The following is a 115,343-nucleotide window of genomic DNA, read 5'->3' as shown; positions in this document are numbered from 1 at the left end:
GTCCTGCTCTTCGAGCTGCTGACCGGCCGGCTGCCCTTCGACGCGGACTCGCCGCTGGCCATCGCGTACGCGCACGTGCAGGAGCAGCCGCCGACGCCGTCGTCCATCAACAGGACGGTGCCGCCCGTGGTCGACGCGCTGGTCGCGCGGGCGCTGGCGAAGAACCCCGACGAGCGGTTCCCGAGCGCCGAGGAGATGCGCGAGGAGGTACGCCGCGCGGGCGGCATGACGCCGCCGGGCGCGATGCCGTCAGTCGTCCCCGGCGAGCACGCGCGTGACTCCGGCGCGGGCGTCGGCTCCGCGGTGTTCCCGCCGGTCAACCCGTACCAGTCGCCGCCGCCGGGCGCCGCCGCCACCCCGTACCAGCCGATGCAGCAGCAGGGTTTCGGCCCGGCCCAGCCGCACGCGCAGCACGGGCAGGGACCGGGGCAGGGGCAGCACGGGGGGTACTCCACGCCGCAGCCGTACTCGCTCAGCCCGCAGGGGGCCCAGGGCGGCGGGAGCCATTCCGGGGGCGGGGGGAACCGGAACGGCGCGGTCATCGCGCTGAGCGTCGTCCTCGCCGTCGCGGTGATAGCCGCGGCCGTCATCGTGATCGCGCTCAGCGGCGGCGACGACGGCGACCCCGAGGCCAAGCAGACCGGCCAGACGCAGCAGGCCGACCCGAACTCCGACCCCGACTCCGACCCGACCGACGACCCCGGCGACGACAGCGGCGGCACCGGCGGCGAGGAGAGCACCGACGGCGGCAGCGGCGAGGCGGAGATGATCCCGCCGGACCGGTCCCGCACGATCGACAAGACCCGCTGCACGGAGCCGTTGACCGACCCCAAGAACGAGAACCTGGTCCGGGTCCCGGACTTCACCTTCAAGGACTACCAGTCGGTCCGCGAGTGCCTGCGCGCGGCGCAGTGGTCGTACGAGGTGGACGAGGAGCCCGACGCGCTGTGGGGCAAGGACACGGTGCTGGAGCACAACTTCAACGACTACGACGACTACTTCGACCCGTCGAAGGACAAGATCGAGCTGGTCATCGCCACGGGGTACGCACCGTAGGCCGTCCTCGGCGCCGCTTCACCCGGCGTCGCTCCATTCCGTCCGCGTCGCGTCGCGTCGCCTCGGCTCCGGACGGCTTCGGGCCGGTTCGTACCGTGATACGAACCGGCCCGGTCGTGTGCGGAGTGCGGGGCCGAGGGCTGGTCCCGCGTCAGAGGTACGGGCCCCCGGTGCGGCCGTGCTCCGGGCCCAGCTCGCCCTCGTCGCCGCCGAGGCTGCTGCCGGGCGGCAGCGCCCGGCGCATCTGCTCCAACTGCGCCCGCGCCGCCATCTGCTGCGCGAACAGCGTGGTCTGGATGCCGTGGAAGAGCCCTTCGAGCCAGCCGACCAACTGCGCCTGCGCGATGCGCAGTTCCGCCTCGGTCGGCACGGTCTCGTCGCCGAACGGCAGCGTCAGCCGCTCCAGCTCGTCGATCAGGTCGGGAGCGAGGCCGTCCTCCAGCTCCTTCACCGAGCTGGAGTGGATCTCCTTCAGCCGGGCGCGACTCGCCTCGTCCAGAGGTGCGGCCCGCACCTCCTCCAGCAACTGCTTGATCATGCTGCCGATGCGCATGACCTTCGCCGGCTGCTCGACCTTGTCCGTCAGCGGGATCTCGCGGGCCTCCTCGTCCGCGCCGCCGTCGCCCGGCGCGACGGTCCCGCGTGCCATCCCGTCGGGTCCGACCACCACCACCTGGGGGGTCTCGGGCGGGCGCTCGTTGCTCGGAGTATTCATGCGTCCATTGTCGCGCACGGGCCCGGCGGCGGGGCTCCCGGGATCTTGAGCGGCGGGGGCGGCGGGCGTCGGATCAGGTCGGGCCCGTGGTCGGGGCGCCGGCTGAGGTGCTGGTGGGAGCGCTGTTCGAGGCGTCCTTCCGGGCGCTCTCCGGGGCTTTCTCCGGGCTGCCCGTGGGAGGGCGGAGGTCCAGCATGTGGAAGACCTTGTCGTACCGGCGTTCCCCCACGGCCACGAACCCGGGGAGCCGGCCGTACTCGGTGAAGCCCAGCGAGCGGTAGAGGCGCAGCGCGGAGCCGTTGTCGCCGCGGGCGTCGAGGGTCAGCACCTCGATGCCGGCGGCCCGCGCGTCGGCGACCAGCGCGGCGGTCAGCGCCCGGCCGATCCCGCGGCCGTGCGCGTCGGCGGCCACCGCGAGCTTCTCCAGATCGGCGTGGGGGCGGTGGGTCGGGCGGGTGTAGCGGAGCCAGTAGCCGAGGCCGAGGAGCCGGTCGCCGAGGTACGCGGCGCGCAGGGCGGCGTCGCCGGCGCGGGCGGCGGCGAGCACGTCGTCGAGAAGCGCGGCCACCTCGGCAGGGCCGGGCGGGTCGACCCAGCCGAGCGCGGCGCCGTCGCGGACGAGGGCGGCGAGGATGCGGTGGGCGGCGGCCGGGAAGTCGGCGGCGAGCCGGGGGGCGTCGGCCAGGGCGGGGGCGTCGAGGAGGGCGGGGGTGGGGGTGGGGGGTGCCGGGGCGGTGGGCTCCGTGGGGGCTGTGTTCGTGTCGTCGGGGGCGGCCGGGTCCATTGGGGCAGCGTAACCGCGGGGTGTGGGCCGGGGTCAGCGGCGGAGGGGGCGGGGGGCCGGGCCTAGGACGGCGGGGGCGGAGGTGCCGCGGGGGGCGGGTGGCGTAGGTCGGCGGCGGAGGTGCCGCGGGGGCCGAGCCCGGGTCGGCGGCGGTGGAGGCGACGCGGAGGGCCGGCCTTCGTCAGCGGCGGCGGAGGCGTAGGGCGAAGTACGCCAGGCCCAGGCCGGTGAGGGTCATGCCCGTGCCGAGGGGCAGTACGCGGTCCGCCGTGCCGGAGGAGTGCCGCGGGGCGCGGTCGGTGGCGTCGGCCTGGGTGTCCGGTACGAAGGTGAGGCTCTGCGCCGGGTCCGGGGTGTGGTCGGTGCCGGGCACGGGGGCGTTGCTGCTGCGGTACGGGGCGGGGTGGCGGGGCCCGGAGTGCGGGGGGCCGGCGGGGCCGGGGGCGGAGCCGCGGGGGTGCCCGGGGCGGTGGCCGCGGGGGCGGTCGCGGTCTGCGCCGGGGCGGGGGTGGGCGTCGCGGCGTTTCCCGTGGGGGGTGGCGGTGGGCGCGGGGGAGCGGTCGGAGTGCGGGGGGCGGGGTGCGGTGGGGCGGTCCGGGCGCGGGGCCGCGGGCGGTGCCGGGGGGCCGGGGCGGGGGGTGCGGCCGGGGTCGGGCGGCGCGTGCCGGGGCGGGGTGGGGGGTGCGGGCCGGTCGGCGCCGGGGGCGCGGGGGGTGCCGCGGTGCGGTGGGGTGGGGGGTGCGGGGCGGCGGGGGCGGTCGGGGCGGGGTGGCGCGGTGGCGTCGCCGGGGGTTGGGGCGGTGTGGGGGCGACCGGGGTGGCGGCGGCCTTCGCCGGCGCCGTTGCCGGCGAGACCACCGGAGCCGCGGGGGCGGTCGGGGTCGGCGCGGCGGGGGCGGTCGGGGTCGGCGTCGGTGCGGCGAGGGCGGTCGGGTCCGCGGGCGGCGTCGCGGTCGGCGTCGCGGTCGGGGTCGGCGTCGCGGTCGCGGGGGGCGGTGCCGTGCTTGCCGTTCGCGGTGCCGCGGGCGTCCACGGCGCCGCCTCGGGCGTCTGCGGTACGGGGTCGGCCGTCGGCTGCCGTGCCGGCGGCGTCCGCCGCGGTGCCGGGCCGGGCCGGGCCGCGCCGGGTTCCGGTCAGCGCCGCGTCGCCCACCCCGTACGACGTGCCCTGCTGCTTCCCGTACGACATCGGCCGCCCGCTGCCGGCCCCCTGCGCCACCGAAGCCACCGCCGCCGTCTCGGGCGCCACCGCCTGCCACAGCACCACCGCCACCACCCCGGCCGTGAGGCGCAGGCGACGTGCGGGAGCAGCCACGGCGGAGACCCTTCCGTGCCGGCAGTGCTGACGTGACCAGAGTCACATAAACCAACAAAGCCGACATTCGGAGCTACGCCGTGCGGGTCCCCCCGCACGGCGTACCCCGCGGATCACGTCGTCAGAAGCAGCTTCCCCACGTGCGCGCTCGACTCCATCACCCGGTGCGCCTCCGCCGCCTGCCGCACCGGCAGCGTCCGGTCCACGATCGGCCGCACCCGGTCCGCCTCCACCAGCGGCCACACGTGCTCCCGTACCGCCGCCACGATCGCCGCCTTCTCACCGACCGGCCGGCCGCGCAGCGACGTCGCCGTGATCGCCCCGCGCTTGGCCAGCAGCGCGCCGAGGTTCAGCTCCCCCTTCGCCCCGCCCTGGAGCCCGATCACCGCGATCCGGCCGTTGACCGCCAGCGCCTTCACGTTCTGGGCCAGATACTGCGCCCCGACGATGTCCAGGATCACGTCCGCGCCCGCGCCGCCCGTGGCGGCCCGTACCTCCTTGACGAAGTCCTGCTCCCGGTAGTTGACGAGCACGTCCGCCCCCAGCTCGCGGCAGTACTCCAGCTTCTCCGCGCTGCCCGCCGTCACCGCCACCCGGGCGCCGACCGCCTTGGCCAACTGCACCGCCATCGTGCCGATGCCGCTGCCGCCGCCGTGCACGAGCAGCGTCTCGCCGGGGCGCAGGTGGGCGATCATGAACACGTTCGACCAGACCGTGCACGCCACTTCGGGCAGCGCGGCGGCGGTCACGGCATCGTGCCCGCGCGGTACGGGCAGCAGTTGTCCGGCCGGCACCGCGACCCGCTCCGCGTACCCGCCGCCGGAGAGCAGCGCGCACACCTCGTCGCCGACCTGCCAGCCGGTCACCCCCGCGCCGAGCGCGGCGATCCGGCCCGCGCACTCCAGACCGGGGTACGGGGACGCGCCGGCGGGCGGTTCGTAGAACCCCTGGCGCTGGAGCACGTCCGCGCGGTTCACACCGGCGGCGGCCACGTCGATCAGCACTTCGCCTTCGGCCGGCACGGGGTCGGGGACCTCGGCCCAGACGAGCGAATCGGGGCCGCCTGGCTCTGAGATGGTGATCGCATGCATGCCGTGGACGCTACTACTCCGCGTCGTCGGTGCCGTCCTCGTCCTCCCGCGGACGGCGGTCGCCGTTCCGGTTCCGGCCCCGGCCGCGGTCCCGGTCCGTACCGCCCAACTCCCCGTAGGTGCCGAAGCCCCTGGAGCCCCTGGGCTCGCCCACGTCGTCGTAGTCCCGGTAGCTGCGGTCCCGGCGCCCGCCCAGGTCCCAGCCACCCTCGCGGGTGACTATGCGTTCCTTTTCCGGCGTCGTCGCGGGGCCCTCGGCCCGGCTGATCGTGATCAGACGGTCCGTCATCTCCAGCCGGCCGACGTCCGGATCGTCGTACGGCATCAGCCGGTGCCCGCGCTTGACCGCCACCACCAGGTCTTCCGTCTCGCGCGGCAGCAGCCCGGCCTCCGCCTTGGTCGCCGGGCGCTCGATCAGATCCAGTCCGGAGCCCTGCACGATCAGGTCCTCCAGGACCGTGCCCGCGCTCGGGCTCAGCACGGACAGGCCGAGCAGCCGGCCCGCCGCGCTGGAGCTGGTGATCACGGCGTCCGCGCCGGACTGGCGCAGCAGCGGCGCGTTCTCCTCCTCGCGCACCGCCGTCACGATCTTGGCCCGCGGGTTCAACTGCCGGACCGTCAGCGTGACCAGCACCGCCGTGTCGTCGCGCTGCGGCGCGATGACGAACTGCGCGGCCCGCTGCCCCTCGGCGCGCAGCAGCACCGCGGAGCGCGTCGCGTCGCCGACCACGCCGACGTAGCCGTCGGCGTTGGCCGCCTCGATGACCTTCGCGCTCGGGTCGATGATCACGACCTGGCCCTTGTCCAGCCCCTTGGCGCGCAGCGTCTGCAACGCGGAGCGGCCCTTCGTGCCGTAGCCGACGATGACGGTGTGGTCGCGCAACGCTGACCTCCAGCGATCGAGCCGCCACTGGTGGCGGGTGCGCTCGGTGAGCACCTCAAGGGTGGTGCCGACGAGGATGATCAGGAAGAGCACGCGCAGCGGTGTCACCACGAGGATGTTGGTGAGCCGGGTGCTCGGCGTGGCGGGGATGATGTCGCCGTAGCCGGTGGTGGAGAGGGAGACGGTGGCGTAGTACGCGGCGTCCAGCAGGCCGACCTTGCCGCCGGCGCTGTCGCGGTAGCCGTCGCGGCCGAGGTACACGACGAACGCGGCGAACGCGAGGACGAAGAGCGCGGCCAGGAGACGGCCGCCGACCTGGCGCAGGGGCGCGCGGGGGCGGCGGGGCAGGGCGACGCGCTGGTCGGGGAACTTCACGCCGGGCCCGCCGGGGTGGTGGGGCCGGCGGGGGCGGCTGCCGCGTTCGCGGCGGTCCAGGGGAGGCCCAGGACGCGTACGCGGGCGCCGGCGGGGGCGCCGCCGGGCGGAACGACGGCGAGGGCGTCGGCGACGGCGAGGCCGCGGAGCATGGCGGGCCCGGTGAAGTGCAGGGGGCGCGCGGCGGGGTACGGGGGCGGGGCGCCGGCGTCGGCGCCGCGGCCGGGCGCGGCGGCGGCGGCGCGCGCGGGCGTACGCGCCGGGCGCTGGGCGCTGGGCGGCGGGATCGGGGACGGGGACGAGGGCGGGGCCGGCAGCGGCGGGGCCGCGGTCCGGTGGTCTATGGCGACCGGCACCAGCCGGGTGTCCGTCGGATGCCCCTTCGCGTCCGCGGTCAGCACCGCCTCCGGCGGCTGCGGCACCGGCCCGCCGCCGAGGACGCGCACCAGCGGCTCGGCGAGCGTCAGCAGCCCCGAGACCGCGGCCAGCGGGTTGCCGGGCAGCCCGACGACATGGGCGCCGGTCGGCAGCACCGCGAGCAGCATCGGGTGGCCGGGACGTACGGCGACACCGTCGACGAGCAGGTCCGCCTTGAGGCGGCGCAGGGTGCCGTGGACGTGGTCGACGGGCCCCGCGGCGGTGCCGCCGGTGGTCACGACGACGTCCGCCGTGGACGTGGCGATGGCCTCGTACAGCAGTTCCGCGTCGTCCCCGAGGCGCCGGGTGACGAACGGCTCGGCGCCGCACGCGCGCAGCCACGGCTCCAGCATCGGGCCGAGCGCGTCGCGGATCCGGCCCTCCCGGGGCAGCCCGCGGTGCAGCAGCTCGGCGCCGAGGACGAGGACCTCGACGCGGGGGCGGCGGACGACGCGCAGCTCGTCGTGGCCCGCGGCGGCGGCGAGCCCGAGGACGGCGGGGGTGACGTGCTCGCCGGCGGGCAGCAGCTCGACGCCGGTGCGGCACTCCTGGCCGCGGGGGCGGATGTCCTGGCCGGTACGGACGTCCTGCGCGGCGGCGGCCGGGGTGGCGAGGAGGGTGCCGTCGTCGCGGAGTTCGGCGTGCTCGGAGCGGAGGACGCCGGTGGCGCCGGGCGGGACGCGGGCGCCGGTGGCGATGCGGACGGCGTGGCCGTCGGGCAGCGGGGGGTGCGCGGCGTGGCCGGCGAGGATGCACTGCCCGGCGGAGTCGAGCCGCCAGGGGCCGGGGCCGGCGACGGCGTAGCCGTCCATGGCGGAGGTGTCGAAGGGGGGCAGGTCGACGAGGGCCTTCAGCGGATCGGCGAGCACCATCCCGTACGCGCCGGCCGCCGGCACGACGACGGCGGGCAGCCGCCGCCCGGACCGCAGGGCGACGCGGCGGGCGGAGTCCCAGGACAGCCCGCGGGGGTCGTGCGGTTCACGGCGGGAACGCATGTCGAGTCCGAGCGCCACGTCCAGCGGGTCCCCGCTGCGGGCGGAACCATCCCGCGCCGCGGGCGCACCCTCGCGCCCGTGGGAGCCGCGCGGGGTGCCCCCGCGGCCCGCGGCCCCGCCGGGCCCGCGCCCGCCCACCGGCGACTCGGCCGCACCCGCCCGGGGCCCACGGCCCGAGCCCGTACGCGCCTCGCGACCGCCGGCGCCGTCCGCGCTGCTTCCGCCCCGCTCCGCGTCGCGTCCGGAGGCGGCTCGTGCCCCCGGCTCTGCGGCGGCGTCACCGCGCGGAGCGCGCGCGGCGGTGCGGTCCGCGGCGCCCCGCGGCCCGGCGCCGTGCCGGCCGGCACCGCGGCTCGCGGCCGTACCCGTTCCCGTACCCGTGCGCGGCTCCGGCTGCCGATCCGCCGGGCGGGCCGGGCGGCGACGCGGTGGCGACGGCTCCGGGCCGTCGGCCGTGCCCGACCGCTCCGTGAAGGTCAAGGCGTCGCCGAACTCGTCCGGTTGCGGGCGCGGTCCGCCCGTCCCCCGGGCCCCGCTCTCCCGCCCGCGAGGCGCAGCCGGGCCTCCGGGAGCCGCGGCCGGCGGGGGTTCGGCGAGGGTGAAGGCGTCGCCGTAGGTGGCGGCCAGGTCGTCGGTCTCGTTCGCCAGCGCCAGCGCGTCCGCGAACTCGTCGCCGCGGGCACCGGCTTCGCTCCCGCTCCCGCGGCCGGCCCCGGCGCCCGTCCCGGGGGCGCGCCGCTCGCCCCGCCGACCAGACGTCATGTGTCCGCCCGGCCCTCCTCGGCCGCCTCCTCCGCCCACCGCTCGGTCAGCGCCGTGACCTTGCGGGCCGCCTCCGCGACCGCCTCCGGGCCGCCGCCGGCCCGCCCCGCCGCGTAGCCGACGAGGAACGTGGTCAACGGCGCCGCGGGGCGCGCCACTCCGTGCGCGGCGTCGCGCGCGAGGTCGAGCAGAACGCGGGTGTCGACCTCGGTGTCGAGGCCGAGTTCTTCCTTGACCGCTGCCAGCCATTCATCCAGCACGTGCCCATGCTCCCTGATCCGGTCCCTGGCCGTCGCCAGATCCTCCCAGGTGTCGCAGTCGAACGTGGCACCGGATGTCGACCGTACGAGCCGCAGCTCCCCCGTGAGCAGCCGCAGCGGCAGCCCGGCGAGCCCGCCGTACTCGACGGCGAGCAGCGCCAGGCCGCGGCGCAGCGACTCGCCCCGGTACGCCGCGACGAGCGGCTGGTCGCGTCCGGTGCCGTCCACGAACATCGCCCCGTCGACGCTGACCTCGGCCGACGCGAGGGCGTCGAGGAGGGTGCGTACCGTGCCGTCGTCCAGGAACGGCAGGTCCGCGGAGAGCAGGACGACGGTGTCCGCCGAGGTCAGCGGCAGCGCGGCGGCCAGCGCGGCGAGGGGTCCGCCGCCGGGCGGCGCCTCGCGGGTCCAGGCCACCGGGCGGACGGTGGGGCGACGCGGCCCCACGACGACGGTCTGCCCGGCGCCGCGGCACGCGCGCAGCACCCGGTCCAGCAGGGTCCGCCCGCCGACGCGCAGGGCCGTCTTGTCGACCCCGCCGAGCCGCCGCGCGGCGCCGCCGGCGAGCACGACGGCGGCGTACGGTTCCGCCGGGCCGGCGTCCGCACCCGCGTGCGCCGCCCCGGGCCCCGTACCGCCGGACTCCTCCATGGCACGGGACCCTACCCGCCCCCCGCCGCTGCGCTAGAGCGACCTGAGCAGCACCGAGGGGTGCTCGACGCAGTCGGCCACGTACCGCAGGAAGCCGCCCGCCGTGCCGCCGTCGCACACCCGGTGGTCGAACGTGAACGACAACTGCACCACGCGCCGCACCGCCAGCTCGCCGCCGTGCACCCACGGCTTTTCCGCTATCCGCCCCACGCCGAGCATGCCCGCCTCGGGGTGGTTGAGGATCGGTGTGGAGCCGTCGACGCCGAAGACGCCGTAGTTGTTCAGCGTGAACGTGCCGCCGGTCAGCTCCGCGGGCGTCAGCGTGCCGGCCCGCGCCGCCTCGGTCAGCCGCGACATCTCCGCGGAGAGCCGCTCCGCGCTGAGCGCGTGGGCGTCGCGGACGACCGGGACGACGAGCCCGCGGTCCGTCTGCGCGGCGAAGCCGAGGTGGACGGCGGGCAGCCGGACTATCTCGCGGTCCCGCACCGTGGAGTTCAGCTCGGGGAAGCGCGCGAGCGCGGCGGTGCAGACGCGGCCGAGCAGCGCGAGCAGCGACACCGGCGGCCGGTCGTCCGCGGCAGCGTTCATCGACCGCCGGGCGGCCAGCAGTTCCGTCGCGTCGGCGTCCACCCAGCACGTGACGTCGGGGATCTCGCGCCGGCTGCGGGACAGCTTGTCGGCGATGGCACCCCGCACCCCGCGCAGCGGCACCCGCTCGCCTCCGGCGGGCACGGCTCCGGCAGTCCCGGCGCCCGCGGTACGCGCACCGGCGCCGACGCCCGCACCATCGACGGCGGTACGTCCCACGCCATCGACGGCCGTACGCCCGGCGTCACCGGCCGCGGTGCGCACCGCGGCCTCGACGTCGGCGCGCAGGATCAGCCCGCGCGGCCCGCTGCCGGCGATGGCGCGCAGGTCGAGCCCGGACTCCCGGGCGATCCGGCGCACGAGCGGCGAGATCACGGCCACCGGCCCGTCCTCCACGGCCTCCGGCGCCGCCGCGCCCCGCGCCGGCGGCTCGCCCGCTCCGGGGCGGGCCGGGCCGCCGTCGAACCCGTCACCGAACCCGTCGCCGAGGCCGCGGGCCGCCCGGTCCCGGGTGCGGCCGGCTCCCGCCGGGCCCCGACGCCGTCGCCGGCGCGTGCCGCCGGCACTCGTGCCGTAGCCCACGAGGACGTTGCCGGAACCGCCCGTCTCCTCCCCGGCGAACTCCGCCGCGGCCCGCGCGTCGCCCGCCGCGCCGTCGCCCGCCGCGCCGCGGATCCTGTCCTCGATCCGGTCCCGGTATCCGCCCCCGGCCCCGGTCCGGGCTCCGCCCGCGCCGCCGCCACCCGTCCCGGCCGCGGCCTCCACCGCCACCGTGACCAGCACCGACCCCACCGGCACCTCCGTGCCGGCCTCACCGTGGCGGGCGGTGACCACGCCCGCGTACGGGCAGGGCACCTCGACCATCGCCTTGGCCGTCTCCACCTCCACCACCGGCTGGTCGACGGCGATGACGTCGCCGACGTCCACCAGCCAGGTGACGATCTCCGCCTCCGTCAGCCCTTCGCCCAGGTCGGGCAGCGCGAACTCGCGGACCTCCGGCATCAGCCGCCCTCCGTCCACTCGGCCTCCCACTGGAGCCGCGAGACCGCGTCCAGAATGCGGTCCACGCCCGGCAGGTGGTGCTTCTCCAGCATCGGCGGCGGGTACGGGATGTCGAGGCCGGCGACGCGCAGCACGGGCGCCTCCAGGTAGTGGAAGCAGCGCTCGCCGATGCGGGCGGCGATCTCGCCGCCGGGGCCGGCGAAGCCGGGCGACTCGTGGACGACGACGGCCCGGCCCGTGCGCCGCACGGACGCCACGACCGTCTCCTCGTCGAACGGCACCAGGGAGCGCAGGTCGACGACCTCCAGGTCCCAGCCCTCCTCGCGGCCGGCCTCGGCGGCCTCCAGGCAGACCGGCACCGACGGGCCGTACGTGACGAGGGTGGCCGTCGTGCCCGGCCGGCGCACCGCCGCCCGGCCGATGCCCGGCACCTGCTCGGGCCGCTCGGGGTCCCAGCCGGCCTTCGACCAGTAGAGCCGCTTGGGCTCCATGAAGACCACGGGGTCGTCGGAGGCGATGGCGGCGCGCAGCAGACCGTAGGCGTCGGCGACGGTGCCGGGCGTGACCACGTGCAGCCCGGGGGTGGCCATGTAGTACGCCTCGGAGGAGTCGCCGTGGTGCTCGACGCCGCCGATGCCGCCGCCGTACGGAACGCGGATCGTCAGCGGCATCGGGGTGGCGCCCCGGGTGCGGTTGCGCATCCGGGAGACGTGGCTGATGAGCTGCTCGAACGCGGGGTAGGCGAAGGCGTCGAACTGCATCTCCACCACGGGCCGCAGCCCGTACATCGCCATCCCGACCGCCGTGCCGAGGATGCCGGCCTCGGCCAGCGGGGTGTCCGTGCAGCGGTCCTCGCCGAACTCCTCGGCCAGGCCCTGCGTGATGCGGAAGACGCCGCCGAGCTGCCCCACGTCCTCGCCCATGACGTGGACGGCGGGGTCGGCGGCCATGGCGTCGCGCATCGCGCGCGTGAGGGCCTGCGCCATGGTGGCGGGCTTGGCCCCGGTGGCGGTGCCGGCGACGGCGGTCGTCGTCATCGGCCCTCCTCCTCGGCCTGAAGCTCTGCCTCAAGCTCGGCGCGCAGCATGGTCTCCTGCACGCGGAGCTGCTGCGTCGGCTCGGCGTAGACGTGCGCGAAGAGGTCCACCGGGTCCAGGTCGGCGTCGGCGTGCAGCCGCTCGCGCATGTCCGCCGCCAGCTCCTCCGCCGCCGCGCGGGCGGCGGCGGCAGCCGCGTCGTCGAGCAGTCCGCGGCCGGTCAGCTCGCGCTCCAGCAGCGCGACGGGGTCGTGCGCACGCCAGGGCTCGACCTCGCTGTCCGTCCGGTAGCGCGTGGCGTCGTCGGCGTTGGTGTGGGCCTCCATGCGGTACGTGACGGCCTCGACCAGCGTCGGGCCGCCGCCGGCCCGGGCGCGCTCGACGGCCTCGGTGAGGACCTCGTACGCGGCGACCACGTCGTTGCCGTCGATGATGCGGCCCGGCATCCCGTACCCCACCGCCTTGTGGGCGAGGGAGGGGGCGGCGGTCTGCTTGGCGAGCGGGACGGAGATCGCGAAGCCGTTGTTCTGCACGAGGAAGACGACGGGCGCGCGCCAGACGGCGGCGAAGTTCAGCGCCTCGTGGAAGTCGCCCTCGCTGGTGCCGCCGTCGCCGACCATGGCGAGGGCGACGACGTCGTCGCCCTTGATGCGGGCGGCGTGGGCGAGGCCGACGGCGTGCGGGAGCTGGGTGGCCAGCGGGGTGCACAGGGGGGCGATGCGGTGCTCCGCGGGGTCGTACCCGGTGTGCCAGTCGCCGCGGAGCAGCGTGAGGGCCTGCACGGGGTCGAGGCCGCGGGCGACGGCGGCGAGCGTGTCCCGGTAGCTGGGGAAGAGCCAGTCCTGCGGGCGCAGGGCGCGGGCGGCGGCGACCTGGCAGGCTTCCTGGCCGGTGGTCGACGGGTAGACGGCGAGGCGGCCCTGCTTGGTCAGCGTGGTGGCCTGTTCGTTGTACCGCCGGCCGGTGACCAGCGCGCCGTACAGCTCGCGGAGCAGGCCGGCGTCGGCATTCTCCGCGGCGGAGGTGCCGAGCACGCGGTACGGCTCGGGGTCGGGCAGCAGGGGTGCCGCGTCGGTACGCGGCTTCCATCCCGGCGGGGGCGCCGGGTGGTAGGCGCGGCCGGGCTGCTCAAGAACCGTCATGACGTCCACCTCCTTGTGGGCGTGGATGAGACCTCGTGCACTCCCTACCGATTGTTCGGTTGACGGCACATTTTGGCTACAGGGAACCCCAGCCTGTGGACAAACGGTTCTGCACAGCTTCCAATACCAGCAGGTCGTCCAGACAGGGGAGGCGCTGGGGCATGGCGGAAGAACAGTTGGCCGACGACACCCCCGACCTGCCCGCCACCGCCCCCGCGGTGCCCGCGCCGCGCCCGCCGGCGCGCCGGCTGGACGCCGTCGACCGCGAGATCATCCGCATCCTGCGCGCCGACGGCCGCGCCTCCGTACGCTCCGTGGCCGAGCAGGTCCACGTCTCCCGCGCCAACGCCTACGCCCGCATCAACCGCCTCATCGACGACGGCGTGATCCGCGGCTTCGCCGCCCGCATCGACCAGGAGCGGGCGGGGCAGGGGACGTCCGCGTACATCACGCTGAAGATCGTCCAGAACACCTGGCGCACGGCGCGCCGCCAGCTCGAACAACTGCCGGGCGCGGTCCACATCGCGCTGGTGGGCGGGGACTTCGACGTCCTGCTGCTGGTGCACACGGAGGACAACCGCGCGCTGCGCGACCTGGTGCTGACCCGGATCCAGTCGATCCCGGAGGTGCTGTCGACGCGCACCCTGCTCGTCTTCGAGGAGACGGACGTGCAGAACGACCTGCTGAGCTGAGTACGGGCCCCGCCCGCCGGCCCGCGCCGCCAGGTACTCGCGCCCCCGCCGTCAGGTCCGCAGGCCCGCGAAGGCCAGCGTCACCACGGCCGCCGCGACCTCGTCGTCGTCGTGGGCGTTGCCCGCGCGCGGGCGGTACCACTCCGCGATCGAGTTGATCATGCCGAAGAGCAGCCGCGTGGCCAGCCGGACGTCCACGTCCGCGCGCAGGTCGCCGTCCGCCACCGCCTCCTTGAGCAGCGCCGCCACCCGGGCGTCGAACTCGCGCCGGCGCTCCATGGCCCAGCGCTCCGTCTCGGTGTTGCCGCGCACCCGCAGCAGCAGCGTCACGTACGGCAGCTCCGCCATCAGCACCACCGTCGTGCCCCGGGCGACGGCCTCCAGCCGCTCCACGGCCCGGCCGGTGCGCGCGGCGGGGTCGTCGAGGACGCCGAAGAGGCCGTCGAGCGCGCGGCTGACCGCGCGGTGCAGCAGCTCCTCCTTGCCGCGCACGTGGTGGTATATCGAGGACTTGGAGATGCCCGCGGCACGGGAGAGGTGCTCCATCGAGGTGCCGTCGTACCCCCGCTCCAGGAAGACCTCGACGGCCACGGCGAGAAGCGTTTCGGGGGTGTACGTGTCCCGTTTCGCGCCGCTCTGCGCGCCTGTCCGCCTGCTCTCGGCCACTTATCCACAGCCTCTCTTGCCCCGACCGATCATTCGGTTACTCTAGCCGCGAAGCCCGATTTCCGCCCAGCTCGACGAGGAGTTGGTTCCGCATGCCCGCCCCCCTCACGCCCGACGCGCTCGCCGAGAAGCACCGCCCCACCCTCGACCAGGCGTTGGACGCGATCCGCACGCGCGCCTTCTGGTCGCCGCACCCCGAGCACCCGAAGGCGTACGGCGAAAGCGCCCCCGCGGACGGGCAGGCGGCCTTCCAGGCGCTGCGCGGCACCCGCGTGGACCTCGGCCAGCCCGGCACCGACGGCTGGGCCGGGGACGAGGTCTCGCCCTTCGGGGTGGAGCTGGGCATCACGTACCCGCACGCCGACCCGGACGTGCTGCTGCCCGTGATGCGGGCGGCGACGGGGGCGTGGCGGCAGGCCGGGCCCGAGCTGCGGGCGCTGGTGTGCCTGGAGATCCTGGCCCGGATCAGCGCCCGCACCCACGAGTTCGCGCACGCCGTGATGCACACGTCGGGGCAGGCGTTCATGATGGCGTTCCAGGCGGGCGGGCCGCATGCACAGGACCGCGGCCTGGAGGCCGTCGCGTACGCGTATGCGGAGCAGAGCCGCACGCCGCTGGTCGCCGAGTGGTCCAAGCCGCAGGGCAAGCGGGACCCGCTGCACCTGCGCAAGACGTTCACGGCCGTGCCGCGCGGCGTCGCGCTGCTCGTCGGGTGCAACACGTTCCCGACCTGGAACGGCTATCCCGGCCTCTTCGCCTCCCTGGCGACGGGGAACGCGGTGCTGGTCAAGCCGCATCCGCGGGCCGTGCTGCCGCTCGCGCTGACGGTGCAGGCCGCCCGCGAGGTGCTGACCGAGGCCGGCTTCGACGCGAACCTGGTGTCTCTGACCGCCGAGCGGGAGGGCGAGGGCGCCGCCAAGACGCTGGCGCTGCGCCCCGAGATCCGGATCGTGGACTACACCGGCTCGTCCGCCTTCGGCGAGTGGCTGGAGGACAACGCCCGCCAGGCCCAGGTCTACACGGAGAAGGCCGGCGTCAACACGGTCGTGATCGACTCCACCGACGACTACCGCGGCATGCTCGCCAACCTGGCCTTCTCCCTCTCGCTCTACAGCGGCCAGATGTGCACCACCCCGCAGAACCTGCTGATCCCCCGGGACGGCATCGACACCGACCAGGGCCGCAAGTCGTACGACGAGGTGGTCGCCGGCCTCGCCGCCGCGGTCGACAAGCTCCTCGGTGACGACGAGCGGGCCACGGCGCTGCTCGGCGCGATCGTCAACCCGGGCGTGCAGGAGCGGCTGGAGGCCGCCCCCGGGCTCGGCGAAGTCGCCCTGGCCACGCGGGCGGTGGTCCACCCCGAGTTCCCCGGCGCCACGGTGCGTACGCCGGTGATCGTCAAGCTCGACGGCGCGAAGCCGGAGGCCGAGGCGGCGTATATGACCGAGTGCTTCGGGCCGGTGTCGTTCGCGGTCGCGGTCGGCTCGACGGGCGACGCGGTGGAGCTGCTGCGGCGCACCATCCGCGACAAGGGCGCCATGACCGTCGGGGCGTACACGACGTCGACGGAGGTGGAGCGGTTGATCGAGGAGGCGTGCATGGAGGAGCCGGCGCAGCTTTCCTTCAACCTCACCGGCGGGGTGTACGTGAACCAGACCTCGGCCTTCTCCGACTTCCACGGCTCGGGCGGCAACCCGGCGGCGAACGCGGCGCTGACGGACGGGGCGTTCGTGGCGAACCGCTTCCGGATGGTCGAGGTCCGGCGCCCGGCGTAGCGCTACGGGACCGGCGGGCCGGCCGGGCCGATCGGGCCCGGGGCGTCCGGGCCGGCGCCGAGGGACCAGTGGTAGAGCGCCATGGCCACGCTGGTGGCGAGGTTGTAGCTGGAGACCTGCGGGCGCATCGGCAGCGACACGAGCCGGTCCGCGCGCGCCCGCAGGTCCGGCGAGATGCCGTGCCGCTCGGAGCCGAAGGCGAGGAGCGCGTCGGCGGGCAGGCGCAGGGTGCGCAGGTCGGCGCCGGCGGGGTCGAGGGCGTAGAGCGGGCCGGGGGCGGCGTCGGCGAGTTCGCCGAGCGGGAGGCGGGCGACGGCGGTGGCGTAGTGCAGGCCGGCGGCGCCGCGAACCGCGTTGGGGTGCCAGGGGTCGGTGTCGCCGGTGGTCACGACGCCGGTGGCGCCCATGCCGGCGGCGAGGCGGACGACGGCGCCGACGTTGCCGAGGTTGCGCGGGTTGTCGAGGACGACGACAGGCGCGGAGCGGGGCGCGCGCAGCGCGGCGCGCACGGTGGCCGGCTCCGCCCGGTCGGCCAGGGCGGCGACGCCGGTGGGGTGCCGCCGGGGCACCAGTTCGCGCAGCTCCCGGTCGGGCACCTCGGTGAGCAGGCCGTCGAGGCGGGCGGCGAGGTCGGGGGCCAGCTCGCCGGCGAGCGCGAGCGCGTCGGCGCGGGAGGTGGTGACGGCGATCCGCACGCGGGCGCCGAAGCGCAGAGCGTGCTTGAGGGCGTGAAAGCCGTCGAGCAGCACGACCCCGGCGTCCCCGACAGACCCGGCCGACGCAGCCGGCCCAGCCGGCCCGGCGGTCCCGGCGGCCTCGCGCCACTGCCGTACGACGTCCCCGGTCATGCGCCGAGCCTACGTGTCCGGCTCCGCCGCCCGTCCGGCGGTCTCGGCGCACCGGAGCACCCGGGCCCGCGCCGTACGCCCGCCCGGCGCCGTACCCCTTCCAGGCTCCGCGCCCCGGGCTCGCGGCGGTGCCGTACCGCCTGTCCGGAGTACCCCGGCCCCGCCGTACGCGCGTCCAGGCGTACACCGTCCGGGCCGTGCCCGGGCCCGCGCCCGTGCCGTACCGCCCGCGGGCCTCAGGCCGGGCGGGCGCCCGCCTGGGCGTCCGGGGAGCCCGCCTGCGCCGGGATCGCGGGGTCCGGCGGCTCGGCCGCCGGCGGCTTCGGCGGCGGGTCCGCCCCCGGCACCCGGCCGAGGAGCAGGTTCTTCAGCCCCGTGACCTTCGCGCCGGTCCACACCAGGAAGACGGTCGGCAGGAACACCAGGTCCGCCGAGATCATCGCCGCCGAGAAGAACGGCAGCCCCATGATCACGGCGATCGACGCGTGGTCGATGATCATGACGGTCAGCAGCACGTTCTTCAGCCGCCGGTTGAAGAGCGTGAAGGGGAACGCGACCTGCACGATGACCGTGCCGTAGCCGAGCAGCATGATCATGGTCCCGTTGCTCGCCATCATGTCCGCGAGCCCCGGCCAGGGCGTGAAGTAGTCGAGCTTGAGCGGGTAGTAGACGGCCGTGCCGTCCTGCCAGCGGGTGCCCTGGACCTTGTACCAGCCGGCGGTCGCGTAGATGAAGCAGACCTGGGCCATGATCACGAGCAGCCCGGCGTTGTGCACGAGGTTCGCCAGCACCTCGCAGACCGTCCGCGGCTCGGCGGACCCGGCGCGCCGTACCGCCCACCACACCGCGTGCGCGACCCACAGCCCCCAGAAGATCAGCGCCCAGCCCCAGGTCAGGTGCCCCATCACGGTGACGACGAGCAGCGCGGCGCCCAGCACCGCCCACAGCACCACCCCGACCCGGTCCTGCGGCGGCGCCGCGCCGGGCTCCGCGGCGGCGCGCGCCGCCTCGCGCCGCGCGCGGCGCGCGTCCAGCGACCACACCTGGCCGCAGCGCGTGATCACCAGGTACGTGGCCATGAGGTGGATGACGTTGTCGCCGCCGTCGCCCATGAAGATGCTGCGGTTCTGGAGGGACAGCACGCCCACCATGAAGAGCACGGACGCCGTCCGCGTACGCCATCCCAGCAGCAGCATCACGCTGGCGGCCACGGCGAGCAGGTAGACGACCTCGAACCAGAAGTCGCTGCGCGACCACATCAGCAGCGTGAACGCGCCGGTCTCGTCGATCAGCCGCCGGCCGAGGTCGAAGCTCCACGGCCCGTCTGGTCCGTACAGCTCGTGCCGGTGCGGCAGTTCGCGCAGCAGGAAGCACAGCCAGGTGAAGGCGAAGCCGATGCGCACGACCGCCGTCTGGTACGGGCCGAGCGTCCGCGTCGTGACGTGCCCGAGGCCGCGGGTGAGGGCGTCCTCGAAGCGCCGGCGCAGCTCGGCCGCCGAGGGGACCTTCGGCGTCGCGGGCGGTCCGGGGCGCGGGGGAGGCCCGGGGGGCGTGGGGGGTGTGTGCGGTGCCGAGGTCACTGGGCCCTCTCCTCCCACACCTCGCGGTCGCTCTTCATCAGGTCCTCCCCCGTGACGATCCACCAGGGCAGCTCGCGGTGGACCGGAGCGGTGTCCCAGCGCTCGCCGCTCCACGACGGCGGGGCGATCCGGTAGCTGGTCTGGCGGATCTGGATGCGCTCGACCCGGCCGTCGTTCAGCACGGGGCCGAGGCGCCGCATCACGATGCGCTTGACGTAGTCCTCGGCGAGGTCGGCGCGGTCGGAGATGGCGCGGTTGTCCTCGTCGTGGGTGTCGGTCCAGTAGTCCCAGCCGCGGCGCAGCTCGTTCTGCACGCTGTGGCTGGGCGCCGGGTTGCCCTCGATGTTCTTGTGGTCCATGGCCGTGAGGTCGACCCAGCCGGTCTGCTCGCTGCCGCCGTCGGGCATCCGCAGCTCGGCGCGTACCTCGACGTGGATGTTGGTCTGGAGCGGGTTGGGCGCGAACAGCCGCCAGTTCTGCTCGAACTCGGGGAAGACGATGCGGTCGATCGTCTCGTCGTGCTTCTTGCTGAGCGTGTTGGCCGGCGCGACGTGCAGGAAGCCGGCACCCAGATGCACGGTGACGAGGCCGACCAGCACCGCGATGGCCAGGGCGACGACGATCCGCGAGACGGGAGACAGCCCGGCGATGCCGAGCGTCGGCCGCGGCGCCGGCTCTGCCCCGGGCTCGGCTTCCCGCTCTGCTTCCGCCCCCGCGACGCCCCCGCCGTCGGGTATGCCGGCGCGGCTCTCGTCCGGCTGGCGCGATTCCATAACCCCCGGGCTCCCGTCTCCTCCGGTCCTTAGGACCGGCACGCTACCCACCCCGACCGCCCTCGCGCAGCGTACGGGGGCAGAAACCGACCTTGACAGGGTAGTGCCGGCCAAGGAGCATGGAACCGAACGATCGGTCGGTAGGGAGGGCACGGGAGCCGAGATGCCGGAGACGATCACCGAAAGAGGCAGCCGGTCCGGAGCCGAGGCGGGTTCCGGATCTCGTACGGGCACGGGGACAGGGGCGCCGGAAGCCGCGGCGGCGCCCGAGGCCGCCCCCGGAGCAGCGCCCCAGGCGGCGTTCGACGCGAGGATCGCCGCGGACGAGCGCATCGAGCCGCGCGACTGGATGCCCGACGCCTACCGCGCGACGCTCGTGCGCCAGATCGCCCAGCACGCGCACTCCGAGATCATCGGCATGCAGCCGGAGGCGAACTGGCTGACGCGCGCCCCCTCCCTGCGCCGCAAGGCCATCCTGCTGGCCAAGGTGCAGGACGAGGCGGGCCACGGCCTGTATCTGTACAGCGCCGCAGAGACCCTGGGCACCGGCCGGGACGAGCTGCTGGACAAGCTGCACGCCGGCCGCCAGAAGTACTCCTCGATCTTCAACTACCCCACGCTCACCTGGGCCGATGTCGGCGCCATCGGCTGGCTCGTGGACGGCGCCGCGATCATCAACCAGGTGCCGCTGTGCCGCTGCTCCTACGGCCCGTACGCGCGCGCGATGGTCCGCATCTGCAAGGAGGAGTCCTTCCACCAGCGCCAGGGGTACGAGCTGCTGCACACCCTCGCGCACGGCACCCCCGAGCAGCACGCGATGGCCCAGGACTCCGTCGACCGCTGGTGGTGGCCGTCGCTGATGATGTTCGGCCCGCCCGACGACGAGTCGGCGCACTCGGCGCAGTCCATGGCCTGGAAGATCAAGCGGCACTCGAACGACGAGCTGCGCCAGCGCTTCGTCGACATCTGCGTGCGCCAGGCCGAGATCCTGGGCCTGACGCTCCCGGACCCCGACCTGCGGTGGAACGAGGAGCGGGGGCAGCACGACTTCGGCGCCATCGACTGGGCGGAGTTCAAGGAGGTGCTGCGCGGGAACGGGCCGTGCAACGAGGAGCGGATCGGCCGCAGGCGGCAGGCGCACGAGGACGGCGCGTGGGTGCGCGAGGCCGCGGCGGCGTATGCCGCGAAGCGGGCGCGCGCCGCGGGGTCCGAGGAGGCGGCGGCATGAGCGCCGAGGCGGCGGGCCCGGAGGCTACGGTCGGGAAGGCCGCAGGCTCGGCGGCTGCCGGCCCGGAAGCTGCGGGCCCGGCTGCGGGCCCGGATCCCTCGGCGGGGGACTGGCCGCTGTGGGAGGTGTTCGTCCGCAGCAGGCGCGGCCTGTCGCACGTGCACGCCGGCTCGCTGCACGCCCCGGACGCCGCCATGGCCCTGCGCAACGCCCGCGATCTCTACACCCGGCGCCAGGAGGGCGTCTCGGTGTGGGTCGTGCCGTCCGCCGAGGTCACGGCCTCTTCGCCGGACGAGAAGGACCCGTTCTTCGCGCCCGCCGCCGACAAGCCGTACCGCCACCCCACGTTCTACGAGCTGCCGGAGGGGGTGCGGAACCTGTGAGCACCGCCCCGGACCCGGCCACCGCGGACCGGGCCACGGCAGTCCCGGAGGCCGCAGTCCCCGCCGCCCCCGACCCGGCCACCGCCGGTGCGCTGGCGCTGGGGGACGACGCGCTCGTCCTGTCCCACCGGCTCGCGGAGTGGACGGGGCACGCGCCGGTCCTGGAGGAGGAGGTCGCCCTCGCGAACATCGCGCTCGACCTGCTCGGCCAGGCGCGCACGCTGCTGTCCCTCGTCGGCGACGAGGACGAGCTGGCGTTCCGCCGGGAGGAACGCGCCTTCCTCAACGTCCAGTTGGTCGAGCAGCCGAACGGCGACTTCGCTCACACCATCGCGCGCCAGTTGTACTTCTCCGTCTACCAGGAGCTGCTGTACGGGCAGGTGGCCGCCGGTGCCGAGCCCGCGCCGCTGGCGCCGCTCGCGGCGAAAGCGGTCAAGGAGGTCGCGTACCACCGGGACCACGCCGAGCAGTGGACGCTGCGCCTCGGCGACGGCACCGAGACCTCCCGCGCGCGGATGCAGTCCGGCCTCGACGCCCTCTGGCGGTACACGGGCGAGCTGTTCCGCCCCGTCGAGGGCGTGGCGGTGGACTGGGCCGGGCTGGAGGCGGCGTGGCTGCGGTCCGTGGGCGACGTGCTGGAGCGCGCCACGCTCACGCTGCCCGAGGGCCCGCGCGGCACGGGCTGGTCGGCCGGCGCGGGCCGCGAGGGCGTGCACACGGAGTCGTTCGGGCGGATGCTCGCGGAGATGCAGCATCTGCACCGCAGCCACCCGGGGGCGTCATGGTGACGGACGCGGACCGGCACGTGGCCACCCCGGTGGAGGAGCGGCTGCGGGAGCTGGCCGGCAGCGTGCCGGACCCGGAGCTGCCGATGCTGACGCTGGCGGAGCTGGGCGTGGTGCGCGGGGTGCGCAGGACCGGGGCGGCGGCGGTGGAGGTCGAGCTGACGCCGACGTACACGGGATGCCCGGCCGTGGAGTCGATGGCCGAGGACATCGAGCGGGTGCTGCGCGAGCGGGGCGGGATGGCGGACGTACGGGTGCGGCGCGTGCTGGCGCCGGCGTGGACGACGGACGACATCACGCCGGAGGGCCGCCGCAAGCTGACCGAGGCGGGCATAGCCCCGCCCCGCACGACCCGCCCCGCGGGCCCGGTCCCGGTCACGCTGAGCGCGCGGCGCGGCCGGACGGCGACGCCGGCCGGTGACACCCCGGCGGCACCCGAACCCGCAGGGCAGGCCGCCACCCGCCCCAGCGATGCGTCCGCCAGGGCATCCGGCCACGCCGGGGCCGAGGTGACCGGGGGCAGCGGACGCACGGGGCCCACCCCCCACGGCGGCACCGTGTCCGCCGACACCCCGGCCCACGCCACCGCCCCCGAGCCCGGGCCCACCGCGGCGGTCGCCGGCGAGCCCGTCCGCTGTCCCCGCTGCGGCTCCGCCGAGACCGAGCTGCTGTCGCCGTTCTCCTCCACCGCCTGCAAGGCCCTCCGGCGGTGCACCGCCTGCCTGGAGCCCTTCGACCACTTCAAGGAGCTGACGTGACCTCCGCCGCCGCACCCCGGGGGCACGCCGTCTTCCACGACCTCAAGGTCGCCGACATCCGCCGGCTCACGGACGACTCCGTCGCCGTGACCTTCGCCGTGCCGCCCGAGCTGCGCGCCGCGTACGGCTTCCGCGCCGGGCAGCACGTCGCGCTGCGGATACCCACCGGCACCGACGGCGGCGCCAGCGACCGGCGGACGTACTCGATCTGCTCCCCCGAGGACCCCGAGCCCGCCGAGCTGACCGTCGGCGTCCGCGAGGTCGCCGACGGCGCCTGCTCGCCGTACGTCAACCGGCGGCTCGCGCCGGGGGAGACCCTGCCCGTGCTCACCCCCGCCGGCCGCTTCGGGCTGCGCGGCGCCGCCGTCCCCGGCGGGCGCTACGGCGCGGTGGTCGGCGGCAGCGGCATCACGCCCGTGCTCTCCATCGCCGCGACCCTCCTCGGGCGCGACCCGCGGACCCGCTTCTGCCTCGTCCGCAGCGACCGGTCCGCGGACTCCGCGATGTTCCTGGAGGAGGTCGCCGACCTCAAGGACCGCTATCCCGACCGGCTCCAGGTCGTGCACGCGCTCAGCCGCGAGGAGCAGCAGGCCGGGCTGCCCGCCGGGCGGCTGGACGCGGAGCGGCTGGCGGAGCTGCTGCCCGCGCTGCTGCCGGTGGCGGAGGTCGCGGGCTGGTTCCTGTGCGGGCCCCTCGGGCTCATCCAGCAGGCGGAGCGCGGGCTGCGCGCGCTCGGCGTGCCCCGCCGCCGGATCCACGAGGAGATCTTCCACGTGGACGACGCCCCGGCGCCGGAGCCGGCCGCCGGCACCGGGCCCGAGCACAGCACGCTCACCGCCACCCTCGCCGGCCGCTCCGGCAGTTGGCCGCTGCGGCCGGGCGAGAAGCTGCTCGACGCGGTGCTACGGGCCCGCCCGGACGCCCCGTACGCCTGCAAGGGCGGCGTCTGCGGTACGTGCCGGGCGTTCCTGATCCGCGGCGAGGTCCGCATGGACCGCAGCTACGCACTGGAGCCGGACGAGCTGGCCGCCGGCTACGTGCTGGCCTGCCAGTCGCACCCGGTGACGGAGCAGGTGGAGCTGGACTTCGACAGGTGACCCGGGGCGGGCCGCGCGCGTCAGAGCACGTGGCCCGGGGTGCCGCTGTCGTCCACGACCGGCCGCCCGGCGGCGGCCCACGCCTCCATGCCCCCGGCGACGTTGACGGCGTCCAGGCCCTGCTGCGTCAGGTACATCGCCACCTGCGCCGAGCGTCCGCCGGAGCGGCAGATCACGTTGATCCGGCCGTCCTGCGGCGCCGCCTCGGTCACCTCGCCGAAGCGCGCGGCGAACTGGCTCATCGGGATGTGCAGGGCGCCCTCGGCGTGGCCGGCCTGCCACTCGTCGTCCTCGCGGACGTCCAGCAGGAAGGCGGCCGGTGCCAGCTCGTCGATGCCGACCGTGGGTACGTGACCAAAGCTCATGCCCCGACGCTACCGGACGGCCGCCCGGCCCCCGCCCCGCGCTCCCGCGCGACCGCGCCCCCGGCCCGGTCCTCGTCCCCGGCCGCGTCCTCGTCCCCCCGCCGCGCCCCCGCCCGGGTCCGCGTCCCCGGCTCAGCCGCGGGCCAGCTCCGCCAGCGCCGCTTCCTTCTCCGCCACCCGCGCCAGCAGCTCTTCGGCGATCTCCTCCAGCAGCCGGTCCGGGTCGTCGGGCGCCAGCTTCAGCATCTGGCCGATCGCGCCCTCCTCCAACTGCTTCGCGACCGACACCAGCAGCTCCTTGCGCTGCGCCAGCCACTCCAGCCGCGCGTACAGCTCCTCGGCGCGGCTGCGCCGGGGCTCCTCGGGTACGGGCCCGGCCTCCCACTCCGCCTTGAGCGCGGTCAGCGCCTCGACGTCCCCGGAGGCGTACGCGGTGTTGACCCGGGCGATGAACGCGCTGCGCCGGTCCGACTCGTGCTCGTCCTGCGCGAGGTCGGGGTGGGCCATGCGGGCCAGCTCGCGGTAGATCCGGCGGGCCTCCTCGCTGGGCCGCACCCGCGGCGGCGGCGAGACGGGCCGGCCGGTGAGCATGTCGGCCGCCTCCGGCGAGAGCCCGTCGGAGTCGAGCCAGCCGCCGAACAGTTCCTCGACGCCGGGCATCGGCATCACCAGCGCCCGCAACTCGTCGGCGCGGCGCTTGTCCTCGGGGTCGCCGGTCCGCTCGGCCCGGGCCTCGGCGATGAGGGCGTCCAGCTCGTCGAGCCGGCTGTACATGGGGCCGAGGCGCTGGTGGTGCAGGCGGGAGAAGTTGTCGACCTCGATACGGAACGTCTCGACGGCCACCTCGAACTCGATGAGGGCCTGCTCCGCGGCCCGTACGGCGCGCTCCAGCCGCGCGGCACCACCGCCGTCGCCCCCGTCACCGCCCCCGTCACCACCGCCGTCGCCGTCCGCGCCCTCGGCGTGCTCGCCGCCGCCGGTGGACCCGTCGGCGCGCGCGTGCTCGTCGTCGTGGGGCGTCTGCTCGTCGCGTTCCGCGGGTTCCGTCACCCCGTCAGCGTACGGGGTGGGCCCCGGCGCCGGACGGCCAGTTCCGCGAGGTGTGGCCCGCCGCATACGGCCCGCGCCCCGGCGCCGCCGCCCAGGGGACGTAACGGCCGCGTAGACGCCCCGGAAACGCCCCGGAGACGGCCAGGAAAGGGCCCTCGAAACGGCGAGACCGGCGACGGCTCAGCCGTCGCCGGTCCACTGACCGGGCAGGGCGGGAGGACCACGGGCCCGGGGGCCCGCGGGTCCACCGCCTCAAGAGCCGTTACCGGCTCGGATGGTGACTCAGACGTTGACGCCGAAGTCCTGCGCGATCCCGCGCAGGCCCGAGGCGTAGCCCTGGCCCACGGCGCGGAACTTCCACTCGGCCCCGTTGCGGTACAGCTCGCCGAAGACCATGGCGGTCTCGGTCGAGGCGTCCTCGCTGAGGTCGTAGCGGGCGATCTCGTTGTTGTCGGCCTGGTTGACGACGCGGATGAACGCGTTGCGCACCTGGCCGAAGCTCTGCTGGCGGCTCTCGGCCTCGTAGATCGAGACCGGGAAGGTGATCTTGTCGATCTCGGCGGGCACGCCCGCCAGGTTCACCTTCACCTGCTCGTCGTCGCCCTCGCCTTCACCGGTGAGGTTGTCGCCGGTGTGCTCGACGGAGCCGTCAGGGCTCTTGAGGTTGTTGAAGAAGATGAAGTGCTGGTCGGAGGAGACCTTCCCGTCGGCGCCCAGCAGCAGCGCGCTGGCGTCGAGGTCGAAGTCCGCACCGGTGGTGGAACGCACATCCCAGCCGAGACCGACGACGACGGCCGTGAGCCCCGGCGCCTCCTTCGTCAGCGAGACGTTTCCACCCTTAGCGAGGCTGACACCCATGACTTACCCTGCCCCAATCCGGCGCGGGCCGCGCCGCTTGACGAACATTGCTGGGCCCGGCTGACCGTGGCACCCACTGGTGCAACGAGCACCCCGGGACCCCGGTTCCCGCCAGCGTACGGCGACGAATCGGACCTCGTGCCCTCGGGTCTACCACCTTCGCCGATCGCCCCGGAACCCCCCGGGCGGCGCGTTACGCCGACCGGGCGTTTCACGTGAAACAAGACCCCGGCTGCCCGGCCGGGGCCCGTCGTGCCCCCCAATCGTTGCATAGCTCGCTGACCAGCGCTTTCCAGCCGTACGAGGAACTGCGAACCCGTCAGCGACCGGCGACGATCCGCGCGAGCGGCCCCTCGATCGCGGCGAGCTGCGGCGCGTCCTTGCCGGACGCGGCGACGAACCCGTCCGGACGCAGCAGCAGCCAGCCCGTCCTGCGGTGGCTGACATGGCCGTACGTGAGCACGTCCGGATGGGCGGCGGCCAGGCGCTCGGCGGCCGGCCGCAGCGCGGCGGCGTCGCCGGGGCCCAGCGTGAGGAGGCGGAAGCCCTCCTGCCCGGGGCCGGCCGCCGGGACCCACGCGGGCGTACGGGTGCCGGGGGCCGGCAGTCCGCGGGGCGGCTTGGGCGCGGGAGCGCCGAAGAGCACGTCGGGGTAGCGGGTCAACCTGCCCGCCAGCATGGGCGCGTACCAGCGGCGCAGCGTGCCCGTGGCCTGCATCAGGGCCCACACCCCGTTGCGTACGCGGGAGGCGAACGGCCCGGCGGCGGCCTGCCGGATCATGCGGCCCGTGGTCTGGACGACCTGCTCGGCGACGGCGCGCCGCTCGATGGTGTAGCTGTCGAGCACCGCCGGGGACAGGGTGCCCTGGATGACGCCGGCGAGCTTCCAGGCCAGGTTGCGGCCGTCCTGGATGCCGAGGTTGAGCCCCTGCCCGCCGACGACGGAGTGGACGTGGGCGGCGTCACCGGCGAGGAACGCGCGGCCGGAGCGCAGCGTCCTGGCGATCCGCTCCTGGCTGGTGAACGAGTCGATGGAGGTGGCGGAGACGTAGCGCAGCCCGGCGGGGGCGCGCTCGTCGAGCATCTGCTGCACGGCCTCCCGCGTCATCGGCATGTCGGGCGCGACCGGGCCGGAGATACGGACCAGGCCGCCCGGCAGCGGCGACAGCAGCACGGCGCCCTTGTGGCCGAGGAAGTACTGCACCGCGTCCCGCCCGAAGTCGCCGGTCACCTCCCCCTCGGCCAGCACGAACGTCATCGGCACGCTGCCGCCCTCGAACGGGATGCCGAGCTTCTGCCGCACCGTGCTGCCGACGCCGTCGGCGCCGATCAGCCAGGGGGCCGTGATCGTCTCCGTCGCGCCGTCGGGGCCCTCGGTGGCGAGGGTGACCGTGTCGTCGGCGGTGCTGACGTCGGTGACGCGGACCCCGTACTCGACCCGGCCGCCGAGCTTCTCCAGCACGCCCAGCAGCAGTTGGGTGGTCTCCTGCTGCGGCAGCACCAGCGGTTCGTTGGCCTTGCCCAGCGCGACGCGGAGCGTCTTGCCGTCGGGCATGTGGTACGCGAGGGCGGCGGGCCGCACGCCGCGCGCCTGCGCGTCGTCGAGCATGCCGAGCCCGTCGAGTACGTCGAGCGTCGGCGGCCACAGCAGGACGGCCCGGGAGCCGGTGTGCGGCTCGCTGTCGGCCTCCAGCAGCCGGGTCGGCACGCCGAGCCGCAGCAGCTCGCAGGCGATCACCAGCCCGCACGGGCCGGCGCCGACCACGACGACGGGGTCACCGGCGGACTCCGCCGTGCGGTCCTGGTTTTGGCCGTGGTCTGGGCCGTGGTCCTGGTTCTGGTCGTGGTCCTGGTCGTTACTCATCTTCGGTTCTCCAGACGTTGCTCAGCCATGCGCTCACGGCGGCGGCGGTCGTCGCGGCGTGGTCCTCGATCAGAGTGAAGTGGTCGCCCGGTACGACGACCTCGGTGTGCGGCAGAGGCCACGGCACGGGCCGGGCCGGGATCGGCCGTTCCGCCGCGGCCAGCAGCGTGGGCACGTCGGCCGGCTCCGGGCGCAGGGTGTGCAGCAGTTCCAGATAGCGGCCCATCGCGGTGAGCCGGGTGTCGTCGATGACGTCCATCCGCGCGGCGACCCCGCCGAGCAGCTCCGGGTGGTCCGCCGGGCTGTACTCGGTCAGCGGCCGGCTGTCGATCAGCACCACCGCCGACGCCCCCAGCCGCTCCGCGAGGGCGTGCGCGAGCAGCCCGCCGGAGGAGTAGCCGACGAGGGCGAACGGCTCGTCGCCCGTAGCGCCCGTAGCGCGGGCGGCGGTGGCGGTGGCGGCCAGGGCGTCGAGCAGCGCCGGCAGGCCCGCGGGCAGCGGCTCGCCGGCGCGGAAGCCTGGCAGGTGCAGCGCCGTCACCCGGTGGCCGTCGCCGCGCAGCGCGGCGGCGAGCCGCGCGAACTGGTGGGGTCCGGACGCCGCCAGCGCGCTGGGCAGCGCGACCAGGCGCGGCCCGGTGCCCTCGGCGGTGAGCGGGACGGGCGCGGGGAGCGCGCCCGGGTCGTCCGGGCCGGTGAACGCCGTACGGAACGAGGCCGCCGTGCCCAGCATCCCGATGAACTCCCGCGACCGCCCCTGCGCCAGCGCCTCCGCGAACATCGCGGGCAGGAAGCCGCCGCCCGTGTCGTACGAACCGGGCGGGCCGGCCGACTCCGACGGGGCGGACGGGCCCGTGGGGGAGGGGGACAGGTCGGCGTACAACTGCTCGGTGAGCGCGGCCAGGTCGGGGTTGCGCGTGAGGACGGCAGCCGGGAGGCGGGCGCCGGTGGCGCTGTTGAGCCGATTACGGAGCTCGACGGTGGTCAGCGAGTCGAAGCCCAGCTCCAGCAGCCCCCGGTCGGCCAGCGCCGCGGGGTCGGCGTGGCCGAGGACGGCGGCCACCTCGGCCCTGACCAGGTCGGCGAGCAGCGCGCGCAGCTCGTCGCCGGTGGCGTCCGCCAGCCGCTGCCGCGGCCCGGTGCCGGCGGAGCCTGCGGCGCCTTCGCGGCCTGCGGGTCGTACGGGAGTGTCGGGAACCAGCTCGGCGAGCAGGGCGCCGGGGCGGGCCGCGCCGTAGGCGGCGGCGAACCGCTCCCGGTCGATCTCCGCCACCACCGCGCCCGGCTCGCCCTCGTCGACGGCCCAGCGCAGGCCGTGGAGCATCCGCGCGGGGTCGAGCGCGCCGAGACCGGCCCGCGCGAACCGCTGCTCCCCCTGTCCGGCGCCGCTCCACGGCCCCCAGGCGACGGACGTCGCCGCCGGGGCGGGGGCCGCGGTCCGCAGCGCCTCGGCCTGGGCCTCGACGTGCGCGCAGCCGGCCGCGTACGCGCCCTGGCCGACGCCCCCGAAGGTCGCGGCGACGGACGAGAAGCACACCACCGCCTCCAGCGGGACGTCCGCCAACTCGGCCAGCAGCGCGCCGACTTCCCCGGCCGCCGCCAGGCTCTCCGACAGCCGCGCCGGGGTGAGCCGGTCGATCGGCACGTCGCCGGGCGCGGCGCCGGTGTGCACGACGGCGGTGAGCGGCTGGCCCGGCGGCAGGGCGGCCAGCACCTCGTCGCGGGTGGGGCGGGTGCCGAGTGCGGTGGCCGGGACCCCGGCGGCGGCCAGCTCAGCCGCCTCCTCGTCGGTACGGGCGCGGGTGCCGCCGGCCAGCAGCACGTGCGCCGCGCCCTCGGCGGCGAGCAGCCGCGCCACGGCGCCGCGGGGGGTGCCGTCGGCACCGGCGACGAGCACGGCGCCGCGCGGCTGCCAGGGACGCTTGGCGGGGGCCGCGGGGCGGGGTCGGGGGCGGTCGGGGCCGGGCTGGTCAGAGTCGGGTCGGCCGGGGCGGGCGCGGACGAGGCGGCGTACGAACGCTCCCTCGGGGCGTACCGCCACCTCGTCCTCGCGCCCCGCGCCGCCTTCGGCGAGCGCGAGGGCGTCGGCCAGCCCGGACCACGCGCCCTCCGGCGGCCCGCCGTCGTTCGGTGCGCCGTCCTGGGACGCACGGTCCTGGGGTGTTCCGTCCTTCGCGGCACCGTCCTTCGCGGCACCGTCCCGCGCGCCACCGTCCTTCGTGGCGTCGTCCCCCATGGCGCCGTCCCCCGCGCCGCCATCCCCCGCGGCGCCGTCCTGGGGCGCGCCGTTCTCCGACAGGGCCTCCTCCCGTGCGTCCCGCTCCTGCGCGTCCCGCGGCAGGTCCACCAACCCGCCCCACTGGCCCGGCTGTTCGTGGCCGATCGACCGGCTCAGTCCCCAGACCGCCGCCTGGTCCGGCCGGGGGGCGGCGTCCTCCCGGTCTGCCGCCACCGCGCCCCTGGTCACCACCCACAGCGGGGCGTCGAGTGCCGCGTCGGCGAGGCCCTGCGCAAGCGCCAGGGTCGCGGTCGTGCCGCGGGTGAGGTGGGGCAGGGCGGGAGCCGGAGCGTCGTCGAGGGCCAGCAGCGACAGGACGCCCGCCGCGCCCTCCGGGGCGGCCTCGCGCAGGTGCCCGGCCAGCGGTCCGCGCTCGGCCGTGGCGGTGTCCACCTCCAGCAGCCGGCAGCGCGCGCCGCGCTCGGTCAACGCCCGTACGGCGGCGCCGGATTCTCCGGCGGCGCCGGCGGGGGCGACGATCAGCCAGTCGCCGTCGATACGCGCCGCGTCCCCCGGCTGCGAAGCCGCGCGCCAGACCACCCGGTACCGCAGCCGTTCCTGTGCGGCGCTCTCCTGCCCCCGGGTCCGCCATTCGGCGAGCGCCGGCAGCACGGCGTCCAGCGCGTCCGGTGCCACGCCGACGGCCTTCGCCAGGGTCCCGGCGTCGCGCTGCTGCACCTGGTCCCAGAACCAGTCGTCCGGCCCGGTCCGGTCCGTCTGCCCCGCCCGGCCCGTCCCCTGCGCCGCCGGGGCGAGCCAGAACCGCTCGCGGTGGAAGGGGTAGGTGGGCAGTTCGCGGCGGCGGGCGCCGGTGCCCGCGAACAGCTCCGGCCACGCGACCGGCAGCCCGGCCGCGTACGCCTCCCCCAGCGCGGTGAGGAAGCGGCCGGCGCCGCCATCGTCGCGTCGCAGGGAGCCGAGCACCGCCGCGCCCGGCCCGCCCGGACCCTCCGCTTCGAGGACTTCCTGCACCGCCGCCGTGAGCACCGGGTGGGCGCCCACCTCGACGAACGCCCGGTGCCCCGCGGCGGCCAGGCCGCCCACCGCCGCTCCGAAGCGGACGGTGCTCCGCGCGTTGCGGTACCAGTACTCGGCGTCCAGGCCCGCGGTGTCGAAGGGCTCCCCGGTGGCCGTCGAGACGAACCGGATCCGCCCGCGCCGCGGCGCGATGTCCCGCCAGCCCGCGAGCAGCCGGGCGCGGAGCGGTTCGATCTGCGGCGAGTGCGCGGCGAAGTCCACCCGTACTCTGCGGGCGTCCACGTCCTCGTCCGCGAGTGCGGCCAGCAGTTCGTCCAGCGCCCCGGTCTCCCCCGAGACCACGACCCCGGCGGGGCCGTTGACGGCCGCGACCGTCAGCCGCCCGGCCCAGGGCGCGAGCCGGTCGGCCGCGGCGTCCTCGGGCAGCGGTACGACGGCCATGCCGCCCTGCCCCGCGAGGGTGTGCAGCACGGCGCCCCGGTGGGCGATGACGGCGGCGCCGTCCTCCAGCGAGAGCCCGCCCGCGACGACGGCCGCGGCGATCTCGCCCTGCGAGTGGCCCACGACGGCCGCGGGCCGCACCCCGCACGCCTGCCACAGCTCAGCGAGCGCCACGGCCACGGCCCACTGCGCGGGCTGGACCACGTCGGCCCGGTCCAGCTCGGGGCCCTCGGCGTGCCGGAGTACGTCGCCGAGTGACCAGTCCACGTGCGGCGCCAGCGCCTTTTCGCAGGCGGCGATGTGCTCGGCGAACACCGGTGAGCCGTCGAGGAGTTCGCGGCCCATGCCGGCCCAGTGGGAGCCGCCGCCGCCGAAGAGGAACACCGGCCCTGCGGCGTCGGCGCCTTCCGGCCGCGCCCGGCCCCGTACGACACCGGCCGCCGAACGCCCCTCTGCCAGCGCGCGCAGCCCTTGCGCGAAGCCGTCCGCGTCGGCGGCGGTGACCACCGCCCGGTGCGGGAACGGCCGTCGGCCGGTGGCGAGGGTGAAGCCGGTGTCCAGCACCGCGGCCGGCCCGGGGGGCGGCTCGGCCGGGGGTGCGGCGGTGAGGTGGGCGTGGAGGCGGGCGGCCTGGGCGCGCAGGTCTTCTTCGGTACGGGCCGACAGCGGCCACGGCGTCGCCGGCCCGGCGCCGCCGCCGACCACGAGCGGCGCCCGGCCGCCCGCACCGCCGCCGCCGCCCGCAGGCTCCGGCCCAGCCTCCTCCAGGGCCTCCGACAGGGCCTCCGACAGGGCCTCCGCGGGCGCCTCTTCGACGATCAGGTGCGCGTTGGTGCCGCTGACCCCGAACGCCGACACCCCCGCCCGGCGCGGCCGGTCCGACCCCGGCCACTCCCGGGGTTCCGTGAGCAGCCGCACCTCCCCCGCCGCCCAGTCGACGTGCGGCGTCGGCTCGTCCACGTGGAGGGTGGCGGGCAACTGCCCGTGGCGTAGCGACTGGACCATCTTGATGATGCCGGCGACTCCGGCCGCCGCCGCCGTGTGGCCGAAGTTCGACTTCAACGAGCCGAGCCACAGCGGCCGTTCCGCCGCCCGCCCCTTGCCGTACGTGGCCAGCAGCGCCTGCGCCTCGATGGGGTCGCCGAGCCGGGTGCCGGTGCCGTGCGCCTCGACCGCGTCGACCTCCCCCGGCGCCAGCCCGGCGGCGGCGAGGGCGGCGCGGATGACGCGCTGCTGCGAGGGCCCGTTGGGGGCGGACAGGCCGTTGCTGGCGCCGTCCTGGTTGACGGCCGAGCCGCGGATCACGGCGAGCACCGGGTGGCCGTTGCGCCGCGCGTCGGACAGCCGCTCCAGCAGCAGCATCCCCACGCCCTCGCCCCACGCGGTGCCGTCCGCCGCCGCCGCGAAGGACTTGCAGCGCCCGTCCGGCGCCAGCCCCCGCTGCCGACTGAACTCCACGAACCCCGCGGGCGTCGCCAGCACCGTCACCCCGCCCGCGAGCGCCAGGTCGCACTCCCCCGCGCGCAGCGACCCCACCGCGACGTGCGTGCTCACCAGCGACGACGAACAGGCGGTGTCCACCGTCAGCGCCGGACCCTCCAGACCCAGGGTGTACGAGAGCCGCCCGGACAGCACGCTCGCGGCGTTGCCGGTCATCACGTAGCCCTCGACGCGGTCGGCGGTCGTCGTCGTGAGCATCCCGTAGTCCTGGCCGCTGGTGCCGACGAAGACGCCGGTGCGGCTGCCCGCGAGGGACGAGACGTCGATCCCCGCCCGCTCGACGGCCTCCCACGCCGTCTCCAGCGAGAGCCGCTGCTGCGGGTCCATGGCCAGGGCCTCGCGCGGCGAGATGCCGAAGAACTCGGCGTCGAAGTCCCCCGCGTCGTACAGGAATCCGCCGTGCCGGACGTAGCTGGTGCCCGGGTGGTCGGGGTCGGGGTGGTACAGGCCGTCCAGGTCCCAGCCGCGGTCCGCGGGGAACCCGCCGACCGCGTCCCGCCCCGCGGCCAGCAGCTCCCACAACTCCTGCGGCGTCGCGACCCCGCCGGGGAAGCGGCAGGCCATGCCGACGACGGCGATCGGCTCCCGCTCGCGCAGGTCGGCCCGCCGCAGCCGGCGCAGCGCCTCGTGCAGGTCGACGGTCACGCGCTCCAGGTAGTCCCGGAGGCGCGTCTCGTTGCCTGCGTTCGTCGTGTCCGCGGTGTGCGCCATGGCGGTCCTCATTGCTGGCCGCGGCCGGGCCCGAAGGCGCCCAGCCGCTCGTCGATGAACGCGAACAACTCGTCGTCGGTGAACCGCGCCACGGCCCGCGCGACCTCCGGACGCGAGTCGTACGCGGGGTCGTAGCCCGTCACGTCGAAGCCCGTCGCGTCGAGGCCCGTCGCGTCGTGGCCGGGCTCCGGCGTCTCCGCCCCGGCCGCGCCCGGCAGTTCGCCGCCCAGGAACTCGGCGACGGCCGCGGGCGTCGGGTGGTCGAAGACGAGCGTCGTGGGCAGCCGCAGGCCGGTCGTCTCGCCGAGCCGGTTGCGCAGCGAGACGGCGGCCAGGGAGTCGAACCCGAGGTCCTGGAACGGGCGGTACGGGTCCACCGCCTCGGCGCCGGGATGGCCGAGCACCTCGGCGGCGGCCGTTCGCACCAGCGTCAGCAGCTCCGCCCGGCGCTCGTCCGGGTCGAGCCCGGCCAGGCGTGCGACGAGGGCGGAACCGCCGCCGTCGACCGCCGCCTCCGCGCCCCCGGCGGTGTCCTCGCCGCCGCCCAGGGCCCCGGCCGCCTCGGGCAGGGCGGCGAGGAGGGGGCTGGGGCGTACCGCGGCGAACACGGGCGCGAGGCGGGCCCAGTCGACATCCGCGACGGCGACGAACGTCTCGTCGTGGTCGAGCGCCTGCTGCAACGCGGCGAGCGCCAACGGCGTCGGCAGCCCGCCGAGGCCGCGCCGTACGAGCTGCGCCTGCCGGTCCGTGTCGACGGCGCCGTCCGGCGCGCCGACCGACACGTCCGCCCACGGCCCCCAGGCCAGCGACGTCGCCGGCAGTCCGGCGGCACGCCGGGCGTGCGCGAGGGCGTCGAGCGACGCGACGCCCGCGGCGTGGGCGCCCTGGCCCGCGCTGCCCCACACGCCGGCGACGGAGGAGAAGAGGACGAACGCGGTCGGGGCCAGGTCGAGTTCGAGGGTCAGCTCGTGGAGCAGGCGGGCGCCTCCGGCGCGTACGGACAGGACGTCGGCGAGGTCGCCGGGGGTCAGGTCGGCCAGCGGGGACCAGGTGTCCGCCTCGGCGGTGTGGACGACGGTGGCCAGGGGCCGGTCCGGCGGCAGGGAGGTCAGAAGGGCGCGTACGGACGCGCGGTCGCGGAGGTCGGCGTCGGCGAGGGTGACGGCACCGGCGCCCAAGGCGGTCAGCTCGGCGGTGAGTTCGGCGGCCTGTTGCGCGGCAAGTCCCCCGCCGTCCGCCTCGGTGCCCGGCGGGCGGGTGAGCACGAGGTGGTCGGCTCCGGCGCGGGCGAGATGACGCGCGACGAGCAGCCCCGTGCCCGTCGTACCGCCGGTGACGAGGGAGACGTCCCGGAAGTGGTACGTGCCCGGGGGTGGGCCGGCGTGCGGTGCGCGGGTGAGGCGGGGGACGTACGCGGCGTCGTCGCGGATGGCGAGTTGGGTCTCGTGGGTGCGGTGCGCGGTCGCGAGGTGCCGGACGAGGCGGGCGTAGTGCTCGGGGCGGGGCGCGCGGGGCAGGTCGACGAGGCCGCCGACGTGCTCGGGGTGTTCGAGCGCGGCGACCCGGCCGAGGCCCCAGGCGGCGGCCTGGCCGGGGTCGGGCGGGGCGTCGCCGGGGCGGTGTGGACGGCGCGGGTGGTGAGGGTCCAGAGAGGAGCGGGGACGGGCTGCTGCGGGCGGCGGAAGTGGCGAAGGGTGGACACGGGGCCGGGGTCGAGGTCGAGCACGCCTGCCAGCCCGGGGTGGTCGGGGTCGACGGTGGTGGCGGCACCGGCGCTTTCGAGCGCGGCGACCAGGTCGGCGGGCGGGGGCGCGTCGGGTGGGGCGAGGAGCAGCCAGGTGCCGGCGAGGGCGGGGGCGGGCGCGGTCGGGGGGTCGTGGGGCTGCCAGGTGAGGGCGTAGCGCCAGGAGTTGAGGGTGTCGCGGGTGGTGGTGGCCTCGGCGGGGGCGAGCCAGTGGTGTTGGTGCTGGAAGGGGTAGGTGGGCAGGTCGGTGAGGCGGGCGGTGGGGAGGAGCGCGGACCAGGCGGGGGTGGCGGCGTGGTGGGTGTGGAGGGTGGCCAGGGCGGTGAGGAGGGTGTGGCGCTGGTCGCTGGTGCGGCGCTGGAGCGGGACGGTGAGGCTCGGGGTGTCGGTGTCGGTGAGGCATTCGGTGGCGAGCGTGGTGAGCGCGGAGTCCGGTCCCGTCTCCACGTACGTCGTCACACCCTCGGCGCGTAGAGCGTCGAGGGCGTCGGAGAACCGGACCGGCTCGCGGACCTGACGCACCCAGTACTCCGGGTCCACCAGACGGTCCTGGTCTCCGGCCATCGGTATCCGCGGAGGGTGGAACGTCAGGGTGCGGACGACCTCGCGGAACGGGGCCAGCATCCCGTCCATCAGCGGGGAGTGGAACGCATGGCTCACGTGCAGCTCACGCGCACGGAACCCCTCGGCCACCGCGCGTGCCTCGGCCGCGTCACCGGAGATGACGGTGGCGGTCGGGCTGTTGACCGCCGCGATCGTCACGCCCTCGGTGAGGTGGGGAGCGACCTCCTCCGCCGAGGCCCGCAGAGAGATCATCACGCCGGTGGTGGGCATCTCCTGCATGAGGCGGGCGCGGGTGGCGACCAGCAGGGCCGCGTCCGCGAGATCGAGCACACCCGCGCAGTGGGCGGCGGCCACCTCGCCGATGGAGTGACCGGCCAGGTGGTCGGGAACCACACCCCACTTCTCCAGCACCCGGAAGAGAGCGACTTCGAGGGCGAAGAGCGCGGGCTGCGCGTACCGGGTCCGGCCCAGCACCTCCGCCTCCGCGTCGAACATCACCTCGCGCAGCGGACGGTCGAGATGCGCATCGAGTGCGGCCGTCACCTCGTCCAGCGCCTCGGCGAAGGCGGGGAACCCGGCGTACAGATCCCGGCCCATGCCCGGGAACTGGCTGCCCTGCCCCGTGAACAGGTAGGCCAGCTTGCCCGCCGCGGGCGCCTGGGCCGGGCCGGTGATCAGGCGGGGGTGGGAGCCGCCCTCGGCGAGGGCGGTCAGCGCCGCCGGGTCGGCGTCCAGGACGACGGCGCGATGCTGGTGGGCGGCCCGGGCCGTCGCCAGCGTGTACGCGACGTCGGCGGCGCGGAGACCGGGCTGCGCGGCCAGGTGGCGCCCGAGGCCGGCGGCCTGCGCCACCAACGCGCCCGGCGACTTCGCCGACAGCGGCCAGAGCACGGCGGCCCCGGGGCGTACGGGCTGCGCGTCCTCCCCGCTCTCCTGTGGCTCGTCCGGGGACTGCTCCAGGATCACGTGCGCGTTCGTCCCGCTGATGCCGAACGACGAGACCGCCGCCCGCCGCGGGCGGGCCGCCTCCGGCCACGCGCGCGACTCGGTCAGCAGCCGTACCGCACCCGACTCCCAGTCGACATGCGGCGTCGGTTCGTCCGCGTGCAGCGTCTCCGGCAGTTCGCCGTGACGCATCGCCTCGACCATCTTGATGATGCCCGCGACACCGGCGGCGGCCTGCGCGTGCCCGATGTTGGACTTGACCGACCCCAGCCACACCGGCCGGTCGGCGGAACGCCCCTGCCCGTACGTCGCGAGCAGCGCCTCCGCCTCGATCGGGTCGCCCAGCTCCGTGCCCGTGCCGTGGGCCTCCACCGCGTCGATGTCCCCGGCTGTCAGCCGGGCGTTGTCGAGTGCGGCGCGGATGACGCGCTGCTGGGACGGCCCGTTGGGCGCGGTCAGCCCGTTGCTCGCACCGTCCTGGTTGACCGCCGAGCCGCGGACGACCGCCAGCACCCGGTGCCCGTTGCGCCGGGCCACCGACAGCCGCTCGACCACCAGCACGCCGACGCCCTCGGCCCAGCCCGTACCGTCCGCGCCCGCAGCGAACGACTTGCACCGCCCGTCGGGGGCCAGCCCGCGCTGCCGGCTGAACTCCACGAACGTCCCCGGGCTCGCCATCACCGTGACCCCGCCCGCCAGCGCCATCTCGCACTCGCCCGTACGCAGCGACTGCGCCGCCAGATGCAGCGCCACCAGCGACGACGAACACGCCGTGTCCACCGTCACCGCAGGCCCTTCGAGCCCGAACGCGTACGACACCCGACCCGACGCCACACTGCCGGTGTTGCCCGTGCCCACGTAGCCCGCGACCTCGTCCGGCAGCTCCGGGAGCCAGGCGGCGTAGTCGTGGTACATCAGGCCCGTGAAGACGCCGGTGCGGCTGCCGCGTACCGACGCCGGGTCGATCCCGGCCCGCTCGAACGCCTCCCAGCTCGTCTCCAGCAGCAGCCGCTGCTGCGGGTCCATGGCAAGCGCCTCGCGCGGCGAGATGCCGAAGAAGTCCGCGTCGAAGTCGCCCGCGTCGTGCAGGAATCCGCCGTGCCGTGCGTAGCTGGTGCCGGGGTGGTCGGGGTCGGGGTGGAAGAGGGTGTGCAGGCCCCAGCCGCGGTTGGTGGGGAAGCCGCTGACGGCGTCCCGGCCCGCGGCGACGAGCTGCCACAGCTCCTCCGGCGAGGTGACGCCGCCGGGGTAGCGGCAGGCCATGCCCACGATGGCGAGCGGTTCGTTGTCGACGGCCGCCGGAGGCGGTGGGGCGGTGGGCGCGGAATCGGCGCGGTCGCCGAGGAGTTCGGTGCCGAGGTGGTCGGCGAGGGCCCGGGGGTCGGGGTAGTCGAAGATCAGGGTGGCGGGCAGGCGGCGGCCGACGGTCTCGGCGAGGCGGTTGCGCAGATGCACGGCCGTCAGGGAGTCGAAGCCGAGGTCCTTGAAGCCGCGGGTGGGCTCGATCGGGGTGGTGCGCGGATGGCCGAGTACGGCGGCCACTTCGCCCGCGACGAGGTCGAGCAGCGCCGCCTTCCGCTCCTTGGGGGCGAGCGCGGCGAGGCGGTCGGCGAGCGGCGCGCCCGCGGCCCGGGAGGCGCGGCGCGGGGCGGCGGCCGGGGCGAGGGCGCGCAGCGGTGGGGGCAGCGTCGCGTCCCGGGCGCGGGCGCGTAGGGCGGAGGGCTCGAAGCGTACGGCCGCGAGGCTCGGCGCCGGGTCGCGGATCGCGGCGTCGAAGAGGTCGAGGGCCTGCCGCGTCTCCAGCGGCAGCAGTCCGTTACGGGCCATCCGCGCGAGGTCCGCCGCCGTCAGGTGGGCGGTGATGCCGCTGGTCTCGGCCCACAGGCCCCAGGCGATCGCGCGGGTACGCGGCCGGGCGTGCGCCAGGGCGTCGAGGAAGGCGTTGGCGGCGGCGTAGTTGGCCTGGCCGGGGGTGGCCAGGGTCGAGGTGGTGGAGGAGAAGAGGACGAACGCCACGTCCGGGAGATGGGCGGTGGCCCGGTGCAGGTGGAGGGCGGCGTCGACCTTGGGCGCGAGGACCGCGTGCAGGCGGTCCGGGGTGAGGTTGGTGACCAGCGCGTCGTCCACGGCCCCGGCGGTGTGGATCACGGCGCGGAGCGGGTGGCGGGGGTCGATGCCCTCGATGAGCGCGCGGGCGGCCTGCGGCTCGGTGAGGTCGCGGGCGGTGACGGTGACGGTGGCGCCGAGGGCGGTCAGGTCGTCGCGGAGGCGGGCGGCGCGGGGGGTTTGGTCGCCCTGCCGGGAGACGAGGTGGAGGTGGCGGGTGCCGTGGTGGGTGACCAGGTGGCGGGCGACGAGGCCGGCGAGGGTGCCCGTGCCGGTGACGAGGACGGTGGCGTCGGGGTCGGCGGCCCAGTCGGCGGGGGCGCGGTCGGCGTCGGGGGGCGGGGTGTGGCGGGTCAGGCGGGGAGCGGTGAGCCGCCCGTTCCGTAGCGCCACCTGCGGCTCTCCGGCGGCCAGAGCCGTTCCTACGGAGTCCGGGGTCGGGGTCGTCCCGTCCAGGTCCAGGAGTACGAACCGGCCCGGGGACTCCGCCTCCGCGACCCGTACGAGCGCCTGCACCGGCTCCCGTACCAGCTCCGGCACGTCGTCCCCGGCCACCAGCACGAGCCGGGCGTCGCCGAGGCCGTCCGCCGCCACCCAGGACTGGACGAGGGACAGGGCGTCGGCGCAGGCCGCGTGGATCGTCTGCGCCGCGGGCTCCGGGTCGCGGGCGGGGGTGAGGGACGTGAAGACCGCGGCGGGCGGCTCGGTGCGGCCGGCCGTCACGGCGGCGGCCAGTTCGGCGAGGCCGGCGAAGACGGGCCCGTCGAAGCCGGTCCAGGGGGCGGTGCCCAGAGCCGCCCAACCACCCGTTTCCGTACGGGGGATGTCCGGGAGGGCGATCCACTCCCGGCGGTACAGCATGTCGCGGGCGGCGGCCGTGGTCGCGGTCGCGGCGCCGGGGGCCGTCGCGCGGAGGGTCAGCCGCTCCACGGTGACCACCGGCTGCCCGTCCGGGTCGGTGGCGTCGAGGGTGACCGCGTCGGGTCCCGCGGGCGTGATCCGTACGCGCAGGGTGGTGGCCCCGGCGGCGTGCAGGCGGATGCCCGCCCAGGCGAAGGGGAGACGGACCGGGGCGGCGGCCTCGGCGGCTTCGGCGGCCGGATCGGCTTCGGGGGCTTCGGTACCGACCACGAGGCCGTGCAGGGCGGCGTCGAGCAGGGCCGGGTGCACGCCGAAGGCGTCGGCGTCGGTGAAGGCGTCGGCGGGCAACTCCACGTCGGCGTAGAGCCGGTCGCCGTCGGGCGCGCGCCACAGCCGCCGGAGTCCGCGGAACGTGGGCCCGTAGTGGTAGCCGCGCCCGGTCAGCGCTTGGTAGGCGCCGGTCAGGTCCACGGCGTGGGCGCCGGCCGGCGGCCACGCGGTGTCGGCGGGGGGCGCGGGGCGGGTCTCGGGGGAAGGGAGGAGCGTGCCCTCGGCGTGGCGGGTCCACGGCGCGTCGCCGTCGCCGGCCGGGCGGGTGTGGATGCTGACGGGCCGCCGGTCGTCGGCGTCGCCCGCGCCCACGGCGACCTGGATGTCGAGCGCCCCGGTCGCCGGGACCCGCAGGGGGACGGCGAGCGTCAGCTCGTCGACGTGGCCGCCGCCGAGCTGCTGGGCCGCGTACAGCGCCAGCTCGACCATCGCGGTGCCGGGAAGGAGGACGGTGTCCGAGACGGCGTGGTCGGCGAGCCAGGGGTGGGTGTGGAGAGAGAGGCGGCCGGTGAGAACGAGGCCGTCGGCGGTGGCGTCGGCGAGTTCGACCACCGCGCCGAGGAGGGGGTGTTCGGTGGCGCCGAGGCCGGCGTGGCTGACGTCGCGGGCGGTGGAGGCGGGGGCGAGCCAGTGGTGTTGGTGCTGGAAGGGGTAGGTGGGCAGGTCGGTGAGGGGGGCTTCGGGGAGGAGCGCGTCCCAGTCGGGGGTGGCGGCGTGGTGGGTGTGGAGGGTGGCCAGGGCGGTGAGCAGGGTGGAGACCTGGTCGCGGGTACGGCGCTGGAGAGGAACCGTCAGGCTCGGGGTGTCGGTGTCGGTGTCGGTGTCAGCGTCGGTGAGGCATTCGGTGGCGAGCGTGGTCAGGGCGGAATCCGGCCCGGTCTCCACGTACGTCGTCACGCCCTCGGCGCGTAGGGCGGCAATGGCGTCGGCGAAGCGGACGGGCTCGCGGACCTGACGGACCCAGTACTCCGGGTCCACCAGACGGTCCTGGTCTCCGGCCAGGGGTATCCGCGGGGGGTGGAACGTCAGGGTGCGGACGACCTCGCGGAACGGGGCCAGCATCCCGTCCATGTGCGGGGAGTGGAACGCATGGCTGACGTGCAGCTCACGCGCACGGAACCCCTCGGCCACCGCACGGGCGGCGTCGGCATCGCCGGAAATGACCGTGGACGTGGGGCTGTTCAGCGCCGCGATCGTCACACCCTCGGTGAGATGCGGAGCGACCTCCTCCGCCGAGGCCCGCAGAGAGATCATGACGCCCGTGGCGGGCATCTCCTGCATGAGGCGAGCACGGGTCACAACCAGCAGGGCCGCATCCGCGAGATCGAGAACACCCGCGCAGTGAGCTGCCGCCACCTCCCCGATGGAATGCCCCGCCAGGTAGTCCGGCGTGACACCCCACCGCTCCAGGAGCCGGAAGAGGGCGACCTCCAGCGCGAACAGCGCGGGCTGCGCGTAGCGCGTCTGACCCAGCACCTCCGCCTCCGCAGCGAACATCACCTCACGCAGCGGACGGTCGAGATGTGGATCGACGGCCGCCGTCACCTCGTCCAGCGCCGCGGCGAACGCCGGGAAGGCCGCGTACAACTCCCGCCCCATGCCCGAAAACTGGCTGCCCTGCCCCGTGAAGAGGAACGCCGTCAGGTCCCGCGCCGAGGCGATGTGCCCCGGCCGCTCCGCCTCCCCGGCCGCCACCTCCGCGAGCCGCCGCACCAACTCGTCGCGGTCGCTCGCCAGCACCACCGCGCGGCGGTCGAGCGTCGCCCGCGTCGTCGCCAGGGAGCGGGCCAGGGACGCGAGGTCCGGCTCGTCCTGCCGCTCCTCGACGTGCTCCAGCAGCCGGGCCGCCTGGGCGCGGAGGGCGGCGTCGGACTTCGCCGACAGCGGGAGCGGGAGCAGGGCGGGGCGCGCGGGCGGCGCCGGCGGGTCCATCGGGGTGCCCGGGGCGGGGGCCGGGGCCTGTTCCAGGATCACGTGGGCGTTCGTGCCGCTGATGCCGAACGAGGACACCCCTGCCCGGCGCGGCCGGTCCGCCTCCGGCCACTCCCGCGCGTCGGTCAGCAGCGCGAGCGCGCCCGAGGACAGGTCGACGTGCGGCGTGGGCTCGTCCACGTGGAGCGTCGCGGGCAACTCCCCGTGCCGTAGCGCCTGGACCATCTTGATGATCCCCGCGACTCCCGCCGCGGCCTGCGCGTGCCCGATGTTGGACTTGACCGACCCCAGCCACACCGGCCGGTCTTCCGAACGCCCCCGCCCGTACGTCGCGAGCAGCGCCTCCGCCTCGATCGGGTCGCCCAGCGGCGTGCCCGTGCCGTGCGCCTCGACCGCGTCGACATCCCCCGCGCCGAGCCCGGCGTTGGCGAGCGCGGCGCGGATGACGCGCTGCTGGGACGGCCCGTTGGGCGCGGTCAGACCGTTGCTCGCACCGTCCTGGTTCACCGCCGAGCCGCGGACGACCGCCAGCACCGACCGGCCGTTGCGCCGGGCGTCCGACAGCCGTTCCAGGGCCAGTACGCCGACGCCCTCGGCCCACCCCGTGCCGTCCGCCGCCGCCGCGAACGACTTGCACCGCCCGTCCGGCGCCAGCCCCCGCTGCCGGCTGAACTCCACGAAGACGCCCGGGCTCGTCATCACCGCCACGCCGCCCACCAGCGCCGTCCCGCACTCCCCGGCGCGCAGCGCGTTCACCGCCAGGTGCAGCGCGACCAGGGACGACGAGCACGCGGTGTCGACGGTCACCGAGGGCCCTTCGAGCCCGAAGACGTACGAGACCCGCCCCGACTGCACGCTCGCGGCGATGCCGGTCAGGCGGTGGCCCGCCACGTCCGGCACGGTCTCGTGCAGCGCGGGGCCGTAGTCCTGGCGTACGCCGCCCACGAAGACGCCCGTACGGCTGCCGCGCAGCGACGACGGGTCGATGCCCGCCCGCTCGAACGCCTCCCAGCTCGTCTCCAACAGCAGCCGCTGCTGCGGATCCATCGCCAGCGCCTCACGCGGCGAGATGCCGAACAGTTCGGCGTCGAAGTCCCCCGCGCCGTCGAGGAATCCGCCCTCGCGTACGTAACAGGTGCCCGGCTTGTCCGGGTCGGGGTCGTGCAGGGCGTCGAGGTCCCAGCCGCGATCGGTGGGGAACGCGGTCACCGCGTCGCGGCCGGCGGCCACCAGGTCCCACAGCTCCTCCGGCGAGCCGACGCCGCCGGGGAAGCGGCAGGCCATGCTGACGATCGCGATCGGCTCGCGCGCGGCCTCGGTCAGCCGCTGGTTCTCGCGCTTGAGCTGCTTGCCTTCGCGCAGCGACTTGCGCAGGGCCTCGACGAGGCTTTCGGTCGACGGTGCGTTGCTCATCGCGTCTCACCCGGGTCGGAGTCGGCGTCGGCGTCGCCCAGGGCCATGTCGATGAGGCTCTGGACGTCCAGGGAGTCCAAGTCGACGTCGTCCGTCTCGTCCGTCCCGCCCGTCTCCTCGGGCGGTGCGGGCGGCGGCGCCTGGTCGTTCGCCGCCAGCGCGAGCAGCGCGTCGAGCAGCCCGGCCTCGCGGAGCCGCGCCGGGGACAGGCGCGCCAGCGCGTCGCGCACGGCCGCCGTCTCGTCGGCGCCCGGGGGCGCGTCGGCGGTCCGCTCCGCGAGGGCGGACGTCAGGAGTCCGGTGAGGTGGTCCGCCAGCGCGTACGGCGTGGGCTGGTCGAAGAGCAGCCCGGCCGGGAGCCTGAGGCCCGTCGCCCGTGCGAGCCGGTTGCGCAGCTCGACGGAGGTCAGCGAGTCGAAGCCCAGCTCCGCGAACGCCGCGTCCGGCGCCAGCGCCCCGGCGTCCGCGTGCCCGAGCACCGCGGCCGACTCGCGGCACACCAGGTCGAGTACGGCGTTCCGCCGCTCGGCGCCGGTCGCGCCGGCGAGGCGCTGCGCGAGGGTTCCGGCCGCGGCCGGCGCACCCTCCCGGCGCGGCCCGCGTACGGGCCGGCCCCCGCCCGACGTGCCCCGCACCAACCCGCGCAGCAGCGGCGGCACGTCGTCCCCCCGCCCGCGCAGCGCCGCCGGGTCCAGCTTGACCGGCAGCGACACCGCCTCCGTGACGCCCAGCGCCGCGTCGAACAGCCGCAGTCCCTCCGCCGCCGACAGCGCCCCGGACCCCGCCCGCGCCAGCCGCGCCCGGTCCGCCTCGCCCAGAGCGGCGTTCATCCCGCCCGGCTGGTCCCACAGCCCCCACGCCAGCGACACCGCCGGCAGCCCGCGGGCCCGCCGGTGCCGGGCGAGGGCGTCGAGGAAGGCGTTCGCCGCCGCGTAGTTGGCCTGCCCCGGCGAGCCCAGCGTGCCGGACGCCGACGAGAAGAGTGCGAACAGCGCCAGGTCGGCGTCCCGCGTCAGCTCGTGCAGCGCCCACGCCGCGTCGACCTTCGGCGCGAAGACGCTACGCAGCCGCGCCGCCGTCATCGACGCGAGCACCCCGTCGTCCAGCACGCCCGCCGCGTGCACGACGCCGGTCAGCGGATGCGCCGCCGGCACGCCGGCGAGCAGCCCGGCCAGCGCGTCCCGGTCGGCCACGTCGCAGGCGGCGACGGTGACGGCGGCACCCAGGTCCGCCAGTTCCGCGACGAGTGCGGCCATGCCGGGTGCCGCCGCGCCCCGCCGGCCGGTGAGGAGCAGGTGGCGTATCCCGTACGCGCCGACGAGGTGGCGGGCGATCAGCCCGCCCAGCGCCCCGGTGGCGCCGGTGACCAGCACCGTGCCGTCCGGGTCCGGCGGGCGCGGCACGGTGAGCGCGACCTTCCCGCGGTGCCGGGCCTGGCTCAGGTGGCGGAACGCCTCGGGTGCGTCGCGTACGTCCCAGACCGTCAACGGCGGCAGCGTGAGCGCGCCTTGGCCGAAGAGGCCCATCACCTCGGCGAGCATCTCGGCGATGCGCGCGGCGCCCGCGTCCATCAGGTCGTACGCCGCGTACTCCACGCCGGGATGCGCGGCGCGTACCGCATCCGCGTCCCTGATGTCCGTCTTGCCCATCTCCAGGAACCGGCCGCCGGGCCGCAGCAGCCGGAGCGAGGCATCGACGTAGTCGTGGGCGAGCGAGTTGAGCACCACGTCGATGCCGCCGCCCGCGTCGCGGAAGGCTGCCTCGAAGTCGAGGGTGCGGGACGAGGCCACGTGGTCGGCCGGCAGCCCCAGCGCGCGCAGCGCAGGCTGCTTGCCGGGGCTCGCCGTGCCGTACACCTCGGCGCCCAGGTGCCGGGCGAGCTGCACGGCCGCCGTGCCGACGCCCCCGGCCGCCGCGTGCACCAGCACCGACTGGCCGGGCTTGAGGGCGCCGAGGTCCACCAGGCCGTAGTAGGCGGTGAGGTAGACGACGGGGACGGTCGCTGCCTGCGCGAAGGTCCAGTCGCGGGGCATGGGCGCCAGGAGCCGCCGGTCGGCCGTCGCGAGGGGGCCGATCGCGCCCCGTGCCATCCCGAACACCCGGTCCCCGGGCGCCAGGTCGGTGACGTCGGGCGCGGTCTCGACCACGATCCCGGCGGCTTCGCCGCCGATGGCCACCTCGCCCGGGTACATGCCGAGGGCGCCCAGCGCGTCGCGGAAGTTCAGCCCGGCGGCGCGTACGGACAGCCTGACGTGGCCCGGCGGCAGCGGCGCGGTCGCCTCGGGGGCGGGCAGCAGCGCCAGGTTGTCCAGCGAGCCGGGCTCGGTCACGTCGAGCCGCCACGCCTCGGTGTCGTCGCGCGGAACGAGCGCGGGGGCGGCGGCGCGGGCGAGGCGGGCGGCGAGCGGTGCCCCGGCGCGCACGGCGAGTTGCGGCTCGCCGGAGGCGACGGCCCGCGGCAGGGCGCGCAACGACTCGGCGGTGCCGTCGGTGTCGACGAGGACCAGCCGCCCGGGGTGCTCCGCCGCCGCGGCGCAGGCGAGCCCGCGGGCGGTGGCGGCGGCGAGGTCGGGGTCCTCGTCGGCGGCGACGGCCACGGCGCGGCGGGTGAGGACGACGAGGCGGGTGGCGGCGAGGCGTTCGTCGGCCAGCCACGCGTTGATCGTGTCCAGCGTGCGCACGGCGACGGTGTGCGCGGCGGCCGGGGCGGGCCCGGGGGCGTCGTCGGTGGCGACGGGGAGGACGAGGACGTCGGGGGGTTCGGGCAGGACGGCTGCGTCGAGCGCGGGTACGGGCCGGGCGGCGGGCAGCGCGGCGAGCAGGTCGTCGTTGCCGGAGCCGAGTACGGCCCAGGTCGCGGCGCTGTCGGTCGCGGCGCTGTCGGTTGCGGCGCTGTCGGTCGGGTCGGCGGCGGGGAGCGGCGTCCACGTGAGGCGGTGGAGCGACTCGTCCGGTGCGAGGGCGAGGGGGCGTAGCAGCAACGTCCCCACGGAGACGACGGCCTGGCCGGTCTCCGGGTCGGTGGCGTCGACCCTGACGGCGTGGGCGCCGGTGGGGACGATACGTACCCGAAGGGCGCCCGCCTGCGGGCGGTGGACGTGCACGTCCGTCCAACTGAACGGCAGGAACCCGGTGCCGTCCCGCTCGTCCCCGGTGAGGGCCACGGCGTGGAGAGCGGCGTCGAAGAGGGCGGGGTGCAGCGTGAACTGCCCGGCGCCGGGGGTGGCGCCGGTGTCCGCGGCGGTGTCGGGCAGGGCGACGTCGGCGTAGACCTCGTCGCCGTGGCGCCAGGCGGCGTGCAGGCCGCGGAACGCGGGGCCGTAGCGCAGACCGGCGGCGTCGAGGCGCGCGTACAGCTCGTCCGGCGGTACGGGCGTGGCGCCGGCCGGGGGCCCGGCGTGGGCGGGGGTCGGGGCGGGGGCCGCCGCAGTCTCCGCCGCGGTGCCGTGGGCGTGGCGGGTCCAGGGCGAGCCGTGGCCGCCGTCGTCGCCGGCGGGGCGGGAGTGGACGGCGACCTCGGCGCCCTCGACGGTCACCTGAAGCTCGACGGCGCCGGTGGCCGGGATCGCCAGGGGCGCGGTGAGGACGAGTTCGTCCAGCGCGGTGCGCCCGGTGTGGCGGGCGGCGTGGAGGGCGAGTTCGAGGAACGCGGTGCCGGGGAGCAGGACGGAGTCCGCCACGGCGTGGTCGGCGAGCCAGGGGTGGGTGCGCAGGGAGAGCGTGCCCGCGAAGACCGTCGCGCCGTCGCGGTCGGCGAGTTCGACGGCGGGGCCGACCAGCGGGTGGTGGCCGGCGGTCGCGGAGGCGGGGGGCGCGTCGAGCCAGAGGCGTTGGCGCTGGAAGGGGTAGGTGGGCAGGTCGGTGAGGCGGGCGGTGGGGAGGAGGGTGCCCCAGGCGGGGGTGGCGGCGTGGTGGGTGTGGAGGGTGGCCAGGGCGGTGAGCAGGGTGGGGGCCTGGTCGCGGGTGCGGCGCTGGAGCGGGACGGTGAGGCTGGGGGCGTCGGCGTCGGCGTCGGTGTCGGTGTCGGTGAGGCATTCCGTCGCGAGGGTGGCGAGCGCGGCGTCGGGTCCCGTCTCCACGTACGTCGTCACGCCCTCGGCGCGTAGGACGTCGATGGCGTCGGCGAAGCGGACGGGCTCGCGGACCTGACGGACCCAGTACTCCGGGTCCACCAGGCTGGCCGGGTCTCCGGCCAGGGGTATCCGCGGGGGGTGGAACGTCAGGGTGCGGACGACCTCGCGGAACGGGGCCAGCATCCCGTCCATGTGCGGGGAGTGGAACGCATGGCTGACGTGCAGCTCACGCGCACGGAACCCCTCGGCCACCACACGGGCCTCGGCCGCGTCACCGGAAATGACCGTGGACGTGGGGCTGTTCAGCGCCGCGATCGTCACACCCTCGGTGAGATGCGGAGCGACCTCCTCCTCGGACGCACGCAGCGAGATCATCACGCCGGTGGCGGGCATCTCCTGCATGAGGCGGGCGCGGGTGGCGACCAGCAGGGCCGCATCCCCAAGATCGAGCACACCCGCGCAGTGAGCTGCCGCCACCTCGCCGATGGAATGGCCCGCCAGGTAGTCCGGTGTGACGCCCCAGTGGTCGAGGAGCCGGAAGAGGGCGACCTCCAGCGCGAACAGCGCGGGCTGCGCGTAGCGCGTCTGCGCCAGCACCTCGGCTTCCGCGGCGAACATCACCTCACGCAGCGGACGGTCGAGATGTGGATCGACGGCCGCCGTCACCTCGTCCAGCGCCGCGGTGAAGGCCGGGAACCGGACATACAAGTCCCGCCCCATGCCCGGGTACTGGCTGCCCTGGCCCGTAAAGAGGAACGCCAGCTTGCCGGCCGCGGGAGCAGGGTCGGGGCCGGTGACGAGACGGGGGTGATCCGCGCCCTCGGCCAGCGCGGTGAGCGCCGTGGGGTCGGCGTCCAGGACCACGGCGCGGTGCCGGTGCCCGGCCCGGGAGGTGGCGAGGGTGTGGGCGACGTCGGCGGGGTCCAGATCCGGGTGGCGCTCGACGTACGCCGCCAGCCGCGCGCCCTGCGCGGCCAGCGCGCCCGGCGTCTTCGCCGACAGCGGCCACAGCACCGCCCCGGGACGCGAAGCCGGCGCGTCCTCGGCGTCCTCCTGTGGGTCCTCCGGGGCTTGTTCCAGGATCACGTGCGCGTTCGTGCCGCTGATACCGAACGACGAGACCGCCGCCCGCCGCGGCCGGTCCGTCTCCGGCCACCGCCGCGCCTGCGTCAGCAGCCGTACCGCACCCGACTCCCAGTCGACGTGCGGCGTCGGCTCGTCCACGTGCAGCGTCGCGGGCAACTCCCCGTGCCGCATCGCCTCGACCATCTTGATGATCCCCGCGACTCCCGCCGCCGCCTGGGCGTGCCCGATGTTCGACTTCACCGACCCCAGCCACACCGGCCGGTCTTCCGAACGCCCCCGCCCGTACGTCGCGAGCAGCGCCTCCGCCTCGATCGGGTCGCCCAGCTCCGTACCCGTACCGTGCGCCTCGACCGCGTCGACGTCCGACTCCGCCAGCCCGGCGTTGACGAGCGCGTCGAGGATGACGCGCTGCTGCGACGGCCCGTTGGGTACGGTGAGCCCGCTGCTCGCGCCGTCCTGGTTGACCGCCGAGCCGCGCACCACCCCCAGCACGGTCCGCCCGTGCCGCCGCGCGTCCGACAGCCGCTCCAGCAGCAGCAGCCCCGCGCCCTCCGCCCAGCCCGCGCCGTCCGCCGCCGCCGCGAACGACTTGCACCGGCCGTCCGGCGCCAGCCCCCGCTGCCTGCTGAACTCCACGAAGGTGTCCGGCGTCGCCATCACCGACACCCCGCCCGCCAGCGCGAGACCGCACTCCCCGAGCCGCAGCGCGTTCACCGCCAGATGCACGGCCACCAGCGACGACGAGCACGCCGTGTCGACCGTCACCGCCGGGCCCTCAAGCCCGAGCGTGTACGCCACCCGCCCCGTCGCGACGCTGCCCGCGCTGCCGCTGCCGACGTACCCCTCCAGGTCGGCGGGCAGCTCCGGCAGCCGCGAGCCGTAGTCGTGGTACATCAGGCCGGCGAAGACGCCGGTGCGGCTGCCGCGCAGCGACGCCGGGTCGATGCCGGCCCGTTCGCACGCCTCCCAGCTCGTCTCCAGCAGCAGCCGCTGCTGCGGGTCCATGGCAAGGGCCTCGCGCGGCGAGATGCCGAAGAAGGCGGGGTCGAAGTCGGCGACGTCGGGCAGGAATCCGCCGCTTCTTGTGTACGTCGTGCCGCTGCGCTCCGGGTCCGGGTCGTACAGCGCGTCGAGATCCCAGCCGCGGTCGGTCGGGAACGGGCCGACGGCGTCGCCGCCCCGGGCCACCAGGTCCCACAGCTCCTCCGGCGTGCCGGCCCCGCCCGGGAAGCGGCAGGCCATGCCGACGACCGCGATCGGCTCGCGCACCCGGTCCTCGGCCTCGCGCAGCCGTTGCCGGGCGTCCTGGGCGTCGGCGATGGCCCGCTTCAGGTAGTCGCGGAGCTTCGCCTCGTTCTGGGGACCGCTCACCGGTCCCGGTCCGCTGCGGTCTGCCATGTCAGGAGTTCCCCAGGTTCTCGACCAGGTCGAACAGGTCGTCGTCCGTCGCGGCGTCGAGATCGCCGCGGCTCTCCGGCTCCGTGGTGCTCGGGTCCTGCGGTTCGTCGTGCCAGCGTGCGAGCAGGCCGCGGAGCCGTACGGTGATGCGGCTGCGGTCGGCGCCGAGCGTCGCCGCGTGCCCGGCGAGCGCGGTCAGGCTCTCCTCCAGCCGGTCCAGCTCGCCGAGGAGGGCCTGCGCCGGGTCGGCGGTGCCCAGGTCGAGGCGGTCCCGCAGGTGCTCGGCGACCGCCGCGGGCGCGGGGTAGTCGAAGACCAGGGTGGCCCGCAGCCGGGTGCCGGTGGCCCGCTGGAGGCGGTTGCGCAGTTCCATGGCGGTGAGGGAGTCGAAGCCGAGGTCCTTGAAGCCGCGCTCGGCGTCGATCTGCGTGGCGTCGGCATGCCCGAGCACGTCCGCCACCTGGGTGCGTACCAACTCCAGGAGGGCCGCGTCCTGTTCGGCCTCGGGCAGCGCGGACAGCCGGGCGAGCAGATCGCCCGCCGGTTCGGCGGCTGCCGGGGCCGCGCCCGGCGCGGTGGGCGTCCGGACCAGCCGCCGCAGCAGGGCGGGCAGCTCCCCGGCGGCGGCGAGGGCCCGTAGCCTCGCCGGTACGAACCGCACGGGCGCCAGCGCGGGAGACCGCAGGCCGGCGTCGGCTCCGGCGGGGAGGGCGAGCGCGGCGTCGAAGAGGGCCAGGGCCTCGGCGGTCGCCAGCGGGGCGACACCGGTACGCCCGATGCGCGCCAGGTCCGCCGCGTCGAGCGCGGCGGTGATGCCGGAGGCGGACTCCCACAGCCCCCACGCCAGCGAGGTCGCCGGCAGCCCGGCGGCGCGGCGGTGGTGGGCGAGGGCGTCGAGGAAGGCGTTGGCGGCGGCGTAGTTCGCCTGACCGGCGGAGCCGCCCGTGCCGGCGAAGGACGAGAAGAGCACGAACGCGGCGGGCGGCCGGGGCAGTTCGCGCGTCAGCTCGTGCAGCGCCCAGGCCGCGGCGGCCTTCGGCGCCAGTACGCGGTCGACGGCCTCCGGCGTGAGCGAGTCGATCACGCCGTCGTCCACCGTGCCGGCCGCGTGCACGACGGCCGTCAGCGGCCGGTTCGCCGGGATGCCGGCCAGCAGTTCGGCCAGCGCCTCCCGGTCCGCCACGTCGCAGGCGGTGACGGTCACGTCCGCGCCCAGCTCCGTCAACTCCGCCACCAGGGCGTCGGCGCCGGGCGCCGCCGCCCCGCGGCGGCTGGTCAGCAGCAGGCGCCGCGCGCCGTGCGCGGCGACGAGGTGCCGGGCGACCAGCGCGCCGAGCGTCCCGGTGCCGCCGGTGACCAGGACCGTACCGTCGGCGAATCCCGGGGCCGGGGGTGCGGAGGCGTCCGGGCGGGTGGGGACGCGGACGAGGCGGGGGACGCGGGGCGTGCCGCCGCGCAGGGCGAGTTGCGGCTCGCCGGAGGCGAGGGCGGCGGTCAGGGCGCGCCGCGACTCCTCGCTGTCGTCGGTGTCGACCAGCACGAGGCGGTCGGGGTGTTCCTCCTGTGCGGACCGTACGAGGCCCCAGATCGGCGCGTGGCCGAGGTTCGGCGACTCGTCGCCGAGGGCCACGGCGTTGCGGGTGACGACGGCCAGGCGGCGGTCGGCGTTCTGCTCGTCGGCCAGCCACGTCTGGAGCGCGCGCAGGGTGCGGTGCAGGACGGCGCGGCTCGCGGCCGGCACGTCGGCCGCGTCGGGGGCGTCCTCCACGACGAGGAGCGGGTGGTCACCGCTTCCCGTCCGGGTGCCGGGGTGGCTCGGGGGCGCCGACCACTCGACCTCGTAGAGCGAGTCCGCGCGGGTGCGCAACTCCGCGACGGGCAGCGGACGCAGGACGAGCCGGTCCACGGAGAGGGCGGGAGCGCCGTCCGCGTACGCGGCCTCCAGGGCGACCGCGTCGGGGCCGGTGGGGGTGAGGCGCGCGCGGAGGGTGACCGGGCCGGGCGCGGCGGGGGCGGGGGCGTGGAGGTGGACGCCCTGCCAGGTGAACGGCAGGCGGGGCGCGCCGTCCTGGCGGTCGCGGCGGTCGTCGAGGCCGATGGCGTGCAGGGCGGCGTCGAGCAGCGCCGGGTGGACGGCGAACCGGGCCGCGGGATCGGCGTGGTCGGGGAGGGTGACCTCGGCGAGGATGTCGTCGCCGTCGCGCCAGGCGGCGCCAAGCCCCCGGAACGCGGGGCCGTAGGACAGACCCGTGGCGTCGAGGTGCGCGTAGAGCGACGTGAGGGACAGGGGCGTCGCCTCCGCCGGAGGCCAGACCGAGGCGGCGGGCGTCGGCGGGGGCGGCGCGGAGTGCGGCCGGACGGTGGCGGTGGCGTGCCGCGACCACGGCTCGCCGGCCGCGTCCCCGCCCGGCCGCGCGTAGACGGCGACGGTCCGCCGGCCGCCGTCGTCCGGTCCGTCCACGGTCACCTGGAGGTCGACGGCGCCGTCGTCGGGCAGGACGAGGGGCGCCTCCAGGACGAGTTCGTCCAGGTGCGCGCAGCCGGCGAGGTGGCCGGTGTGCAGGGCGAGTTCGAGGAGGGCCGTACCCGGGAGGAGGACGGTGCCGGCGACGGCGTGATCGGAGAGCCAGGGATGGGTGCGGAGGGACAGGCTGCCGGTGAAGAGCAGGCCGTCGCCGCCGGCGAGTTCGACGGGCGGGCCGACCAGCGGGTGGGACGAGGGTGCGGTGGGCGCGGCGGGGGTGGCGTCGAGCCAGAGGTGCTGGTGCTGGAAGGGGTAGGTGGGCAGGTCGGGCAGGTGGGCGGGAGGTGGGGCGGGCTGGCGAAGGGCCAGGCCGTAGGCGTGGGTGTGGGCCAGCGCGAGGGCGAGGCGGTGGGGGGTGTCGTCGTCGCGGTGGAGCGTGGCGTGGGTGACTGCCTGGGCGTCGGCGGTGTCGATGGTGTCCTCGACGGCCGTGAGGAGGCCGGGGTGGGGGCTGGGTTCGAGGAAGTGGCCGTAGCCGTCGGCGAGAAGGGCCTGCACGGTCTGGTGGAAACGTACCGGCGAACGCAGGTTGGTGAACCAGTAGTCGGCCGTGAGGGTGGTCGTGTCGACCGGGCCCGCGGTGACGGTCGAGTAGAACGGGATACGCGCCGCCCGGGGCTCGATGCCCGACAGCCGCTTCTCCAGCTCCGCTTCCAGCGGTTGGACGAGGAGCGTGTGCGAGGCGTACGTCACCGGGATGCGCCGGTGCCGGATGTCGTGCCGGGCGCAGTGCTCCTGCACCGCGTCCAGCGCCGCCGCCGGACCCGCGACGACCACGGCGGACGGCCCGTTGAACGCCGCGACCGACACGTCACCCGAGACCCCGCAGGCGTCCAGCAGCGCGTCCGCCCCCGCCTCGTCCAGCACGACCGAGAGCATGCCGCCCGTGTCCGCGAGGGCCGTCAACGCCCGCGACCGCTGGGCCACGACGCGCGCCGCGTCCGCCAGGCTCAACGCGCCCGCCGCACAGGCCGCCGCGATCTCGCCCTGCGAATGCCCGATCACCGCGTCCGGACGTACGCCGTGGTGCTCCCACCACCGCGTCAGCGCCACCATCACCGCCCACAGCGCGGGCTGCACGACCTCCACCGGTTCGAGGGCGGCCGGGTCGTCGCCGGTGAGCACGTCGAGAAGATCGAAGTCGGTGTACGGGGCCAGCGCCCGCGCGCACTCGGCGAGAGCGTCCGCGAACACCGGGGACGCGTCGAGCAGCCGGGCACCCATGCCCACCCACTGCGACCCCTGCCCCGGATAGACGAACACCGTCTTCCCCGGCACCACCGAACCCTGCACCACACCCTCGTGCGGCACACCCGCCGCCAGCGCCTCCAGCCCCGCCGCCAACTCCGCCCGCCCGGCCCCGACCACCACCGCGCGCTCGTCGAAGCGGGCCCGGGTGCTCAGTGCGTCCGCGACCCCGCTCAGCGATACGTCCCGGTGGTCGGCCAGATGCGTGTGCAGGCGCCCGGCCTGGGCGCGGAGCGCCGCCGCCGTGTGGCCGCTCAGTGGCCAGGACGTGACCGCCGGCGCCTCGGGGCTCTCCGCCACGCCCTGCTCGTCGGCCTCCTCGTCGGCCTGCTCCAGGATCACGTGCGCGTTCGTGCCGCTCACGCCGAACGACGAGACCGCCGCCCGCCGCGGCCGGTCCACCTCCGGCCACGACCGGGCGCGCGTCAGCAGCGACACACCCCCGGCGGTCCAGTCGACGTGCGGCGTCGGCTCGTCCACATGCAGCGTCGCGGGCAACTCCCCGTGCCGCATCGCCTGGACCATCTTGATGATCCCCGCCACACCCGCAGCCGCCTGCGTGTGCCCGATGTTCGACTTGACCGACCCCAGCCACAGCGGACGTCCCTCGGAACGCCCCTGCCCGTACGCGGCGAGCAGCGCCTCCGCCTCGATGGGATCGCCCAGCGTCGTCCCCGTACCGTGCGCCTCCACTGCATCGACGTCGCCGGGGCCCAGCCCCGCGTCGGCCAGCGCCGCGCGGATCACGCGCTGCTGCGACGGCCCGTTGGGCGCGGTGAGCCCGTTGCTGGCACCGTCCTGGTTCACCGCGGAGCCGCGGACGACCGCCAGCACCCGGTGCCCGTTGCGCCGCGCGGCCGACAGCCGCTCCAGGACCAGCACACCGACGCCCTCGGCCCACCCCGTACCGTCCGCCGCCGCCGCGAACGACTTGCACCGGCCGTCCGGCGCCAGCGCCCGCTGCCGGCTGAACTCGATGAAGGCGTGCAGCGCCGACATCACCGTCACACCGCCCGCCAGCGCCATGTCGCACTCGCCGGCGCGTATCGACTGCGCCGCCAGATGCAGCGCCACCAGCGACGACGAGCATGCGGTGTCCACCGTCACCGCCGGACCTTCGAGGCCGAACGTGTACGCCACCCGCCCCGTCGCGACGCTGCCCGCGCTGCCGTTGCCGAGGTACGGCTCCAGGTCCGCCGGCGGACGCGGCACCCTGGCCGCGTAGTCGTGGTACATCAGGCCGGTGAACACGCCGGTGCGGCTGCCGCGCGCCGACGCCGGGTCGATCCCGGCCCGCTCGAACGCCTCCCAGCTCGTCTCCAGCAGCAGCCGCTGCTGCGGATCCATCGCCAGCGCCTCGCGCGGCGACAGCCCGAAGAACGCGGGGTCGAAGTCCGCCGCCCCGTGCAGGAAGCCGCCCGACCACACCGACGACCGGCCCGCGCGGTCGGGATCCGGGTCGTACAGCTCCTCCGGGTCCCAGCCGCGGTCGTCCGGGAACTCCGAGATCGCGTCCCGGCCCTCCGCGACCAACCGCCACAGCTCCTCCGGCGACCCGACGCCTCCCGGGTAGCGGCAGGCCATGCCGATGATCGCGATGGGATCGTCCGCCGCAGCCGAAGGCACCACACCCGCGCCGGCCTCCGCTTCCACCTCCGCGCCGAGGCCGAACTCGGCGAGCAGGAACCCCGCCAGCGCCGCCGGGGTGGGGTAGTCGAAGACGAGCGTCGCGGGCAGCCGCAGCGCCGTCTCGCGGGCGAGGCCGTTGCGCAGGTCGACGGCCATCAGCGAGTCGAAGCCCAGGTCCCGGAACGCCTGCGCCTCCGGCACCGATCCCGGCGACTCGTGCCCGAGCACCGTCGCCGTCTGCGTACGCACCAGGTCCAGCGCCGCCGCCGCCCGCTCGGCACCGGGCAGCGCGGCCAGCCGCTCCCGCAGCTCCGGCGCGCCCGCGCCGGGCGCCGCGGCCGACGCCGCCCGCCTCCCGGGCGTACGCACCAGCCCTCGCAGGACGGGCGACAGCGCCCCGGCGTCGGCGAGCGCGGCCGGGTCGAGGCGTACGGGCAGCAGCACCGGCTCGCCGCCGGAATCGCCGGTATCGCCCGAACCGGCGGCAGCACACGCCGTGTCGAAGAGCGCCAGCGCCTCCGCGTCGGGCAACGGCGCGACCCCGGACCTGGCCATCCGCGCCCGGTCCGCCGCGCCCAGCCCGGCGGTCATGCCGCTCTCCCGCTCCCACAGCCCCCACCCGAGGGCGACCGCGGGCAGCCCCCGCGCCCGCCGGTGCCGGGCCAGCGCGTCGAGGAACGCGTTCGCGCCCGCGTAGGCGCCCTGGCCGGCGCCGCCGAGGACGGAGGCGGCGGAGGAGAAGAGGACGAAGGCGTCGAGGGGGAGTTCGCGCTCGACGGTCAGCTCGTGGAGGTGGTGCGCGCCCGTCACCTTGGGGGCGAGGACGCGGTCCAACTGCTCGGGCGCCAGCCCGGCCAGCAGCCCGTCCTCGACGACGCCCGCCAGGTGGACTACGGCGCTCAGCGGGTGCTCGGCGGGGATGCCGTCGAGGAGCCGGGCGGTGGCGGCGCGGTCGGAGAGGTCGCAGGCGGCGACGGTGACGGTGGCGCCGAGTGCGGTGAGTTCGTCGCGCAGCGCGGGGGCGCCGGGGGCGGCCGGGCCGCTGCGGCCGGCGAGCAGCAGGCGGCGTACGCCGTGCTCGGTCACCAGGTGCGCGGCGAGCAGCCCGGCGAGCGTGCCGGTGCCGCCGGTGATCAGCACGGTGCCTTCGGGGTCCCACCGCGGGCCCGGCGGGTCGGCCGGGGCGGGGGGCCGGTGCCGTACGAGCCGGGGCGCGGTGAGGCGCCCGGCGCGGACGGCGAGCTGCGGCTCGCCGCAGGCCAGCGCCCGCCGTACGGTACGCGCCGGCTCCTGCGCGTCCGCGTCCGCGTCGTCGTCCAGGTCGACCAGGACGAACCGGCCGGGCACCTCCGACTGCGCCGAGCGCAGCAGCCCCCACACGGGGGCCGTCGCCAGGTCGGGTACGTCGCCGGGGCCGGCGGCGACGGCGCGGCGCGTGAGCACGACGAGCCGTGCCCCGGCCGCCGCCGCCCGGTCGTCGGCCAGCCAGGTGCGCGCCACGTCGAGGGCGCGGTGGAGCGCGGCGGTGGCGTCGGCCGCCTCGCCGAAGGGGAGGACGACGGCGTCGGGTATCTCCGGCAGGGCGGCGAGGTCGGCGATGCCGCCGATCTCGGCGATGCCGTCCGAGTCCGGTGTCTTCGCGTCCGCCTCGACCGGGGTCCAGTCCAGGCGGTACAGCGAGTCGGTGGTCGGCCGCGCGAGCCGGTCGGCGGCGAACGGCCGCGTCACCAGGGCGTCGACGGCCGCGACCGGCTGCCCCAGCATGTCCGCGACCGTGACCGCGACGGCGTCCGGCCCGGCCGGGGCCAGCCGGACCCGTACCGCGGTGGCGGCGACCGCCTCCAGCCGCACCCCGCCGAAGGAGAACGGCAGGCCGGCCCGGTCCGGCTCCCGGCCCGCGCCGAGGCCGAACCCGATGCCGTGCAGGGCGGCGTCGAGCAACGCCGGGTGGATGCCGAAGCGTTCGGCGTCGGCGGCGGCCTCCTCGGGCAGCGCCACCTCCGCGAACACCTCGTCGCCGCGCCGCCACGCGGCCCGTACGCCGGTGAACACCGGCCCGTAGGACAGACCGAGGGCCGCAAGACCCGGGTACAGCTCGTCCACCGCGACCGGCTCCGCGCCCTCCGGCGGCCACGCGGCCAGGTCGGGATGGTCGGCGGGCGGGGCGGGGAGGGCGGCGAGGCGGCCGGAGGCGTGCTCGGTCCAGGCGCCGGGGGCCACGCCCGCGGTTTCGGGCCGCGCGTGGACACGTATCTCGCGCCGCCCCTCGGCGTCGGCCTCCGCCACCAGTACCTGCATCTCCACGCTCCCCGACACCGGCAGCACCAGGGGCGCGTGCAGCGTCAACTCCTCGACACCCAGGCCCGGCTCGTCCAGCCGCGCACCGGCGGCCAGCGCCAGTTCGAGATACGCGGTGCCGGGGAGCAGGACACGGCCGGCGACGGCGTGGCCGGCGAGCCACGGGTGCGTACGCAGCGAGAGCCGGCCGGTGAGGACCAGACGGTCGCCGTCCGCGGGGCGGGTGGCGGTCTCGATGAACGGGTGCGCGTCGCGGCCGGCGGGGGACGCGCCGGGGGCGAAGGGCGGGAGCCAGTAGTCCTTGTGCTGGAAGGGGTACGTGGGCAGGTCGGCCAGGCGGGCGCCGGGGAGGAGCGCGGGCCAGGCGGGGGTGGCGGCGTGGTGGGTGTGGAGGGTGGCGACGGCCGCGAGGAGGGTGTGGCGCGGGTCGCGGGTGCGGCGCTGGAGGGCGACGGCGAGGTGGCCGGTGCCGTCGGCGGAGTTCTGGCCGGCGAGGGTGGTCAGGGCGGCGTCGGGCCCGACTTCGAGGAAGGCGCCGACGCCGTTCGACGTGAGGCGGGCGAGGTGGTCGGCGAAGGGGACGGGTTCGCGGACGTGGCGTACCCAGTGCTCGGGGTCGCGGAGCCGGTCCGCGTCGACCGCGAGGGGGATGCGCGGCGCGTGGAAGGTGAGGGTGCGGACGACCTCGCGGAACGGGGCCAGCATCCCGTCCATGTGCGGCGAGTGGAAGGCGTGGCTGACGTGCAGCTCGCGGGACCGGAACCGCTCCGCGACCGCGCGCGCCCCGTCCGCGTCGCCCGAGACGACGGTGGCGGTCGGGCTGTTGACCGCCGCGATCGTGACGCCCTCGGTGAGGTGCGGGGCGACCTCCTCCGCGGACGCCTGGAGGGAGATCATGACGCCGGTGGCGGGCATCTCCTGCATGAGCCGGGCCCGGGTGGTGACCAGCACGGCGGCGTCGGCGAGGTCGAGGACACCGGCGCAGTGGGCGGCGGCGATGTCGCCGACCGAGTGGCCGGCGAGGCGGTCGGGGGTGATGCCCCAGCCGTCGAGGAGGCGGAAGAGCGCGACCTCGAAGGCGAAGAGCGCGGGCTGCGCGTAGCGGGTCTGCCCCAGCAGCTCGGCTTCCGCCGAGCCCTCCGCGGCGAACATCACCTCGCGCAGCGGACGGTCGAGATGCGGGTCCACGGCCGCCGTGATCTCGTCCAGCGCCGCGGCGAACGCCGGGAAGGCCGCGTACAACTCCCGCCCCATGCCCGGATGCTGGCTGCCCTGCCCGGAGAAGAGGAACGCCAGCCCGCCCGCTACGGGGCCGGTGGCCGGGCCGGTGACGAGGCCCGGGTGCGTGCCGCCCTCGGCGAGCGCGGCCAGCGCCGTGCGGTCGGCGTCCAGGACGACGGCGCGGTGCCGGTGCCCGGCCCGGGACGTGGCGAGGGTGTGGGCGACGTCGGCGGGGTCCAGATCCGGGTGGCGCTCGACGTACGCCGCCAGCCGCGCGCCCTGCGCGGCCAGCGCCGCGGGAGTCTTCGCCGACAGCGGCCACAGCACCGCCCCGGGACGTACCGCCGGAGCTTCCTCCCGCGGCTCCTCCGGAGCCTGTTCCAGGATCACGTGCGCGTTCGTACCGCTGATGCCGAACGACGAGACCGCCGCCCGCCGCGGCCGGTCCGTCTCCGGCCACGGACGGGGTTCGGTCAGGAGCCGTACCGCACCCGACTCCCAGTCCACGTGCGGCGTCGGCCGGCCCGCGTGCAGCGTCCGGGGCAACTGCCCGTGCCGTAGCGCCAGGACCGTCTTGATGATCCCCGCGACGCCCGCCGCCGCCTGGGTGTGCCCGATGTTGGACTTCACGGAGCCCAGCCACAGCGGCCGGTCCGCGGCACGCCCCTGCCCGTACGTCGCCAGCAGCGCCCGGCCCTCGATCGGGTCGCCCAGCTCCGTGCCCGTGCCGTGCGCCTCGACGGCGTCCACGTCGCCGGGCCCCAGGCCCGCGTTGTCCAGCGCCGCCCAGATGACCTGCTGCTGGGCCGGGCCGCTGGGGGCGGTGAGCCCGTTGCTTGCACCGTCCTGGTTGACGGCGGAGCCGCGCACGACGGCCAGCACCCGGTGCCCGTTGCGCCGCGCGTCCGACAGCCGCTCCAGGGCGAGGACGCCCACGCCCTCCGCCATCCCCATGCCGTCCGATCCCGCCGCGAACGCCTTGCACCGCCCGTCCGCCGCGAGCGCGCCCTGCTTGCCGAACTCCACGAACGTGCCCGGCGTGTACATCACCGTCGCCCCGCCCGCGAGCGCGAGGTCGCTCTCGCCGGAGCGCAGCGACTGCGCCGCCAGGTGCAGCGTCACCAGGGAGGTGGAGCAGGCCGTGTCGACCGTGACGGCGGGGCCCGAGACCCCGAGCGTGTACGCGATCCGCCCCGACGCCACGCTCGCCACCGAGCCGGTGACGAGGTGCCCCTCGACCGCCCCCGGGGCGTACTCCAGCGGGGCCCCGTACTCGTGGTAGTTGCGGCCGACGAACACGCCGGCCTTCGCCTCCTCCAGGCCCGCCGGGTCGATGCCCGCGTGCTCCAGCGCCGCCCACGCGCTCTCCAGCAGCAGCCGCTGCTGCGGCTCCATCGCCAGCGCCTCGCGCGGCGAGATGCCGAAGAACTCCGCGTCGAATCCGGCGGCGTCGTCCAGGAAGCCGCCCTGGCGCACCGTGGTCGTACCGCCCGGGCCGGGGCCGAAGAGGCGCTCCAGGTCCCAGCCGCGGTCGGCCGGGAACGGGCCGATCGCGTCGCGCTCGTCTACGAGCAGCCGCCACAGCGCGTCGGGCGAGTCGACGCCGCCCGGGAAGCGGCAGGCCATGCCGATGATCGCGATGGGCTCCGCGGCCCGGTCCTCGACCTCCTGGAGGCGCCGGCGGGCCTTGCGCAAGTCCACGGTGACCCGCTTGAGATAGTCCCGGAGCTTGGCTACGTCCTCGGCCATGGCGCGTCCTTCACGTCGTGCGGCGGTCCGGCTGTGGGTACGGCGGTCGGCATGGGTCGCACGCCTCAGCCGTCGCGGAATTCGCGGTCGATGAGGTCGAACATCTCGTCGTCGCTGACGAGATCGAGATCGTCGTCCGCCGCCTCCGGGCCGTCCGCCCCGCCGGCGTCCGCCGCGGGTGCCGCGGGTGCCGCGCCCCGGGTGTCGAGGCCGGCCAGCAGGGACCGCAGGCGGGCGGCGATCTCCGTACGCTCCGGGGCGCCCACCCCGTGTGCCGTGACCGCGGCTTCGAGGCGGGCGAGTTCGGCGCGTACGGAGGCGGCGGGCGGCTCGTCGGCGAGCCGGCCGGCGAGTTCGCCGCCGAGGAAGCGGGCGACGGCGAGCGGGTGGGGGTGCTCGAAGACCAGGGTGGCGGGCAGCCGCAGGCCGGTCGCCTCGGCGAGCCGGTTGCGCAGTTCGACGGCGAGCAGGGAGTCCATGCCGCGCTGCCGGAACGGGGTCTTGTCGGTGGTGTCCGCCGGGTCCTGGGCGCCGGGGCGCCGGCCGAGGACGGCGGCGAGGCAGGAGTGGACGACGGCCAGCAGTTCCTTCTCGCGCTCGTCGGGCGCCAGCCCGGCCAGCCGCCGCGCGAGCGGCGACCCGTCGCGTACCGGCTCGTCCTCCGGCTGCCCCTTCGACGGCTGCCGCGCCTGCTGTTCCGCGGCGATCTCCGCGAGCAGCGGGCTGGGCCGGGCGGAGGTGAAGACGGGCAGGAACCGTTCCCAGTCGACGTCCGCGAGGGCCACGAACGTCTCGTCGTGGTCGAGCGCCTGCTGGAGCCCGGCGAGCGCGGTCTGCGGGTCGAGCAGCGGCAGCCCCTGCTTGCGCAGGAACTCCGGGTCGACGGCGTCCGGGAGCGTGTCGCTGCCCCACACGCCCCAGGCCACGGAGGTGGCGGGCAGCCCGCGCGCGCGGCGCTGCTCGGCGAACGCGTCCAGCCAGGCGTTGGCCGCGGCGTACGCCCCGTGGTCGCCACTGCCCCACACGCCGGCGATGGAGGAGAAGAGCACGAACGCCGCCACCGGGTGGTGCGCCAGCAGCTCGTCCAGGTGCCGCGCGCCCGCGACCTTGGCCTCCACGACCTCGTGGAACTCCTCGACGGTCAGCGCGTCCAGCGAGTTGAGCCGCATCGCCGCCGCCGCGTGGATCACCGTCCCGATCCGGCAGCCGTCCGCGTCGAGGCGGCGTACGAGGTCCGCGACCGCGTCCCGGTCCGCCACGTCGCAGGCGGCGACGGTGACCCGCGCGCCCTTGTCCTCGATCTCGGCGACCAGCTCCGCGACGCCGTCGGCCGCCTCGCCGCGGCGGCTGACGAGGACGAGGTGCTCGGCGCCGGCGCCGACCAGCCACCGCGCGATGTGCGGGCCGAGGGCGCCGGTGCCGCCGGTGACGAGGGTGGCGTGGCGGGGGCGGTAGCCGGCGCCGGGCGGCGGGGCGGTCTGCGGGGCGCGGGTCAGGCGCGGGGTGTGGCCGCCGTCGTCGCGGATGGCGAGGTGGGGTTCGTGGTCGGGGTGTCCGCGGCCGGCCAGGTGGTGGACGAGGCGGGTGTAGTGGTGCGGGCCGGGGTCGGCCGGGAGGTCGATCAGGCCGGCGAAGTGCCGGACGTACTCCAGCGCGGCGACCCGCCCGAGGCCCCAGGTCCGGGCGTGGTCGGGGTCGGGCGGCGGGTCGTGGGGGGTGGCCCGTACGGCGTGGGTGGTGACCGTCCACAGGGGTGCGGCGGGGTGGCGCTGCCGCTCGTGGAGGCGGGTGAGGGTGGCGGTGGGGTCGGGGTCGAGGTTGAGGATGCCGGCCGGGTCGGGGTGGCCGGGGTCGGTGGTGACGGCGGCGCCGGCGGCTTCGAGGGCGGCGACCAGTGCGGCGGGCGGGGGTGTGCTGGGCGGGGTGAGCAGGAGCCAGGTGCCGGTGAGCCGGGGCGGGGCCGCGTCGGGTGTGTGGGGGCGCCAGGTGACGGTGTAGCGCCAGGTGTTGAGGGTGTCCTGCTTCGACCTGGTGGCGGTGGGCGGGGAGAGCCACAGGTGTTCGTGCTGGAAGGGGTAGGTGGGCAGGTCGGCGGGCGGGGCCGCGGCGGCGAGGGTGGGCGCGAGGCCGTGGGCGTGGGTGTGCGCGAGCGCCAGGGCCAGGCGGTGGGGGGTGTCGTCGTCGCGGTGGAGCGTGGCGTGGGTGACGGCTTCGGCGTCGGCGGCGTCGATGGTGTCCTCGACGGCCGTGAGCAGGCCGGGGTGGGGGCTGGGTTCGAGGAAGTGGCCGTAGCCGTCGGCCAGGAGCGCCTGGACGGTCTGGTGGAAACGTACCGGCGAACGCAGGTTGGTGAACCAGTAGCGGGCGGTGAGGGTGGTCGTGTCGACCGGCCCGGCGGTGACCGTGGAGTAGAAGGGGATGTCGGCGGCCCGGGGTTCGATGCCCGCGAGCCGTGCCTCCAGGTCCGCTTCCAGGGGTTGGACCAGCGGCGTGTGCGAGGCGTACGTCACCGGGATGCGCCGATGGCGTACGTCGTGCCGGGCGCAGTGCTCCTGCACCGCGTCCAGGGCGTCGGCCGGACCCGCGACGACCACCGCGGACGGCCCGTTGAACGCCGCCACCGACACCTCGCCCGCGAAGCCGCTCTCCTTCAGCAACGCTTCGGTGCCGCCTTCGTCCAGCGCGACGGACAGCATCGCGCCCGTACCGGCGAGGGCCGTCAACGCCTGCGACCGCTGCGCGACCACGCGCGCCGCGTCGTCCAGGCTCAGCGCGCCCGCGACGCACGCGGCCGCGATCTCGCCCTGCGAGTGCCCGATGACCGCGTCGGGACGGACGCCGTGGTGCTCCCACCAGCGGGTCAGCGCGACCATCACCGCCCACAGGACGGGCTGGACCACCTCCACCGGTTCGAGCGCGGCCGGGTCGTCGCCGGTGAGGACGGCCAGGAGATCGAAGTCGGTGTACGGGGCCAGCGCCCGCGCGCACTCCGCCAGGGCGTCGGCGAAGACCGGGGACTCGGCCAGCAGCCGGGCACCCATGCCCACCCACTGCGACCCCTGCCCCGGATACACGAACACCGTCCCGCCGGACACCCCCCGCCCGGTCACCACACCCGGGTGCGGCACGCCGTCCGCCAACGCCGCCAGCCCCGCCAGCAGTTCCGGCCCGTCCTGTCCGACGACCACCGCGTGCCGGGTCAGCCGCGCCCGCGTCCGCAGCGCCGCGGCGACGGCCTCGGGCCGCAGCCCGGGGCGCTCCGCCAGATGCCCGTGGAGCGTCCCGGCGTACGCGCGCAGCGCCTCGTCGCCCTGCGCGGAGAGGGGCACGGCCACGGGTCCGGCCGGTGTCGCCGCCGGGGGTTCGGGCTCCGGCTCGGGCTGTTCGAGGATGACGTGTGCGTTGGTGCCGCTGACGCCGAACGACGAGACCGCCGCCCGCCGCGGCCGGTCCACCTCCGGCCAGGAGCGGGCGTCGGTGAGGAGCGCGACGCCTCCCGCCGCCCAGTCGACGTGCGGCGTGGGCTCGTCCACGTGGAGCGTCGCGGGCAACTCCCCGTGCCGTAGCGCCTGGACCATCTTGATGATCCCCGCGACACCGGCGGCGGCCTGGGCGTGGCCGATGTTGGACTTGACGGACCCCAGCCACAGCGGCCGGTCGGCGGAACGCCCGTGCCCGTACGTCGCGAGCAGCGCCTCCGCCTCGATGGGGTCGCCGAGGGTGGTGCCCGTGCCGTGCGCCTCGACGGCGTCGACGTCGCCCGTGCCCAGGCCGGCGCTGGCGAGCGCGGCGCGGATGACGCGCTGCTGGGACGGCCCGTTGGGCGCGGTCAGCCCGTTGCTCGCACCGTCCTGGTTCACCGCCGAGCCGCGGACCACGGCCAGCACCCGGTGCCCGTTGCGCCGGGCCACCGACAGCCGCTCGACCACCAGCACGCCGACGCCCTCGGCCCAGCCCGTACCGTCCGCGCCCGCAGCGAACGACCTGCACCGGCCGTCCACCGACAACCCGCGCTGCCTGCTGAACTCCACGAACGTCCCCGGGCTCGCCATCACCGTGACCCCGCCCGCCAACGCCATCTCGCACTCGCCCGCGCGTATCGACTGCGCCGCCAGATGCAGCGCCACCAGCGACGACGAACACGCCGTGTCCACCGTCACCGCCGGGCCTTCGAGCCCGAACGCGTACGACACCCGACCCGACGCCACACTCGCCTGCGTCCCGGTCAGCACATGCCCCTCGACGCCCTCGGCGCCCGCGTCCACGCCCACCGCGTAGTCGTGGTACATCAGCCCCGTGAACACGCCGGTCCGGCTGCCCCGCAGCGCGGCCAGGTCGATCCCGGCCCGCTCGAACGCCTCCCAGCTCGTCTCCAGCAGCAGCCGCTGCTGCGGATCCATCGCCAGCGCCTCGCGCCGCGACAGCCCGAAGAGCCCGGGGTCGAAGTCCCCCGCCCGGTAGAGGAAGTGCCCGGCGCGCGTGTGCGAGGTGCCGGGGCGGTCCGGGTCGGGGTGGAACAGCCCGTCGAGGTCCCAGCCCCGGTCGGTGGGGAACGGGCCCAGGCCCTCCCGCCCTTCGGTCACCAGCCGCCACAGGTCCTCGGGCGAGGCGACGCCGCCCGGGTAGCGGCAGGCCATGCCCACGATGACCACCGGATCGTCCGCGACCTCCGCGGCCTCCGCGGCCTGCGCCGGTTGCGGCCGGGCGGCGTCGTCGCCGAGCAGGAAGGTGGTGAGGGCGTGCGGCGTCGGGTAGTCGAAGGCCAGGGTGGTCGGCAGCCGGCGGCCGACGACGCCGGCGAGGCGGTTGCGCAGTTGCACGGCCGTCAGCGAGTCGAAGCCGAGGCTCTTGAACGTCTGGCCCGGCTCGATCGGCTCCGCCGAGTCGTGGCCGAGCACCGCCGCCGCCTGCTCCCGTACGAGCAGCAGCGCCTCGCGCTCCCGCTCCGCCGCCGGCATGCCCGCCCAGCGTGCGGCGTACGTGTCCTCCTCCGCCGCCGACGCGGCGGCGGACCGGCGGGCGGGGAGCCGGACGAGGTCGCGCAGCACGGCCGGTACGGCCGCGTCGCCGTCGCCGAAGGCGCGGAGGCTGAGGCGGGCGGCGACCAGATGCGGCGGGTGCTCGGCGGCGGTGGCGCCGAGGGAGCGCGTGGCCGCGTCGAAGAGGGCGAGCGCGTGGTCGGTGCCGAGCGGCGCGACGCCGTTGCGTGCCATGCGGCGGATCTCGGCGTCGCCGAGGTGCCGCGTCATGCCGCTGGCCTCCGCCCACAGCCCCCAGCCGATCGAGCGGGTACGGGGCCGGTGGTGGGCCAGCGCGTCGAGGAAGGCGTTGGCGGCGGCGTAGTTGGCCTGGCCGGGGGTGCCGAGCGTGGCGGTGGTGGAGGAGAAGAGGACGAGCGCCGGGGGCTCGGGCAGGTGGGCGGTGGCGCGGTGGAGCGCGAGCGCGGAGTCGGCCTTGGCGGCGAGGACGGCGTCCAGGCGCTCCGGGGTGAGGGTGGTGATCGAGGCGTCGTCGAGGACCCCGGCGGCGTGGACGACGGCCGTCAGCGGGCGGGGCGCGGCGGTGGCGTCGATCAGCTCGCGCGCGGCGTCGGGATCGGTGAGGTCGCAGGCCGTGACGGTGACGGTGGCGCCGAGGGCGGTCAGTTCGTCCCGCAGTACGTCGGCGTCGGCGGCGCGGGGGCCGCGGCGGGAGACGAGCCGGAGGTGGCGTACGCCGTGGCGGGTGACGAGGTGGCGGGCCAGCAGGGCGCCGAGGGTGCCGGTGCCGCCGGTGACGAGGACGGTGCCGTCGGGCCCGAAGGGCGAGGCGTCCGGTGCCGGGTCCGCGTCCGGCTGCGGGGCCGCGGCGGATGCGGGGGTGTGGCGGGTGAGGCGGGGTACGGTCACGCGCCCGGCGCGCAGCGCGAGTTGCGGCTCGCGCGTCGCGAGCGCCGCGGGCAGAGCGGCCGCGGAGGCGGGGTCGTCGTCGGAGTCCACGACGGCGAACCGGCCCGGGAACTCCGACTCGGCGGACCGCAGCAGCCCCCACAGCGCGGCGCCCGCGAGGTCGTCCACCCGGTCACCCGGCTCGACGGCCACCGCCCCGCCGGTCACGAACACCAGCCGCGAGCCGTCGAACCGCTCGTCCCCGAGCCACCCCTGCACCAGTTCCAGCGCGCGGGCCGCCGAGGCACGTATCGCGCCGCTGTCGGGGTCGGCGGCAGGCGCGCGGACCACCGCGAACTCCGGGACGGGTACCGGCAGGACGGCCAGTTCTGTGAGGTCGGTGATCTCGATGTGGTCGGCGCGGCCCGGGCCGTGCGCCACCGGCGTCCACGCCACCCGGTACAGCCCGTCCTGCCGTCCGCCGGCCGCGTCCCGCAGCCGCTCCGCCTCGACCGGCCGCAGGGACAGCCGGTCCACCGTGACGACGGGGTCGCCGGCGGGGTCGGTCATGACGAGGGACACGGCGTCGTCGCCGGTGCGGGTGGCGCGTACGCGCAGAGAGGTCGCGCGGGTCGCGTGAAGGCGTACGCCGGACCAGGAGAAGGGCAGCAGCGTGCGGTCGGACGGTGCGCCGAGGAGCACCGCGTGCAGGGCGGCGTCCAGCAACGCCGGGTGCACGCCGGCCCGTTCGGCGTCGTCCGTCGCGTCGTCGGGCAGCGCCACCTCGGCGAAGAGAACGCTGCCGGTGCCGTCGCGCCACAGCCGGCGCAGGCCCTGGAAGACGGGCCCGTAGTCGTAGCCGCGTGCGCCGAGCCGCGGATAGCCGTCCGAGAGGTCGACGGGGGTGGCGGGGGGCGGCCAGGGGAGGTCGGTCCGGGGCGCTGCGGCGTCGGCGGTACGGGACAGCACGCCCTCGGCGTGCGGGGTCCACGGCGCTTCGTCGTCGGCGGCGGGGCGGGCGTGGATACCGAGGGCCCGCCGGCCCTCGGGGCCGGGCGCGTCCACGGTGACCTGGAGGCGCACGGCTCCGGTGGCCGGGAGGAGCAGGGGGGCCGACAGGGTCAGCTCGTCGACGTGCGCGCATCCGACGCGGTCGGCGGCGTGCAGCGCCAGCTCCACCATCGCGGCGCCGGGGAGGAGCACGGTGCCGGCCACGGCGTGGTCGGCGAGCCAGGGGTGCGTGGCGAGCGAGACCTCGGCGGTGAACAGCACGCCGCCCGAGGTCGCGAGAGAGACGGGGGCGTCGAGGAAGAGGTGGCGGCCGGCGGCCGGGGCGGTCGCGGCGGGGGTGGGGGAGAGCCACAGGTGCTGGTGCTGGAAGGGGTAGGTGGGCAGGTCGGCGGGGGTGGAGGGGGTGTCGTAGATGACCGACAGGCCGTGGGCGTGGGTGTGGGCGAGCGCGAGGGCGAGACGGTGGGGGGTGTCGTCGTCGCGGTGGAGGGTGGCGTGGGTGACGGCGTGGGCATCGGCGGTGTCGGCCGTGTCCTCGATGGCCGTGAGCAGGCCGGGGTGGGGGCTGGGTTCGAGGAAGTGGCCGTAGCCATCGGCCAGGAGCGACTGCACGGTCTGGTGGAAGCGGACAGGCGAACGCAGGTTGGTGAACCAGTAGTCGGCCGTGAGCGCGGTCGTGTCGATGGCCGCGCCGGTGACGGTGGAGTAGAAGGGGATACGCGCCGGCCGGGGCCGGATGCCCGACAGCCGCTTCTCCAGCTCCGCTTCCAGCGGCAGGACCAGCGGCGTGTGCGAGGCGTACGTCACCGGCACCCGCCGATGGCGTACGTCCAGCCGGGCGCAGTGCTCCTGCACCGCGTCCAAGGCGTCGGCCGGACCCGCGACGACCACCGCGGACGGCCCGTTGAACGCCGCCACCGACACCTCGCCCGCGAAGCCGCACTCCGCCAGCAGCGCGTCCGCACCGGCCTCGTCCAGCGCTACGGACAGCATCCCGCCCGTACCCGCCAGGGCCGTCAACGCCCGCGACCGCTCCGCGACCACCCGCGCCGCGTCGTCCAGACTCAGCGCACCCGCGACGCACGCGGCCGCGATCTCCCCCTGCGAATGCCCGATGACCGCGTCCGGACGTACGCCGTGGTGCTCCCACCACCGCGTCAACGCCACCATCACCGCCCACAGCGCGGGCTGGACCACCGCCACCGGCTCCAGCACGGCAGAATCGTCACTGGTCAGCACGGTGAGAAGATCGAAGTCCGTGTACGGGGCCAGCGCCCGCGCGCACTCCGCCAGTGCCTCGCCGAACACCGGCGAGTCGGCAAGCAGCCGGGCACCCATCCGCACCCACTGCGACCCCTGCCCGGGATAGACGAACACCGTCTTCCCCGGCACCACCGCTCCCTGCACCACACCCTCGTGCGGCACACCCTCGTGCGGCACACCCGCCGCCAGCGCCTCCAGCCCCGCCGCCAACTCCGCCCGCCCGGCCCCGACGACCACCGCGCGCCGGTCGAACCGCGTGCGGCGTACGAGGGCAGCCGCCACCTCGCCGCAGTCCAGCGCGGGCCGTTCCGCCAGGTGGTCGTGCAGGCGCGCCGCCTGTGCGCGAAGGGCAGCAATCGTACGGGCGCTCAGCGGCCACGACGTCACCCCGGCCGCCGCGGGCTGCTCCGCCGCGGCCTGCTCGTCGGCCTGCTCGTCGGCCTGCTCCAGGATCACGTGCGCGTTCGTGCCGCTCACGCCGAACGACGAGACCGCCGCCCGCCGCGGCCGGTCCACCTCCGGCCACGACCGGGCGCGCGTCAGCAGCGACACACCCCCGGCGGTCCAGTCGACGTGCGACGTCGGCTCGTCCACATGCAGCGTCGCGGGCAGTTCGCCGTGCCGCATCGCCTGGACCATCTTGATGATCCCCGCGACACCCGCAGCCGCCTGCGTGTGCCCGATGTTCGACTTGACCGACCCCAGCCACAGCGGACGTCCCTCGGAACGCCCCTGGCCGTACGTCGCGAGCAGCGCCTCCGCCTCGATCGGGTCGCCCAACTCCGTACCCGTACCGTGCGCCTCCACGGCATCGACGTCGCCCGCGTCCAGCCCGGCGCTCGCGAGCGCCGCGCGGATCACCCGCTCCTGCGAGAGCCCGTTGGGCGCGGTCAGACCGTTGCTGGCGCCGTCCTGGTTGATCGCCGTACCGCGCACCACCGCCAGCACCGGCCGCCCGTGGCGCCGCGCCGTCGACAGCCGCTCCAGGACCAGCACGCCGACGCCCTCGGCCCACCCCGTCCCGTCCGCGCCCGCCGCGAACGACCTGCACCGGCCGTCCACCGACAACCCGCGCTGCCTGCTGAACTCCACGAACATCCCGGGCGTCGACAGCACCGTCACCCCGCCCGCCAGCGCCGTCTCGCACTCGCCCGCGCGTATCGACTGCGCCGCCAGATGCAGCGCCACCAGCGAGGACGAACACGCCGTGTCCACCGTCACCGCCGGGCCCTCAAGACCGAGGACGTACGCGATCCGGCCCGAGGCGACGCTCGGCGTGGTGCCGGTGAGCACGTAGCCCTCAAGGCCGTCCGCGGCCTCGTGCATGCGCGGCCCGTAGTCCTGCGCCGTGGCGCCGACGAAGACGCCGGTGCGGCTGCCGCGCAGCGTCCCGCCCGCGATCCCGGCGCGCTCGACGGCCTCCCAGCTCGTCTCCAGCAGCAGCCGCTGCTGGGGGTCCATCGCCAGCGCCTCGCGCGGCGAGATCCCGAAGAACTCGGCGTCGAAGCCCGCCACATCGTCCAGGAAGCCGCCCCGCGCGGTGTACGACGTGCCGGGGCGGTCGGGGTCCGGGTCGTGCAGGCCGTCCAGGTCCCAGCCGCGGTCGGCGGGGAAGTCCCCGGTCGCGTCCCGCTCCTCGCGGAGCAGCCGCCACAGCTCCTCCGGCGAGCCGACGCCGCCGGGGTAGCGGCAGGCCATGCCGACGACGACCACCGGGTCGTCGTCGTCCGGCGCCGGCACCGCGGCGGGGGCGCCGTCCGGCTGCCGCCGGGTCTCGTCGCCGCCGAGGGCGATGTGCAGCAGGGCGGCCATCGCCGCGGGCGTCGGGTGGTTGAACAGGGCGGCGCCGGGGAGGGGCACGCCGGTGGCGGCGGTGAGGCGTTGGCGCAGGTCGGTGGCGCCGTACGAGTCGAGTCCGAGGTCGCGGAAGGCGGTCTCGGTGCTGACGGCGCCGGCCGAGTCGTAGCCGAGTGCGGCGGCCGTGTGGGTCCGTACGAGATCGGTGAGGTCCGCGAGATCGGCAGGGACGGGCCCACCGGTCGGCGCGGCTTCCGGTACGGCTGCCCCTTCTGCCTCGGGCGCGTCCGGTGTCTCCGGCGGCGCTACGGGCCGCGCCCCCGGCGACGTTCCGGTCCAGTGGCGGCTGCGCTGGAAGCGGTACGTGGGCAGCTCGACCCGGCGCGTGCCGGCGTCGGCGAAGAAGGCGTCCCAGCCGATCTCGACGCCGCGCACGTGGAGTTCGCCGAGGGTGGTGAGGAGGGACCGGTCCGCCGCCGCGTCGCGCCGGAGCGTCGGCAGGACCAGCGCCTCCGCGTCGTCCCCCAGGCAGTCCCGGGTCAGGCCGCTGAGCGTGGCACCCGGCCCGATCTCGACGAACACCGTCGCCCCGGCGGCGCGCGCGGCGCGCGCGCCGTCGAGGAAGCGGACGGCCTCGCGCACGTGCCGGACCCAGTAGTCGGGGGTGCACAGCTCCTCCGCCATGGCCGGGGCGCCGGTGAGGTCGGAGACGAGCGGGATGCGCGGCGGATGGTAGGTGAGGGCTTCGGCGGCCCGGCGGAAGGCGTCGAGCATGCCGTCCATGTGCGGCGAGTGGAAGGCGTGGCTGACGCGCAGCGCGGTGGTCTTCCGGCCGCGCGCGGACCAGGCGGCGGTCAGGTCCCGTACGGCGTCGGCGTCGCCGGAGACGACCGTCTCCGCGGGGCCGTTGAGCGCGGCGATCGCCAGCCGGCGGCCCGGCTCCTGCCCGTGCTCCCGCTCGTACGCGGCGAGGGCGGCGCGCAGTTCCGCCTCGCTCGCCTCGATCGCGGCCATGGCGCCGTCCGCCGGGAGCGCCTGCATGAGCGCGCCCCGGGCGGTGACCAGGGCGGCGGCGTCGGCGAGGTCCAGCACCCCGGCGACGTGCGCCGCCGCCAACTCGCCGACCGAGTGGCCCAGGAGTACGTCCGGGGTGACGCCCCAGCGCTCCAGCAGCCGGTAGAGGGCCACCTCGACGGCGAAGAGCGCGGGCTGCGTGAAGACCGTACGGCCCAGCAGCTCCGCCTCCGGGGTGTCCGCACCGGCGAGGACGACGTCCCGCAGCGGCGGCGCGTCCGGCAGGTGCCGGGCGAGGTGGGCGTCGAGTGCGGCGCACACGGCGTCGAACGCCTCGGCGTACGCGGGGAACGCTTCGTACAGCGCGCCCCCCATGCCGGCGCGTTGGCTGCCCTGCCCGGAGAAGAGGAACGCCACGCGCTCCCCCGGTGCACCGGGCGCCGGGCGCACCGGGGCGACGCCGCGCAGCACGTGGGGCGCGTCCTTGCCGTCCGCGAGCGCGGCCAGGCCCGACAGCAGCGCCTCGCGGCCGTCGCCGAGCACCACGGCGCGGTGCTCGAACGCCGAGCGGGTGGTGGCCAGCGACCCCGCGAGGTCGGCCAGTCCCGTGCCGGTGCCGGTGCCGGTGCCGGTGTCAGTGCCGGTGACATGCGCCGCCAGCGCCCCGGCCTGCGCGCGCAGGGCCGCCGCGCTGCGCCCCGACACCGCCCACGGCAGCGTGCCGTACGAGCTTTCCCGCTCCCGCTCCGCCGGTGCCGGACGCCAGTCGGCCAGCACCAGGTGGCAGTTGGCGCCGCCCATGCCGAACGAGCTGACGCCGGCGACGAGACGTTCCTCCTGCGCCCGCGGCCACGGCCCCGCCGAGGTCGGTACGCGCAGCTTCAGCTCGTCCAGCGGAATGCCCGGGTGGGGCTCCGCGAAGTGGAGGCTGGCCGGCAGCTCCCGGTGCTTCAGGCTCAGCAGCGCCTTGATCAGGCCGACCGCGCCGGCCGCGCCCTCCAGATGCCCGATGTTGGTCTTCACCGAGCCGACGACCAGCTCCTCGCCGGCCCCGCGCCGCGCCGTCCCCAGCGCGGCGCCGAGCGCCGCCGCCTCGACGGGGTCGCCCATCGGCGTGCCCGTGCCGTGGAGTTCGACGTACTGCGCCTCGCCCGGGTCGACCCCGGCGTCCCGGTACGCGGCCCGGATGACGCGCTCCTGCGCCGCGGGGTCGGGCGCCGTCAGCGTGTGGCCCGTACCGTTGCCCAGCGCGCTGCCGAGGATGACGCCGTGGACGGGGTCGCCGTCGGCGAGCGCGGCGGCCAGCGGCTTGAGGACGACGATGCCGCCGCCCTCGCCGCGTACGTAGCCGTTGGCGCGGGCGTCGAACACGCGGCAGCGGGCATCGGCGGCGTCCGGCGAGAGGGCGCCGAAGAGCGCGGCGGAGGCGAACCCCTCGGCGAGGAGGTTCAGATGGACGCCGCCCGCGAGGGCGAGGGCCGACTCGCCGGCGAGGAGGCTCCGTACGGCCAGGTGCACGGCGGCCAGCCCGGAGGACTGGGCGGTGTCGACGGCGAGGCTGGGGCCGGCCAGGCCGAGCAGGTGCGACAGGCGGTTGGCGAGGGCCGCGCGGCTCAGGCCGGTGGTGCTGTGCGCGGAGAGCGCGCCGGCGGCGTGCTGGAGCCTGGCGTAGTCGTCGGTCATCGCGCCGACGAACACGCCGGTACGGCTGCCGCGCAGCCGTCCGGGCCGTAACCCCGCGTGCTCCAGCGCCTCCCAGGCCAGTTCGAGCGCGAGGCGCTGCTGCGGATCGACGGCGGCGGCCTCGCGCGGGGACATCCCGAAGAACGCCGCGTCGAACCGGTCGACCTCGTCGAGGAAGCCGCCGTGGGTGCCGTCCGGCAGGCCGCGGCCGGCGGGAGCCGGCGTGACGGCGTCGGCGCCGTCGCGCAGCAGCCGCCAGAACGCCCCGGGGTCCGCCGCTCCGGGAACCCGGCAGGCCATCCCCACCACGGCGATCCGGCGATCGGCCGGCACGCCCGCTTTACCGCTTCTCTCGCTCATGACTCCCCCGTACGATCCGGCGGGCGGGCGCGGGTGAGGTGCGGGCGCGGGGCGTCGTCGCTCCGTACCCGAGGTGACTCACCGCCGCGCCGCCGCGCCGCTTGCTCCGTGGTGCCCTGCGCCGAAAGGTCCGTTCAGCCTGCCGGGGCGAGGCGCACGGGAAGCTCCCGCAGCCCGCGCGTGATGATGTACGACGCCCGGGGCGGCGAGGCGGTCTCCAGCTCCAGGTCCAGCGCGGCCAGCTTCGCCACCGCGACCTGCGCGGCGAGCCGGGCGATGGGTGCGCCGACGCAGAAGTGCACGCCGAGCCCGAGGCCCAGGTTCCGGCCGGCGGGGCGCGACAGCAGCAGCGCGTCGGGGTCGTCGTAGACCTCGGGGTCGCGGCTGGCGGCCCCGATCATCAGCATGACCTGTTCGCCGGCGGCGATCGGGACGCCCGCGACCTCGGCGTCCTCCAGCGCGACCCGGGAGATCATCTGCCCGGGCGGGTCGTAGCGCAGCATCTCCTCGACGGCGGCGGGCACCTCCTCCGGGTGCGCGCGCAGCCACGCCGCCTGCTCGGGGTGCTGGAGCAGGGCGTACATGCCGTTGCCGATGAGGTTCACGGTGAGCGCGAACCCGGCCGACAGCAGGAGGGTGAGGGTGACGACCAGCTCGTGGCCGGTGAGCTTGCCGTCGGTGTCCTCGGCGGCGACCAGCTCGCTGATCAGGTCCCCGGTGGGCGCGGCCCGGCGCTCCTCGGCGAGCGTGCCGAAGTACTCGTACAGCTCGGCGCGGGCGCTGTCGCGGCGGGTGACCTCCTCGGGCGTGAGGAAGATGCTCGGGTCGAGGCCGTGGGCGATGTCGCTGGACAGCGCGCGGAACCGTTCGTGCTTCTCCGCCGGTACGCCGAGCAGCTCGCCCAGCAGGATCGCGGGCAGCGGGTGGGCGACCGCGTCGATCAGGTCGAGGGGGCCGTCGCCGGCCTCCGCCCTGGCCTTCTCGATCAGCTCGTCGACCAGCTCGCCGGCGCGGGTGCGCAGCGCGTCGATGCGGCGCGCGGCGAACGCCTGGCTGACCAGGCCCCGGATGCGGGTGTGGTCGGGCGGGTCCATGAAGATGAACGGGCGCACCGTGGTGCCGTCCGGCGCCTCGCTGAAGTGCTCGGCGACGGTGGCGCCGTCGCCCCAGCCGAACCGGTTGTCGCGCAGCACCGCGGAGACCCCGGCGTGCCCGGGGACCACGACGAGCCCGAGCGGCGTACGGGTCACGGGGCCCTGCTCGCGGATCTTGCGGTAGACGGCGTAGGGGTCGGCGTGGAAGGCCGGGTCGAAGGGGTCGAAGGGGAGGAGCTGCGAGAAGATCGCCGGATCGATCGCCGCCTCCGCCGCGCCCGCCCCTTCCTCATTGACAGATGTTTCCGATGTTTCCGACATGCTCACTTGCTCCCCGTGTAATGGTGAAAGTCCCGTTATGCGGTGGTCGACGTCAGGCCGTACGGGCCGGCACCAGCTCGACGGGCATCCGCAGGATGACCGTGTGCTTGTTGCTCGGAGCCCAGGTCACGTCGCCTTCGAGCCTGATCTCGGCCACCTGGTCGAGCAGCTCTTCCAGCAGCACGCGCATCTCGATCCGCGCAAGCTGCTCGCCGAGGCAGGAGTGCGTGCCGTGGGCGAACGCCAGGTGCGGGTTGGGGGAGCGGCGGATGTCGAAGGTCGTGGGGTCGTCGAAGACGGAGGCGTCCCGGTTGCCCGAGGCCCACCAGAAGGTGATCTTCTCGCCGGCCTTGATCTCGGTGCCGCGGAAGACGGTGTCGCGGATCGCGGTGCGCCTGTTGTACGGCGTGGGGGTGGACCAGCGCAGCATCTCGTCGATGGCGCCGGGCAGCAGGGAGCGGTCGGCGCGCAGCGCGTGCCACTGCTCGGGGTGCTGGGCCAGGGCCAGGATGCCGGTGGCCAGCGCGTTTCGCGGCGGTTCGCTGCCGGCTATGAGCACCAGGCAGAAGAACGCCTCGCGCTCGTACTCCGAGAGGGGCTCTTCGCCCCGGTCCGCGGGGATGCCGCCGTGCGCCAGCACGGACATCAGGTCGTTCGCCGGCGGGCCGGTCGCCGCACGCTTCTGCGCGATCAGCTTCTTGCTGTACTCGTACATGGCGTACTGGGTCTCGGTGGCGGTCTGGTTGACCTTGCCGGAGAGGCGTTCCTCGAATCCGGCGAGGGTCTCCCCCCACTCGATGAGCTGCGGCATGTCCGCCTCGGGTGCGCCCAGCACCTTGCCCACACACTCGATGGTGTACGGGGCCGTGACGGCCGGCTGGAAGTTCACCCGGCCCTGCGCGACCGCCTTGCCGACGAGCCGGGCAGCGACCTCACGCCATTCAGGTAACCGCGCCTCGACGGCCTGGCGGGCGACGGGCGGGCTGACCAGGTCCTTGAACATCTGGTGCCGCGGGTCGTCCTGCATGTTGATCAGCGCGCCGGCGTGCACCCCGGGCTTCAGGTCGTCGATGTGCGTCCCGCCGCCCACGCGCCCGACGCCGCCCTTGGAGGAGAACACCGGGTCCTCCGCCGCGGCCTTCAGGTCCGCGTGCCGGGACACGACCCAGAACCCCTCGCCGTCCACCGTGGTCCCCGGCGGGTGCCACAGCACGGGGGCCTCCTCACGCAACCGCACGAAGACCTCGTGCGGGAAGCCGTCGGTGTACCGCGTCTGGTCGGTGAGGTCGAAGCCCCCCAACACCGCCGGCAGCTCGGTGGAATTTTGCCCCTGATGCCCCGTCATTTCACTCCTCCCGCAGCCAACCCCCTTGGCTGCCACCCCGCTTGAGACGTCGTCAGTGAAATCGAGATCGAGTGTGTGGGATCACATCTGGGCTTGTCAAACAGTTACGTTTTGTTCTCGTTTCCCCCCGGAAGCGGACCCTCGCCACCCGGACCGTCACGGAGGGCAACGCCCGCCGAGGGCGTACGCGCCGGCGCCCGAGCCCTGCCCCGCGCCCGCCCCGCACCGGCCCGCCGGCCGCCCCACCAGCGCGGGAAGCCCCGCCGGGCGGGCGGTCCGCACCGCCCGTACCCCGCCCCGGGACGCCCGCCCTGTACGCACAGCAACGAACCCCTGCGCCGGATCTCTCCGAAGCAGGGGTTCTGTCATCTGGCCGGGCAATAACACGATATTGCCTCTGTGTGCGCGAGGGGGGAGTTGAACCCCCACGTCCTTTCGGACACTGGAACCTGAATCCAGCGCGTCTGCCTATTCCGCCACCCGCGCAAAGGGTGTGCCGTACGCGACCACAGAGGTCGCCCCGGCGTCGTGCTGACATCAGGAAGCCTAGCACGCAGTTCGGGCCCGAATCACATCCGATTTGCCCGCACCGCGACCGCTCGGGGCCGGTGGTGCGGGACACTGGGAGGAGCCGCCCGTACCATCCCAGGGGACGCCAGGGCGGACGGTGGAGAAGCAGTGCCGGACGGCCGGCTGGACAGTCGGTCCGACAGGTGCGAGACAGGTGTGAGAGAGGACACCGCCTAGCGGCGGCGGGGACCGGGAACCAGTCCATTCCCCCGCGCGTGGATACGATCAGCGTGCAGTTTCGAGCAGCATGTTCGAGGGCCCGGCGGGAAGGCCCGTAGGAAGGAGGTGCCCCGTGGGAGTACTCAAGCGCTTCGAGCAGCGTCTCGAGGGTCTCGTCAACGGCACCTTCGCCAAGGTGTTCAAGTCCGAGGTGCAGCCGGTGGAGATCGCCGGCGCCCTACAGCGCGAGTGCGACAACAACGCCACCATCTGGAACCGTGAGCGTACGGTCGTGCCCAACGACTTCATCGTGGAGCTGAGCGCCCCCGACTACGACCGGCTCGCTCCGTACTCCGGCCAGCTCGGCGAGGAGCTGGCCGCCATGGTCCGCGACTACGCGCAACAGCAGCGCTACACGTTCATGGGCCCCATAAAGGTGCATCTGGAGAAGGCCGAGGACCTCGACACGGGCCTCTACCGGATCCGCAGCCGCACCCTCGCCGGCAGCCACTCCCAGGCGCCCGCGAACCGCCGGTCCGCCGGCGGTGCGCCCGCCGCGCCGGCGGCGCCTCCCGGGCCCGCCGCCCCGGCCGGCCCCGGGCCCTACGGCTCGCAGCCGAGCGACTACGCCGCCCACCTCAGGCCGCCGCAGCACCAGCCGCCGCCGATGCCCGCGGCACCGCCGCCCGGGCCGCCCGGCGGCTCCCCGGCGGGCGGCCCGCGCCGGCTGCGGCACTGGCTGGAGATCAACGGCGTACGCCACCAGATGACCAGGGGGTCGCTGGTGCTCGGGCGCAGCACGGAAGCCGACGTACGGATCGACGACCCCGGCGTCTCCCGCCGGCACTGCGAGATCCGTGCCTTCGACGGCGGCGCGATGGTGCAGGATCTCGGGTCCACCAACGGCATCGTGGTGGACGACCAGCACACCCAGCGCGCTACGCTCCGCGACGGCTCACGCATCCGCGTGGGCAGCACCACCGTCCTCTACAGGCAAGCCGAAGGGTGAAGCGGGGCCGATGTCAGAGCTGACCCTGACGGTCATGCGGCTGGGTTTCCTCGCCGTACTGTGGCTGTTCGTCATCGTCGCCGTACAGGTCATCCGCAGCGACCTGTTCGGCACCCGGGTCACCCGGCGGGCCGCCGCCGCCCAGGACCGCCCGCCGCCGCGACCGCAGGCGCCGCCGCAGGACGCCCGCGGCGGGCGCGCCGCGCGCCGGGGCCAGCGCGGCGCCCCGACCAAACTCGTGGTCACCGAGGGGTCGCTCACCGGCACCACCGTCACCCTCCAGGGGCAGACCATCACCCTGGGACGGGCACACGATTCGACAATCGTGCTGGACGACGACTACGCCTCCTCCCGGCATGCCAGGATCTATCCGGACCGTGACGGGCGTTGGATCGTGGAGGACCTCGGTTCGACCAACGGCACCTACCTCGACCGGACCCGGCTCACCACGCCGGTGCCGATCCCGCCCGGCGCACCGATCCGGATCGGCAAGACCGTCATCGAGCTGCGGAAGTAGAAGACCATGACCGGAGGGCGGGCACCATGCGGATGTACCCGGAGCCGACCGGCGAGGTGCGCATGAGCCTCTCTCTGCGCTTCGCCGCCGGGTCGCACGAGGGCATGATCCGTGACCACAACGAGGACTCGGGCTACGCCGGTCCCCGGCTGCTCGCCATCGCCGACGGCATGGGCGGCCAGGCCGCCGGCGAGGTCGCCAGCTCCGAGGTCATCTCCGTCATGGTCGCCCTGGACGAGGACGTCCCCGGCTCCGACCTGCTCACCGCGCTCGGCACCACCGTGGAGCACGCCAACGACCGGCTGCGCCGCATGGTCGAGGAGGACCCGCGCCTGGAGGGCATGGGCACCACGCTCACGGCCCTGCTGTGGACGGGCCAGCGCCTCGGCCTGGTGCACGTCGGCGACTCCCGCGCGTACCTGCTGCGCGACGGCGCCCTGACGCAGATCACCAAGGACCACACCTGGGTGCAGCGGCTCGTCGACGAGAACCGCATCACCGAGGAGGAGGCCACCACCCACCCGCAGCGCTCCCTGCTGATGCGCGCGCTGGGCAGCGGCGACCAGGTCGAGCCCGACCTGTCCATCCGCGAGGTGCGCGCCGGCGACCGCTACCTGGTCTGCTCCGACGGCCTGTCCTCCGTGGTCAGCCACGAGACGATGGAGAACACCCTCGCGGGCTACGCCGGGCCGCAGGAGACGGTGCAGGAGCTGATCGAGCTGGCGCTGCGCGGCGGCGGCCCGGACAACATCACCGTCATCATCGCCGACGTGCTCGACGCCGCCGACGACGACACCATGGCCGGCCGGCTCAACGACGCCCCCCTGGTCGTCGGCGCCGTCGCCGAGAACCAGCACCAGATCGACACCACCGGCATGCAGACCCCGGCCGCCCGCGCCGCCGGCCTGGGCCGGCCCACGCCGCCGCAGGCCGGCGGCTTCGGCCCGGCCGACGAGGGCGACCCGTACGGCCTGTCGTACAACGACGAGGACTTCATCAAGGCCCCGCCCCGCTTCAAGTGGCTCAAGCGCGGGCTGCTGATCGCCGTGATCCTCGGCGGCCTGGGGTTCGGCGGCTACAAGGCGTACGACTGGACCCAGTCGCAGTACTACGTGGGCACGAAGGACGACCACGTCGCGCTCTACCAGGGCATCGACCAGAAGCTCGCCTGGCTCAGCCTGTCCTCCGTCCACCAGGACCACCCGGACATCGAGCTGAAGTACCTCCCCACCTACCAGCAGAAGCGCGTCGAGGACAACATCGCCGAGGAGAGCCTCGGCGACGCCCAGGCGAAGGTGGGCGACCTCCAGCAGCAGGCCGACGTCTGCCGCACCGTCGCGGAGGACGAGGCCGCCGCCGCCCGCGAGCAGGAGGAGGAGCGGCGGCAGCAGGAGCAGGAGAAGCAGAACCCCGACAACCAGGGCGACGCCGGGAGCGGCGGGGACAAGGCGGAGGACGACAAGTCCAATACGCCACCGCCCGGAGCCTCGTTGAGCGAGGAAGAGCAGAAACTGGCGAGGCAGTGCCCGAAGCAATAACCCGTTGGGGGGCGGACCGTACATGAGCAGCCACACGAGCACCATCAGCTCCGTGGCCGCGCCCAGTCGGCGCAACACGGAACTGGCGATGCTCGTCTTCGCCGTGGTGATCCCGGTCTTCGCCTACATAAACGTCGGCCTGGCCAAGGAGGACTCGGTCCCGGCCGGTGTCCTCGGCTACGCGGCGGGCCTCGGCTGCCTGGCCGCGGTCGCGCACCTGGTGGTACGGAAGTTCGCCCCGTACTCCGATCCGCTGCTGCTCCCCATCGCCACGCTCCTCAACGGCCTGGGCCTGGTGCTGATCTGGCGCCTCGACCAGGAGCCGTCGCTGACCACGGCCCAGCTCGGCGGCCCGATGGCGCCCGGCCAGCTCATGTGGTCCGCGGTGGGCGTCGGCCTCTTCGTCGCCGTGCTCCTCTTCCTCAAGGACCACCGGGTCCTCCAGCGCTACACGTACATCTCGATGGCCGCGGCGCTGGTCCTGCTGATCATGCCGATGGTGCCGGGACTCGGCGCCAACGTGAACGGCGCCCGCATCTGGGTCCGCATCCCGGGCCTCGGCTCGCTCCAGCCCGGCGAGTTCGCGAAGATCGTCATCGCGATCTTCTTCGCCGGCTACCTGATGGTCAAGCGGGACGCCCTGGCGCTGGCCAGCCGCCGCTTCATGGGCCTGTACCTGCCGCGCGGCCGCGACCTCGGGCCGATCCTGGTCATCTGGGGCCTCAGCCTGATGATCCTGGTCTTCGAGACCGACCTCGGCACCTCGCTGCTCTTCTTCGGCCTCTTCGTGATCATGCTCTACGTGGCCACCGAGCGCACGAGCTGGATCGTCTTCGGCCTGCTGCTTTCCGCTCTCGGCGCGGTGAGCGTGGCCTCCTTCAACAGCCACATCGGCGACCGCGTCGACAACTGGCTGAACCCGCTCGCGCGCAGCCCCGTCAACGACGGCGTGACCGAGACCGCCCAGGCGATGTACTCCTTCGGCTCCGGCGGCCTCTTCGGCTCCGGCCTCGGCCAGGGCTACTCCCGCCTCATCCGCGGCATCGCCACCAAGAGCGACTACATCCTCGCCACCGTCGGCGAGGAGTTGGGCCTGACCGGCCTGATGGCGATCGTCGTCCTGTACGGGCTCCTCATCGAGCGCGGCATGCGCACGGCGCTGGCGGCCCGCGACCCGTTCGGCAAGCTGCTCGCGGTCGGCCTGTCCGGCGCGTTCGCCCTCCAGTGCTTCGTCGTCGCCGGCGGCGTCACCGCCCTCATCCCGCTGACGGGCATGACGATGCCGTTCCTGGCCCAGGGAGGCTCCTCGGTCATCGCCAACTGGGCGCTGATCGCGATCCTGCTGCGCATCAGCGACACCGCGCGCAGACCGGCGCCCGCGCCCGCGCCTTCGCCCGACGCCGAGATGACCCAGGTGGTACGCACATGAACAAGCCGCTCCGCCGCGTCGCCGTCTTCTGCGGCCTGCTGGTGATAGCCCTGCTCGTCCGGGTCAACTGGATCCAGTTCGTCGAGGCCGACGAGCTGCGCAACCACGAGGACAACCGGCGCGTGGCCATCGAGCGCTACGCCCACCCCAGGGGCAACATCATCGTCGGCGACAAGGCCATCACCGGCTCGACGGAGACCTCGGACAGCGACTTCAAGTACAAGCGCACCTACAAGGACGGCCCGCTGTGGGCCCCCGTCACGGGCTACGCCTCCCAGGCGTTCGGCGCCAACCAGTTGGAGTCGCTCAACGACGGCATCCTCACCGGCAACGACGACCGGCTGTTCTTCAACCGCACGATCGACATGATCACCGGCAAGGACAAGAAGGGCGGCAACGTCGTCACCACCCTCGACGCGAGCGTGCAGAAGGCCGCGTTCGAGGGCCTGGGCGACCGCAAGGGCGCCGTGGCGGCCATCGACCCGGAGACCGGCGCGATCCTCGGCCTGGCCAGCAGCCCCAGCTACGACCCGTCCTCGTTCGCGGGCAACTCCAACGAGGACTCGAAGAACTGGGTCGCGCTGAACAAGGACAAGGACAAGCCGATGCTCAACCGGGCGCTGCGCGAGACGTACCCGCCCGGTTCCACGTTCAAGGTCGTCACCGCCGCGGCGGCGCTGGAGAGCGGCGAGTTCGACATGGACGAGTCGACCGGCGCCCCGGAGACGTACAAGCTGCCGCTGTCGACCAACACCCTGGGCAACGAGGTCAAGGGCGTGTGCGAGGACGCCACCCTGCGCGAGGCGCTCCAGTGGTCGTGCAACTCGGTCTACGCGATGATCAGCGACAAGGTCGGCAACGAGGGCATGATCGAGATGTCGGAGAAGTTCGGCTTCGGCAACGCCGAACTCGACACCCCGGTCCGCGCCGCCGAGAGCATCTACCCGGAGATGGACCGCCCGCAGAACGCGATGGGCGGCATCGGCCAGGCGTCCAACCGCGCGACGCCGCTCCAGATGGCGATGGTCGCCTCGGCCGTCGCCAACGACGGCGAGCTGATGAAGCCGTACATGGTCGAGAAGCTGGTCGCGCCGAACCTCAACGACATCGAGGTGACGCAGCCGCAGCAGCTCAGCGAGCCGCTGTCCGGTGAGAACGCGCAGAAGATGCAGCAGATGATGGAGACCGTCGTCAACGAGGGCACGGGCTCCAACGCCAAGATCGACGGGGCCACCGTCGGCGGCAAGACGGGTACCGCGCAGCACGGCATCGACAACCGGGACCTGCCGTACGCCTGGTTCATCTCGTACGCCAAGGACCCCGACAGCGACAAGCAGGTCGCCGTCGCCGTCGTCGTCGAGGACGCGAGCGCCAACCGCGACGACATCTCCGGCGGCGGCGTCGCGGCGCCGATCGCCAAGAGCGTCATGGAAGCCGCGCTGGGGCGGTAGACCGCGCGGCCGGGCGGCCGGGCGGGAAGCGAAGGGGTGAGGAGTGGACGAGCGGGGGTTGTCACCCGGGGGAGTGCCCGGAACGTGACCGCGTGAGGGGAACCGCGGGGCGGGTGCGGTGCGTCACCCGATAGCGGTCGGATACCGGTCGGATATCGGCTGACGGTCCGGCCCGAACGGTGTCATCCGCGCCCGGTACGGTATGCCGAGCAGCACGAGCCGGACACCCCGTGCCGACGCTCCACTTCGGTACGGGGGCAGGAACGGAAGAGGGCTGGGAGAAGCTATGGAAGAGCCGCGTCGCCTCGGCGGCCGGTACGAGCTGGGCCAGGTGCTCGGCCGCGGCGGCATGGCCGAGGTGTACCTCGCCCACGACACCCGCCTCGGCCGTACGGTCGCGGTCAAGACGCTGCGCGCCGACATGGCCCGTGACCCCTCGTTCCAGGCCCGCTTCCGCCGCGAGGCCCAGTCCGCCGCGTCCCTGAACCACCCCGCGATCGTCGCCGTCTACGACACCGGCGAGGACTACATCGACGGCGTCTCCATCCCGTACATCGTCATGGAGTACGTCGACGGCTCCACGCTGCGCGAGCTGCTGCACTCCGGGCGCAAGCTGCTGCCCGAGCGCACGCTGGAGATGTGCACCGGCATCCTCCAGGCCCTGGAGTACTCGCACCGCAGCGGCATCGTCCACCGCGACATCAAGCCGGCGAACGTCATGCTGACGCGCACCGGCCAGGTCAAGGTCATGGACTTCGGCATCGCCCGCGCGATGGGCGACTCCGGCATGACGATGACGCAGACCGCCGCGGTCATCGGCACCGCGCAGTACCTCTCCCCCGAGCAGGCCAAGGGCGAGCAGGTCGACGCGCGCTCGGACCTGTACTCGACGGGCTGCCTGCTGTACGAGCTGCTGACCGGCCGGCCGCCGTTCGTCGGCGACTCCCCGGTGGCGGTGGCGTACCAGCACGTGCGCGAGGAGGCGCAGCCGCCGAGCGCGTTCGACCCCGAGGTCACGCCCGAGATGGACGCCATCGTGATGAAGGCGCTCGTCAAGGACCCGGACTACCGGTACCAGAGCGCCGACGAGATGCGCGCCGACATCGACGCCGCGCTGGAGGGCCTGCCCGTCGCCGCGACCGCCGCGATGGGCGCCGCCGGCTTCGCCACCGACTCCCCGACCACCGCCATGTCCCCGCAGAACGGCTACGGCACCACGATGCTGCCGCCCGCACGGGACGACGACGGCGGCATGGGCTACGACGACCGCGGCCAGGGCCGCCGCCGGCAGCAGAAGCGCAGCGGCGCGACGTCCACGGTGCTGCTGATCCTCGCGGGCATCCTGGTCCTCGTCGGCGCCATCTTCATCGGCAAGTCCATCTTCGGCGACCAGGGTGCCGACCCGGTCAAGGTGCCGGACGTCGTCGGCGAGAAGTTCGCCGACGCGCAGAACGACATGAGCAACCTCAAGCTCACCCTCACCAAGGAGGGCGAGGAGCGCTGCGACCAGCCCAAGGGCACGGTGTGCAGCACGACCCCGGCGGCCGACGAGGAGGTCGAGCGCGGCTCGACCGTCACGGCGATCGTCTCCAAGGGCTCGGGCACGCAGAAGGTCACCGTCCCGGACGTGACGGGCGTCGACGCCGACGAGGCCGAGGACACCCTGCGCGAGGCGGGCTTCGACGTCGAGCAGGAGGAGCAGGAGTCCAGCGAGCCGGAGGGCGAGGTCCTGGAGCAGGACCCGGAGGGCGACACGAAGGCCGCCAGGGGCGCCCTCGTCACCCTCACCGTCGCCACCGAGCCGGAGGAGACCGAGCCCGCCGCGATCAACGTCCCGAAGGTCGACGGACTGTCGTACGAGGACGCGAAGTCGACCCTGGAGGGCCAGGGCTTCGTCGTCCAGCGCACGGACCAGCAGACGGCCGACACCGCGCCGGAGACGGTCATCTCGCAGACCCCGGAGGCCGGCACGGCGGCCAAGGAGGGCGACACGGTCACCCTCACCGTCGCCACCGAGCCGGACGCCCTGACGGTGCCCTCTGACCTGGTCAACAAGACCGTCGGGGAGGCCCGCGGCCAGTTGGAGGGCATGGGCCTGGTCGTCGGCTTCCTGCCGGGCGCCCCCTCGGACGACGCGGCGATCATCGTCGCCCACGACCCCCCGGCGGGCTCCGAGGTCGAGCCGGGCGCGACCGTGAACCTGGTCACGCGCCCGGGCGAGGGGGACTAGGCCGGCTCCCGGCCGCGTAGATCACCACGATGCGAGCGCCCCCGCCGAGCAGGTAGGCTGGGGGCCGCTTCGGGGCCTTAGCTCAGTTGGTAGAGCGCTGTCTTTGCATGGCAGATGTCAGGAGTTCGACTCTCCTAGGCTCCACATCCGTCGGAAGAGCCCCGCGGGGCCGGGGTCTCCCGGTTCCGCGGGGCTCTTCGCGGTTCCCGTGCGGTGACGGGCCGCGCTACGGCGAGGGGCGGGTCCTCAGTGGCCGTCCTTGCGCTGGTCCGAGCGGGCCGTGCCGCCGCCTTCGGCGTCCATGTCCGTCGCGGCGCCGTTGGCCTGCGGGTCCTTGCCGGCGTCGGCGCGGTCGATGCGGGTCTCTCGGTCCATGTACTCGGTGTCGTCGACGATCCGGGTGGTGGAGGCGTCGCCGGAGGGTTCGGTGGCGTCCGAGGGTTCGACCATCCAGTCCGGGTTGACCTGGCGGTCCCACCAGCGCCAGAGGAAGACCGCCCCGGCGCCGAGGGCGCCGAAGACGACCGTGCTCTTGACCCTGCGGGCGATGGTCTCGCGGCGGTGGCGCTTGCGCGCCAGTTCGCCGATCTCTTCCGGGCTCACCTCTCCCTTCAGCGCCGACAGCGCCGCGGTGCCGCGGGCGGCGGCCTCCCGGGTGGCGGGGCCGGCGACGGCCTTCGTCGCGACCGCGGCGGCCTTCGTCGCCGCGGCGGCGCCCACGATGCGCGGGGTCGCGTACGCCGCGGCCTCGCGCGCCCTGCGGGCCGCGTCGGTGGCGGTTCTGTCCAACTCGTCTGGCATCGCCCGGCGCATCTTCCGCATGCGGGGCTCCACATGGGCGCCGTACGCCCCCTGCGCGCTCTCGGCCAGGTCGGAGACCCTCGGGCCGAGGCGCTCGCGGGCCTCGTGTGCCATGTGCGTGCACTGTTCCCTGGCGGAAGCGGCGTACGGAGCCACCACCTCGGCCGCGTGCTGCACGCTCTGCTTCGCCGTGCCAGTGGCCGGGCGAACGCCGTTCTTGCGCATCACGGAACTCTCCTCCTCAAGGGACGGTGGCACTGTTCGCCTGTCCACCTGAGAACAGATCATGCCCGGGTTGGCCCGAGTCGGCATGTTCTGTTACATCTCGGACCTGGCAGGACGCTGGGGATCGCCCGGCCGGGCGTGCGAGGATCGGGGGAGGCAAATGAATCCGTAAGGAAGGCACATCGTGGCCGAGCAGCTCTACGCCACCCTGAAGACGAACCACGGCGACATCGAGGTGAAGCTCCTGCCGAACCACGCGCCGAAGACGGTGCAGAACTTCGTCGGGCTCGCCACCGGCGAGCGCGAGTGGACACACCCGGCGACCGGCAAGGTGTCCAACCAGCGGCTGTACGACGGCACCGTGTTCCACCGCGTCATCAGTGGCTTCATGATCCAGGGCGGTGACCCGCTGGGCAACGGCACCGGCGGCCCCGGCTACGAGTTCGGTGACGAGTTCCACCCGGACCTGGCCTTCGACCGCCCGTACCTGCTGGCGATGGCGAACGCGGGGCCGGGCACCAACGGCTCGCAGTTCTTCATCACCGTGTCGCCCACCGCCTGGCTGACCGGCAAGCACACCATCTTCGGTGAGGTCGCCGACGAGGCGGGCAAGAAGGTCGTCGACGAGATCGCGGCCGTACGCACGAAGCGGGCCGACCGTCCCGAGAAGGACGTGGTCATCGAGTCCGTCGAGATCACGCGGCGCTGACCGCGGGAACCTGAGCGCCCCGCCCGTCGTACCACCAGCAGGTGCCCGGCGGGCGGGAGCGCGGGGCGGGGCGTGCGGAGAAACAGAGGGGACGCGGGGAGCTGATGGACCAGGCACCGGGAGGCGGCGCGGAGATCCCGGCCGAGGACAGCGGGCTGCCCGGCTGCTACCGGCATCCGGACCGCGAGACCGGTGTGCGCTGCGTGCGCTGCGAGCGGCCCATCTGCCCGGAGTGCATGATAAGCGCGTCGGTCGGCTTCCAGTGCCCCGAGTGCGTCCGCGGCGGATCCGGTACGGGCCATGCGCCGGACGCCGCCGCGCCCCGCACGCTCGCGGGCGGCGTCGCCTCGTCGGACCCGCGGCTGATCACCAAGATCATCCTCGGCATCAACCTCGCGGTCTTCCTCGCCGTGCTCTCCGGCAACGACCGGGTCAGCGACCCGATGCTGCTCGTCGGGCGCGCCTACTTCTCCTTCGACGGATCACTCGAAGGGGTCGCGGAGGGCCAGTGGTACCGGCTGCTGTCCTCCGTCTTCCTGCACGAGGAAGTCGCCCACATCGCGCTGAACATGCTGGCGCTGTGGTTCCTCGGGCCGCCGCTGGAGGCCGCGCTCGGCCGGCTGCGGTTCGTCACGCTCTACGTGCTCTCCGGCCTCGGCGGCAGCGCGCTGTTCTATCTGGTCGCCGCGCCCAACGACGCCGCCCTCGGCGCCTCCGGCGCCATCTTCGGCCTCTTCGGCGCCACCGCGGTGCTGATGCGCCGGATGAACTACGACATGCGGCCCGTGCTGGTGCTGCTGGCGATCAACCTGGTCTTCACCTTCACCTGGTCGGGCATCGCCTGGCAGGGCCACATCGGCGGGCTGGTGATCGGCACTGCCGTCGCGTACGGGTTCGTGCACGCGCCCCGCGAGAAGCGGATCGCGGTGCAGCGGGCGGTGGCGGCGGGGGCGCTGCTGGCGATCGTCGCGGTGGTCGTGATCCGCACCCTGCAACTGACGTAGCAGCCGGCGCGGCTGCCCACGTAACCTCCGGGCCGCAGCCGCGTTGAGAGGGGTGGGGCAAGCAGCCACGCCCGAAGTTGTCCACAGGTAGTCAGCGATCCTGTGCGTACCGTGGGGACAGCCGTTCGATATCGAACACCCCTGCGTTTTCCTTGGCAGGCCACGGAATCATCGCTGGTCCGGACGGTGTACCGCGGTCGGACCGGCGTCAACGCCGCTGAGGTTATCCACAGATCTTCTGCTTTCTGCACAGCTGTGGATGACCTGTGGATAACTTTGCCCACGGCGGGTCGGCGACGGGGGTCGCGCCGCTACTTCCACTGCGTGGAGACGACGAACCCCGCGAGGATGAAGCCGAAGCCCACCACGATGTTCCAGTTGCCGATCGCGTCCAGCGGCAGGTCGCCCGTCGTGACGTAGAACACGACGATCCAGGCGAGTCCGATGACGAACAGCGCCAGCATGAGCGGCGCCACCCAACTCCTGCCGGTGCCTGACAGCTTGAACTCGCCCGACTTCTCCGGCGGCGGGGTGTAATCGGCCTTCTTGCGGATCCGTGACTTCGGCACGAGGGACTCTCCTGTCGACGCTGCGGTTTCGGGCCTGTCGGGGAGGCCCCGAGCCGCGGGGGCGGCTCCTTCCCCGGGCGTGTCCGTTAGCGTAGTCCTTCCACCGGGGGTAAGGAGACAAGGGTACGGTGACCAATTCCGCACAACGGCTCCGTATCAGGCCCGCGCGGCTGTTCACCTTCGCCGCCTTCGGCCTCGCCGGGCTGATCTTCTGGACGAGCTTCAACACCGCGCAGGGCACCAACCTGCGTACCGACGACTCCATGCTCCGCCTCACCGACCTCATCCACGAGCGCGACCGCGCCAACCAGCGCCTCGACGGCGGCAACGCCTCCCTCCGCGACGACGTCGACTCCCTCGCCGAGCGCGACCACGGCGCCGGCACCGCCCCCGGCAAGCGGCTGCGCGAGATGGAGCGGGCGGCCGGGGCCACGAAGGTCAGCGGCGCCGGGCTCACCGTGACGCTCACCGACGCCCCGCCGGACGCCACCGCGCTCATCCCCGGCGTGCCGGATCCCACGCCGGACACCCTCGTCGTGCACCAGCAGGACCTCCAGGCCGTGGTCAACGCCCTGTGGGCGGGCGGCGCGGAGGGGATCCGGGTCATGGACCAGCGGCTCATCTCCACCAGCGCGGTGCGGTGCGTCGGCAACACCCTGATCCTCCAGGGCCGGGTGTACTCGCCCCCGTACAAGATCACCGCCGTCGGCGACCGCCAGGACCTCCAGGCCGCCCTGGACGCCGAGCCCGCGGTGCAGAACTACCTGCGCTACGTGGACGCGTACGGCCTCGGCTACGAGGTCGACCCGCACGACTCGGTCACCCTGCCCGGCTACTCCGGCACCGTCGACCTGCACCACGCCCGCCCCGTGGAGTGACGACTCCCACGTCCCCCCGGCCGGTGGCACGGGGGAAGCCCGCCGCCTCGGGGGGCACGGGTCGTTAGTCTGGTGACTCGTACGGACGAATTCGGCAGCGGCTACGGACCGCGGACGGGTTACACAAGGGCAACGGCGAAGATCGGCGAAGAGGGACGCATGTACGGCTGGATCTGGCGGCATCTGCCGGGCAACGCGCTGGTACGGGCGCTGATCTCGCTCATCCTCGTCCTCGGCATCGTCTTCCTTCTCTTCCAGTACGTGTTCCCCTGGGCCGAGCCGCTGCTGCCGTTCAACGACGTCACCGTCGACGAGGGAGCCGCCCCGCGATGAGCGCGCGCATTCTGGTCGTGGACAACTACGACAGCTTCGTCTTCAACCTGGTCCAGTACCTCTGCCAGCTCGACGCCGAGTGCGAGGTGCTGCGCAACGACGAGGTGACGCCGCGGCACGCGGACGCCGGGTTCGACGGCGTCCTGCTGTCCCCGGGGCCCGGCACGCCGGAGCAGGCGGGGGTGTGCGTCGAGATGGTGCGGCACTGCGCGCCGCGCGGGCTGCCGGTGTTCGGGGTCTGCCTCGGGCTCCAGTCGATGGCGGTCGCGTACGGCGGCGTGGTCGGCCGGGCGCCGGAGCTGCTGCACGGCAAGACCTCGCCGGTGACGCACGGCGGCGCGGGCGTGTTCGCCGGGCTGCCGTCGCCGTTCACGGCGACGCGGTACCACTCGCTGGCCGTCGAGCGGGAGACGCTGCCCGACGAGCTGGCGGTCACGGCGGAGACGGACACCGGGCTGGTGATGGGCCTGCGCCACCGCGATCTGCCGGTGGAGGGCGTGCAGTTCCACCCGGAGTCCGTGCTGACGGAGTGGGGCCACCGGATGCTGGCGAACTGGCTGGTCGAGTGCGGCGACGCCGGGGCCGTGAAGCGGTCGGCCGGACTGGCGCCGGTGACGGGCGGGCTGGTGACGGACGGGTTGCCGGCGGATGGGTCGGCGGCGGGTGGGTCGGCGCCTGCGGGCGTGGCGTCCGGCGGCTCGGCGCCGCGGGGCCTGGCGCCGGCGGGCGGGTCGGCCGGGACACCAGGGTGACCGACACCCGGCCGGACGGCAACGCACCGGAGCGCGCGGAGGGGCGCGGACCGGGGCGCGAAGCGCGTTACCGCGGCTTCCACGATTCGAGCGCCCACGAGCAGCCGCCGGACGCCGCCGGGGGCCCGCCCGGCGACCCGCAGCCCGGCGATGCGCGGTCCGGCGGTTCGCGGTCCGGCGGCCTGCCGCCGCTGCCGCGCCGGGACACGTCGGGCGCGGGCGGACGCTCCGGGCCGGGCGCCGGGTCCGGCGCGGGTGCCGGGTCCGGTACGCGGCAGAGGTTCGGCGCCGAGCCGGGGCAGGGGCCGGGCGGTTACGGCGCGGGCGCCGGGGGCGGCTCCGGGACGTACGAACCGGGGACTTACGAACCGGGGACGGGCGCCGGCGGCAGGGGCACACGGCGCGGGGGCTACGGCCCCGGGCCCGGCGGCTACGGCGCGGGGGCCGGGGGCCGGGATCCGCTGGAGCAGGGCCACCTGCCGGAGTACGCGCAGCGCAACCCGCTGCGCGGCGACCCCCTGCCGCCGCCGCGCGGCACGGAGCCGGGGCCGCCGTCGGGTGCGCAACCGGGGACACAGCCGGGGCCGCCGTCGGAGCACCACGCCCAGGCGCCGTACGGGCAGATGTCGCAGGGCCGCTTCACACAGCAGCGACCCTCGCAGGCCCAGACCCCGCAGACGCAGACCCCCCAGTCCCCGTACCCGCAGCCCCACATCCCGCGGCAGGAGCCCGCGTCCGTCGAGGGCCCGCGCCCGCGCCCGCTGGAGCCGCGGCCCGAGTCCCCGACCTCGGCGGTCTCCCGCTGGTTCCGCCCGCATACCCCGCCGGACGCCCGGGAGGCGAACGCCGTCCCCACCGACCACCCGCGCCCGGCCGACCCCGCTCGCGGCACCCCGCGAAACGACCCGCCGGCCCACCCGAACGGCCACCGCCCCGACGCCTACGCCCCCGCCCCGGACCACACCGCGGCCCCGGCACCGGCGCCGCACCCCGACCCCTACGCGCCCTCGGCGTACCCCCCGCGCGCCGCACCGCCGGCCGACCCGGCGGCGATCGTGCCGCAGGAGGGGACCTCGGCGCGGTACCCGATGTCGTCGTACGGGGCCGACCCGCAGCCGTCCCCCTACGCGGAGGCGCCCGAGGCGGCCGCGTACGGGCAGACCACCCCCGCGTACGACCAGCAGCCCCCGGCGTCGTACGACCCGCAGCTCCTCGGCTACGACCAGGCCCCCGCCGACCCGCTCGGCGCCCCCCACCCCGCGGCGACCGGCGACCCGCTGACCGACCCCCTCCCCGGCCCGCTCGGCCCGGCAGCCGCACAGGCACCACCGGCTACCCCGGGCGGCGACCCCCTCACCGACCCGCTGACCGACCCGCTGCCCGGCGCCGCCCCCCAGCCCGCCCCGCGCCGGCACGCCGGCCGGCCGGCCGTCGAGGAGCAGCAGCCGTACCCCGCGCCGAACCACGGCCGGCACGCCGGCGGCGCCACCTCCGCCGGGTCGCCCCCCGGGGCGCACCGCGACCCGTCGCCCTGGGGCGACCTGTCCGCAGCCGCCCACGCCGGCGCCCCCGGGACAAGCGCACCGGCCGACCCGGCACAGACCCAAGCGCAGGCGCACGCACCGGCACCGGCACCGGCACCCGCCGACACCCCGCACCCCGGCCCCGCGCCCGCCGCACCCGGCCGGCCCACCCCTCGTACCCCCGACCAGGGGACGAACACCGCCGCCGACCAGCGCCTCACCTGGGGCACCGCCCCCGCCGCCCGCCGCCGCGGCATATCGGCGGGCGAGGGCCGCGGCGACCGCGAGGACCGCACCGTTCAGACGATGTCCCTGAACGTCGCCCGCGCGCTCGGCACCCGCATGTCCGCCCGCAAGGCCGCCCGCGCCGCGAAGCAGCAGCGCACCGTGCTGATCAGCCGGATCACCGGCGAAACGTTCATCACCCTCGGCGTGCTGATGCTCCTCTTCGTCGTCTACCAGCTCTGGTGGACCAACGTCCTGGCCGACCGCGAGTCCCGGCAGGAGGCCAAGCAACTGGAGGAGCAGTGGGAGCGCGGCGACGGCGCGGGCAAGGCGGACGCCCGCGACCCGGGGGCGTTCGAGGCCGGCGAGGGCTTCGCCATCATGCACATCCCGTCGCTGGACGTGAACCGCCCGGTGGCGCAGGGGATCGACAAGCAGAAGGTCCTGGACCGCGGCCTCCTCGGCCACTACGCGGAGGGCGACCTCAAGACCGCCATGCCGTGGGACAAGAAGGGGAACTTCGCGGTCGCCGGGCACCGCAACACCCACGGCGAGCCCTTCCGCTACATCAACAAGCTGGAGGAGGGCGAGGAGATCATCGTCGAGACCAAGGACACGTACTACATCTACGAGGTGGCCAGCACGCTGCCGTCGACCTCGCCGTCGAACACCGGCGTCATCGGTCCGGTGCCCGAAGGGTCGGGATTCACCGAGCCGGGGCGCTACGTCACACTAACGACCTGCACGCCTGAGTACACGTCCAAATATCGGCTTATTGTCTGGGGCAAGATGATCGAGGAGCGTCCGCGCAGCAAGGGCAAGCCCGACGCGCTCATGGACTGAGCGGGACGGGCGGGCCGGACGGCCGGCGGGACGGAACGAACGGGGTAGCGGTGGCAGCGACGGACGATGAGCGGGACGGCAGACCCGCAGCGGAGGCCGCGGACGAGGCTGCCCCGGAGGCCGCGGAACGGGCCGGCGCGGAGACCGCGGACGAGACCGCAGACGAGACCGCAGACGAGACCCCGGACGAGACCCCGGACGGGACCCGGGCCGAGGCGGGAGACGAGGCCGGACAAGAGAAGGACGGGAAGGAAGAGGCGGAAGAAGCGGACGAGAAGCCCCCGGCGGACTCCGCACCAGAAGCGGCCGGCAAGGGCACGGCGCCCGCGCCCGCCCGCCGCCCCCGCAGGCGGCGCGGCCTGGTCGCCGCGGGCGTCAGCCTCTTCGGCGAGGTGCTGATCACCGTCGGCATCCTCATGGCGCTCTTCGTCGTCTACTCCCTCTACTGGACGAACGTCCAGGCCAACCGCGAGGCCGGCCGCATGACCGACGACCTGCGCGACTCCTGGGAGAACTCCCCGGACGACGGCAAGCCCCGCCCCGTGGACATCGGCGACCTCAAGGGCGGCATCGGCTTCCTGCACGTGCCCGCGATGGAGGAGAACATCCTCGTGCGGAAGGGCACCGCGACCGACGACCTGAACAAGGGCGTCGCCGGCTACTACACCGAGCCCGTGAAGTCGGCCATGCCCTGGGACCGCCGCGGCAACTTCGCGCTCGCCGCGCACCGCGACGGCCACGGCGCCAAGTTCCACGACATCCACCGCGTCGACGAGGGCGACGCGATCGTCTTCGAGACGAAGGACCGCTGGTTCGTCTACAAGACGTACGCCGTCCTCTCCGAGACCTCGAAGTACAACACCGACGTGCTGGACAAGATCCCGGAGGAGTCGGGGAGGACGAAGCCCGGCCGGTACATCACGCTCACCACGTGCACCCCGATGTACACCTCCCGGCACCGCTACGTCGTCTGGGGCGAGCTGGAGCGCGTGGACCGCGTCGACGAGGAGCGCACCCCGCCGCCCGAGCTGTCCTGAGCCCCGCCGCACACCCCGCCGCACACCCCGCCGCGCACCGCGCCGCAGACCCCCGCCGCAGACGTCGGCGCGCCCCCGGGTTGGCACGCGTAGACCGTCGCGGACGTGGAAGAACGCGTCCCGCTTATCTCACCGCCCCGAGGTCTGTCTGGGCGCGGTCCCGCTCCGTAGGATGCAGTTCGCAAGCGCGAATCTGGACTCGGGGACATCTGGGGAGGCCGCACGGCATGGGAGCTCCACGGCAGGACACCAGCGAACGCGCACGAGAGCTACAGCGAAGCTGGTATGGCGAACCGCTGGGCGTGCTGTTCCGACGGCTGATCGACGATCTCGGCCTCAACCAGGCACGGCTGGCCGCCGTGCTCGGTATTTCGGCGCCGATGCTGTCGCAGCTCATGAGCGGGCAGCGGGCAAAGATCGGCAATCCGTCGGTGGTGCAGCGCGTGCAGGCGCTACAGGAGCTGGCCGCGGAGGTGTCGAGCGGCAGCGTCTCGGCGGCGGAGGCGGCGGAGAGGATGGAAGGTATCCGCAAGAGCGCGGGAGGGGCGGTGCTCGGTACGACGCAGACGCAGTCGTCGACGGGCTCCACGACGGTGCGTCGCGTCGTACGGGAGATCCAGTCGCTGCTGCGCTCGGTGGCCGCCGCCGGCGACATCATCGAGGCGGCGGACCGGCTCGCGCCGACGCAGCCGGAGCTGGCAGAGTTCCTCCGGGTGTACGGCGCGGGCCGTACCGCCGACGCAGTGGCACATTACGAAGCGCATCAGTCATAACAGGATGAATTAACAGAAGAACGAGCAGAACGAGTAGAAACCGTACAAGGGGCGGGCGCGGCAGCATGGGTGAGGTCTTCGCTGGGCGGTACGAGCTGATCGATCCGATCGGCCGGGGCGGGGTGGGCGCGGTCTGGCGCGCCTGGGATCACCGGCGACGGCGCTATGTCGCGGCCAAGGTGCTGCAACAGAGCGACGCGCACACGCTGCTGCGTTTCGTCCGCGAGCAGGCGGTACGCATCGACCACCCGCACGTGCTGGCACCCGCCAGTTGGGCGGCGGACGACGACAAAGTGCTGTTCACGATGGACCTGGTGCGCGGCGGTTCACTGGCCCATCTGATCGGCGACTACGGACCGCTCCCGCCGCGGTTCGTCTGCCTGCTGCTCGACCAACTGCTGGCCGGGCTGGCCGCGGTGCACGGCGAAGGCGTCGTGCACCGCGACATCAAGCCGGCCAACATCCTGCTGGAGGCGACCGGCACCGGCCGGCCGCACCTCAGGCTCTCCGACTTCGGCATCTCGATGCGCAAGGGCGAGCCCCGGCTGACGGACACCAACTTCGTCGTCGGCACGCCCGGTTACTTCGCGCCGGAACAGATGCTGGGCGCCGAACCGGACTTCCCCGCGGACCTGTTCGCGGTGGGGCTGGTGGCGCTGTACCTGCTGACCGGGGAGCGTCCGGACAGCCAGGCACTGGTGGAGATGTACCTGAACAGCGGCGTGCCGCCGGCCCCGGCGGAGGTGCCGGAGCCGCTGTGGCAGGTGCTCGCGAGCCTGCTCCAGCCGGACCCGGACGTCCGCTTCCGGACGGCGACGGGCACGCGGAAGGCGCTGGCCGAGGCGGCGGAGCTGCTGCCGGAGCTGGATCCGGCGGAGGAGCCGGTGGAGGTCTTCGACCAGCTCGGGCCGCTGCCGGTGGGCTTCGGGCCGAGGGGCCCGGAGCGGCCGGAGGTACGGACCGGGGAGGCGGGGCCGAGCGCGGGCCCCGGCGCCGGTGCTGGTCCGGGCCCTGGCGCAGGCCCCGGTCCTGGCGCAGGCCCCGGTCCTGGCGCAGGCCCCGGTCCTGGCGCAGGCCCCGGTCCTGGCGCAGGCCCCGATTACGGTACGGGCCTTGGCACCGGCGCCGGTACGGGCACCGGTACGGGCCCCGGGCCCGCCGGGGACGCCGCTGCCGGCGCGCCCGGCTCCGCGTACGCCCCCGCCGGCACCGGATACGTACCGCCGGCTGCTGCCGCGGCCGTGCCGGGCCCGGCGGGCCCCGGCACCGCGCACCCGCCGAGCGCGGGTGCGCCCGCCGACGCGACCAGCTACGGCATCGCGCCGCCGGGCGCGACGCAGCCGCCCACGCCCACGGCCCCGTACACGACGGCCCGGCCCCAGCCCCAGCAGCCGCAGCACCCCCACTCCAGCCCGCAACCTCGGCCGCAGCACCCCCGGCCGGCCGCCGGGGGGCCGCAACGGCGACCGGGACCGCCGGTGAAGGTGGCGGTCCCGGTCGTGGTGCTCGCGGTGCTGCTGCTGGCGGCCGGCGTCTGGGCGCTGGCGTCGGGCTGACGCCCGTACGCCCGGCGCCCCGACGACCTGCGCCCCGACGCCCCGCGCCCCGACTGCCTCCCTACTGCCGCCAGTTCTGCTGCGGCGGGGGCGGCGGCTGCGGCGGGTACCCCTCGCCGTACGGCCGGCCCGCGGGCCCGTTGCCGTACGCGCCGGGCGCCGTCTGCGTGTCCTCGCCCGCCACCTGCGGGCCGCCCGCGACCGGCACCGCCCGGCGCCGCGCCAGCAGCGTCCACAGGCCCAGGCCCGCCAGCAGCAGCACGCCCGCGGCGATCCCGGCGATCGCCAGGATCTTCTTCCCGGCACCGTCACCGTCGCCGCTCTCACCGGCCGGCGTGCCCTCCGCCGCCGTGTCGCGGTCCTCGTCGGTCACGGCGAACCCGGCCGCCTCCGCGTCCCCGTCGTACGCCGGGCCCTCCTGCGGCTCGCCCTTGATCGTCGTGCGCAGTTCCACCGGCACCGGGCCGTCCGTGAACTCGCCGACCTCCTCCGACACGGTCACCGCGATGTAGTACCAGCCCGCGAAGCCGACGTTGCCGATGTCGCCGTTGTAGACCGCGTAGCGGTTCTCGTACGCCACCGGCGGCCCCAGCGCCGGGAGCGCCGCGGGGTCGTCGCCGTAGTACGTCTCGTCCTCGGTGGCGATGAACCCGCGCGCGGGGTTGTAGAAGTCGACCCGCACCCCGTTCGAGGCGTACGCCGAGTCGTCGCTGACCTGCGTCGTACCGAACTCGGTCTGGAGGAAGAGCTGCTGGCCCCAGTCCAGCGGCACCCGGTAGAAGTGGGTGTCGCCCGGCTTGATCCGGTCCGTCCACACGCCGTGGTCGATGCCGACCGCGTCGTTGAACCCGGTGCCGCCCTCGCGCCGCTCCGCCTTGTCGGTCGGCGGGGGCGGTGGCTGCGTGGGGATCGACTCGGGGTCGGGCGGGGTCGTGGGCTCCGCCTTCGCCAGCGGCGGCTCCTCCATGAAGCGCAGCTCCAGCGACCAGTCCTCCGGGGTGGAGGTCGCCTCGCTGACGCGGGTGACGATGAGGTTGTAGACCCCGGCCTCCTGGCACTGCCCGTCCGGCTGGGCCACGCGCCAGACGTAGTTGGCGATCGGCCGGGCGCCGCCGTCGGCACGGAAGTCGACGTCGGAGCTGCTGCACCGGTCGCCGCCCTTGCTCTCCAGCTCCAGCTCGATGCCGTCGCCGTACGCGACCTTGGCGCCCGGCTTCGGCACGGCCACGGCGGATATCCAGGCATTGGACTTCGCGTCGAGCGTGACGCTGTAGTAGTGCTTGTCGCCCGGGGCGATGGAGTCGGTGTACGTCCTGCCGGCCGCCATCTGCTCGCCGCCGGTGCTGCTCGCGGCGCCCTCGATGGACTCGGCGTCCTTCGCCGTCCGGTACTCGTCCGCGTCGACCGGCTGGTTCGCCTTCGCCGCGGCCGGAGCCGGACCCGTCGCGGGCGCCGCCACCGCGGCCGGAGCCGCCGCCGGGAGCGCTGCCAGCGCACCCAGCGCCACCACCGCCGCGGCCGGCCCCGCCGTCGTTCGCGTTCTCACCATCCACCCCTTACGCCGTTGCCTGCCGCTGCTTCCGGCGTCGCCGGCCGCTTCCGGTTCCGTACGATCACGAACGCGGCGCCCGCGCCGACGAGCAGCACGGCCCCCGCGATCCCGCCGGCGAGCGGCAGGACGGAGTCCGATGATTCCTCGTCCGCCCCGGCCCGCGCACCCTTCCCGTCACCCCCGCCGCCGCCCTTGTCGCCGCCCTTGTCGTTGGCGACGGCCGGCGCCCCGTGCCGCGGGCCGGACTTCTCCTCGCCCAGCACGTCGACCCGCAGCACGACGCCGATGGCCGTGTTCTCCGCGAACCGCGCGGCCTCCGGCCCCAGCGAGACCGACAGGTAGTACGCGCCGCCGCGCCGCACGGGCACGACCTCGGTGTCGGTCTCGTAGCGGTTGGTCCAGCTCACCGGCACCGTACCGAGGTCGGAGGCGACGGGCTCACCGTAGTAGCTCCGGTCGCTGCTGAACGGGCCGTCGCCGACGACGGAGCGGCCGGGGGCGTAGAGGTCGGTGTCGGCGAAGCTGGAGACGCCGGCGGCGCCGTCGAGCGTGGGCTCGTTGGCGAACTCGACGCGGTAGCGGAGCTGCTGGCCCCAGCCGACGTCGACCTTGTAGAAGCGCATCTGCGCGGGCAGGAGTTCGTCGCGCCAGACGCCGGGGCCGAGGGCCTTCGCGTCGTTGAAGCCGGTGCCTCCGGTGATGTCCTCCGGAGCGGCGGTGGGCAGCGCGGCGCCCTCCTCGCCGGCCGGCCCGTACTCGGGCTCGGACTGCGCGGGCGTGACGCCGTCGGGCAGCGGCTCCTCCTCGCCGAAGACCAGCTCCAGCGGCCAGCGGGCCTGGTCGGAGCCGGGGTCGCTGGTGCGGTGGACGCTGAGCAGATAGCGGCCGGCGGCGTCGCAGGTCTCGCCGCCCTCGTCGCTGGGGATGCGGCTGACCGCGTTGGTCAGCGGCTGCGCGCCCTCGTCCTGCCCGAAGATGTCGCGCTGCGCGTCGCACCGGGTGTCGTAGTCGTCGGTGGCGTGCAGCTCCAGCTCGATGCCGTCGCCGTACGCGACGGGCACACCCGGCTGCGGCACGGCGGTGACGCCGAAGTCGGCGGCGGAGGCGGCGTCCAGCTCGGCGGCGTACCACTTGGTCTCGCCGGCGCCGATGCTGTCGAGGTACTGGCCGGGCGCGATGTCCGCGGCGCCCCTGCGGGCGAGGCCGCCCTCGACGGGGTCGCCGCGGAAGCGGTAGCCGTCCGCCGACAGGCGGGCCGCGCGCTGGAGCTGGCGGGCGAGCGCGTCGGCGTCGGGTGCGTCGTAGTACGCGCCGTGCCCCTTCTCCGCGATGCACTTCAGCTCGTCCCGGGCCCTGCCGCCGACCTGGAAGCCGACCGTGTCGATGCGCAGCGCGCCGAAGGCGCCGCCGGTCTCGCCGAGTCGCTCCGCGACCTCGCAGGGGTCGGGGGTGCCGCAACTGTCCTCGCCGTCGGAGACGAGGAGGATCGAGCGGTGGCCGAGGGCGCCGGGCGGGCGCTCGGGGAGATCCCTGGCGGCCCGTTGCAGCGAATAGCCGATGGGCGTGTCGCCCTTCGGCTTCACATCTGCTACGGCGTCCTTGATGCGGCCCCGGTCCAACTCCTCGACGGGAACGGCGAGACGGGTGTCGGTGCAGCCGCTGGGGCGGTCGGCACCGTAGACGCGCAGGCCGGTCGGGTAGCCGTCGGGCATGGCGTCGACGACGGTGCCGACGGCCTCGCGGGCGGACTCGATACGGGTGGCGCCGGAGCCGTCGTCCTCGGCCATGGAGCCGGACGAGTCCAGCACCATCACCAGGCCGCCGCCGGTCGGCGCGGCCTCGGTGGGTGCGCCGGGCCTCGCCGGCGCGGCGGGTGCGGCGGTCGCCGCCGGCAGCGGGCCGGCGGTCAGCGCGGCGGCGAGTGCCGCGGCCGCGCCGGCGTACGCGGGCCATCGCCCTCGTACGCGAAGTGGTGCTCCCATGACATGTCCCCCTCGTGTCTCCGCCATGTGCTCATGCACCGTAAAACGTGTGCAGTAGCAAATAACAGGGGGCGTGCGTCACGGTCGTGCAACAGCACTCCGGTCATGCCGAAGCCCCAGCCGCACCGCCGCAGAAGCGGCGGGGCCGGGGCCCAGGGCCGGCCCGCGAACGGGCGGCTCTGCTCGGAACTCTCGCGTCTCAGACGCCCGAAGAGGAGGGCACCGAGTCGGTGGCCTCCGTCCACAGGTCTTGCTCGGCGCGATCCGCCTGGATCTGGCGGTACACGAGAAGCCCGCCCAGAGCGGCCAAAGCGATCAGGAACAGCTTCTTCACCGCGCTACCTCGTCCTTCCAGAGACATTGGGACTACGAGGCCCGATGATACACAGCGCAAACGACACCGGCGCCGGGCTCGGGACCACGGCACCAGGACGGCACTAGGACCTAAGTCCCCGCCCCGGCTCCATCCGGCGCCCGATCCGCGCCCACCCGTCCGCCGCGCACGATGGCGTCCATGACGACGCACGACGCCACCGACACGACCGACCCCGGCGATACGACCGACCCGACCGGCACCCCACCGTCCCCCCGCACCCCCACGGCCGCCCCTGCGTTCGCCCCTGCGTTCGCCCCAGCCGCCCCTGCCGCCGGCCCCGCGGCCAGCGCCCCGTCGCGGCTCTGGCCCGTGCTGCTCGCCTCGTACATCGGCCAGTTCCTCGTCGTCCTCGACGTCTCCGTCGTCAACGTCGCCCTGCCCAGCATGCGCGACGACCTCGCCCTCAGCGGCGGCGCGCTCCAGTGGGTCGTCAACGGCTACGCCCTCACCTTCGCAGGCTTCCTCCTGCTCGGCGGCCGGCTCTCCGACCTCCTCGGCCCCAAGCGCATCTACCTCACCGGACTCGCCCTCTTCGCCGCCGCCAGCCTCGCCGGCGGCCTGGCGCAGAGCGACGCCGTGCTCATCACCGCCCGCGCCGCCCAGGGCGTCGGCGCCGCCTTCCTGGCGCCCGTGACGCTCTCCCTGCTGACCCGGGCCCTGCCCGAGGGCGCGGCCCGTACCCGCGCCATCGCCGCCTGGACGGCGGTCGGCGCCGCCGGCGGCGCCACCGGCGGGCTCATCGGCGGCGCGCTCACCGACCTGGCGTCGTGGCGCTGGGTGCTGCTGATCAACGTGCCCATCGGCGTCGCCGTCGGCGCCGTCGTGCTGCTCTGGCTGCGCGAGCACCACCCCGACGCCGACCGCCCCGCCCTCGACCTCCCCGGCGCCGTGCTCGTCACCGGCGGCGTCGGCGCCGTGGCGTACGGCATCACCGAGACCGAGTCCGCCGGCTGGACCGCCGGCTCCGCACTGCTGCCGCTGCTGGCCGGGCTGGCGGCACTGGCGGGCTTCGTGGCCGTGGAGGCGCGGTCCGCGCAGCCGCTGATGCCGCTGCGGCTCTTCCGCATCCGCGCGGTGGCCGTCGGCAACGTCGTGACGCTCGTCAGCATGGTCGGCGCCTTCGCGCTCTGGTACTTCCTCACCCTCTACATGCAGACCGTCCTCGACTACAGCGCCATCCGCACCGGCCTGGCCTTCCTCCCGCACACCGCCGCGCTCATCGTCGCCTCCCAGTTCGCCCCCCGCCTCTCCGCCCGCTTCGGCAGCCGCACGATGACGGTCGTGGGCGGGCTGCTGACGGGCGGCGGCTTCCTGTGGCAGGCGGCGGCCATGGACGCGGACGGCACGTTCGTCTCGGCGATCCTGGGCCCGGCGCTCCCGATGGCCGCGGGCCAGGCGATCCTGCTGGCGCTCCTCACCGACGTGTCCACCTCCGGCGTCGGCGAACGGGACGCCGGCGGCGTCTCCGGCCTGGTCAACACCTCCCGCCAGATCGGCGCGGTACTGGGCCTGGCGATCCTCGGCGCGGTCGCCTCCGCCGGCCACGGCACCCCCGAGGACGGCTACGCCCGCGCCTTCCTGGCCGCCGGCGTCATCACCGCCGCCTCGATGCTCCTGGTCCCGTTCCTCCCCCGTCCGGCGAAGCAGACCCGGCCGGTGTCCGGACACGTACACGCGTGAAAACCCGAAGGGCGCCTCCTCGTCACGAGAAGGCGCCCTTCGACGTTTCCGGTGCGGCTACCAGGACTTGAACCTGGGGCCTCATCCTTATCAGGGATGCGCTCTAACCGACTGAGCTATAGCCGCGCGCTGCACAGAGATTACCCCACCGCCGAGCCGCGGCCCAAATCGATACCGGGTGGCCCCGGCCGCCGCTACTCGTCCTCCGCGAGCGTGACCTCGATGCCGCCGACGAAGCCCGCGGAGAGGTTGTAGATGAACGCGCCCAGCGTCGCCAGCGCCGTGGCGAGGACCACGTCGATCAGCGCCACCACCGCCGTGAACGCGACCACCCGGGGCAGCGACAGGAACGACTCCAGGTCGAAGCCGGCCGAGTCGTCCGAGCCGGTGGCCTCGCTGATCGTGCCGCCGACCGTGCTGAAGACGCCCATCGCGTCCAGCACCATCCACAGCACCGTCACCGCCACGATCGTGCAGATGCCGAGCGCGATGGAGAGCAGGAAGCTGACCTTCATCACCGACCACGGGTCGGCCTTCGCGATCCGCAGCCGCGCCTTGCGGGTGCGCGGCACCGTGCGGGCGCCAGTACGCGACCTGCGTACGCCCGCGGCCGACTGCTGGGCCTGGTCGTACCCCTGCTCGTACGCCTGGCCCTGCGCCTGGCCGCCGCGCACCGCCGTCCGCGCCCCCGCGCCGCCGGCGGCCATGCCGGGCGGCGGGGTGTACGCCTGGGGCGGGTGGTGCGGCGCCGGCGGGGCGGCGGGTGCGGCCGCCGGCGGGGGCATGGGGCCCTCGGGGGCGCTGTCGTACGGGTACGCGTGCCCCTGCGGGTCCGCCTCGGTGCCTCCGGCTCCCGGGGGGCCGGAGGCGCCGCGTCTGCGTCCGCGCCGGCCGTGCCCGCCGCCGGCGGCGTCCGGACCGGGCGGGGGGTCCGGCTGCGCGTACCCCTCGGCCGCCGGACCGGCGCCGGCACCCGTGCCTCCACTCACGACCTACTCCTCGCCTTCACCGTCCGCGGCGGGGCCCTGGGCCCCGGCGTCCGTGTTCCCGGCCTCGTCCGCGGCGACGGCGGCGACGGCGGCCTCCTCGACCTCCTCCGCCTCCCGGCCGGCTTCGGCGTTCCGCGCGATGCCGACCACGGCGTCCCGCTTGCCCAGGTTGATCAGTTGGACGCCCATGGTGTCACGGCCCGTCTCCCTGACCTCGTCGACCCGCGTACGGATCACGCCGCCGCCGAGCGTGATGGCGAGGATCTCGTCGGACTCCTCCACCACCAGCGCGCCCACCAGCGAGCCCCGGTCCTCCACCAGCTTCGCCGCCTTGATGCCGAGTCCGCCTCGTCCCTGAACGCGGTAATCGTCCACGTTCGTACGCTTCGCGTACCCGCCGTCGGTGGCGGTGAACACGAACGTACCGGGCCGCACGACATTCATCGAGAGGAGTTCGTCACCCTCGCGGAAGCTCATGCCCTTCACACCGGAGGTGGCGCGGCCCATCGGGCGCAGCGCCTCGTCCGTTGCGGTGAACCGGATCGATTGCGCCTTTCTGCTGACGAGCAGCAGGTCGTCCTCGGACGAGACCAGCTCGGCGCCGATCACCTCGTCGGGCGAGCCGTCCGGCATCTCCCGCAGGTTGATCGCGATGACGCCGCCCTGGCGGGGCGAGTCGTAGTCCTTGAGCACCGTCTTCTTCACCAGCCCGGCCTTGGTGGCGAGCACCAGGTACGGCGCGGCGGCGTAGTCCCTGATCGCCAGGATCTCCGCGATGTGCTCGTCGGGCTGGAACGCCAGCAGGTTCGCGACGTGCTGGCCCTTGGCGTCGCGGCCGGCGTCCGGCAGCTCGTACGCCTTGGCGCGGTACACCCGGCCCTTGTTCGTGAAGAACAGCAGCCAGTGGTGGGTGGTGGAGACGAAGAAGTGGTCGACGATGTCGTCCTCGCGCAGCCGCGCCCCGCGTACACCCTTGCCGCCGCGCTTCTGCGCGCGGTAGTCGGTGCTCTTCGTCCGCTTCACATAGCCGCCACGGGTGATCGTGACGACGATGTCCTCCTCGGCGATCAGGTCCTCGATGGACACGTCGCCGTCGAAGGGCACGAGCTGCGTACGCCGGTCGTCGCCGAACTTCGCGACGATCGCCGCCAGCTCCTCGCTGATGATCAGCCGCTGCCGCTCGGGGGAGGCGAGGATCGAGGTGTAGTCGTCGATCTTCTCCTGGAGGTCGTCGTGCTCGGCGGTGATCTTCTGCCGCTCCAGGGCGGCCAGCCGGCGCAACTGCATCTCCAGGATGGCGTTCGACTGGATCTCGTCGATCTCCAGCAGGTCCATCAGGCCCCGGCGCGCCACGTCCACCGTCTGCGAGGCCCGGATCAGCGCGATGACCTCGTCGATCGCGTCCAGCGCCTTCAGCAGGCCGCGCAGGATGTGCGCCCGCTCCTCGGCCTTGCGCAGCCGGAAGGTGGTGCGGCGGACGATGACGTCGATCTGGTGGTCCACCCAGTGGCGGATGAAGGCGTCCAGCGACAGCGTGCGCGGCACGCCGTCGACGAGCGCCAGCATGTTCGCGCCGAAGTTCGTCTGGAGGTCGGTGTGCTTGTAGAGGTTGTTCAGCACGACCTTCGCGACGGCGTCCCGGCGCAGCACGATGACCAGCCGCTGGCCCGTACGCGACGAGGTCTCGTCCCGGACGTCGGCGATGCCCGTCAGCCGGCCGTCCTTCACGCCGTCGGCGATCTTCTGCGCGAGGTTGTCGGGGTTGACCTGGTACGGCAGCTCGGTGACCACCAGGCACTGCCGGTCCTGGATCTCCTCCACCTCGACCACCGCGCGCATCGGGATCGCCCCGCGGCCGGTGCGGTACGCCTCCTCGATGCCCCTGCGGCCGACGACCAGCGCGCCGCTGGGGAAGTCGGGGCCCTTGATGCGCGCCAGGAGGGCTTCCAGCAGCTCGTCGTTGGTGGCCTCGGGGTGCTCCAGGTACCACTGGACCCCCTCGGCGACCTCCCGCAGGTTGTGCGGCGGGATGTTCGTCGCCATGCCGACCGCGATCCCCGCCGAGCCGTTGATCAGCAGGTTCGGGAAGCGGGCGGGCAGGACGGCCGGCTCCTGGGAGCGGCCGTCGTAGTTGTCCCCGAAGTCGACGGTCTCCTCGTCGATGTCGCGGAGCATCTCCATCGCCAGTTGCGCCATGCGGCACTCGGTGTAGCGCATGGCGGCGGCCGGGTCGTTGCCCGGGGAGCCGAAGTTGCCGTTGCCGTCGACGAGCGGCATCCGCATCGACCACGGCTGCGCCAGGCGCACCAGGGCGTCGTAGATCGCGGAGTCGCCGTGCGGGTGGTAGTTGCCCATCACGTCGCCGACGACGCGGGCGCACTTGAAGTACCCGCGTTCGGGGCGGTAGCCGCCCTCGTACATCGAGTACAGCACGCGGCGGTGCACCGGCTTCAGGCCGTCGCGGATGTCCGGCAGCGCACGCGAGACGATCACGCTCATCGCGTAGTCGAGATAGCTGCGCTGCATCTCCGTTTCGAGCGAGACGGCGTCCACGCGCAGCACGATGCCGCCGTCTTCGCCCTCGCCGTCCGGCTGCGGGTCGGGAGTCTGGGGAGTGAGCTCGTCGGCCATGCGGGTCTTTTCTACCTTTTCGAAAGAGGTCTCGAAGGCGGTCGGTCGCACCCCTGGCGGGGAGCCCGGGGAGCCCCGGGGGCCCGGGCGGGGCCGCCCGGGCGGGGCCGACTCAGATGTCGAGGAAGCGGACGTCCTTGGCGTTGCGCTGGATGAACGAGCGGCGTGCCTCGACGTCCTCGCCCATCAGCACCGAGAACAGGTCGTCGGCAGCGGCGGCGTCGTCGAGCGTCACCTGGCGCAGCACACGGTGCGCCTGGTCCATGGTGGTGATCCGCAGTTCCTCCGCGTTCATCTCGCCCAGGCCCTTGAAGCGCTGGATCGAGTCGTCCCGGACCCGCTTGCCCTGGGAGCGGCCGAGCTGGATGAGCTGGTCGCGCTCGCGGTCGGAGTAGGCGTACTCGAACTCGTCCCGGGTCCACTTGATCTTGTACAGCGGGGGCTGGGCCAGGAACACGTGCCCGCCCTCGATCAGCGGGCGCATGAAGCGGAACAGCAGGGTCAGCAGCAGCGTCTGGATGTGCTGCCCGTCGACGTCCGCGTCGGCCATCAGCACGATCTTGTGATAGCGCAGCTTGCCGAGGTCGAAGTCCTCGTGGATGCCGGTGCCGAACGCCGAGATCAGCGCCTGCACCTCCTGGTTCTGGAGAACCCTGTCGATACGGGCCTTCTCCACGTTGAGGATCTTGCCGCGGATCGGGAGGATCGCCTGGTACCGCGGGTTGCGGCCGGACTTCGCCGAGCCGCCCGCGGAGTCGCCCTCCACGATGAAGATCTCGCACTTGGCCGGGTCGTTCGACTGGCAGTCGCTCAGCTTGCCCGGCAGCGACGCCGTCTCCAGCAGCCCCTTGCGGCGCGTCAGGTCGCGCGCCTTGCGGGCCGCCACCCGGGCCGTCGCCGCCTGGATGGACTTGCGGACGATGTCCGCCGCCTCGTTGGGGTTCCGGTCCAGCCAGTCCGTCAGGTGCTCGTGCGTGACCTTCTGCACGAAGGTCTTCGCCTCCGTGTTGCCCAGCTTGGTCTTCGTCTGGCCCTCGAACTGCGGCTCGGCGAGCTTGACCGAGATGATCGAGGTCAGACCCTCGCGGATGTCCTCGCCGGTGAGGTTGTCGTCCTTCTCGCGCAGCAGCTTCTTGTCGCGCGCGTACCGGTTCACCAGGCCCGTGAGCGCCGCCCGGAAACCCTCCTCGTGCGTGCCGCCCTCGTGCGTGTGGATCGTGTTCGCGAACGAGTAGACGCCCTCGCTGTACTGCGTGTTCCACTGCATCGCGATCTCGACGGAGATCTTGCGGTCGGTGTCCTCGGCCTCGAAGTCGATCACCGAGGGGTGCACCGGCTCGCCCTTGCGCGAGTTCAGGTGGCGTACGAAGTCGGAGATGCCGCCCTCGTAGTGGTACGTGACGCTGCGCGCCTTGTCCTCGTCCGCGGCGCCCGCGGTGTCCGCGCCGGAGGTCTGCTTGGCCGCTGCCCGCTCGTCGGTCAGCGTGATCGACAGCCCCTTGTTGAGGAACGCCATCTCCTGGAAGCGGCGCGACAGGGTCTCGAACGAGTAGTCCGTCGTCTCGAAGACATCGCCGTCCGCCCAGAACGTGACCGTGGTGCCGGTCTCGTCCGTGGCCTCGTTCCGCGCCAGCGGCTCGGTCGGGATGCCCAGCTTGTAGTCCTGCGTCCAGCGGTAGCCCTCGGTCCTGACCTCCACCGCCAGGCGGCTCGACAGCGCGTTGACCACGGAGACGCCGACGCCGTGCAGGCCGCCGGAGACCGCGTACCCGCCGCCGCCGAACTTGCCGCCCGCGTGCAGCACGGTCAGCACGACCTCCACCGCCGGCTTGTTCTCCGACGGCACGATGCCCACCGGGATGCCGCGGCCGTTGTCGATGACGCGCACGCCGCCGTCGGCGAGCAGCGTCACCTCGATCGCGTCCGCGTGGCCGGCCATCGCCTCGTCCACCGAGTTGTCCACGACCTCCTGCACCAGGTGGTGCAGACCGCGCTCACCGGTCGAGCCGATGTACATGCCCGGGCGCTTGCGTACGGCGTCGAGGCCCTCAAGGACCGTGATCGCGCTTGCGTCGTACGCCGCGTCCTCGACGGCCTCCTCCGCGCGGGCGTGTGCCCGTTCGGCAGCGGCAACGGCGGCCTCCGCGGCGCCGTCGGCGCCTGGAGGCACGTTGTCGCTGGCAGGGATGTTCTCGTTGGAGTTGCCGGAATCGGCCACGAAGCGCCCTTTCTGGCACAGCGCTGGCCACTCTCCTGGCTGAGCGGGAGCGGCCGCGTCGTTGTTGGTCAGCGTATTCCGCAAGTGGGCGGGTTGCTCCCCAGTCTACCGGTAGCTCACGACAGAATGGCGGTTTGCAGGTGCCTGAACCCGCATGTGGCGCCCTGAACATCTGCCCGCCGAGGGGGGCTGCACACACCGGGGCCTGCGGAGCCTCTGAGCGCCACTCAGCGCTTCGGGGCGTCAACCATGAGCTACTGTGACCGACCTCACTCCATCACAGGTTTGCCGCCCGGGTTCAGCAGAAGGTACGGGCCTACCCGTACGTGTCCCCGGGGCCCTGGCTCCCCGGTGCCCGGAGCGGCCCGAAGCGCCGCCCGCCGCCCGCCGGACCCACCACTTTGATCAGCTTCACGGTGCCGTGCCCCAGCTCCTCGTTGAGCCGCGCCACCAACTGCGGCGCCAGCAGCCGCAACTGCGTCGCCCACGCCGTGGAGTCGCACTTCACCACGAGCACCCGCTCCTGCTCGTCGTACGTCTCGGGCGCGCAGTGCTGCGCCACCTCCGGCCCCACGAGCTGCGGCCAGCGGCCCATCACGCCGCCCACCGCCGCCGGCGCCTCCCAGCCGCGCTCGGTGATCAGCCGGCTCACCGCGGCACCCAGCGGCAGCGGATCACGGCCGTCCGCGCGGGCGCCCGACCGCAGCCCGCCGCCGCGGCGCGCCTGCCGGCGCTGCTGCGCCGCCGCACCCCGCGCACGGGCCTCCGCGCGCGCCGCCCGCAGGGCCACGCGCGCCAGATCGACGCCGGAAGGCTCGGGAGCGGCGGGCGCCGCGGGATCACCGGAGTCCGCGGGAGAGTCGGGGTGCTCTGAGTCTTCGGCGCGTCCGGGGCGTCCGGTGCTTCCGGGACGTACGGGCTCCTTGCTCATTCCCGCTCCACCCGCCCGTCGGCCACCGTGAACCGCGCCCCCGCCAGCGCCCCCGGCACGTCCTCCGGCACCGCCGCCGTCACCAGCACCTGCTCGCCGGGCGCCACCAGCTCCGCCAGCCGCTCCCGCCGCCGCGCGTCCAGCTCCGCGAACACGTCGTCCAGCACCAGCACCGGCTCCCCGCCGCCCTCGCCGCGCAGCAGCTCGTACGACGCGAGCCGCAGCGCCAGCGCGTACGACCACGACTCCCCGTGCGACGCGTAGCCCTTCGCCGGCAACTCGCCCAGCTTCAGCACCAGATCGTCGCGGTGCGGACCCACCAGCGTCACACCCCGCTCGATCTCCTGCTTCCGCGCCTCCGCCATCGCCTCCAGCAGCAGCCCCGCGAACTCCTCGCGCGTACGCGCCTCCGCGAACCGCCCGCCGGCCGGTGACCGGTACTCGAACGCCGCCGGACCGCCGCCGGGCGCCAACTGCTCGTACGCCTTGTCCACCAGCGGCTGGAGGACCGCGATCAGCTCCAGCCGCTGCGCGAGCAACTCCGCCCCGGCACGCGCCAGATGCTGGTCCCACACGTCCAGCGTCGACAGATCCAGTTGCCGGCCGCCGTGCCGCCGCGCCATCGCGGCCGTCTTCAGCAGGGTGTTGCGCTGCTTGAGCACCCGGTCGTAGTCGCTGCGCACGCCCGCCAGCCGCGGCGTCCGCGCCGTGATCAGCTCGTCGAGAAACCGGCGCCGCTGATCCGGATCGCCCTTGACCAGCGCCAGGTCCTCCGGCGCGAAGAGCACGGAGCGCAGCACACCCAGCAGGTCGCGCGGCCGGACCTGCGACGACCGGTTCAGCCGCGCCCGGTTCGCCTTGCCCGGGTTCAGCTCCAGCTCCACGAGCTGCTGCCGGCCGTCCTGCGTCACCGCCGCCCGTACCACCGCACGCGCCGCACCCATCCGCACCAGCGGCGCGTCCGCGGACACCCGGTGGCTGCCCAGCGTCGCGAGATAGCCGACCGCTTCGACCAGATTCGTCTTGCCCTGGCCGTTCGGCCCGACGAAGGCCGTCACCCCCGGGTCGAGGGGCACCTCCGCCCGCTCATACGAACGGAAGTCGGCCAGCGAGAGATGAGAGACGTACATGGCCCGGCGCCGACCTCCCTACACACACGGCCGATTCAGCGAACAGCGGGCCGGCGCTCCCGCCGGCCGCCCGGCAAGCTACTTCTCCTCCTTGACCGCGTGGCCACCGAACTGGTTGCGCAGTGCCGCGATCATCTTCATCTGCGGCGAGTCGTCCTGGCGCGAGGCGAACCGGGCGAACAGCGACGCCGTGATCGCCGGCAGCGGCACCGCGTGGTCGATCGCCGCCTCCACCGTCCACCGGCCCTCGCCGGAGTCCTCCGCGTACCCGCGGAGCTTGTCCAGGTGCTCGTCGTCGTCCAGCGCCCGGACCGCCAGGTCCAGCAGCCAGGAGCGGATGACCGTGCCCTCCTGCCACGAGCGGAAGATCTCGCGCACGTCGGTGACCGAGTCAGCGGCCTCCAGCAGCTCCCAGCCCTCGGCGAAAGCCTGCATCATCGCGTACTCGATGCCGTTGTGGACCATCTTCGCGAAGTGCCCGGCGCCGACCTTGCCGGCGTGCACGGCGCCGAACTCGCCCTCGGGCTTCAGCGCGTCGAAGACCGGCTGCACCCGCGCCACGTGCTCGGCGTCCCCGCCGTACATCAGCGCGTAGCCGTTCTCCAGCCCCCACACGCCACCGGAGACACCGCAGTCCACGAACCCGACGCCCTTGGCGCCCAGCTCCGCGGCGTGCTTCTCGTCATCCGTCCAGCGCGAGTTGCCGCCGTCCACGAGGACGTCGCCGGGTTCGAGCAGCTCGGCCAGCTCGTCGACGGTCGACTGCGTGGCCGCACCGGCGGGCACCATCACCCAGACCACGCGCGGGGCGGGCAGCGCGTCCACAAGGTCCCGGAGGCTGTGGACATCGGCGACATCCGGGTTGCGGTCGTACCCCACGACGGTGTGACCCGCGCGCCGGATGCGCTCGCGCATGTTCCCGCCCATCCGGCCGAGACCCACAAGACCGAGCTCCATCACTGCCCCTTCGTCCATCTGTGCGTCATATCCGGTCCGAGCCTACGCCGGACCTCAGCCGCTCAGCCGTACGGGCATGATCAGGTACTTGTACGCCTCGTCCGCCTCTGCGTCGAGCGCGGGCTTGCCGCTGAGCAGCGCCGGCTTCGTCGACGTCGTGAAGGAGAGCTGCGCCGCGGGCGAGTCGATCGCGCTCAGCCCGTCGAGCAGGAACGTGGGGTTGAAGGCGATCGAGATGTCGTCGCCCTCCAACTGCGCGTCCACCCTTTCCACAGCCTGTGCGTCGTCGCTCGAACCGGCCTCCAGCGTCAGCACGCCCTGCTCGAAGCTCAGCCGCACCGGAGTGTTCCGCTCGGCCACCAGCGCCACGCGCTTGACGGCCTCGACGAACGGCGGGGTCTCGATGACCGCCACCGAGTTGAACTCCGTGGGGAACAGCGTGCGGTACTTCGGCAGGTCGCCCTCGATCAGCCGCGTCGTCGTCCTCCGCCCGGCGCCCTCGAAGCCGATCAGGCCCTCGCCGGCACCGGCGCCCGACAGCGCGAGGGTCACGACGTCACCGCTGGTCAGCGACTTGGCCGTGTCCAGGAGCGTCTTGGCGGGGACGAGCGCCACCGAGGAGGCGTCGGCCGTCTCCGGCTTCCACAGGAACTCGCGGACCGCGAAGCGGTACCGGTCCGTGGAGGCCAGCGTGACCGTGTCGCCCTCGATCTCGATGCGCACGCCCGTGAGCACCGGCAGGGTGTCGTCCCGGCCGGCGGCGATGGCGACCTGCGCGACGGCGGAGGCGAAGACCTCGCCGGAGACCGTGCCCGTCGCGGTCGGCATCTCCGGCAGCGTCGGATACTCCTCCACAGGCAGGGTGTGGAGTGTGAACCGCGAGGAGCCGCAGACCACGGTGACCCGGACGCCGTCCGTGGAGATCTCCACAGGCCGGTTGGGAAGTGCACGGGAGATGTCGGCCAGCAGCCGCCCGGAGACGAGGACGGTGCCGTCCTCCTCCACATCCGCCTCCACGGAGACGCGGGCGGAGACCTCGTAGTCGAAGCCGGAGAGGCTGAGCGTCCCGCCGTCCGCGCCGTCGGCCTTCAGCAGCAGGCCCGCGAGCACCGGCGCGGGCGGCCGGGCCGGGAGGCTGCGCGCTGCCCACGCCACTGCCTCCGCGAGTACGTCGCGCTCCACCCGGATCTTCACGGAGACCGCCTCCTGGTGCTCTCGGCCCTTGCCGGCTCGGTTGGTGTGGGGGACCAGTCTGACGCACGGCACCGACACAGGGGGCAGGTCGGGGTCAACTCGTCGCTGCCGCTCCTGGAGGCCGTCGACCGCAGTTGTGCACAGGCCCCGCTTCGAAGCGGATTCCGAGCTAGATACGTGTAGAGGTAGTAGTAGGGCCTGTGGAAACCGTGGAAAACCCTGTCTGCGCAGGTCAGCCCGCGAAATTTGCCCACAGGCGGGTTGGGGACGAAGGGTGGATAACCCGAGATTCCTGTGGACACGGCGCGGCTGTGCACAGGCCGTTCACAGGGAGGGGCCACTTAGCCACAGCTCCGTCCCCAGAGTTACCCGGGTTTCTGCACAGCCAATCCTGGCCTTCGGTGTGACGGCTTTCACTCGACACGGTGAAGGGGCGCGTTGCGTTGCCGAACAGTGGACAAACTTGTGGACAGGCTGTGTACAGAGCAGTGTTTTCTGTGGGTGAGTGGTCTTCCTCGGTGGACAGCGCTCGGCGCCGGTCGCGGCCGCCGACGGTGTCCACAGGTTGTGGGCAACGGCCGCCCACAAATCCACACGCCGGTGAGCTGCGCGGACGCGGGTTGTCCAGATCGCGTCCACATGCGCCCGTGGGTAACTCGCCGGTCCCCAGGGTGTGGACGGCGGAAAAGCCGCCGGGGTGTGGAGAAGTGCCTGGTCAGGGTCGGGAATCGAACAGCACGCGGGTGCTCGGCTGTTCGGGTACGCGCCCGGGGCGGGCGGACGCGTGGACAGCCGCGGTGCAGAAGCGGCGGACGCGTGGCCACGGCGCGGTGCGGGAGCGGGCGACAGGAGGGGCACGGCGGCGCGGCGGGCGCCGTGGGCGCGGCAGGCGCAGGGGGCCGCAGAGGGGTGGAGAGGGACGTACGGAACGGTGGCGGCGGGGCCGCTAGCTGTTCTTGATGCGGTTGGTCAGCTCGGTGACCTGGTTGTAGATCGAGCGCCGCTCGGCCATCAGCGCCCGGATCTTGCGGTCCGCGTGCATGACGGTGGTGTGGTCCCGGTTGCCGAACTGGGCGCCGATCTTCGGCAGGGAGAGGTCCGTCAGCTCCCGGCACAGGTACATGGCGATCTGGCGTGCGGTGACCAGCACGCGGCTGCGGGAGGAGCCGCACAGGTCTTCCACCGTCAGCCCGAAGTAGTCGGCGGTGGCGGCCATGATCGCGGCCGCGGTGATCTCCGGTGCCGAGTCCTCGCCGCCGGGGATGAGGTCCTTCAGCACGATCTCGGTGAGCCCGAGGTCGACCGGCTGCCGGTTGAGCGAGGCGAAGGCCGTGACCCTGATCAGGGCGCCTTCCAGTTCGCGGATGTTGCGGGAGATCCGCGAGGCGATGAACTCCAGTACCTCGGGCGGCGCGTTCAGTTGCTCCTGGACCGCCTTCTTGCGCAGGATCGCGATCCTGGTCTCCAGCTCCGGCGGCTGCACGTCGGTGATCAGGCCCCACTCGAAGCGGTTGCGGAGCCGGTCCTCCAGGGTGATCAGTTGTTTGGGCGGCCGGTCGCTGGAGAGCACGATCTGCTTGTTGGCGTTGTGCAGGGTGTTGAAGGTGTGGAAGAACTCCTCCTGCGTCGACTCCTTGCTCGCCAGGAACTGGATGTCGTCGACCAGCAGGATGTCCATGTCGCGGTAGCGCTTGCGGAACGTGTCCGCCTTGCCGTCGCGGATGGAGTTGATGAACTCGTTGGTGAACTCCTCGGAGCTGACGTAGCGCACCCGGGTGCCCGGGTAGAGGCTGCGGGCGTAGTGGCCGATGGCGTGCAGCAGGTGCGTCTTGCCCAGACCGGACTCGCCGTAGATGAACAGCGGGTTGTACGCCTTGGCCGGGGCCTCGGCGACGGCGACAGCCGCGGCGTGCGCGAAGCGGTTGGAGGCGCCGATGACGAAGGTGTCGAAGAGGTACTTCGGGTTCAGCCGCGCGGTCGGCTCCCCGGGGCCGGTGGCCGGGGCGGGCTGGGCCGCGAGCGGCCCGGGCGCGCCGCTGGGCACCGGCAGCTCGACGTTGCCCATGGCCTGCACCCGCGGCGGGATCGGGGCGCCGGAGGGGCCGTGCCCGCCGGGATGGCCGCCCGCGTGCCCGCCGGAGTGGCCCCCGGGGTGGGCGTACCTGTCGTGGGCGGGCCGCTGCGCGAGGTGGTCGTGGGCCGTGTAGAAGTCCGTGCTGTCGGTGCCCGCGGCGTCCGGCTGCGCGCCGGGCGGGCCCGGGTGGTGGTCGGCACGGGGCCAGGCGGCCGGCGCCGGGCGCGGCTGGGCGTAGTCGGGGTACGTCGGGGCGGCGGTGGGGAGGCGGTCGTCCCCGGGCACAGGGCGGCCGTACGCGTCGTACGGCGGCTCGGGCTGCGGGCCACCGTGGCCCTGGTGCGGCGGCGGCTGGTGGCTCTGGTGCGGCGGCTGCGCGGCGGTGTGGGGCAGGGGGAGGTGCGGGGCGCCCGGGTGCGGCCCCTGCTCGTGCGCGGGCGGCTGCGGGCCCTGTGGCCCCTGCGGGCCGTGGGGTGAGTGCGGACCGTGCCCGCCCGGCTCGGGGCCCGGCGGCGGGGGCGGTGCCTGCTGCGGCTGCTTCGACTCCGGCTCACCGGGGCTGACGGTGACGGCCAGGCCGATCGGCTGGTGGCAGGCGTGGCTCAGCGCATCGGTGATCTTGGAGGCGAGTCGGCCCTCGAAGACGCCCTTGGCGTACTCGTTGGGCACGGCCAGCACGGCGGTGCCGGCGACCAGGACGAGCGGCTGGCAGTCCCGCAGCCAGCGGTGATCCTTGGCCTCGATGCCCTGGTCGTCCGCGAGCAGTCGCTCCAGAACGCGTGGCCAGACTGCAGCGAGATCGGCAGGCAGGTCGGCCACGGGTCACGCTCTTTCAGGTCACGGCAGGTCACGAAGGTGTGATCTCGGGACGGGTGGGATGGATCCGCGCAAGGGTCGGAAGTCCAGCCACGGTAGTCAC

61 protein-coding genes, 3 tRNA genes and 3 pseudogenes (1 of these 67 running past the window's edge) are annotated in these 115,343 nt (G+C 74.8%); 25 read left to right on the top strand and 42 right to left on the bottom strand.

The window, feature by feature from the left end; translation table 11 throughout:
• Positions 1 to 1,056 carry the 3' portion of a protein kinase domain-containing protein gene (locus tag QBL21_RS00335; RefSeq protein WP_407559909.1) on the top strand. 663 nt of this gene lie to the left of the window's left edge, so the window shows 1,056 of its 1,719 coding nt (coding positions 664-1,719); its start codon lies off the left edge, out of view; it ends in the stop codon at positions 1,054 to 1,056.
• 151 nt (positions 1,057 to 1,207) lie between these two features.
• Here the strand turns inward: QBL21_RS00335 and QBL21_RS00330 are convergent, their stop codons facing one another.
• From QBL21_RS00330 to pdhA, 10 genes and pseudogenes are all read right to left on the bottom strand, one after another.
• Positions 1,208 to 1,771: a bacterial proteasome activator family protein gene (locus tag QBL21_RS00330; protein WP_407559908.1), complete on the bottom strand. Its 564-nt coding sequence runs from the start codon at positions 1,769 to 1,771 to the stop codon at positions 1,208 to 1,210.
• 73 nt (positions 1,772 to 1,844) lie between these two features.
• Complete coding sequence (locus QBL21_RS00325; RefSeq protein WP_407559907.1) at positions 1,845 to 2,555, bottom strand: GNAT family N-acetyltransferase; 711 nt, start codon at positions 2,553 to 2,555, stop codon at positions 1,845 to 1,847.
• A gap of 181 nt (positions 2,556 to 2,736) precedes the next feature.
• Positions 2,737 to 3,870: a hypothetical protein gene (locus tag QBL21_RS00320; protein ID WP_407559906.1), complete on the bottom strand. Its 1,134-nt coding sequence runs from the start codon at positions 3,868 to 3,870 to the stop codon at positions 2,737 to 2,739.
• A gap of 113 nt (positions 3,871 to 3,983) precedes the next feature.
• On the bottom strand, positions 3,984 to 4,961 hold the full coding sequence (locus QBL21_RS00315; protein ID WP_407559905.1) for an NAD(P)H-quinone oxidoreductase: 978 nt from the start codon (positions 4,959 to 4,961) through the stop codon (positions 3,984 to 3,986).
• 235 nt (positions 4,962 to 5,196) lie between these two features.
• Positions 5,197 to 6,219: pseudogene (locus QBL21_RS00310) on the bottom strand (potassium channel family protein); the annotation flags it as partial.
• Entirely contained in the window at positions 6,216 to 7,631 is a 1,416-nt protein-coding gene (locus QBL21_RS00305) for a molybdopterin molybdotransferase MoeA (protein WP_407566252.1), read from the bottom strand. The gene QBL21_RS00305 and the pseudogene QBL21_RS00310, both read right to left, overlap by 4 nt.
• A gap of 758 nt (positions 7,632 to 8,389) precedes the next feature.
• Entirely contained in the window at positions 8,390 to 9,304 is a 915-nt protein-coding gene (locus QBL21_RS00300) for a DUF6457 domain-containing protein (protein WP_407559904.1), read from the bottom strand.
• A gap of 33 nt (positions 9,305 to 9,337) precedes the next feature.
• Positions 9,338 to 10,894 carry a dihydrolipoamide acetyltransferase family protein gene (locus tag QBL21_RS00295; RefSeq protein ID WP_407559903.1) on the bottom strand — a complete coding sequence of 519 codons (1,557 nt, stop codon included), beginning with the start codon at positions 10,892 to 10,894 and terminating at the stop codon, positions 9,338 to 9,340.
• Positions 10,894 to 11,931 carry an alpha-ketoacid dehydrogenase subunit beta gene (locus QBL21_RS00290; protein ID WP_407559902.1) on the bottom strand — a complete coding sequence of 346 codons (1,038 nt, stop codon included), beginning with the start codon at positions 11,929 to 11,931 and terminating at the stop codon, positions 10,894 to 10,896. Before QBL21_RS00290 ends, QBL21_RS00295 begins: the two co-directional genes overlap by 1 nt.
• Entirely contained in the window at positions 11,928 to 13,073 is a 1,146-nt protein-coding gene (gene pdhA / locus QBL21_RS00285) for a pyruvate dehydrogenase (acetyl-transferring) E1 component subunit alpha (RefSeq protein ID WP_407559901.1), read from the bottom strand. The genes QBL21_RS00290 and pdhA overlap by 4 nt, the downstream gene beginning before the upstream one ends.
• Before the next feature lie 161 nt (positions 13,074 to 13,234).
• On the opposite strand from pdhA, the gene QBL21_RS00280 reads away from it, so the two are divergent.
• Complete coding sequence (locus QBL21_RS00280; protein ID WP_407559900.1) at positions 13,235 to 13,765, top strand: Lrp/AsnC family transcriptional regulator; 531 nt, start codon at positions 13,235 to 13,237, stop codon at positions 13,763 to 13,765.
• Between the two features lie 51 nt (positions 13,766 to 13,816).
• On the opposite strand, the gene QBL21_RS00275 is transcribed toward QBL21_RS00280, so the two are convergent.
• Positions 13,817 to 14,431 carry a TetR/AcrR family transcriptional regulator gene (locus tag QBL21_RS00275; RefSeq protein ID WP_407559899.1) on the bottom strand — a complete coding sequence of 205 codons (615 nt, stop codon included), beginning with the start codon at positions 14,429 to 14,431 and terminating at the stop codon, positions 13,817 to 13,819.
• A gap of 92 nt (positions 14,432 to 14,523) precedes the next feature.
• Here QBL21_RS00275 and paaN point away from each other — a divergent pair, with 92 nt between their 5' ends.
• On the top strand, positions 14,524 to 16,206 hold the full coding sequence (gene paaN / locus QBL21_RS00270) for a phenylacetic acid degradation protein PaaN (RefSeq protein ID WP_407559898.1): 1,683 nt from the start codon (positions 14,524 to 14,526) through the stop codon (positions 16,204 to 16,206).
• A 2-nt stretch (positions 16,207 to 16,208) separates the two neighbouring features.
• On the opposite strand, the gene QBL21_RS00265 is transcribed toward paaN, so the two are convergent.
• The 3 genes from QBL21_RS00265 to QBL21_RS00255 form a co-directional block, all read right to left on the bottom strand.
• Positions 16,209 to 17,054: a TrmH family RNA methyltransferase gene (locus QBL21_RS00265; protein WP_407559897.1), complete on the bottom strand. Its 846-nt coding sequence runs from the start codon at positions 17,052 to 17,054 to the stop codon at positions 16,209 to 16,211.
• A gap of 236 nt (positions 17,055 to 17,290) precedes the next feature.
• Positions 17,291 to 18,634: an HTTM domain-containing protein gene (locus QBL21_RS00260; RefSeq protein WP_407559896.1), complete on the bottom strand. Its 1,344-nt coding sequence runs from the start codon at positions 18,632 to 18,634 to the stop codon at positions 17,291 to 17,293.
• On the bottom strand, positions 18,631 to 19,407 hold the full coding sequence (locus QBL21_RS00255; protein ID WP_407559895.1) for a DUF5819 family protein: 777 nt from the start codon (positions 19,405 to 19,407) through the stop codon (positions 18,631 to 18,633). The genes QBL21_RS00260 and QBL21_RS00255 overlap by 4 nt, the downstream gene beginning before the upstream one ends.
• 163 nt (positions 19,408 to 19,570) lie before the next feature.
• On the opposite strand from QBL21_RS00255, the gene paaA reads away from it, so the two are divergent.
• The 5 genes from paaA (at position 19,571) to QBL21_RS00230 (ending at position 23,658) form a co-directional block, all read left to right on the top strand.
• On the top strand, positions 19,571 to 20,635 hold the full coding sequence (gene paaA / locus QBL21_RS00250) for a 1,2-phenylacetyl-CoA epoxidase subunit PaaA (protein ID WP_407559894.1): 1,065 nt from the start codon (positions 19,571 to 19,573) through the stop codon (positions 20,633 to 20,635).
• Positions 20,636 to 20,751: 116 nt separating this feature from the next.
• Entirely contained in the window at positions 20,752 to 21,018 is a 267-nt protein-coding gene (gene paaB, locus QBL21_RS00245; protein ID WP_407566251.1) for a 1,2-phenylacetyl-CoA epoxidase subunit PaaB, read from the top strand.
• On the top strand, positions 21,015 to 21,806 hold the full coding sequence (gene paaC / locus QBL21_RS00240; RefSeq protein WP_407559893.1) for a 1,2-phenylacetyl-CoA epoxidase subunit PaaC: 792 nt from the start codon (positions 21,015 to 21,017) through the stop codon (positions 21,804 to 21,806). Before paaB ends, paaC begins: the two co-directional genes overlap by 4 nt.
• Positions 21,807 to 21,823: 17 nt before the next feature.
• Positions 21,824 to 22,561 carry an iron-sulfur cluster assembly protein gene (locus tag QBL21_RS00235; protein ID WP_407566250.1) on the top strand — a complete coding sequence of 246 codons (738 nt, stop codon included), beginning with the start codon at positions 21,824 to 21,826 and terminating at the stop codon, positions 22,559 to 22,561.
• Positions 22,558 to 23,658, top strand: coding sequence for a 2Fe-2S iron-sulfur cluster-binding protein (locus QBL21_RS00230; RefSeq protein ID WP_407559892.1), 1,101 nt, complete (start codon positions 22,558 to 22,560; stop codon positions 23,656 to 23,658). The genes QBL21_RS00235 and QBL21_RS00230 overlap by 4 nt, the downstream gene beginning before the upstream one ends.
• Positions 23,659 to 23,678: 20 nt before the next feature.
• On the opposite strand, the gene QBL21_RS00225 is transcribed toward QBL21_RS00230, so the two are convergent.
• From QBL21_RS00225 to QBL21_RS00160, 14 genes and pseudogenes are all read right to left on the bottom strand, one after another.
• Positions 23,679 to 24,023, bottom strand: coding sequence for a rhodanese-like domain-containing protein (locus tag QBL21_RS00225; RefSeq protein WP_407559891.1), 345 nt, complete (start codon positions 24,021 to 24,023; stop codon positions 23,679 to 23,681).
• 132 nt (positions 24,024 to 24,155) lie between these two features.
• The gene (locus QBL21_RS00220; protein WP_407559890.1) at positions 24,156 to 25,073 is read right to left on the bottom strand and encodes a hypothetical protein; all 918 of its coding nucleotides are present in this window, start codon (positions 25,071 to 25,073) and stop codon (positions 24,156 to 24,158) included.
• A 282-nt stretch (positions 25,074 to 25,355) separates the two neighbouring features.
• The gene (locus QBL21_RS00215) at positions 25,356 to 25,931 is read right to left on the bottom strand and encodes a TerD family protein (RefSeq protein ID WP_407559889.1); all 576 of its coding nucleotides are present in this window, start codon (positions 25,929 to 25,931) and stop codon (positions 25,356 to 25,358) included.
• Between the two features lie 319 nt (positions 25,932 to 26,250).
• Complete coding sequence (locus QBL21_RS00210) at positions 26,251 to 27,795, bottom strand: FAD-dependent monooxygenase (RefSeq protein ID WP_407559888.1); 1,545 nt, start codon at positions 27,793 to 27,795, stop codon at positions 26,251 to 26,253.
• Positions 27,788 to 33,703: an alpha/beta fold hydrolase gene (locus tag QBL21_RS00205; RefSeq protein WP_407559887.1), complete on the bottom strand. Its 5,916-nt coding sequence runs from the start codon at positions 33,701 to 33,703 to the stop codon at positions 27,788 to 27,790. Before QBL21_RS00205 ends, QBL21_RS00210 begins: the two co-directional genes overlap by 8 nt.
• A gap of 8 nt (positions 33,704 to 33,711) precedes the next feature.
• On the bottom strand, positions 33,712 to 34,080 hold the full coding sequence (locus tag QBL21_RS00200) for a phosphopantetheine-binding protein (protein ID WP_407566249.1): 369 nt from the start codon (positions 34,078 to 34,080) through the stop codon (positions 33,712 to 33,714).
• Positions 34,081 to 34,545: 465 nt separating this feature from the next.
• Positions 34,546 to 34,983: pseudogene (locus QBL21_RS00195) on the bottom strand (KR domain-containing protein); the annotation flags it as partial.
• On the bottom strand, positions 34,887 to 43,598 hold the full coding sequence (locus tag QBL21_RS00190) for a type I polyketide synthase (protein WP_407559886.1): 8,712 nt from the start codon (positions 43,596 to 43,598) through the stop codon (positions 34,887 to 34,889). The gene QBL21_RS00190 and the pseudogene QBL21_RS00195, both read right to left, overlap by 97 nt.
• Entirely contained in the window at positions 43,595 to 50,128 is a 6,534-nt protein-coding gene (locus tag QBL21_RS00185) for an SDR family NAD(P)-dependent oxidoreductase (RefSeq protein ID WP_407566248.1), read from the bottom strand. The genes QBL21_RS00190 and QBL21_RS00185 overlap by 4 nt, the downstream gene beginning before the upstream one ends.
• Before the next feature lie 28 nt (positions 50,129 to 50,156).
• A complete protein-coding gene (locus QBL21_RS00180) occupies positions 50,157 to 60,824 on the bottom strand; it encodes a type I polyketide synthase (protein ID WP_407559885.1) in 10,668 nt (3,555 codons plus the stop codon).
• Positions 60,825 to 60,889: 65 nt separating this feature from the next.
• Entirely contained in the window at positions 60,890 to 73,819 is a 12,930-nt protein-coding gene (locus QBL21_RS00175; RefSeq protein WP_407559884.1) for a type I polyketide synthase, read from the bottom strand.
• 134 nt (positions 73,820 to 73,953) lie between these two features.
• Positions 73,954 to 75,234, bottom strand: a complete 1,281-nt coding sequence (locus tag QBL21_RS00170; protein ID WP_407559883.1) for a cytochrome P450 — start codon at positions 75,232 to 75,234, stop codon at positions 73,954 to 73,956.
• A gap of 52 nt (positions 75,235 to 75,286) precedes the next feature.
• Positions 75,287 to 76,579: a cytochrome P450 gene (locus QBL21_RS00165; protein ID WP_407559882.1), complete on the bottom strand. Its 1,293-nt coding sequence runs from the start codon at positions 76,577 to 76,579 to the stop codon at positions 75,287 to 75,289.
• 402 nt (positions 76,580 to 76,981) lie between these two features.
• Positions 76,982 to 77,065: transfer RNA gene (locus QBL21_RS00160), tRNA-Leu, on the bottom strand.
• Positions 77,066 to 77,441: 376 nt separating this feature from the next.
• On the opposite strand from QBL21_RS00160, the gene QBL21_RS00155 reads away from it, so the two are divergent.
• The 7 genes from QBL21_RS00155 to QBL21_RS00125 all read left to right on the top strand — a co-directional run bounded on the left by QBL21_RS00155 (position 77,442) and on the right by QBL21_RS00125 (position 85,626).
• Positions 77,442 to 78,317, top strand: a complete 876-nt coding sequence (locus QBL21_RS00155; RefSeq protein WP_407559881.1) for an FhaA domain-containing protein — start codon at positions 77,442 to 77,444, stop codon at positions 78,315 to 78,317.
• Positions 78,318 to 78,327: 10 nt separating this feature from the next.
• The gene (locus QBL21_RS00150) at positions 78,328 to 78,834 is read left to right on the top strand and encodes an FHA domain-containing protein (RefSeq protein ID WP_407559880.1); all 507 of its coding nucleotides are present in this window, start codon (positions 78,328 to 78,330) and stop codon (positions 78,832 to 78,834) included.
• Positions 78,835 to 78,860: 26 nt separating this feature from the next.
• The gene (locus tag QBL21_RS00145) at positions 78,861 to 80,372 is read left to right on the top strand and encodes a PP2C family protein-serine/threonine phosphatase (RefSeq protein WP_407559879.1); all 1,512 of its coding nucleotides are present in this window, start codon (positions 78,861 to 78,863) and stop codon (positions 80,370 to 80,372) included.
• A 22-nt stretch (positions 80,373 to 80,394) separates the two neighbouring features.
• Positions 80,395 to 81,801, top strand: a complete 1,407-nt coding sequence (locus QBL21_RS00140; protein WP_407559878.1) for an FtsW/RodA/SpoVE family cell cycle protein — start codon at positions 80,395 to 80,397, stop codon at positions 81,799 to 81,801.
• A complete protein-coding gene (locus tag QBL21_RS00135) occupies positions 81,798 to 83,252 on the top strand; it encodes a peptidoglycan D,D-transpeptidase FtsI family protein (protein ID WP_407559877.1) in 1,455 nt (484 codons plus the stop codon). The genes QBL21_RS00140 and QBL21_RS00135 overlap by 4 nt, the downstream gene beginning before the upstream one ends.
• A gap of 286 nt (positions 83,253 to 83,538) precedes the next feature.
• Positions 83,539 to 85,482, top strand: a complete 1,944-nt coding sequence (gene pknB, locus QBL21_RS00130; RefSeq protein WP_407559876.1) for a Stk1 family PASTA domain-containing Ser/Thr kinase — start codon at positions 83,539 to 83,541, stop codon at positions 85,480 to 85,482.
• Positions 85,483 to 85,553: 71 nt separating this feature from the next.
• A tRNA-Ala gene (locus QBL21_RS00125) sits at positions 85,554 to 85,626 on the top strand.
• 102 nt (positions 85,627 to 85,728) lie between these two features.
• Here the strand turns inward: QBL21_RS00125 and QBL21_RS00120 are convergent.
• Positions 85,729 to 86,508 carry a DUF5324 family protein gene (locus QBL21_RS00120; RefSeq protein WP_407566247.1) on the bottom strand — a complete coding sequence of 260 codons (780 nt, stop codon included), beginning with the start codon at positions 86,506 to 86,508 and terminating at the stop codon, positions 85,729 to 85,731.
• Positions 86,509 to 86,692: 184 nt separating this feature from the next.
• Between QBL21_RS00120 and QBL21_RS00115 the strand changes: the two genes are divergently transcribed.
• Positions 86,693 to 87,217, top strand: coding sequence for a peptidylprolyl isomerase (locus tag QBL21_RS00115; RefSeq protein ID WP_407559875.1), 525 nt, complete (start codon positions 86,693 to 86,695; stop codon positions 87,215 to 87,217).
• Between the two features lie 104 nt (positions 87,218 to 87,321).
• A complete protein-coding gene (locus tag QBL21_RS00110) occupies positions 87,322 to 88,221 on the top strand; it encodes a rhomboid family intramembrane serine protease (protein WP_407559874.1) in 900 nt (299 codons plus the stop codon).
• A gap of 311 nt (positions 88,222 to 88,532) precedes the next feature.
• Here the strand turns inward: QBL21_RS00110 and crgA are convergent, their stop codons facing one another.
• The gene (gene crgA / locus QBL21_RS00105) at positions 88,533 to 88,790 is read right to left on the bottom strand and encodes a cell division protein CrgA (RefSeq protein ID WP_407559873.1); all 258 of its coding nucleotides are present in this window, start codon (positions 88,788 to 88,790) and stop codon (positions 88,533 to 88,535) included.
• Between the two features lie 128 nt (positions 88,791 to 88,918).
• On the opposite strand from crgA, the gene QBL21_RS00100 reads away from it, so the two are divergent.
• The 7 genes and pseudogenes from QBL21_RS00100 (at position 88,919) to QBL21_RS00070 (ending at position 96,710) form a co-directional block, all read left to right on the top strand.
• The gene (locus QBL21_RS00100) at positions 88,919 to 89,668 is read left to right on the top strand and encodes a DUF881 domain-containing protein (protein ID WP_407559872.1); all 750 of its coding nucleotides are present in this window, start codon (positions 88,919 to 88,921) and stop codon (positions 89,666 to 89,668) included.
• Between the two features lie 159 nt (positions 89,669 to 89,827).
• Entirely contained in the window at positions 89,828 to 90,001 is a 174-nt protein-coding gene (locus tag QBL21_RS00095) for a hypothetical protein (protein ID WP_407559871.1), read from the top strand.
• Positions 89,998 to 90,627, top strand: a pseudogene (locus QBL21_RS00090) (aminodeoxychorismate/anthranilate synthase component II); the annotation flags it as partial. The gene QBL21_RS00095 and the pseudogene QBL21_RS00090, both read left to right, overlap by 4 nt.
• A 122-nt stretch (positions 90,628 to 90,749) precedes the next feature.
• The gene (locus tag QBL21_RS00085) at positions 90,750 to 93,344 is read left to right on the top strand and encodes a class E sortase (RefSeq protein ID WP_407559870.1); all 2,595 of its coding nucleotides are present in this window, start codon (positions 90,750 to 90,752) and stop codon (positions 93,342 to 93,344) included.
• A 50-nt stretch (positions 93,345 to 93,394) separates the two neighbouring features.
• Complete coding sequence (locus QBL21_RS00080) at positions 93,395 to 94,381, top strand: class E sortase (protein ID WP_407559869.1); 987 nt, start codon at positions 93,395 to 93,397, stop codon at positions 94,379 to 94,381.
• A 227-nt stretch (positions 94,382 to 94,608) separates the two neighbouring features.
• On the top strand, positions 94,609 to 95,154 hold the full coding sequence (locus QBL21_RS00075) for a DNA-binding protein (RefSeq protein ID WP_407559868.1): 546 nt from the start codon (positions 94,609 to 94,611) through the stop codon (positions 95,152 to 95,154).
• 65 nt (positions 95,155 to 95,219) lie between these two features.
• Entirely contained in the window at positions 95,220 to 96,710 is a 1,491-nt protein-coding gene (locus QBL21_RS00070; RefSeq protein WP_407559867.1) for a serine/threonine-protein kinase, read from the top strand.
• Positions 96,711 to 96,771: 61 nt separating this feature from the next.
• On the opposite strand, the gene QBL21_RS00065 is transcribed toward QBL21_RS00070, so the two are convergent.
• From QBL21_RS00065 to QBL21_RS00055, 3 genes are all read right to left on the bottom strand, one after another.
• On the bottom strand, positions 96,772 to 98,259 hold the full coding sequence (locus QBL21_RS00065; RefSeq protein WP_407559866.1) for a hypothetical protein: 1,488 nt from the start codon (positions 98,257 to 98,259) through the stop codon (positions 96,772 to 96,774).
• A complete protein-coding gene (locus QBL21_RS00060) occupies positions 98,253 to 100,244 on the bottom strand; it encodes a vWA domain-containing protein (RefSeq protein WP_407559865.1) in 1,992 nt (663 codons plus the stop codon). Before QBL21_RS00060 ends, QBL21_RS00065 begins: the two co-directional genes overlap by 7 nt.
• Before the next feature lie 199 nt (positions 100,245 to 100,443).
• On the bottom strand, positions 100,444 to 100,578 hold the full coding sequence (locus QBL21_RS00055) for a DLW-39 family protein (RefSeq protein WP_018838829.1): 135 nt from the start codon (positions 100,576 to 100,578) through the stop codon (positions 100,444 to 100,446).
• Between the two features lie 180 nt (positions 100,579 to 100,758).
• On the opposite strand from QBL21_RS00055, the gene QBL21_RS00050 reads away from it, so the two are divergent.
• Positions 100,759 to 102,300 (top strand): MFS transporter, encoded by a 1,542-nt coding sequence (locus tag QBL21_RS00050; RefSeq protein WP_407559864.1) that lies wholly within the window; start codon positions 100,759 to 100,761, stop codon positions 102,298 to 102,300.
• Between the two features lie 52 nt (positions 102,301 to 102,352).
• Here the strand turns inward: QBL21_RS00050 and QBL21_RS00045 are convergent.
• The 9 genes from QBL21_RS00045 to dnaA form a co-directional block, all read right to left on the bottom strand.
• Positions 102,353 to 102,426, bottom strand: a tRNA-Ile gene (locus tag QBL21_RS00045).
• A 68-nt stretch (positions 102,427 to 102,494) separates the two neighbouring features.
• Positions 102,495 to 103,289: a DUF3566 domain-containing protein gene (locus QBL21_RS00040; RefSeq protein ID WP_407559863.1), complete on the bottom strand. Its 795-nt coding sequence runs from the start codon at positions 103,287 to 103,289 to the stop codon at positions 102,495 to 102,497.
• 3 nt (positions 103,290 to 103,292) lie between these two features.
• Positions 103,293 to 105,920 (bottom strand): DNA gyrase subunit A, encoded by a 2,628-nt coding sequence (gene gyrA, locus QBL21_RS00035; protein WP_407559862.1) that lies wholly within the window; start codon positions 105,918 to 105,920, stop codon positions 103,293 to 103,295.
• A gap of 112 nt (positions 105,921 to 106,032) precedes the next feature.
• Positions 106,033 to 108,138 carry a DNA topoisomerase (ATP-hydrolyzing) subunit B gene (gyrB, locus tag QBL21_RS00030; RefSeq protein WP_407559861.1) on the bottom strand — a complete coding sequence of 702 codons (2,106 nt, stop codon included), beginning with the start codon at positions 108,136 to 108,138 and terminating at the stop codon, positions 106,033 to 106,035.
• A gap of 316 nt (positions 108,139 to 108,454) precedes the next feature.
• Positions 108,455 to 109,069 carry a DUF721 domain-containing protein gene (locus QBL21_RS00025; RefSeq protein ID WP_407559860.1) on the bottom strand — a complete coding sequence of 205 codons (615 nt, stop codon included), beginning with the start codon at positions 109,067 to 109,069 and terminating at the stop codon, positions 108,455 to 108,457.
• On the bottom strand, positions 109,066 to 110,199 hold the full coding sequence (gene recF, locus QBL21_RS00020) for a DNA replication/repair protein RecF (protein ID WP_407559859.1): 1,134 nt from the start codon (positions 110,197 to 110,199) through the stop codon (positions 109,066 to 109,068). Before recF ends, QBL21_RS00025 begins: the two co-directional genes overlap by 4 nt.
• 78 nt (positions 110,200 to 110,277) lie before the next feature.
• A complete protein-coding gene (gene gnd, locus QBL21_RS00015) occupies positions 110,278 to 111,156 on the bottom strand; it encodes a phosphogluconate dehydrogenase (NAD(+)-dependent, decarboxylating) (RefSeq protein ID WP_407559858.1) in 879 nt (292 codons plus the stop codon).
• 54 nt (positions 111,157 to 111,210) lie between these two features.
• Positions 111,211 to 112,350: a DNA polymerase III subunit beta gene (gene dnaN, locus QBL21_RS00010; protein ID WP_407559857.1), complete on the bottom strand. Its 1,140-nt coding sequence runs from the start codon at positions 112,348 to 112,350 to the stop codon at positions 111,211 to 111,213.
• A 946-nt stretch (positions 112,351 to 113,296) separates the two neighbouring features.
• Positions 113,297 to 115,243 (bottom strand): chromosomal replication initiator protein DnaA, encoded by a 1,947-nt coding sequence (dnaA, locus tag QBL21_RS00005; RefSeq protein ID WP_407559856.1) that lies wholly within the window; start codon positions 115,241 to 115,243, stop codon positions 113,297 to 113,299.
• Positions 115,244 to 115,343 lie beyond the last annotated feature (100 nt).

It is taken from the genome of Streptomyces sp. 184, assembly GCF_045781775.1.
Classification (GTDB): Bacteria; Actinomycetota; Actinomycetes; order Streptomycetales; family Streptomycetaceae; genus Streptomyces.
Note: the sequence above shows the minus strand (reverse complement) of the source record. Positions and strands in the feature narration are given on the sequence as shown.

Coding starts and splice junctions, on each gene's coding strand:
- QBL21_RS00330 (WP_407559908.1), bottom strand. CDS start 1,771: ATGAATACTCCGAGCAACGAGCGCCCGCCCGAGACCCCCCAGGTGGTG.
- QBL21_RS00050 (WP_407559864.1), top strand. CDS start 100,759: ATGACGACGCACGACGCCACCGACACGACCGACCCCGGCGATACGACC.
- QBL21_RS00170 (WP_407559883.1), bottom strand. CDS start 75,234: ATGTCGGAAACATCGGAAACATCTGTCAATGAGGAAGGGGCGGGCGCG.
- QBL21_RS00095 (WP_407559871.1), top strand. CDS start 89,828: ATGTACGGCTGGATCTGGCGGCATCTGCCGGGCAACGCGCTGGTACGG.
- pknB (WP_407559876.1), top strand. CDS start 83,539: ATGGAAGAGCCGCGTCGCCTCGGCGGCCGGTACGAGCTGGGCCAGGTG.
- QBL21_RS00265 (WP_407559897.1), bottom strand. CDS start 17,054: ATGACCGGGGACGTCGTACGGCAGTGGCGCGAGGCCGCCGGGACCGCC.
- QBL21_RS00305 (WP_407566252.1), bottom strand. CDS start 7,631: ATGCGTTCCCGCCGTGAACCGCACGACCCCCGCGGGCTGTCCTGGGAC.
- QBL21_RS00065 (WP_407559866.1), bottom strand. CDS start 98,259: ATGGTGAGAACGCGAACGACGGCGGGGCCGGCCGCGGCGGTGGTGGCG.
- QBL21_RS00225 (WP_407559891.1), bottom strand. CDS start 24,023: ATGAGCTTTGGTCACGTACCCACGGTCGGCATCGACGAGCTGGCACCG.
- QBL21_RS00075 (WP_407559868.1), top strand. CDS start 94,609: ATGGGAGCTCCACGGCAGGACACCAGCGAACGCGCACGAGAGCTACAG.
- QBL21_RS00140 (WP_407559878.1), top strand. CDS start 80,395: ATGAGCAGCCACACGAGCACCATCAGCTCCGTGGCCGCGCCCAGTCGG.
- QBL21_RS00290 (WP_407559902.1), bottom strand. CDS start 11,931: ATGACGACGACCGCCGTCGCCGGCACCGCCACCGGGGCCAAGCCCGCC.
- QBL21_RS00070 (WP_407559867.1), top strand. CDS start 95,220: ATGGGTGAGGTCTTCGCTGGGCGGTACGAGCTGATCGATCCGATCGGC.
- QBL21_RS00280 (WP_407559900.1), top strand. CDS start 13,235: ATGGCGGAAGAACAGTTGGCCGACGACACCCCCGACCTGCCCGCCACC.
- QBL21_RS00215 (WP_407559889.1), bottom strand. CDS start 25,931: ATGGGTGTCAGCCTCGCTAAGGGTGGAAACGTCTCGCTGACGAAGGAG.
- paaA (WP_407559894.1), top strand. CDS start 19,571: ATGCCGGAGACGATCACCGAAAGAGGCAGCCGGTCCGGAGCCGAGGCG.
- QBL21_RS00325 (WP_407559907.1), bottom strand. CDS start 2,555: ATGGACCCGGCCGCCCCCGACGACACGAACACAGCCCCCACGGAGCCC.
- QBL21_RS00210 (WP_407559888.1), bottom strand. CDS start 27,795: ATGAGTAACGACCAGGACCACGACCAGAACCAGGACCACGGCCCAGAC.
- QBL21_RS00190 (WP_407559886.1), bottom strand. CDS start 43,598: ATGAGCAACGCACCGTCGACCGAAAGCCTCGTCGAGGCCCTGCGCAAG.
- gyrA (WP_407559862.1), bottom strand. CDS start 105,920: ATGGCCGACGAGCTCACTCCCCAGACTCCCGACCCGCAGCCGGACGGC.
- QBL21_RS00295 (WP_407559903.1), bottom strand. CDS start 10,894: ATGCCGGAGGTCCGCGAGTTCGCGCTGCCCGACCTGGGCGAAGGGCTG.
- QBL21_RS00300 (WP_407559904.1), bottom strand. CDS start 9,304: ATGGAGGAGTCCGGCGGTACGGGGCCCGGGGCGGCGCACGCGGGTGCG.
- pdhA (WP_407559901.1), bottom strand. CDS start 13,073: ATGACGGTTCTTGAGCAGCCCGGCCGCGCCTACCACCCGGCGCCCCCG.
- QBL21_RS00120 (WP_407566247.1), bottom strand. CDS start 86,508: ATGCGCAAGAACGGCGTTCGCCCGGCCACTGGCACGGCGAAGCAGAGC.
- gnd (WP_407559858.1), bottom strand. CDS start 111,156: ATGGAGCTCGGTCTTGTGGGTCTCGGCCGGATGGGCGGGAACATGCGC.
- QBL21_RS00060 (WP_407559865.1), bottom strand. CDS start 100,244: ATGGGAGCACCACTTCGCGTACGAGGGCGATGGCCCGCGTACGCCGGC.
- QBL21_RS00315 (WP_407559905.1), bottom strand. CDS start 4,961: ATGCATGCGATCACCATCTCAGAGCCAGGCGGCCCCGATTCGCTCGTC.
- QBL21_RS00150 (WP_407559880.1), top strand. CDS start 78,328: ATGTCAGAGCTGACCCTGACGGTCATGCGGCTGGGTTTCCTCGCCGTA.
- recF (WP_407559859.1), bottom strand. CDS start 110,199: ATGTACGTCTCTCATCTCTCGCTGGCCGACTTCCGTTCGTATGAGCGG.
- QBL21_RS00205 (WP_407559887.1), bottom strand. CDS start 33,703: ATGGCGCACACCGCGGACACGACGAACGCAGGCAACGAGACGCGCCTC.
- QBL21_RS00135 (WP_407559877.1), top strand. CDS start 81,798: ATGAACAAGCCGCTCCGCCGCGTCGCCGTCTTCTGCGGCCTGCTGGTG.
- paaN (WP_407559898.1), top strand. CDS start 14,524: ATGCCCGCCCCCCTCACGCCCGACGCGCTCGCCGAGAAGCACCGCCCC.
- QBL21_RS00110 (WP_407559874.1), top strand. CDS start 87,322: ATGGACCAGGCACCGGGAGGCGGCGCGGAGATCCCGGCCGAGGACAGC.
- QBL21_RS00025 (WP_407559860.1), bottom strand. CDS start 109,069: ATGAGCAAGGAGCCCGTACGTCCCGGAAGCACCGGACGCCCCGGACGC.
- QBL21_RS00165 (WP_407559882.1), bottom strand. CDS start 76,579: ATGACGGGGCATCAGGGGCAAAATTCCACCGAGCTGCCGGCGGTGTTG.
- QBL21_RS00145 (WP_407559879.1), top strand. CDS start 78,861: ATGCGGATGTACCCGGAGCCGACCGGCGAGGTGCGCATGAGCCTCTCT.
- QBL21_RS00180 (WP_407559885.1), bottom strand. CDS start 60,824: ATGGCCGAGGACGTAGCCAAGCTCCGGGACTATCTCAAGCGGGTCACC.
- QBL21_RS00255 (WP_407559895.1), bottom strand. CDS start 19,407: ATGGAATCGCGCCAGCCGGACGAGAGCCGCGCCGGCATACCCGACGGC.
- QBL21_RS00175 (WP_407559884.1), bottom strand. CDS start 73,819: ATGAGCGAGAGAAGCGGTAAAGCGGGCGTGCCGGCCGATCGCCGGATC.